The organism is Streptomyces sp. JLBT605, from assembly GCF_058215555.1.
The window spans coordinates 6,379,116-6,494,458 of the sequence record NZ_CM177087.1; the positions used below are offsets into that span (position 1 = coordinate 6,379,116).

A 115,343-nucleotide genomic window follows, 5' to 3' on the forward strand; every position below is an offset into this window, starting at 1 on the left:
GCTCCCGGCACCCCGAAGTGGCCGCCGCCTACCTGGACTTCCTCACCGACGAGCACGCCGCGGACACCATGACCCGGCACGGGGTGCTGCCCGCGGTGCCCGGGAAGGCCGCGGCCCGGGTCGCGCCGGGCAGCGTGGACGGGCAGATGCTCGCCGGCTGGCGGCGGCTGTCGGCCGCGGACGGACTCGTCCCCTACCTGGACTACGCCACGCCGACCTTCTACGACACCCTCTCCGAGAGCCTCCAGGGCGTCATCGCCCACCGGCTCTCCCCGGACCGCTTCGCCGCCGCCCTGCAACGGGACTACGGGAGGTACCTGAGGAAACAGCGGTCCACCGGGTCGGCCCCGGCGGGCACCTCATGAAGGGGAGACAGGGCCACCAGAGGGAGGGGAGGCAGGGCTGCCTCACGCAGGGGAGACAAGGCCGCCTCACGCAGGGGAGACAGGGTCGCCTCACGCAGGGGAGACAGGGTCGCCCCGCCCACCGCCGCCGGGCCCCGGGCGAGCCGCGCGCCATCGGCTACCTCTACATCCTCCCCGCCCTCGCGGTGTACGCGGTCTTCCTCCTCTACCCCTTCGGCCAGTCCGTCTGGCTGTCCTTCCTGCACTGGGACGGCCTCACCCGGGCCCGCTGGGCCGGATTCGACAACTACCAGGACCTGGTCACCGACCCCGGGCTGCGCGCCCCCTTCGGTCACGCACTGCTGCTCCTGGTCTTCTACTCCGCGCTGCCGGTCGCCATCGGCCTGCTGCTCGCCGCCGTGCTCTCCCGCGCCCGGGTGCGCGGCATGACCTTCTTCCGCACCGTGCTGTTCCTGCCGCAGGTGCTGGCGCTCGTCGTGGTCGGCGTCGCCTGGCGCTCCATCCTCGCCCCGGACGGGCTGCTCAACGACACCCTGCGGGCGGTCGGACTCGGCTCCCTGGCCCGGCCCTGGCTCGGAGACTACGACTGGGCGCTGCCCGCCGCCGGCATCATCGGCACCTGGGTCGGCACCGGGCTGTGCATGGTGCTCTTCCTCGCCGGTGCGCAAGCCATCCCGCGCGAGCTGTACGAGGCGGTGCGGCTGGACGGCGCGGGTCCGGCCCGTGAGTTCTTCGCCGTCACCCTGCCCGGCCTGCGCCGGCAGATCGCGGTGGCGCTCACCCTCACCATCGTGGCCGGACTGCGCAACTTCGACCTGATCTACATCACCACCCGCGGCGGTCCCGGTGACAGCACCTCGGTCCCGGCCTACGAGGTCTACCGCCGCGCCTTCGAGACCAACCAGGTCGGCTCCGCCGCCGCCATCGGGGTGGCACTCACCGTGCTGATCTCCGCGCTGAGCGTCACCGTCTCCCGGCTCGTCGAAGGCCGGCGGCCATGACCGGCCGCCGGGAACGCGCTGCCACCTACGGCATCCTGGCCCTCTTCGCCGTCCTCTCGCTCACCCCGGTCATCGGCATCCTGTCCACCGCCCTGAGCCCGCAGAACTCCCTGGACACCGGATTCCAGCTGCCCGAGGACGGCCCGCACTGGGGAAACTTCGCCGATGCCTTCAGACGCGGCCACTTCGGCAGCTACCTGGGCAATTCACTGCTCGTCGCATCGGCCGTGGTCGCCGTCACCACGCTGCTGGCGGTCCCGGCGGCGTACGCCTTCGGGGTGATGCGGTTCCCCGGTTCGACGGCGCTGTTCCACCTCTTCGTGATCGGCCTGGCCCTGCCGCAGGAGGCCCTGATCGTCCCGCTCTACTTCGATCTGCGGCACGCCGGGCTCACCGACACCCCCTGGGCGCTGATCTGGCCGCAGACCGCGCAGTCGCTCGCCTTCGGCGTGTTCTGGATGCGGACCTACTTCCGCGGCAGCGCCCGCTCGGTGATCGAGGCCGCGCGGATGGACGGGGCGGGCAGCTGGACGACGCTGTGGCGCATCCTGGTGCCGATGGGCCGTCCGGCCATCTCCACCATGGTCGTCATCACCTTCATGTGGACGTGGAACGAGTTCCTGCTGGCACTGGTGATGGTGAGCGACGAGGCGCACCGCACGGTCCCGCTCGGGCTCGCCTTCTTCCAAGGTCAGCACAGCTCGGACGCCGCGCTGCTGGCCGCCGCCTCGGTGCTCATCGCCCTGCCGGTGGTCATCGTCTACCTCGTCCTGCAGCGCCGTTTCATCGAGGGCATGCTCGGCGGAGCCGTGAAGGAGTGACTCAAGGGGGGCGGCTGAGGGGGAGGCGGTGGTGTGCGGCGTGTGACCGTCCGGGCCGGGCCGGACGGGGCTCCCCGGCGCCATGCCGACCGCCACCGTCGCGTCGAAAAAACGGGCAAATGATGTCAGAGTGGATCCATGGCTGATCGGGGAGCGACGTCGGCCGCCGCGTCGGTGCCGGACGACTGGCCTGCCCGCCCGGAACTCAGCCTGGCCCTGAACCGCATGGGCTGCTTCGACTGGGACCTCGACAGCGGCCTGATGCATGTGGACCCCTCGGGCCTGAAGGTGCTCGGCGTGAGCCCGGAGGCGTACGACGGGCGGCCCAGCTCGCTCGGGCGCTTCCTCCCCGCCGCGGAGGTCGCCCGCCTGGACGCCCAGGTCTCGCAGGCGCTCAAGGGCGACAGCGGCCGCTACAGCACCTACATCCGCGTCCGGCGCGCGGACGGGACGGATTCCTGGGCCCATACCCAGGGCACCATCCAGCGCGACGCCACCGGGCGCCCGCACCGGATCATCGGCATCTTCCGGGAGGCCACCCACGAGCTCGGTGACCGCGCCGAGCGCGAGGACCTGGCCGAGGAGCGGCTGCGCCAGACCAGCGTCGTGGAACGGGTCACCGCCATCCTGGCGCACGCCCGGACCGTCTCCGACGTCATCGACGTCCTGGAGGACGCCCGAGCGCTGGGCCACCTCGGGCTGGTCAGCGTCATCCTGGGGCTGGTGGAGGGCGGGCGCATCCACATCGTCGCCGAGGGGCAGATCGGCAGCAACGTCCCGGAGTTCGAGTACACCGGCATCGACGACCAGTTCCCGATGAGCGACGTGGTGCGCACCCTCCAGCCCCGCTTCATCGTCTCCCGGGAGGAATTCGCGGCCAGCTATCCGGTGCTGTGGCCCTACATCGAACCCCTCGACGTCTCCTCCGCCGCCTATCTGCCGCTGATCGCCCAGGGCCGGCCGATCGGCGCGCTCGGCCTGCTCTACAGCGACAAGGAGGGCTTCAGCACCGAGGACCGCAACCTCATCATCACTCTCGGCACCAGCATCGCCCAGGGACTCCAGCGCGCCATGCTCTTCGAACAGGAGCACGACCTGGCCGAGGGGCTCCAGCAGGCCATGCTGCCCCGCCACATCCCCGCCGTGCCCGGCGCGCACATCGCCGTCCGCTACCGCTCGGCACGCCTGGGCCGGGACATCGGCGGCGACTGGTACGACGTGATCCCGCTGCCCGGCGGCCGGGTCGGGGTGGCCGTCGGTGACGTCCAGGGCCATGACACCCACGCCGCGGCCGTCATGGGACAGCTGCGCATCGTGCTGCGCGCCTACGCGGCGGAAGGCCACCCGCCGGCCACCGTGATGGCGCGGGCCTCGGTGTTCCTCCACGAGCTGGACACCGACCGCTTCGCCACCTGCACCTACGCCGAGGTCGACCTGGCCGGCGGTGGGGTCCACATGGTGCGCGCCGGCCACATCGACCCGCTGCTGCGGCACACCGACGGCACCTGCCGGCGGCTGCCGGTCCGCGGCGGCCTGCCGCTGGGCCTGTCGGCCGAGTTCCACCGGCTCGAATACCCGGTGACCACCGTGGAGATGGGCCCCGGCGAGACCTTGCTGATGTGCACCGACGGGCTCGTGGAGCGGCCCGGAGCCGACCTCGACGACGGCATGCGGCACCTCTCCCGAGCCCTGTGCGAAGGCCCGCAGGACCTCCAGCAGCTCGCCGACCGGCTGTGCTCGGTGGGCGAGGAGCGCGGCGGCGGGGACGATGTGGCGCTGCTGCTGATCCGCCGCCGCGGGGGAGAGACGGCGCCCTCCGGCGGACGGCTCCAGCAGCACGTGACCCAGGGCGACCCGGAGGCCCTCTCCTCGGCCCGGCACATGATCCGCGCCGCGCTGCGGGCCTGGGGGACCGGTGAGCGGGCTGATGACATCGAGCTGGTCGCCGACGAGCTGATGACCAACGCGCTGCTGCACACCGACGGCGGGGCGGTGGTGACGGTACGCATGCTGACCGGCGCGGAGCGGCGGCTGCGGATCGACGTGGAGGACACCTCCAGCAGCCTTCCCCGGCGCCGGGAGCCGGGGGAGTCGGCGGTCTCCGGCCGCGGCCTGCTCCTCGTCGACCAGCTGGCCGACCTGTGGGGGGTGGAGTCGCGGGGCAGCGGGAAGTGCGTGTGGTCGGAGTTCGTCGCCCCGCCGGACGGCGAGCACCGCGACGGCTCGCACGGCTAGCGCGGCCGACGCGGCGAGCGCGGTGACGGCGGTGACCGGCCGAGGCGACGCCGGCCGATGGCCCGGCTGCACGCGCCACCGGCGGATGGCCCCGGCCGGCGTGCGACCGGCGGACGGATCCGGCCGACGTGCCACCGGCCGAGGTGAGCGGTGACCGGCCAAAGTAGCAGGGGTTCGGGCCCGCGATCGTTCTTTGCTCACGACTGACAAACCCTCAATCGCGCGCCCCCGCCCGGCACTAGCGTCCCTTCGCATCTCATCCGGCAGGCGAAAGGGAGGGTGCCATCCATGCGACCGGGCGTCTGGCGGCGGATCTCGAGCCGATCCGCCGCGTCCCGCTACACCATGGCCACCGGCCTGGTGGTCGGGGCACTCGCGGCGACACTCGTGGCCCTGCTCGTCCCCGTCGGGCTGTTCGGCCGCAGCGACGCCGCCGCGGCCACCGGCTCGGCGGACCAGGACGACGGGCGCGGCGTGATGAGCACGCAGTACGGGCCGCTCACCCCACTGGACCGGGAATTCGTCCGCAAGGTGCGGCTCGCCGGACTGTGGGAGCTGCCCGCCGGCCGCCAGGCCCAGCAGCGCGGCACCACCGAGGCGGTGCGGACCGCCGGCGAGCACCTGGTCGAGGGCCACACCGAGCTGGACCGGATGGTCATCCAGGTCGGCCGGGAGGTCGGCGTCGACCTGGCCAATCAGCCCACGGAGGAGCAGCAGGGCTGGCTCGCCCAGCTGGAGAACGCCCGGGGCCAGGAGTACGACCGGCTCTTCGCCAACCTGCTGCGCAAGGCGCACGGCAAGGTGTTCGCCCTGGTCGCGCGCATCCGCGCGAACAGCCGCAACTCCATGGTCCGGGCGCTGGCCACCCGGGCCAACTCCGTGGTCCTCGACCACATCACGGTCCTCGAAGACACCGGATTCGTGGACTTCGACGCCGTGACCGATGACGAAGCGAAGTGATCCCATGCGAGAACGCACCCATCAACGCGCACGCATCGCCCATCCCCTGGTGGCGCTGGCCGCCGTGCTGGCCCTCGGCGGCGGTGGCGTCGCCGTCATCGCGGCCAACGCCTCCGCGGGCAGCTCCGGCTCCGACTCCCGACCGGACGGCGGCTCGTCACGGCAGCAGGCGGCCCGCACCATCGACTGCCCCGATGTCGGCGACCGGCTGCGCCAGGTGCCGCGCAACGCCCGTGCCGCCGTGGGCGCCGACCTCGCCCGGCTGGACGCCCAGGTGGCCCAGGCGTACCGGCGGCTGGTCTCCGGCGGCGGCAGCGGCACCGAGGTGCTCGCCGCGCTCGCCTCCCAGCGCTCGGCGACGATCGGCCGGATCGTACGGGCCACCGGTGCGGGCTCACGGCAGGCCACCGAGCTGCGGGCGATGAACCGTTGCAGGCTCCAGTGGGCCGGCTCGCCCCGCGGCGAGGTGGACGGAGCGCACCAGGGGCCGTCGGTGGCCCCGGTCCAGGGCTCCGGGCCGGCCCCGGGCGGGAACGCCGGCGGCGGGCCGTCGCGCGAGGACTTCGTCGACATCACCACCGTCCGGCCCGGCCCCGGCGAGCCCCAGGCCCGGCGCGGCGCGTCCACCGGCAGCTTCCGTTCGGAGTGCGGCCGGAACGAGAACGGCCACTTCAACCCGGACAACGTGATCGTCGCTCCCGGCGTGAGCAACGGCGCCCACCATATGCACGACTACGTCGGCAACAACTCCACGGACGCCTTCTCCACCAACGACAGCCTGGCCGCCTCCGGCACCACCTGCTCCAACCAGGACCAGTCCACGTACTACTGGCCGGTGCTGCGGCTGCGCGACGGCGGACAGGGCCCGGACGCCGGCGCGCCGGGCGGTGGCCAGGACGGCAACGTCGGCCGGATCCTCACCCCATCGGAGGTGACCATCGACTTCAAGGGCAGCCCGGTCGGCCCGGTCACCGCGATGCCGCGCTTCCTGCGCATCATCACCGGCGACGCCAAGGCGTTCACCAACGGCACGGCCAACGCCAACGCCTCCTGGAGCTGCACGGGCTTCGAGAACCGGCGGCTGGAGGAGAAGTACCCCATCTGCCCGGAGGGCAGCCAGGTGGTGCGCTTCTTCGAGTTCCAGAGCTGCTGGGACGGCCGGAACATCGACAGCGCCAACCACCGCACCCATGTCGCCTTCGCCGACGACCGCGGCTTCTGCCCCGGCGGCTTCACCGCGATCCCCCGGCTCGTCCAGCGGATCGTCTACGACGTGCCGCCCGGCCGGCCGTTCGCGGTGGACAGCTTCCCCGAGCAGCTGCACAAGCCGGTGACCGACCACGGTGACTTCATCAACGTGATGCAGGACGAGCTGATGGCGCGAGCGGTGCGGTGCATCAACAGCGGCCGGAACTGCGGCTGACGCAGGCGGTACCGGTGGCACGACAGCGGCCCCGGCGCTCCTCGCGAGCGCCGGGGCCGCCGAGGGGGTGTCTGGTGGGTCTCCGGGCGTCGCCACGGCGACCCACCGGACACCCCCTGCTCTCTTTCGGAGCGCGCGGTCCGCCGCGCGCTCACAGCCCGTTGACCCGGGCCTCCCGGGCGACGCCCAGGGTCAGCCGGCCGGCGGCCATCCCGCCGGCCATGCCCCGCGCCTTGCGCGTCACCCGAGAGCGGTGACGCCGCACCTGCGCCATCAGCCGTCGGCTGCGCAGCGCCAGCTCCAGCTCGAACCGGGTCCGCGGATCCCGCAGTCCCGGCCCGAAGAGCTTCTCGATCTGCCGCAGCCGGTAGCGCACGGTCTGCGGGTGCACATGCAGTGCCTTGGCCGCCTCCGGCGCACCCCCGCCCTCCAGCCAGGCCAGCAGGGTCTCCTCCAGCCGCTCGCTCTGACGTGGTGTCAGGCTCGCCAGCGGACGCAGCCAGCGCGCGGCCAGTGCCCGGGCCAGCGACTCGTCCTGAAGCAGCAGCAGGGTGGAGAGGTGGTCGTCCACGAAGGACACCCGGGATTCCGGCCCGCCGCCCGCCGGGGTCAGGGCCAGCAGCCGTCGCGCCCAGCGCAGCGAGGAGACCGCGTCGTAGAGCGGCACGGCATGGCCGACCGCGGCGGTGCGGCCGCGCAGCACCGTCTCCAGGGCGGCGCGAGCCGCCGGGTCCGGGTCCGGATCCGGGACCAGCAGGCACGGCCGGTTGTCGATCAGGCCGGCGAGCAGGTCGCCGAGGCCCGCGGGGGAGAGCCGCGGCACCTCGCCCGGCGCCGCCAGCACCACGGCCTGGACGGTGTCCGGCAGTGGCCACTTGGCGGACCTGGCCAGCTCGGGCAGCGACTCTTCGGCGCCCACCGGGTCACCCATCAGGGCGTCGAAGAGGGCCTGGCGGGCACGGTCGAGCGGCAGTACGCCGGAGCGCGGCGCGGCGTCGGCCGCCTGGCCGCGTGGCCGCGGTACGGAGGTGGACACGGGCGCGGCGGCGGACCGGACCAGACCCGGCGGCGCGGCGTAGCCCAGAGCGGCCAGCAGCGCCTGCTCCACCCCCTCCCGCATCTCTTCCTGGGTTATTTCCTGTAGAAAAGCGGCAAAGCCGGGTTCACTCCGTCGAAGCGCTTCGGCCAGCGCCTCGGCGAAAGTGGGGATCTCACTTCGCAGAACGCAATCCCACTCGCTTTTCGGGCGCGACCACATTCGATTGAGAAGTTCGCACATCTTTACCTCGTTCTTCCGGGGCTACACCTGCCCGGTAATCAGGAGCTGAGGGGCCTCCCGCGCCCTTGGGCGCTTACCAGTGCGGTCGGTGCGGGCCGCCGGATCTTGCTCCGGCCGCGCGGCGAGGGCCGGCCAGAGGTCGCAAACCGGAGATTGCGCGCATCGGGACACCTTCCACTCGGGGGCGTTCCAGGTCGTCACCGAACCACCCGGATGGGCATCCTCCGCAGCCCCGCGGTGCGGTGCCCGGGTGTGCCCAAGAATTTGTCACACCGCGATAAAGCTTGTGAAGCTTTCGGGAAGAGTCGAGATACTCCGAAGCCCCGGCGGGCGCCGCTCGACGCCGCCGCCAACCCCCCCGACCTGGGCTCCGAGGACGATTGGGAGTGCTCGGTCCCCGCGCGTTCGGAAGGCTTTGATGACCCTTTCCCCAACGCAGTCGCAGTCGCAAACGCAGCCGCTTTCGGTGGATCAGTCGCCGCCTCCGCCCCCGCGGCGGGGACGGGCGCGGGCCCGCAGCTGGACGCGGCCGCGACCGCACCGACCGCACCACAGCAGCCGCCGCGGCCGGCACGCCGGCCCGCCGCCGGTCGGCGGGCCGCGGACGGCGGGCCGTCCGCCGGTGCTGCCCCTCGACGCCGTCTTCCCCCGGGGGCGCGCGCTCCGCCTGGCAGGCGCGGCCGCGGTCCTCGCCCTGGCGGTGGCGGCCGACGCGGGGGCGTTCACCCACGTCTGGGAGTTCCTGGACTGGGGGGCGGGCGTCCTGGCGCTCGTCTCCCTCACCTCCACGGTGCTGTGGGGGCTGGTCGCCACCGACAGACTGCTGCTGCACTCCGGGCATCGGCTGATCGCCCAGGCGGTGCACCGCTGCACCGCCGTCGGCGGCCTGGGCTTCCTCGCCCTGCACATCTGGGTGAAGGTCGCGAAGAGCGAAACCGGCGCCACCGCCGCGGCCGTGCCGTTCACCGACCCCGACGACCCCCTGCTGATCGGCCTGGGCACCCTCGCCGGGTACGTCTTCCTCGCGGTCGCCATCGCCGGAGCGGCCCGCAGCTCCTTCGCCGCCAAGGGCCGCTCCCAGTGGTGGCGGGCGGTGCACCTCGGCGCCTACCCGGCGTGGTGCGCGGCTCTGATCCACGGCCTCAAGGCGGGCCGGGCCGCCAGCGCTTGGGTGACCGCCTCCTATCTGCTCTGCCTCGCGGGGGTCGCCGCGGTGCTCCTCCAGCGCGGCGCCGCCAGGCGTCGCGACGCCGCCAAGACCCACCGGGTGCCCTCCGCGGCCCGGCGGGATCCGGTGGCGGCACGCGCGGGTGGAGCCGAGCCGCGGCCGGTCAGCGGGCGCGGGTTCCGGCCATGACCGGCGATGGGCCCCGGCTGGCCTGCGTCGGGGAGCCCCGGCTGCTGGCGGGCCTGGACCAGGCCGGGTGGCTGGACCGGGTCGGCCATCTGACCGTGCACGGGGCGCTGCCCGAGATCCGCTCCGAGGAACTCGTGGCGCTCGCCGAGAACATCGACCTGCGCGGCCGGGGCGGCGCGGGCTTCCCGTTCGCCCGGAAGCTGCGGGCCACCGCCACCGCCGCCCGCGGCAAGGACGGCCGGACCGCCGTCGTGGTCAACGGCAGCGAAGGGGAACCCGCTTGCCTGAAGGACACCGCGCTGCTGCTGCACACCCCGCACCTGGTGCTGGACGGCGCCCAGTTGGCCGCCGAGGCACTCGCCGCCGACGAGGTGGCGGTCGGAGTGACCCGGCCGGACGTCGAGGACTCGGTACGCCGGGCCATCGCCCAGCGCGGCCCCACCGACTGCCGGATGAGCGTCACCCGGCTGCCCGAACGCTTCGTCACCGGAGAGGGCACCGCCCTCATCAGCGGCCTGCAGCACGGCCCGGCGCTGCCCTCCGGCCGCCGGGTGCGGACCAGCCAGAGCGGTCTGGCGGGCCTGCCGACCCTGCTGTCCAACACCGAGACCTACGCGCAGCTCGCCGTCGCCGCACGGCTGGGCGCCCTGCCGTACCGGGAGACGGGCCTGCCCGGTGAGCCCGGCACCGTCCTGCTCACCGTCGCCGGCAGCCAGGTCGTGGAGACGCCGACCGGCGTGCCCCTGGCCTACGTCCTCGAACTGTGCGGCACCGGGCCAGGCCAGGGGGTGCTGGTCGGCGGCTACCACGGCCGCTGGCTGGGGCCCCGGGCGGCCCAGGTGGCCGAGGTCTCCCGGGCCTCGCTGGCCACCTTCGACGCGGTGCTCGGCGCCGGAGCCGTGCTGCCGCTGCCGGAGAACACCTGCCCGGCCGGTGAGGCGCTCCGGGTGACCGGCTGGCTGGCCGCCGAGTCGGCGGGCCAGTGCGGGCCCTGCTTCCTGGGCCTGCCGGCGCTCGCCGAAGCCCTCGCGGACCTGGTCAACGGCGGCGGACGCAGGGCTTTCGAGGCGGTGCACGCACGCGTGCGCGGGGTCGTCGGCAGAGGCGCGTGCAGCCACCCGGACGGTACCTCGCACTTCGTGGCCTCGGCACTCGCCGCCTTCCCGGAGGAGTTCGAAGCACACGCCTATCGCGGCGGCTGCGGCCGGCCGGTGGTCGGCGCCCTGCCGGTTCCGGTGCCGGTCGGCGCGGCCACCGGGCCGGGCGCCGCCGCCCCGGCCGCGCCCGGCCCCGAGGAACAGCTGGTCGTGGACTGGACGCTGTGCCGGGGCCACGGCCTGTGCGCCGACATCATCCCCGGGGTGATCCAGCTGGACGCCGACGGCTATCCGGCGCGGGCCACCATGCCGCTGCCCCGCCGGCTCCGCCCCCGGGCGCTGCGCGCGGTGCGCCGCTGCCCCGCCCTGGCGCTCCGCATCCAGGAATGAGCCTGGTCCACCAGGCACGCATCCTGCCTTCCGCGCGGCGGAATTGTCGCCGAGTGACAAATTCTCGGCGCCGGTGAACGCCGAACGCTCCCGGGCTCGTACCCGGGAGCAGCACCACCTTCGCAACCGACGGAGCAGCACTTCCCGTAACCGGCGAAGCAGTTTCCTGCGTCACCGGAGAATTGGAGAGGTCATGAGGAACAAGCGTCACGCGGTATTCGCCGGAGCGACCGTCGCGGTCATCATGCTCACCGCGGCCTGCGGCGGTGAGGACTCCGAATCCCAGGGAACCAGCAAGGTCAAGCCGGCCGGCGTCGCCGCCGAAAAGGGCGGCTACAGCTCCGGCGATTACGGCGCGGGCGATGACGCTTCGGGGGACTACGGCTCCGGGGATTACGGGTCCGGCGATTACGGTTCGGGCGAGGAAGGGGCGGACAAGGACAAGGGCGGCTCCGGCGGTTACGGCAAGGGAGCCGGCGACGACGGAGCCGAGGCGCCTGCCGCGCCGGACCAGGACGCGGCAGGCACCCCCGCCGGGAAGCAGGCCGCGGAGCTGTCCACCACCGACGACGCCGAGCTGGGCAGCATCATCGTCAACGGCGAGTGGATGACCCTCTACCGCTTCGACAAGGACAGCGCCTGGCCGATGAAATTCGGCTGCCTCGACGCCTGCCTGGACACCTGGAAGCCCGCCGAGCCCGTCGACAAGTCAAAGGTGAAGGGGGTCTCGGCCAAACTGGTCGGCACGGTCACCCGGCCGGACGGCAGCAAGCAGCTCACGATCGACTGCTGGCCGGTCTACACCTTCACCGGCGACAAGAAGCCGGGAGACACCAACGGCCAGGCCAAGCAGGGCGTGTGGTGGGCCGTCACCGAAAACGGAAAGAAAGCCGGAACCGCCGGGGAATGACGATGACCGTCGCACGACCGGGCCGCCGCCGCACCGCCGCGGTATTCACCCTGCTGACCATCTGCGCGGTCGGCGGCTGCGCGGGAGAGAAACCCGGCGCGTCCCCTCCTCCCCAGCAGCGGTCGGTGCGCGACATCGCCACCGCCATCGGCTGCACCGCGGATATCACCGTCGACGCCACGGAACTCCGCCAGGCGGCGTGCAGAACCGCGCGCGGAGAATTCCGCATGGTCACCTTCTCGGCCGACCGGGGACAGCGCGCCTGGCTCACCGAGGCCCGGAGTTACGGCGGCACCTATCTCGTCGGCGAGCGCTGGATCGTCACCGCGCAGGCCCCCGGGACCCTCGCCGCGCTGCGCGACAAGCTCGGCGGCACCATCGAGGCCGGAGCCGCTCATGACCACGCCGAGGCGGACGGAGGTGGAATGACGCACTCGCACTGAACGGGGGGCCGGTCGGCGGCACCGGCCCCCGGGGCGGCGGGACGGAGGGCGACAGCGCTCCTCCCGCCGCCCCGCGCGCCCCACAGCCCCGGTCAAAGTGGCGGAAAATCGATAATACGGGGCATGCTCCTCGAATTGGTGCCGAGATCTCCTCCACCGATAAGGAATTGCCACTCATTTCTCACCGCGCCGACCATCCGGCAATCCGGCCGGAGCCGCACGTCAACTGGCCGTGTTCACCCTTTCGCAATCATTCCGGGCTGGGCCACTATGGAAGTCGCCTCACCCGACCCGGGATGCAGGATCACGAGGGGGACGATGCCATGGAGCGAGCGGCGCGAGAGATCGAGACGGAGCTCGTGGACCTCTCGACATCGACGCTCCGGGACCTCGACCACGGGCGGACGTTCCACTTCGCGATCCAGCGGCTGATGGACGCCGTCGAGTCACCGCCGACGATCGCCAACGCCGCACAGCAGGGCGAGGGATGCCCCCGGTTCGTCGAGCGGGAGCAACTCCACCCGGGAACACCCGGGTGATACCGGCCGGAAGTCGCCACATCCCCCCGGCCCCCGGCCCGGCCCACCACCGCATCACCACCGCCGACTTCGCCGACCTGGCCCAGGGCAGCGGCGGACCCACCGCCCTCGCCGCCCTGACGGCCGGTCAGCGCAGCCGTTCCATGCTGCTGCTGCGGGCCCTGATCGACCTCACCGCGGACCATCCGCAGCTGCCCGGACCGCTGCCCGACCCCCGCGCGGCCTGGGAGCTGCTCCTGCGGGCCGAGCGGCGCTGCGCCCCCGCCGTCGACCGCCTGCTGCTGCACCCGCAGTTCGGCACCTGGCGTGACACCTGCCTGCGCCGGCTCCGGGGCCGCGGACCGGCCGCCGGGGAGCTGTGGCTGGAGGTCGGCCATCTCCACGCGGCGGTCGCCGCCGCCGCCCTGCTGGCCGGCCTCGACTTCCGTATCACCGTCCCGGTACGCGAGGGCGGCGTCATGCTGCCCGCCCTCGGCCTGGCCCACCTCGGGGCCGACGCGCCGCCGACCGCCGAGGTCAGTCGGGATCCCGCCGGACGGTGCACGGTCCGTGCCGGGCGGTACGGCGTGCGCCTCCCCGCCGACCTCACCCGGGACGCCCCGGGCTGGGCCGCCCTGCGGCGACTGCACACCGAACGCGCCGACCGCGCCGACCGCGCACCGGCCCCCTTCTTGGACGACCTCGACCCCTACCGGGACTTCCTGCGGCGCTTCACCGCACCCGAGCGGCTGAGCGGAGCGGAAGCCGGGCGCTGGCAGCGGGACTTCGCCCGGGCCTGGGCGCTCATCGCGGAGCAGACCCATATCGACCCCGGAGGCCTGGCGGCCTGCCTCACCTCCATCGTCCCGGTCCGCTACCCGAACATCTCCGAACCCTTCAGCGCCTCCTCACCCGCCTCCTTCGGCTGCGCCCTGGTGAGCCCCCCGGCCGATCCGGAGACCTTCGCCGCCTCCCTCGTCCACGAGGCGCAGCACATCAAACTCAGCGCGCTGCTGGACCTCGTACCGCTGATCACCGGCGGCCTCGAAGAGATCCACTACGCGCCCTGGCGGGCCGACCCCCGGCCGCTGCGCGGCATCCTCCAGGGGGTGTACGCCTTCCTCGGCGTGACCGGTTTCTGGCACTCCCGCATCCACCGCGCCGCCGAGGAGCGCGGCCGGCAGGCCGCCACCTTCGAATTCGCGCTGCGCCGCGCCCAGACCGCCCAGGGCATCGCCACCCTGCGCCGGCACGCCGACCTGACCCGGTGGGGCCGCCGCTTCCTCGACGGAGTCGCCGACCGGCTAGACCACTGGCTCGCCGAGCCGGTCCCGGCCACCCTCGGCCGCACCGCGGACGAGCTGTGCGCCGACCACCGGGTGCTCCACCGGCTGCACCACCTGCGGCCCGATCCCGCGGAGCTGGACCGGTGGGCGCGCACCTGGCGCCAGGGCCGCCACGCCCCGGACACCCTGCCCCGCGCCACGGTGCACGCGGACCGATACGCCGTCACCGCACGCCCCGCGCTCGCCCGGCAGCGGATCACCGACCCCGCCGGATCGGCCGCACCGCGCGATGGGGTCGCCCACCGCGGCGACCTGCTGGCCCGAGCCGACCGGGACTGGGCCCACCACGACCCCGCCGCCGCACTGCGCGGCTACCGCGCCCACCTCGCCCGCCACCCGGACTCCACCACCGCCTGGGCCGGGCTCGCCCTGACCCTCCCGGACGGCGCCGCCGGCACCATCATGCGCCGCCGCCCCGAGGTGGTCCTCGCCCTGCACCGCGCGCTGCGCGAGACGGGCAGCCGCGGCCCCGACCCCGTCGCACTCGCCCACTGGGCCGGCGCCGCCCTCATGACCTGAGCGTCCTCAGAACGAATAGACGTCCAGGTCGATGTCCGCGCGGATGCCACGAGCCGCCGCGACCGCCATCGGGTGATTCGCCGTCAGCACCCGGCGCAAGGTCTCCAGCGCCGCGCCCTGCGCCTCCTCCGCCGCCTGCCGCTCGCCCAGCGCCCGCAGATCCGCGGCCAGGTTCACCGCGCACAGCAGCGTGGTCGGGTGCTCCGCGCCCAGCCGCTCCCGGCAGCGCCGCAGCGTCTGGGTGTCGAGCTGGTGCGCCTCCTCGTAATCCGCCAGCGTGTAGTGGTCGCTGGCGAGGTTGACGGCACACCCCAGGGACGAGGGGTGGTCGGCGCCCAGCAGCTCCACGAAGACCGGCAGTGTCTCCTTGTCGAGGGCCAGCGCGGCCTCCGTCTCGCCCAGCAGCCGCAGCGTCACGGCCAGGTCCCCGGCCGCGCTGAGCGTGGCCGGGTGCCGGGGGCCGAGCAGCGTCCGCAGATGGTCCAGGCTCTCCTGGCCCACCTCGCGGGCGGCACTGAGATCCCCGGTCTGCCGCAGGGCCATCGAGAAGTTCAGCGAGGACATCGCGATGTAGAGGTTGTGCCCCGCGTACCGCAGCCGGTACCGGTCCAGGACCTCCCGGCTCATCTCCAGGGCGGCCTCGTAGTCCCCGGCCTTGCGGCGCGCCACACTCAGGGTGCGCATGGCGGTGGCGACCAGCGGGGCGTTCTGCGGGACGTGCCGCTGGATCATGGCGTAGGTGCGCTCCTGCATGGCACGCGCCCCCAGATAGTCGCCCGCCTCGCGCACGTCCACCGACAGGTTGGTGTCCAGCAGGAACCTGGTCAGCGAGGTCTCACCGAGGATCACGGCCGCCTCGTCCCGGGCGTTCTCCGTCAGCTCCCGCGCCCTGGCGAAGTCCCCGACCGAACGCAGCGAGAGCGCGTAGTCGTTGATGGCGCCCAGGGTGTACGGGTCCTCGTCGCCGAAGACCCGCAACGACCGCACCCAGCGGTCGTGCTCCAGGTCGACCGAGCGCGGATAGTCGCCCTGCAGCCGGGCGTCGTTGGCCACCGCCGCGAAGGCCGAGATGGTGTCCTCGTGATCCTCGCCCACCGAGTCGCGCAGCACCTGCAGGATGTGCGCGTTGAGCGCCTGCGCCCGGGGGTAGTCGCCCTTGACCGTCATGGCGTTCGCCACCGTACGGGAGACGGCCAGCGTCTCCAGGCTGTCCTCGCCCAGCATCTCCCGCCAGCGGTCCATGACCTGCCCGCCGAACTCCAGCGTCCCCTCGTGGTCCCCCCACAGGAACAGGAAGCGGACGACGTTGCGGACCGTCTGTCGCACCCACTTGTCGTCGCAGTCCATCGCCCGGGACGCCCGCACATGCGACAGCAGATCGGCATAGCGCGGCCAGTTCGGGACGGTGACCTCGTTGGGATCGCCGTGCGCCAGCAGCAGATGCGCGCTGTGCCGCATGTCCGCCTTCTGCTGCGCCGACATCTGGCCGATCAGCACCGCCTGCACCAGACGGTGCATCTCGATGGTGTTGCTCCGGTGGTTGATCTTGATCAGCGCGTAGCGGCCGATCTCCCGGATGGCGTGCCCGAGCTTGATCGGATCCTGGAGCACCGCGGAGAGCTCCGGGGAGAGGGAGATGCCGCGGACGTTGGAGAACAGCCGCCGGGAGATCGGCTCGGGTGCGAAGAAGGAACACACCCGCAGCAGCTGCAGCGCCCCCGGGTGGTGCTCGGCCAGCCGGCGCAGCGACATGTTCCACGCGGCGGCGACCGGCTCGGGGTAGTCGACCGGGACGCCGGAGGCGAGCAGTTCGCTGCGGCGTGTGCTGACATCCGCCCGCTCGTCCTCGAAGACCTGGAGGTACTCGTCCACCGGCATGCCGGTCTCGGTCAGCCAGGCGGCCGCCTGCTCGATCGCCAGCGGCAGGTCGCCCAGCGTCTGGGCCACCCGGTCGGCCTGCTCCGGCGGCAGCTCCGGCCCCCGCCGGCGCAGCAGCTCGATGCTCTCCTCGCGCTCGAAGACGTCCACCTCGACCGTGCGCGCCGCCCGGGACCACTGGGCGTTACGCGAGGTGACCAGGATGCGGCCGGGCCCACCGGCCGGGAAGTACTGGCGGACCGTCTCCAGGTCCTCCGCGTTGTCGAAGACCAGCAGCCAGTCCTTGACCGGCCGACCGGTGCGCAGCGCGTTGAGCACCCGGGGCACGGCGACGTTGGACTCCCGGCCCGCCTGCAACCCCAGACTGTCCGCCAGCTCCACCAGCGCGGTGCGGATCTGCTCGTCGCGCTCCGCCGCGATCCACCACACCGCGTCGTAGTCGGCCGCGTGCTGGTGCACGTACTCCAGGGCGATCTGGCTCTTGCCCACGCCGCCGAGACCGTGCAGGGCCTCCGGGAGCACGGCGGCGGTCCCCTCGCTGCTCAGCCGCTCGTGCAGCAGGTCCAGCAGCGGCTGCCGGCCGGTGAAGTTGTTGTTGCGGGGCGGGACGTTGCCCCAGATGGCCGGGGGTTCACCGGCGCGGCGCTCCTCCACGGCGGGCAGGGACCGGGCAGCGGTCGCGGACACGAAACTTCCTCTCGGGTGCTCACCAGCCGGTACCCGCGTGCCGTGCGCCGGCGTGGATGGTGAATCGTCGGCATAGGACAGCCGGTCGGACGGGGGAGTGCTGGGTTCAGCCACGGCAACCGCCTCATCTTCCCTGCTGGGGAAGTCTTCAACTCGCTTCGAGGTGCTTTTGTCACGGTCCGTCAAGAGCGCTTCCTCCGACCGGCCCAGCGGCTGATGGGCCGCCACGCGCGCCCGCAGGGTACGTGCCCCCTCGCGGTACGGGCCGGAGAGAGCCTCGTAGACCTTCTCCTGGACCCGCAGGTAGGGCAGCAGCCGCTCCTCCACCTCCGGCAGGGCCCGAACCTGTGCGGCGGAGGGCCGGCTGAGCGAGTCCCGGAGCACGTGTAGCGGCTTCCAGCCCCGGCCCAGCCGGTCCAGGACACTGCGCAGGATGTACAGCGACTCGTCCCGCAGCCCGGCGGAGAGCAGCAGCTCCCGCACCCCGGCGTGGAACTCGTACCCGATATCCGTCTCGTCCATCGGGTCGCTGCCCACCTTGCGCAGCAACCCGCCGAGCAGCACCTCGGCCAGATCACCCGGGGTGGCACCCGGCTCGTGCAGCGTGTGCTGCACGAACTCCATCACCGGGATGTTCAGCGGGGCGGCCGCCAGCCGGGAGGCCAGCCGGAAGGCACTGGGCGAGGCCGAGGCGCGGAACCGGAACACCCGGTCCTGCGCGGAGGGTTCGGGCCCGGGATCCCATGTTTCCGACGGCACGCCCGGCAGCAGCGCCAGGGTGTCCCGGCCCCGCGGCGCCGGCTGGGTGGCCAGCTGGGCCCAGCGGTGGATCCAGCGGGCGTCGAACTCCATGACCGGGACCGGGGGTTCGCCGCCGGGCCAGCCCCCGCCGTCGCCGCGCGCCCAGCAGGCGTTCGGCGCGCCGGGCTCGGGCACCTTGACCCTGACCCGCTCCGGGGACACCCCGGTGTTGTGCCAGCGGCCCTGGGAGAGCACATGGAGGATGGCGACCGAGGCATGGCGCGCCCACCAGCCGACAGCGCGCTTGGCGGATTCGTCCCCCCAGGCGGTGCCGATGCCGTCGGTGAGCACCAGGACCGCCCGCTTGCCCCGGGGCCCGATGCCGTCCACCGGCGACGGGCCGCCCGCCCGGCGGCGCGGACCGCGCTCCGGCCGGTCCGCCTCCCACGGCTGGTCGCTGCTGAGATGCTGTACCCGAACCGTACGGAAGGCCCCGGTCCGCTCCAGTACGGTGCGCAGTTGCCGGGCGGTGCGCCGCCACAGCACCATGGAGCTGCCCCGGTCCACCACCAGGACCATGTCCATCCAGCGCTCACGCACCGGAACGCAGACCGGCAGCCACAGATTCTCCCGCGCGGCCCGCTCCGCGGTCGCCTCCTCGTCGATCTCCTCCTCGACCGGCGAGGGCGTGGTGCGCTTGAACGGCCGCAGCGCCCGGGTCAGCGCGCGCTCCGAGGTCGCCGCCGAGGCGCCGCGGTACCGGGGCATCGGCGCCGGCTCGGTGACGATCGCGGTGGTGGTGGCGGACTCGTCCGCCGGGCCGGTGGCCGGGACCAGCTCGGTCGGCCGGGGCGCGGAGATAGTCACCTCGGCCTGACCGTCCTCGGCGCGCGGCGGCGAGGGGCCGTCGGCCGGGTCCGGATCGGGGCCCGGTTCCGGCTCCCGGCCCGCGGACCCGTCACCGCCCGGCGGCGGTTGGACCGCCCCGGGGGGCGGCCGGACGGCCCCGCGGTCGGTCCCGGCCCTGCACGCCGCCAGCCATAACGCGTCGGCGACCTGCTGCCAGTCGAGATCCCCCCGGGGGGACGTGGCGGACCGTGTCGTGGGGTCCTCAGTCATGTCGATGCTGCATCCAGCCGGTGCCAGACGGCGTGCAGTAGCTCCTCCCACTCGGCCCCGGGACTGTACGCGTCGGAGGCGGCCAGATAGACCGCGTTCAGCAGTTGATCGGCGGCCAGCCCGCCCTCGTGCCGGGAGCGCTCCACGAACATCTGGATGAGCTCCTGCGCGCGCGGGTCGTCCGCGCCGCCCAGATGGGCGGCGACGATCGCGGCGAGCCGGTCGGCGTCCGGGTCGGGGAGCCGCAACTCCAGACAGCGGCGGAGGAACGCCGGGGGGAACTCCCGCTCGCCGTTGCTGGTGATGATGACGATCGGAAAGGCCCGGCAGCGGACCCGGCCGCCGGCGATGACGGTGCTGCGGTCCGGATCGTCGGTCAGCACCTCGACGGTCGGCCGGCGGTGCCGGATGCGCACCAGCTCCGGAACGGAGAACTCGCCGGCCTCGAAGATGTCCAGCAGATCATTGGGGAGATCGATGTCGCCCTTGTCGAACTCGTCGATCAGCAGGACCCGGGGCAGCCGGTGCGGCAGCATCGCCGTCCCCAGCGGGCCGAGCTGGAGGAAGTCCCCGATGTCCTCCGGGCCCGGGGCGGATCCGTCGGGCTCTTGCGCCGGGGAGGCCGCCGCGGCGTGCACCCGGCCCACCGCGTCATAGCTGTAGAGCCCGCCGCGCAGGGTGGTGCGGGTGGTGATCGGCCAGCGCAGTACGCGGCCCAGCCCCAGCTCCCTGCTGATCCGGTAGGCCAGCGTCGACTTGCCCGTACCCGGACGCCCGGTCACCAGCAGCGGCCGGCGGAGCAGGATGGCGGCGTTCACCCGGTCCGCCTCCTCGGTGTCGGCGCGGGTGCTCAGCGGCGTGGCGCCCAGTCGGCGGGTGGCGTCCTGGGTGTCCTCCGGCGGGGCCGGCGGCTCGGTCGACGGCTCACCCTCCGGGCCCGGTGACGGACCGCCGGGTAACTCGCCCGCGCCCGGGCCCTCCTGGCCGGAACCGGTGTCCACCATGCGGGCGGACTCGCCGTGGAAGGTCCGCCAGGGCGGTGGCGGCGGCAGTATGTCCTCCAGCCGGACATCGTGCAGCGGCCGCCCGGTGCCCTGGTAGATCCACCAGGCGCGGGGGATCCCGTCCGGTGGCGCGCTGCTGGTGGAGCCCGAATCGCCGCCGGCGCGGCCGTTGTTCGCCCGTGCAGGAGTCGCGTCGCTCATCGGCTGCCCCCCTCGTCCGGCCCCGCCAACTTTTCGTACGCCTCCACAGGTCTGGTCGGATCGTCCCAGACAAGCACAACATGGCGCCCCAGGTGGTGCTCCTGCGCTGCCGAGTCCACCGTGTGCGCTTCCACCCTCAAGCTTGTCACGGCTTCACGGAGCCGTGCCACAGAATCAGCGGCGTCGGCAGGTAGTTGTCCGAATTGTTCGACCAGCTCGTGGCTTCTGGCGTCGCGGCGGTCCCACAGGACGACCGGAACGCCCGCGGTCCACGCCGCCCGAGCCTGACGGCCGCCCTCCGCGGTACTGCCCGGCGGCACGCTCAGGATCAGTGCCACCGCGCGGGGATCGGCCCGCAACCGGGCCAGCAGGGCCGCCGGTTCCGCGCTCACCGCGCTGTCCGGATCGGTGCCCTCGACGACCAGGCCCCGGCAGCGGTCGGGCTCGCTGTCCATCACCCGCCACCGGCTGTGCCACCAGCGGTGCCACAGCTGCTTGCGGCTGCGCTCCAGACTGCGGACCACCACCGGATACGCCATCCCCAGCGGCATCGGCAGATCGCTGTCCACGTCCCGGTGCCACAGCTGCACCGGCCAGTTGAGTTCGTCCGGCCCCAGCAGGAACTCCATGTGGATGTCCCGGGCGTCCTTCGCCCACTCCGTCTCCGCCTCGTGCACCAGCCGCCGCACCGCGCGCTCCGCCGTGGCCGAGGTGACGTACTCGCTGGGCCCCAGCGCGGGCTGCCATTCGTCCGGGTCGTACTGCCGCCAGGAGGTGAGCAGATAACGGCCCGGCTCGTCCTGCGGGAGCAGCCGGATCACCAGATAGGCGTCGAAGGGGTCGCCGGGGGCCTTGTGCACCACCCGCTGCCGCAGCGAGCGCAGCTTGGAGGTGAGCTGCAGCGCCGCCGCCTGCTCGTCCGCCCACGCGCGTAGCTCACCGGCCTGGTCGTACGGCGCCTCTGCTGCGAGCCGCTCCACGAAGGCCAGCGCGGGAGGCAGTTCGCCGGGCTCGGCGTTCATCCGGCTGAGCTCCAGATACGCCTGCCACACGTCGCTGACCAGCGGCGCGGCCTGGAAGCGGGCCACCGACTCGCGGCAGATCTGGCCCAGGCGCTTGACCTGCAACCCGGTGAGCAGCGCCCGCAGCTGGTCGGTGGCCGGCGGGGGCAGGGCCGGCTGGGCGGTCAGCCGCCGCACGACCGCGTCGAGCGGCTCCATCAGGGTCTGGCTGCCGACGATGGTGAACAGCGCCTCCCGCACGGCACTCATGGTCGCCTCGCCGCGCAGGCACTCCTGCACCAGATCGAGCAGGAAGTAGTCGGTGACCCGGCCGTCCCGCACCGGCAGCGGGGCGCCGAGCTGGATGCGCACCAGATCGAGGAAGACCGGGCGGCCCTCCGGATCCGTCAGGCAGCGGAATTCCCGCAGGGCAGCGAGGAGTTCCTGGACCGGTCCCAGCCCCTCCGTCATGTGCCACCCCCCTGCGCCCGTCCCACCGGCCCCCGCAACCGGTGGTCCCCCTCGCCCGACGACCCTGCCATGGCCCGGCCGGTGCGGCGAGGGGCCCGGGACAGATGGTTATGCCCCGCGCATCTGACCCGACACATCACCGCAGACCGAGTTCGCCGACCCGTCTGGTGAGTTCGGCGGTGGCCGGTGCGTCGGGCGCGAGGATCTCCACCACCTCCACCAGTTCGCTCCACGCGCCGTGGTCCTCGCAGGTACGCAGCAGGGACAGGGCCTCCGCGCGGCTCGCCGACTGCCGGCTGACCGCGGTGCCCACGGCGGGCAGCTCATCGAGCAGCTGCTGCCAGCGGGCGGGGGTGGACAGCCCCGGAACGCTGAGCAACAGGTCGGTCAGCGCGCCCAGTTCGCGGATGGTCAGCCTGCGTCGCGGCGCCGGGCGGCCGGCCGCCGGAAGGGGCGGCCCGGGGGGTGGCCCGGCGGCCGGAAGCCGGCTGATGAGCTCGTAGGCGAAGGCGGCGGCGTGCCGGGAGGCCAAGGGCTGCCAGTGCTCGTCATGCGACTCTCCCTTGTCGTCGAGGAGGTCGGATATGCCGCGGATCACCAGGGCGTCGGCCCGGCTGCCGAGGTAGGCGCCGGCGAGGAAGCCGAAGCCCTCCATGTCGACGGCGACGGCGTCACCGGCGATGCTCGCCAGTCGCAGCCCGGTCTGCGAGCGCTGGTGGGTGACGACCCGCCCGCCCGCGGCGATGGGCTTGACATGCGCCCGCGGCCGCTCGGGACCGCCCGCCGGATCGATCCGCCGCTGCCATTCGTCCGCGGCGGCCACCAGCCGGGCCGACTGCACCAGCGGATAGGCCGAGTGATGGGTGCGCTGACGGGGCAGGAAGGCGTGCTCGGTGTCCTTGCCCGTCTCGTAGTCGTACACCGCGTCGGCCGCCACCACATCGCCGAGCGCGACGTCCTTGCGTCCGCCCGCCACCCCGACGAACAGCACCACCCGCGGCGCGAAGAGGGACGTGGCCCGCTCGACGAGCGCCGCGGCGACGGGGTTTCCCGGGCCGGTCATATGGAGGGCGACGGTCCACTCCGGTCCGCTGCCGGAGAACCGGCCCACCTCGAAGAGCGAACCGTGCTGCGGAGGCAGCGTCCGCACGGCATCCAGATGGGCGCGCACCGCCCGGTATTCGACTTCCAGCGCGGTGAGAATGACGACATCCGCACCCGCTCGCGCGATCGGCGCATCGCTGATCCCGGACCCCACGCTCTCCCCCTTCTCGCGCGCCGGTCGGCTCCGTCCATGGTGCGTCACCGACGCCCCGGAGTCGACGTCATGGCGCGGGATTCCGCGCGCCGGCCCACCGCCGGTTTCCGGTCGGCGGATTCGGGCAGACGGACCCGGCCGGCGGATTCGCCGGGCTTCACGGGCCGTGCAGATCGGCATAGACGGCGATCTGCACGCCGAGGACCCCGATCAGCCCGCATTCCGCCAGCGACACCGTCAGCAGCGCCGGATTGACCGGTCCGGAAGTCCAGTAGACGACCAGCGCGGCGACCGGCGCGACACAGAAGATGAGCAGATCCATCGCGAGCTGAAGACGCTTGCGGGAGATCCGGCGCCGGTCGCTGCGGTGCGCGGTCTCCCAGCCGAAGACCCGGCCACGCGCCGGAGCGGAAACCAGATCGGCCAGCCGCGGATCCAGCTCCTCGCGGACATAGCGGCCGATCGCCGAGATCTTCTCGTCGTTGACCAGATAGGTCCAGCCCAGCAGCACCGAGGCCGGCGGCAGCAGCAGAAGGAATTCGACGTGACCGGAGTCCTGCAGGGTGAAAGTGATGATGGCCGCCATCGACGCCAGCGTGGCGTAGAGCAGATTGTCCCGGAAACCTATCCGGGCCCGCTGCTCCTCTTTCACCTGCTCGTATTCCACGATGAGCAGCCGGCCGGCGACGGTGTCCTCATCACTCGCCACGATTCCCCCTGTAGCCGTCGCGCTACGAGCACCCCTGAACACATGATGTTACCGGCCGGGGATCCGCGTGCCGAGTGACCAGGGTGATTGACTGGGGGCGTTTTCTCCGCCGATCGAAGGGATTTCCTCGATGAGCCTGTACGACATCCCGCTGCGCACCCTGTCCGGCGAGCCGACCAACCTGGCCGCCTTCCGGGACAAGGCCCTGCTGGTGGTCAATGTGGCGTCCAAGTGCGGGCTGACCCCGCAGTACGAGGGTCTGGAGCGGCTCCAGCAGCGGTACGCCGAGCGCGGCTTCACGGTGCTCGGCGTCCCCTGCAACCAGTTCGCCGGCCAGGAGCCGGGCACCGGCGAGGAGATCCGGACCTTCTGCTCGGCCACCTACGGCGTCACCTTCCCCCTGCTGGAGAAGGCCGAGGTCAACGGGGAGCGGCGGCACCCGCTGTACGCGGCGCTGACGCAGATCCCGGACGCCGAGGGGGCGGCCGGGGACGTGCAGTGGAACTTCGAGAAGTTCCTGATCTCGCCACAGGGCGAGGTCATCGCTCGCTTCCGGCCGCGCACCGAGCCGGAGGCGCCCGAGCTGGTCGCCGCGATCGAGGCGCAGCTGGGCGCCTGACCGGCGGCGTCCGCCCGGGAGGGCGTCCCCGCGGCCCGGCACGGACCGGTGAGCGGCCGCGGGGAGGGCCCGATACCGTGGCACCGAGGTCGAGCCGGGGGAGGGGCACGGGGTGGATCCGATTTTTTCGATGACGGCGGTCACGGCGGCGATCCAGACGGCCGGGTCGGGCGCGCTCACCGGCGCGGCGGGCGAGGCGGGCCGACGGGGCTGGGAGGCGCTGGCCGGGCTGGCGCGACGGGCCACCCGCCGGGAGGACGACGCGGCGGGCTCCGGCGCGGACGGGACGGCGGACGACCACCGTGCGGAGGACGAAGGCCGCTCGGACGGGCGGCCGGACGAGGCGGGCGAGCCGGACGGCCGGCCCGACGGCGAGCCCCACCCCGCCGCCCCGCGGGACGCCGGCGAACGGGCCCGGCTCGCCGCCGCGCTGGTGGCGGAGGCCGACCGGGACCCCCGGTTCGCCGGCGAACTGAGGCGCTGGCTGCGGGAGGTCGCCGGGCTCGACCGGACCGCCGCGGTGGCACCGGGAGCCTCCCGTCCGCGACTGCTTCCGCCCAGCTCCCCGCACTTCACCGACCGCGAGCACCAGCTCGCCGAGCTCAGCGCCCAACTGCAAACCCCGCAGCGGGTCGCGGTCATCACCGGAGCGGGCGGCATGGGCAAGACCGCCGCGGCCGTCCACTGGGCGCACGCCCTGCGCCCGCACTTCCCCGACGGGCAGCTCTACGCGGAGCTGCGGGGCGGCTCGACCCAGACCGCGGTACCGCCCGCGGAGGTGCTGGCGCGCTTCCTGCGGAGCCTCGGCGTGCGGCCCGCCCACATCCCGCCGGACCAGGACGACCGGACCGCCCTCTTCCGCGACCTCACCGCCGAGCTGCGCCTGCTGGTCGTCCTCGACGACGCCCACTCCGCGGCGCAGGTCGAGCCGCTGCTGACCGCCGCGCCGGGCGCGTTCACCATCGTCACCAGCCGCCGCCGGATGCCCGAGCTGGTCCGGTCCGGCGCCCGCCCCATCCCGCTGACCCCGCTGACCGCCGAGGACTCCGTCCGGCTGATGGTCCGGGTGGTCGGCGAGGAGCGGTTCGGACGGCAGCGGCTCCACGCCGAGTCCGTCGTCCGCCGCTGTGCGGGCAGCCCGCTCGCGCTCTGCTCCACCGGCGCCGCCGTCCGGGTCCGCGACCATCTCGACTGGGACCTGCTCGACCGCGAACTGGCCACCGGCGACCCACAGGGGGATGACGGCATGCCGCGGACCGAGGACGCCGACCCGGCCTACCGCGCCACCGATCTCTCCTACCGGGAGCTCACCCCGCAGGCCGCCCGGCTCTACCGGCTGCTCGCCCTGCGGCCCTGGCCCCGGATCCCGGTCGGCGCGGCCGCCGCGATCGCCGGAGCCGGCGAGGCGGAGACGGCCCGGCTCCTGGAGGAGCTGGCCGCGGTGCACCTGCTGGAGGAGGTCGCGGCACAGCGCTACCGCTTCCACGACGTGGTGCGCCGGCACGCCACCCGGCAGGACACCCGGGGAGACGGCCACCCCGCCGCACTGCGCCGGGCCGTCCAGTGGTTCCTGCGCCTGGTGGTCGAGGCCGACGCCCAGGTGATCCCCGGACGCTGGCATCTGGGACCGGCGTACGGCCTGCTCGACCACACCGCACCACGCGACCCGGCCGCCGCCCTGGCCCTGCTCCGGCGGGAACGGCAGAACATCGCCGAAGCCGTCCGCACCGCCGAGGAATACGGCTTCGACGACCTGGTGTGGCAGCTGTGCGAGGGGATGTGGGGCTTCCATCTGCGGCTCGGCTTCCATGAGCAGTGGGCCGCCACCCACCGGCGCGGCGTCGCCGCCGCCCAGCGCTGCGCCGACCACCGCGCCGAAGCCCGGATGCGTACCCAGCTCGCCTTCGCCTACCTGGGGCTGCTCCGCTTCGACGACGCGGAGCGCGAGCTGGCCGAAGCCGCGCGGGTGGACGGTGAGGCCGGCCACCACCGGGGCGGGGCCACGGCCCTTGAGTCGCTCGGCCTGCTGCGGCTCAAGCAGTGGCGGTGGGCGGAGGCGGCGGATCTCTTCACGCGGGCCCAGGACGCGCTGCGGGCCATCAGCCCCGGCGGCGAAGGCGCCGCCGACGTGCCGCGCGCCACCGCGCTGCTCGCCCACCACACCGGGCGCGCGCTGCGCGGCGCCGGCCGGCACACCGAGGCGCTCGCCAGGCTCGCCGAGGCGCAACAGGCGTTCGCCCGGCTCACCGAACGCGACCGGTACAACGAGGCCCGGGTGCTGATGAGCGTCGCCGAGACCCACCTGGCCCGCCGCGACCCGGCCGCGGCGGCTGCCGCACTGGACGAGGCGCTGACCGTGATGGCCGACGAGGGCGCGGCCCTGATGCGCGCGGACGCCGCCGAACTACGCGCCCGCTGCGCCCGCGAGCTGGGCGACGCGGCAGGGGCGCGCCGGAATCTCGTCCTCGCCCACGCGGTGTACGAAGACCTCGGCGAGGCCGGTGCGGTGGCCCGCGTCGCCTCCCTGCTGGAGGAACCGGACGATCCGGCATGACCGGAGGCGGAGGGACGCGGAGGGCTGGACAGGGCTGAACGGAGCTGACACGGGTGGGCGCCGGGTTCAGCCGGCGAGTTCCCGGACGCGGACCCGGTGGCGCGTCGCGCCGGTGACCACGGTCAGCCCGGTCGCCATGACCTCCTCCAGCGCCTTGCCCTGACTGAGCCAGGCGTGCAGCGCCGAGGCGTAGCAGGCCGGATCGCACAGGTCCGGCCGGCCCTGCTCGCCGGGCGCGGCGGTCAGCGCCACGGCCGCCCCGCTCCGGGTGCGCAGGACGCAGCGGTCCGGCCCGGTGATGTAGCCGGCGAGGGCGCAGTGCCGGTAGCGGGCCAGGACCTCGGCGGTCCAGGCGCCCGGCGGGCCCAGTCGCGGGTCGTCCGCGGCGCCGTGACGCACGATCACATCGGCGAGGTGCAGCACGCCCGGGTCCTGGGTGTCCTCGTGCACGCAGGTGTGCGCGGCGCTGAGTTCGTCCGGGTGATCCGGCTCGTGGTCCGGGTCCGCATACCGGGTGACCGCGATCTCCGGAGCCCCGTCCGGTCCGGCGCCGAGCAGCCGGGCCAGCGCGCGCACCGGCGCGGTGCGCTTCGCCGGGGCGAATCCCGGCAGCGGCAGCGGGTCGAGCAGGGCCGGGCGGCCGGCCGGCTCGGGGATGCCGATGAGCTCGTAGAAGAGTCCGCGCAGCAGCGCGGCCGAGCCGCCGGGGGAGGAGGTGGTCTGCGCCGTGATCGGGGCGTAGCGCAGCGGATCGTGGGTGTCCATGGCCCGGTCCAGCTGGGGCCGCAGCGCCTGATGCGGAATCAGCCGGGGCGCGGTGCGGCCGAAGGCGGCCACCGGTGAATCGGGGTCGAGGTCGGCGTCGGGGAAGGTCCCGAGGAGGACGGGAATGCCCAGCGCGGCGGCGTAGAAGGTCACCGAGCCGTGATCGCCGAGCACGCAGTCGGCGGCGATCAGCGCCTGCCGCCAGTCGTCCAGCGGGGAGACGGACGCGAGCCCGGCCCGGCGCGCCCGGTCGAGCCAGCCGCGTATCTGGCCCGGCCCGTGCCCGTACCAGATGTTGGGGTGGAGTACCGCGGCGACGCGGTACTCGTCGGCGGGGAGTTCGGTGGTGAGCCGGCGCAGCAGCCAGGGGAGCAGATCGGCCGGACCGCCGTCCCCGAACAGGGACCGCGGGCCCCAGGTCGAGTTGACGACGATCAGCCGCTGACCGTCCGCGACGGCCAGGGCCCGCCGGAAGCGCTCCCGGTCGCCGCGCGCGGCGAGCATGCGGTCGTAGGCGGGATCACCCGCGAGGCGCGCGGTGGGGGCGACCTTGGGACAGGCGGCGGTCAGCCGGGTGAGCTGCTCGGGGTGGGAGAGGACGGTCGCGGTGGCGATGGGGCGGCCGTTGTGGAGCTGCCAGTCGTCGGACATCCCGAAGACCGGAGCGGGCGCGTCCGCCGACGCGGATTCCGCGTCTGTGTCTGCCTGAGCCCGTGCTCCTGGCCCTGCCTGCGCCTCTGCCTCGGGCGAAGGGTGTCCGGTGTCCGGTGTCCGGTGTCCGGTGTCCGGTGTCCGGTGCGGCCAGCCTCTTATTGTATCCGACCCCGTGCGAGAGCACGGCCAACTTTCCGCGCAGGCAGTGCAGTTCACCGCCGTAGCTGGCCGACAGCGCCAGGTCCACCGGCGTCGCCTTCGCCTGCTCCCACGGAAGGACAGGGAGGCCGGCGGCGGCCAGCAGCTCCGGCACCCCGGCCAGGAAGGGCGAGGACTGGGTACAGGTCGCCAGCAGGTGGAGCCGGTGGTCGTCGCGGAGCAGCGGCAGCACATCCAGGAGCCGGGTCGCCGAGGTCACGTTGTGTACGACCAGGAGCACCCGGCGCCCTCCGGACCGGGTGGCCCAGCGTTCCGCGTCCACCCCCACCGGCACCCGAAGCATGGTCGGTGATCTTACCGCCCGGCCCTCCCGGGGCCGCCGGCACGGTGACGCTGCGGCTCGATGACGGTGACTCCGGTCCGGTTCCGGCCCCGGGAGCCCATGGCGACCAGCGCCTCGGGGGCGTCATCGAGTCCGATGGTGGCGGTCACCAGCAGATCCGGCCGCAGGATGCCGGCCTTGACCATCTCCATCATCGGCGCGTACGCGTGCGCGGCCATGCCGTGGCTGCCGAGCAGCTGGAGTTCGAGGGCGATGACCCGGGCCATCGGGAGCATCGGATTGCCCGCGGCCGGGGGCAGCAGGCCCACTTGGACGTGCCGGCCGTGCCGCCGCAGGCTGTTGATGGACGCGGCGCAGGTGCGCGGGCTGCCCAGCGCGTCGAGCGACAGATGGGCGCCGCCGCCGGTCGCGTCCAGGACCGCCTCGGCCACCGAGCCCGGCAGTGACGAGGCGTCGATGCAGACCGCGGCGCCGAACCGGCGTGCCAGGTCCAACGGGCGCGGCGATATGTCGATCGCGATGACCCGGGCGCCGGCGGCTGCCGCGATCATGACGGCGGAGAGCCCGACGCCGCCGCAGCCGTACACCGCGACCCATTCGCCCGGCGCCGCCCTGCCCTGGTCGACCACCGCCCGGAAGGCCGTGGCGAAGCGGCAGCCCAGGCCGGCCGCGGTGGTGAAGGGCAACTCCTCCCGGATACCGACCAGGTTGATGTCGGCGTTCTCCACCGGGACGTACTCGGCGAACGAGCCCCAGTGGGTGAACCCGGGCTGGCTCTGTCTCTCGCACACCTGCTGGTCGCCCTCCGCGCAGGCCCCGCACCGGCCGCAGGCGCAGACGAAGGGAACGGTGACCCGCTGCCCGGGGCGCCAGTTGGCGACGTCCGCGCCCACCTCCGCGACGACCCCGGCCAGTTCATGGCCGGGCACGTGCGGCAGCCGGATGCCGGGATCGTGCCCCATCCAGCCGTGCCAGTCGCTGCGGCAGACGCCGGTGGCCTCGACGCGGATCACCGCGCCGCCGTGTGGCGGTGCCGGATCCGGGACCTCCCGGACCTCGGGCTTCCGTCCGAACCCATCGAACACCACCGCACGCATAGGCCCGCTCCCTCGCTCGTCAAGGCCGGTCGACCGACGGCGGCCCGGCATCCGGTCGGGTGCCCCGGGACGACGGTGTCGTGCCGAGCCGGTGGTCCAGGCTGCCGCCGTGTGCGACGGTCTCCCAGCACAGCCGGGTCCGACGCACATTCTTGCCATTGAGCGACACGCTCCGCACCTCCCGCTGGGTGACGTGTCAGCCCGGCGAGGCCACTGCCCGGAGAATCCCTCCTGCTCATCGTCGGGTACGACAGCGGGGGAGGAGAAGACGTACCAGGGCCGACATCGTGCCCAGGTCGCCATTTCCGGTCATACCCCTCGCCTCGGGCGACCCGGGTTATCCGAAAGCAGACCGTCCGGATCCTGTGGTTGGTGCTGGTGGTCGGTGGTATGGGTCACCGCTGGGCGCGCTGCCGGTCGAGGCGGTAGGCCCGGTGGGCGTTGTCCGCCGCGATCAGCCCGGCCACCCGCTCGGCATCCGGCCGCGACCAGGCACCCGACGCCACCCACTGGGACAGCAGCGCGTTGAGCGAGTGCTCGAACAGGCGCGCTCCGACCAGATACAGCTCGGGCAGTCCGTAGGCGTCGGTGGAGAACAGCAGCTTGCCGAACGGCACCAGCTCCAGTACCTCGGCGAGCACGGTCTCGGCGCGCACTCCGGTGTGGCCGAGGGAGAGGCCGACGTCGGCGTAGACGTGCGGGAACACATGGGCGAGATAGGCCGCCCCCCGGTGGTACGGATAGCCGTGCAGCAGCACCAGCGTGCAGCCGGTGGGACGCACCGCGCGGATGAAGTCGGTGAGCAGCAGCGGGTCGCAGCGGTGCAGATCGAGATCCGGGTCGCCGAAGCCGGTGTGCAGCTGTAGCGGGAGGGCGGTCCGGGCCGCGGACCACAGCAGCTGCCGGATGAGCACCGGGTCGGTGAGCCTGCTGCCGGGGACTCGGCGGGTGAGCCACCGGGCCGCCGCCGCGTGGACCTCCGCCGGACTCGGCGGGGAGGCGTCGAAGTCGAGCCCGCAGCGGTAGGCGGCCACGGACTTGAAGCCGGTCGCGGTGCGGGCGGCCTCGCGTACCGCCGCGTCGAGCGCGGCGGCGTACGCGTGCGGTGCCGGGGCCCGGTCGGCGACGCGTTCCGCCAGCGGCTCCAGCCGGACGATCTCGTACCCGGTGCCGCCGCCGGCCGCCGCCAGCTCCGCGGGCGTGGTCAGCGCGCCCGGCAGTCCGGTGTCCACCAGGTAGGTGCCGATCCGCGCGCCGCGCAGCAGCCGCCGGGTGACCTCCTCATGCCCCAGCTCCCGCCGGCGCGCGAGATAGCGCTCCGGCGGGCAGTGCGGTTCCAGCCCGAGGAGGGGCGGGCACCAGCGGCGCACCGCGAAGCCCAGCTGGGTGTCGAAGAAGGTCGTGCCGGGCGCGGCCGGGGTGTCGGCCTCCGTCAGCAGCGCCTCGAACGCCTCGGCGTCGAGATCGGTACGGACCACCCCGTGGCAGTGGTGGTCGACCAGCGGCGGCAGCCGCCGCCACAGCGGCGGCGCGGACGGAGCGGGCAGGGCGCCGCCGCCGGGCAGGGGTGGCATCCCACCGCCGGGGACGGGCGGGGGTGTCCCGGCGGCCGCGGGGTCCGGCTGCATCGTCGGCCCCCGTCAGTACCGCAGCCGGGTCGCGGCCGCGATCGCGTCCGGCGTGGCCTCGGCGAAGAGTTCCGCCTCCGCTCGGCGCACCGCCGCGACGGACTGAAAGAGCGGGTCGCCCATGGCCTCGCGCAGCACCGCCGAGTCCTCGAAGCGGCCCAGCGCCTCCGGGAGCGAGGTGGGCAGCCGCGGCTGCCCACCGCCGAGCGCGGGATCGTCCGCCACCGGCTTCGGAAGGGTGAGCCCGGCGTCCAGCCCGGCCAGCCCGGCGGCGATCACCGCGCCTGTCACCAGATACGGGTTGGCGGCCGCGTCGAAACACTTGACCTCGGCGTTGGCGGCGTCGGGGTCGTCCGGGGCGCCGGCGATGAACCGCACCGCGGCCTCGCGGTTCTCCAGGCCCCAGCACTGGAACACCCCCGCCCAGCGCGAGGGCTCCAGCCGCAGATAGCTGGCCGGGGTGGGCGCCCCGACGGCCAGCAGCGCGGGCAGCTCCCGGAGCACCCCGGCGAGGAACGCCTCGCCGGGCGCGGTCAGACCGAAAGGCCCGTCACCGCCCTGGCACAGATTGCGGTCGTCCTGCCAGAGACTGAGGTGCAGATGGCGGCCGTTGCCCACGGTGCCCGGCTCGACGGCCGGGCCGAAGGCCGCCGCGAGCCCGTGCCGCGCGGACACCGCCCGGACGGTCTCGCGGACCAGGACCGACAGATCCGCGGCACCGACCGGATCGGCGGGCGCCGTGGAGAGCTCGAACTGGCCCGAGGCGTACTCCGGGTGGATCTGCAGGACATCCACCCGCTGCTCGTGCAGCGCGGCCAGCACATCGGCCAGATAGTCCGACAGCTCCACGATCCGCGTCATCCCGTACGCCGGGCCGGCGCAGGGGAAGACCACCTCTGCCCCGGGCGCGGAGCCGGGCGCCCCGGCGCGGATGACCACCCACTCGGTCTCGAAGCCCATCCGCAGCCGCAGCCCCCGCCGCAGGGCGCGCTCGGTCATCCGGCGGGCGAACTGCCGCTGGCACACCGGGTGCGGGCTGCCGCCCTGGTCGTACCGGTCGACCGGGGCCCAGGCCCACCCCGGCTGCGCGGCCAGCACGGTCAGCCGCTCCAGATCGGGGAAGAGCCGCAGATCGCCGTCGGGGCCGCCGACATGGCGGCTGCGGGTCGCCGAGTCGTCCACCAGATAGACGTCGAAGACCGGCGACGCGCCGACGCCGCCTGTCACCGCCTGCTCCAGCCGCGCGGTGGGCACGGCCTTGACTCTGGTCAGTCCTGCGTTGTCCACCCAGGTCAGCGCGGCGCCGCGGACACCCGCCGCGGTCAGCCGGTCGATCTCCTGACGGGCCCGCACCTGGGCCCGCTCCCGATGCTCGGTCACCACGCGGCTCCCCTCGCCGTCCTCGGCAGTGTCGCACGGCACCCGCGGCGACGCGCCGGATTCGGCCGAGGCCCGGTGACAGACAGCCATGATCATCTCGTCCGCCACCCCGGCCGGTGGCGGACGGTGACGCGGGAGCCAATCCGGGGGTGATCCCGCGCGGACGACGAGTTTGGCGTGGCCGCCCCCGTTTACGTACAGTTCGCCGGAGCCCCCAGTAGAACAGACGAACCAGAAAGCGGCGGCGATGACGGTGACTGACAGCGGCCGGGCCGCCGGGGCGGGGATCGAGGCCGAGGCGGCACAGGCCATGGCCGATCATCCGGGCATCGACCCGGAGCGCATGGCGGTCTGCCTGAGCGTCCTCGCCGAACTCGACGAACTGCCCGTCGACCACCCCGACGCGATCATGGTGCGCCGCGCCACCTCCGGCATCTACCGCATGGTGAAGCAGCGCCGCCGCCAGGAGCGACGCGCGGCGAAGACCGCCAACGACCGGGCCGTCACCGAGGCCACCGCCACCGGTGCCGCCGACCGGATCGACGACGAGACGCTGGGCCGGGCCCTCACCAGCTCGGTGACCTCCGAGATCGCGGGCATCCTGGAGCGCCCCCGGTCCTGCTACGTCTGCAAGAGCCGGTACGTCGAGGTCGACGCCTTCTACCACCAGCTGTGCCAGTCGTGCGCCAAGGAGAACCGGGTCCGGCGGGACGCGCGCGCCGACCTCACCGGGCGCCGCGCCCTGCTCACCGGCGGCCGCGCCAAGATCGGCATGTACATCGCGCTGCGGCTGCTGCGGGACGGCGCGCACACCACCATCACCACCCGCTTCCCGAACGACGCGGTCCGGCGGTTCAAGGCCATGCCGGACAGCGCCGACTGGCTGCACCGCCTCAAGATCGTCGGCATAGACCTGCGCGACCCCGCCCAGGTGATCGCGCTGGCCGACTCGGTGGCGGCGGCCGGCCCCCTGGACATCCTGATCAACAACGCCGCGCAGACCGTCCGGCGCAGCCGCCAGGCGTACTCCGAGCTGATCGCGGGCGAGTCCGCCCCGCTGCCCGCCGGTGAGCTCCCCGAGTCCGTCGTCTTCGGCGCCTTCGGCAGCGGAGCCCAGGCGGCGCTGCCCCCGGCCGCACCCCGGCCCGGCGCGCTCACCCCGGACGACGTGGCCGCGCTCGCGCTGACCACCGGTTCCGCCTCGCTGGAGCGGATCGAGGCCGGCACCGCGATCGACGCCGGCGGACTCGTGCCCGACCTGGATGCCAGCAACACCTGGATCCAGCGGGTCCACGAGGTCGACCCGGTCGAACTGCTCGAAGTGCAGCTGTGCAACGAGACCGCGCCGTTCATCCTGGTCAGCCGGCTGCGCCCGGCGATGGCCGCCTCCCCCGCCCGCCGGAAGTACGTGGTGAACGTCTCCGCCATGGAGGGCAAGTTCAGCCGCGGCTACAAGGGCGCGGGCCACCCGCACACCAACATGGCCAAGGCCGCGCTCAACATGCTCACCCGCACCAGCGCCCGGGAGATGTTCGAGTCCGACTCCATCCTGATGACCAGCGTCGACACCGGCTGGATCACCGACGAGCGCCCGCACCCGGACAAGATCCGGCTGGCCGCCGAGGGTTTCCACGCCCCGCTCGACCTGGTCGACGGCGCCGCCCGGGTGTACGACCCGATCGTGCGCGGTGAGGCCGGCGAGGACCTGTTCGGCGTCTTCCTCAAGGACTACGCGCCCACCGACTGGTGACCTTCCCCGGCCGCCGCCCGGCAGCCTGGTCGCGCCTGGCCCGGCTCGGTGCGGCCCCGGCCCGGATCCGCCGCCGGATTCAGCGGCGCGGCGCCAGGTACGCCGTCCAGCCGCTGCGGGCGAGAGGGTAGGGGGTCCAGTTCCGGGCGTGCGGCCCGACGGCCCGGCCCGGGGCGACCAGCGCGGCGGTCGGCACCCGCGCGGCGCGCCGACGCAGCTCCGGCTCGGTGATCGAGCGGTTGTTGCCGTGCAGCTGAGCGGCGGCGCAGCCCGCGGCGTAGGCGATCGGCAGCGCGTGCTCCCCGGTGAGCAGACACGGCGGACGCACCCCCAGGGCGCGCAGATCGGCCGCCGCCTCCTGGTAGTGGGCGGCGATGACGGCCGTGGAGTTGGTGGTGTGCGTCAGCACGACCAGCTGACTGGCCAGATGCACCGCCAGGAGCCCGCCGAGCCCGGTCACGGCCCACCGCCGGGCGTCCGGCCCCCGCACGGCCGGAGCCAGGCGGACCGCGAGCCCGGCGACGGGCAGCGCCAGCAGGGCGTAGGCGGGCAGCAGGAAGCGCGGCGCGGAATAGCCGATCAGGAAGAGGTAGGAGAAGGACAGCGCGGCGGCGCAGACCACCGGCAGGAGCGTCGGTGCCAGGCGGCGCTCACGCCAGGCCGGCACCAGGGCGGCGGCCACCAGCGGTGGCAGCGCCAGCCACCACAGGGCCAGCGCCGGGTGCGGACCGACGGCGGACTCGCAGGGGCGGCACAGCAGCGGGCCGTTGAGGCTGCGCAGCACCATGCCGACGTTCCAGTGCGGGCCCATGTCGCCCTCGGTGGCGCTGGAGATCCGCAGCCGCTCGGCGATCCCGCCGAAGCGCGCGTACGCCTCGATCACCCACTGCAGGGCGCCCAGCGCGGGGCCGGCGACCAGCGCGGGCAGCGCGGGCCGCCAGGCCCGCACAGCCACCGCGGCCACCAGCAGCGGCCCCGCCAGCCAGCCCCCGTCCGGGGTGCGGACCAGGGTGACGGCGGCGAGCACCCCGGCCAGCCACCAGCGGGCCGCCGGCTCACCGGGCACCCGCAGGAACCAGCCGACGGCGGCGACCGCGCCGAGCGCCACCCACAGATTCGGCATCACCTGCGAACCGCTGATCTGGGTGATCCACAGCCCGGAGAAGAGCAGCGCGGCCAGCGCGGCCGTCCGCCGGCCCACCAGCCGCTCCCACACCCGGAACGCCGCGTACAGCGCGCCGGCCGCGAGCAGGGCGAGCAGCACCCGCAGCAGCAGTACGGACGAGGTCACGGACACCACCGGGGCCACCAGCACGCTGATGCCGCGCGACCGGGGCGCGCTGAAGAAGAGCGCGGGCTGCCGGGGGTCGACCTGGGAGGCGTAGACGCTCTCGTCCCACAGCAGGCCGAAATCGACCCGCGGCACGACGAGGAGCAGTTGGACCACGGCGTAGCCGGCCGCGACGACGGCGAGCCAGGAGAGGGCGGGCGGCCGCCGGCGCGCGGTGTCCGCGGTGCGGCTGCGGTCGGTGAGGACGGTTGCGGTGCCGATCACCACCTCAGGCTCACACCGGCGGAGCCCGGCCCGCGACCGGCGATGCACCGGACGGCGTACGCCGCGCCCGCGGGGTACACCGTCCGGCGTCAGGGCCCATGTGCCAGGGCCCATGTGCCAGGGCCCGGGTGTCAGGGCCCGGGTGTCAGGGCTTGCGGGCCACCGCCGCGTACAGCGACACCTGCCAGTCCTCCAGCTTGGCGGCGCGCGTCGCGGCGTCCGGCCGCCAGTGGTGCGCCACCACGATGCCGGGCTCGACCAGCTCCAGCCCGGTGAAGAAGCGCTCGAACTCGTCCCGGGTGCGCACCCGGGACATGATGCCGCCCCGGTGGTAGACCTCGACGATCCGCTCCCAGGTGGGCGGGTCGAAGTCCGGGGTGCAGTGGGTGAGCACCAGATAGCTGCCGGAGGGGAGCGGAGCCATCAGCCGCTCGACGATCTCGTACGGCTCGGACTCGTCCGGGATGAAGTGCAGCAGCGCGTTGAGGCAGAGCGCCACCGGGCGGCTCATGTCGAGCGTCTCGTGCAGCTCGGGCGCCGACACGATGGTCTCCGGCTCACGGACGTCGGCCTGGAGGTAGGCGGTACGGCCCTCGGGGGTGCTGCGCAGCAGCGCCTGGGCGTGCACCAGCACGATCGGATCGTTGTCGGTGTAGACGATGCGGGCCTCGGGCGCGACGGACTGGGCGACCTGGTGGAGGTTAGGTTCGGTGGGTATACCGGTGCCGATGTCGAGGAACTGCCGGACACCGGCCTCACCGGCCAGCCAGCGGGTCGCGCGGTGCATGAACGCCCGGTTCGCCCCGGCGCCGGTCTTGGCGCTGGGGTAGATCTTCAGCACCTTGGCGGCGGCCTTCTGGTCCACCTCGTAGTGGTCCTTGCCGTCGAGGTACCAGTCGTACATACGGGCGGGATGCGGCCTGCTGCTGTCGATCCGGCCGGCTGCCAGGCCGTGGTCGGTCATGCGGCCCTCCGTTTCGGTGTCGTCGCCGCCCCGGGCGGGCAGCCGATGCGGTCCGTTCCGTCTGGTGATGCTAAGTCAGCAGGAAGTCGGCGTCACCGGCCTTGGCGCCCTGGATGAAAGTTTCGATCTCGTCGTAGCCGTAAATGAGCGCCGGACCGTCCGGATCGGTGGACTGACGCAGCGCCACCCGGCCGTCGCTGAGCTTCATGACCTCGACGCAACTGCCGCCGTTCGGTCCGCTCCACGGCTTCTGCCAGCCCTCGGTGCCGAGATTCTTGGAGGGCATGCCGTTGTATACGTGATCCACAGTCAGAACTCCTTGCGAATCGCGCCGAGAAAGGCTTCGGTCCGGTGCACCGGCGTCGCCTGGGTGCACATCCGGTCCAGCGCCTCCAGATAGATGGCCACATCGGCGCGCTGGTCGATGTAGCCCGCGCTGGTCAGGTTCTCCGCGTAGACGATGTCCGGCAGTTCCGGGATCTGGAATCGGAAGAGCTGGAAGGGGCCGAACATGCCGGGATGGGGGCCGGCGGCGAACGGCAGCACCTGCAAGGTGATGTTCGGCATCGTGACGGCCGCGATGAGCCGGTCGATCTGCGCGCGCATGACCTCCGGCCCGCCCACCGGTCGGCGCAGGGCCGTCTCGTCGATCACGGCCCACAGATGGGGTGCCCGCTCCCGGGTGAGCAGGGCCTGACGCTCCATCCGCAGCTCCACCCGGCGGTCCAGCTCCTCCTCGCACGCCGACGGGAAGCCGACCCGGAACAGCGCGCGGGCGTACTCCGGGACCTGGAGCAGGCCGGGTACGCAGTGCGGCTCGTACGCCCGGATCCGGGTGGCCGACTCCTCCAGGCTCACATAGAGGCTGAACCACTCCGGCAGCACATCGCGGAACCGGTGCCACCAGCCGGGCCTGTTGGCCTCCACGGTCAGAGCGAGGAAGTCCTCGATCTCCTCGCGCGGCAGCCCGTACGTCTGCAGCAGCTTCTCGACATACGGGATCTTGAGCCCTACCTCGGCCTTCTCCATGCGGCGGACCGTGGTCTGGTTGACGTGCAGGGCCCTGGCGGCCTGGTCGAAGGAGACCCCGGCTTCCTCGCGCAGCTTGCGCAGGCGCATGCCGAGGACCATCTGCCCGACGGTCGGGGCAGACCGCGCTTCACCCACGTCGCTCCTCCTCGGACGACTGACGACCGGACCACCGGACGAATCATGACCGGACGGCTGCTGACCGGACGACTGACGGCGTGATCAGTGTGCCATGGGCGCCCTGAATCGAACAGACTGCGCTCGCTATTCTGCATTTTGCAGATCGCCTCTTGCCAACTGGGCCTCGCACCCGCGATAGTGAGAGGGCAACACAGTCGAAGCAGGCTGTGTGGCCGAGGACTTGCAGCACCCAGCCCCTGTCGGTCAGACGGAAGGCACAAGGCCGTGGCACTGCCTCACTGCACCACGATGGTCCGGCGCCCGCTCAGCGGTGGCGTCCATGACAGGCACCGCCACGAACGCTTCCAGCTGCCCGCCCGGGGGACCTCCGTCGCCGCGGCCCGAGGCCAGGTGCGGGCCCATGTGCCCGCCTGGGGCTTCGGCGGCGAGGTCTGTGACGCCGCCGAACTGGTGATGTCGGAGCTGGTCACCAACGCCCTCGTGCACACCAGCAGCGATCGGATTCTGTGTGTCATACGCGCCGACGAACGAGACGAGCGCGAACTCTACGTCGAGGTTGCCGACCAGGGCGGGGGACCGGTCGGACCCACGGCGCGCGGGGCCGGGGCGGACGACGAGAGCGGGCGCGGGCTGATGCTCGTGCGGGCTCTGGTCGACGCCTGGGGGGACCGGCCAGCCGCGGGTGGCCGAGGCCGGGTCGTGTGGGCCCAGCTGCGCGCCACCTGACCGGACCGGCCCAGGGCAGTCTGCCGCTTCGCCGCCAGGCAGCCCTGGGCCGTCCGCGTCACCATGACGCCGTGGTGGCACCGCCACTCATTCATCCAGCCACGCATTCACTCATTCGTGAATGCCTCTTAGCATGACCGGGTGTCCGCGGTATCCCGTCGCGTCCTGCTGGGCGCTCTCGCCGCCGCCCCCCTCACCGCCTGCGCCGGCTCCGGGCCACGGGGCGCGATCCGGCTTGCCACCGGACCGGAAGGCGGCCCGTACGAGACCTTCGGCAGCCGCCTCGCCGACGAGGTGCACCAGGCGCACGAGGGGCTCACCATCCAGGTGCTCACCACCGCCGCCAGCGTGGCGAACCTGCGGATGCTCGCCGCCGCACGGGCGGATCTCGCGCTGACCCTGGCCGACACCGCCGCCGACGCCGCCGCCGGCCGGGGCACGTTCAGCGGCCGGGCGCCGGTTGCCGCCCTCGCCCGCCTCTACCTCAACTACCTCCACCTCGTGGTGCCCGCCGGCTCGCCGATCCGGGAACCGGCCCGGCTGGCCGGGCACACCGTCTCGGTCGGTGCGGCCGAGTCCGGCACCTCGGTGACCGCCGAGCGGGTGCTGGCCGCCGCCGGGGTCCGCGACCGGGTGCGCACCGTGCGGCTGGGGCTGGCCGAGTCCGTGACCGCCCTGCGCGGCGGCCGGGTGGACGCCTTCTTCTGGTCCGGCGGCTCACCCACCCGCGCCCTGGAAGACCTGGCCCGCCGCACCCCCATCCGGCTGGTCCCGCTCGGCGAACTCGCCCCCGGTCTGCGCCGGGCGCACGGCCCGGTCTACGAGAGCGTCGACATCCCCGCCGGGGCGTACGGGCAGCGCGGGCCCACGCCGACCGTGGGTACCCCCAGCTATCTGGTGTGCCGCGCGGACCTCGACGAGGACATCGCACGGGCCGTGACCGCCGTGCTCTTCACCCACCGGGACCGGCTGCCGGTCCCGGACGCGCCCGGCAGCCGGCTCGACGAGCGGTACGCCATCGGCACCGGGACCGTCCCGCTGCACCCCGGCGCCGCCGCTCACTACCGCTCCGTCTACGGCTGAGCCGATCAGGTCAGTCCGGGGGAAGGGCTGCCGATCGGGCGTCCGCTAGGGCCGGCCGGAGCCGGTCCGGCGGCCGACGGCGGGCCGGGAAGCCGGAGTTCGACCACCAGGCCGTGCGGCTCGGCGGGCAACAGCGCCAGGGTGCCGCCGCAGGCCCGGGCCAGCTCGGCCGCGATCGCCAGCCCCAGCCCGCTGCCGGGCACGTTCCCGTGGGTCGGGGAGCGCCAGAAGCGGCCGAGCGCCGCCCCCCGCTGCTCGGCGTCGAGCCCGGGGCCGTCGTCGGTGACCCGCAGCGTGCCCCGGTGCAGCGACACCGTCACCGAGCCGCCGTCGGGGACGAACTTCGCCGCGTTGTCCAAGGCGATATCGGCGATCCGGGCGGCCGCGGCGGGCAGCGGCGGGGCCGTGGCACCGGACTCCCCGAGCTCCACGGCCAGCGTCAGCCCACGCGCCGCGTACACCTCGCGCCATGCCGTCAGCCGCTGCCGCAGCTGCTCGGCCGAGACCGGCTCCGGTGCCGCGGCGTCGGCCTCCACCCGGGCCAGGGTGAGCAGATCCTCCATCAGCCGGGCGAGCCGGTCGACTTCCGCGAGCGCCTCGGCGTACTCGGCGGCGCCGTCCGCCCGCAGATGCGGCTCCAGATTCTCCAGCCGCAGCGAGAGCACCGTCAGCGGGGTGCGCAACTCGTGCGAGGCGTCGGCGACGAAGGCACGCTGCCGCTCCAGCGCGGCCGACACCGCGTCGGCCATCGCGTTGAACCGGCGCTCCAGCAACCGCAGCTCGGCGGGGCCCGGACCCGCGTCGCCGACCCGCGCGTCCATCCGCCCCTCGGCGATGGCCCGGGTGGTCGCGTCCAGCTCGGTCACCGGGCGCAGGATCCAGCGGGCCAACCGCCCGGCCGCGATCAGCGCGCCGAGTACCGCCACCACGGAGCACGCCGCGATGGCCGCCCACACCCGCGCCACATCCCGCCGGGCGGCCGCGGTGGTGACCCGCAGCAGCACCACCCCCGAGACCTGGGCGTCCCGGCCGGCCGGCTCGGCGACCACCGCGGAGTCCGGGCCGAAGGGGGTGACCAGCGGCAGGCTGCCGGTGGTGCGGCCGGACAGGGCCCGCTCGGCGGCCTCGGCGTCCCAGGCCCCGCCGCCGGTGATCAGCTGCCCGTCCCGGCCGCGTACCTCCACCCCGGTGCGGTACAGCCAGGCGTAGCGGCCGACCTCCAACGCCAGGCCCGCGGTGTCCCCCTCGCGGATGGCCTGATCGGCGAGCTCGGCCAGCCGGGTGGCGTCCGCGCGCCGGTCCAGCAGCAGCTGGCCGGTGCGGTGCGAGGAGTACGCCAGAGCGAGCGGCACGGCGAGCGCGATGACCAGAAAGGCGACCAGAACGGTGTAGACGCGCCGGATCCTCAGGCGCATCCGCCGGTTCCCAGCCGGTAGCCGGTGCCGCGCAGCGTCTCCACGAGTCCGGGGCAGCCCGTCTTGGCGCGGATCTGGGCGATGTGCACATCCAGCGAACGGGAGGCGGACAGCAGCACGTCTCCCCACACCGCGTCGAGGATCTCCTCCCGGCTGCGCACCACGCCCGGTTCGCGGGCGAGCAGGGCGAGCACATCGAACTCGCGGCGGGTCAGCTCCACCGGCCGGCCGCCCACCTCCACCCGCCGGGCCGCCAGATCGATCCGCACGCCGCCCGCGCCCGCCACCACCACCGGCCCGGGCGCCGCCAGTGGCCGGGTGCCGCGCCGCACCACCGCCTCCATCCGGGCGATCAGCTCCGCCGTGCGGAACGGCTTGACCAGGTAGTCGTCGGCGCCGCCCCGCAGGCCCCGCAGCACATCCCGCTCCTCGGTGCGGGCGGTGACCACGATGACCGGGACCGCCGAGACCCGCCGCAGCCGGCGCAGCGCCTCCAGCCCGTCCATGTCCGGCAGCCCCAGGTCGAGCAGGACGAAGTCGGCGCCGTCCTTGAGCCGCAGCGCGTCATCGGCCCGCCCGGCCCGGACCACCTGATGTCCGTGCCGGGCGAGTGAGGCGGTCAGCGCGGCGGCCAGCCGGTCGTCGTCTTCGACCAGGAGAACGTGCATGGCGCTCAAGCGTAGGCGGTGCCCGACGGGCCGCCGACGGGTCAGACCGCCGCCTGCCGGGGACACGCCCCCGGCGCGCCGGTGCCCGCCTCGGGTCCGGCGGCCCCGGCCTCCGGGCCCTCGACGCCGGGTCCGCCGGACCCGGTGAGCGCGGCGTCGCGGGTCTCCCGCATCGTCGCGTAGACCACCAGCGAGACGGCCGCGCAGCCGGAGACGTACCAGTAGAACCCGGACTCCGCGCCCGCGTTCTTGAACCACAGCGCCACATACTCCGCGGTGCCGCCGAACAGGGCGTTGGCCAGCGCGTACGGCAGGGCGACGCCCAGCGCCCGCACCTGGGTGGGGAACAGCTCCGCTTTCACCACCGCGTTGATCGAGGTGTAGCCGGTGACGATGACCAGCGCCGCCAGCGACAGCAGCAGCGCCCCGCCGAAGGTGCTGGTGTGCGACAGGGTGCTCATGATGGGGACGGTGGCGAGCGTCGAGCCGACGCCGAAGCCGATCAGCAGCGGACGGCGGCCGATCCGGTCGGAGAGCGCGCCGGCCGCCGGCTGGAGCAGCATGAACAGGAACAGCGCGCAGAAGCTGACCAGCGACGCGTCGGACTTGCTCATCCCCGCCGTGTTCGACAGGTACTTCGTCAGATAAGTGGTGTACGTGTAGTACGCCACCGTGCCGCCCATGGTCAGCGCCATGACCAGAGCGAACTCCCTGCGGTGCAGCAGCAGCTGACGCATCGTGCCGCGCTCGCGCTCCGCCCCGGCGCCCTCCGGCCCCGCTTCGGCCTCCTCGTACGCCTCGGTCTCCAGCAGGTTCCGCCGGAGCCAGAAGACGACCGCCGCGCCGACCGTGCCGACCAGGAAGGGGATACGCCACCCGTAGGAGTGCAGGGCGTGGTCCGACATCGTGTGCTGGAGGAGGATCTGCAACCCCAGACCGCACAGCTGGCCCAGCGTCATCGAAACGTACTGGAAGCTGGCGACGAAGCCGCGGCGGCCGGGCTGTGAAGCCTCGGTGAGGTAGGTGGCACTGGCGGCGTACTCGCCCCCCACCGACAGGCCCTGGAGCAGCCGGGCCGCCAGCAGCACCACCGCGCCGAAGTAGCCGGCCTGGCCGTAGGTGGGGGCGATGGCGATGAGCAGCGCGCTCGCCGACATCAGCGTCACGGTGAGGGTGAGGGCGGCCTTCCGGCCGCGCCGGTCGGCGTACCGCCCGAGCAACCAGCCACCGACCGGGCGCATGAAGAAGCCGACGGCGAAGATGCCGGCGGTATTCATCAACTGCGCGGTGTCGTTGCCGCCGGGGAAGAACGCCTTCGCGAAGTAGGTGGCGAAACTGGCGTACACGAACCAGTCGAACCACTCGACCAGGTTGCCGATCGAGCCGCCGACCACGGCTCTCCAGGGGGTGCGGCTGCGGGGCGCGGGCGCGCTTTTCGACACGGGGCCTCTCCTCCGTCGGGTGCGAACCGCGGCGACCGCTCACATCTGGGCGTCGCCGCAGGTCGCAGCCTCCGTGCCGGAGGTCACCGGCGTACAGGTCCCGGACCGAGAGCTAACATCCGGTTAACAGAGGCGGCGGATTCCAACGGCTGGGCCATGCGATGCCGTCAACGGCGAGAAACGGCTCGTCAGCCACGGTCGCGGGGGTTGCCCCGGTGAACGCCATGACGTCCCGATGCAGGTGGGACTGGTCGGCGTAGCCGGTGTCGGCGGCGACTTTGGCCGCGCCCTCACCCGCGACCAGGCGGTGGGCGGCATGGTCGAAGCGGATCAGCTTCACGGCGCGTTTGGGTGGCAGGCCGAGCTGGGATCGGAACCTGGACCACAGCCGCTTGCGGCTCCACCCGACCTCGGCCGCGAGTCCGTCGACCCGGGTCAGGCCACGGCTGACGACGATCCGGTGCCAGGCCCAGGCCACCTCCGGGTCCACCGGCGGCCCCGCCTCGTGCCGGCGGGCGAGCAGCGCGTCCGTCAACGCGAAGCGAGCCTGCCAGGACAAGACGTCCCCGAGTTGCTCGCGGATCCGTGACGCCTCCCGGCCCCACAGGTCGCCAAGCGACACGACGGCGCCGTCGAGGTCGGCGGGGGAGGCGCCCAGAACCGCGCGTGCGATCACCGGAGACAGGCGCACCTGCACGCACTCGACGTTCTCTCCCCGCGCCCGGACCGCGCCTCCGGACCCCAACCCGGGCCCAGCGACGAAGCTTCCGCACTGCCGCCGCCCTGGGGCACAGTCAAGGACGGGCGAGCCGGCGCCGAACTCCAGGAGCAGCGTCACGGCCGGGTGCGGGACCATCCGAAGCGCGTCCAGTTCACGGACACGGAACCCGGCCATGGTGAGACCGGCCACCCGGCTGGGCCGCTGCGGGCACTCCACGCCCCACACAGCCGCACCGTGCACGAACGTTTGCACCATCTCATGCTACGTGAGCCGGCTGCGGGGAACATTTATCCAATCCGCCGACGGCGATCAGCGGCGACTGTGGGCTCATGACTGTTTCTGACGGCGGACCGTACGTGAACGGCGGCCCCGAGGCCACCGAGAGTTCAACCCTGTCGCTGGACGACGGCGACATCTACGTGTGCCAGGACGGCCCCCGCGACGCCCCCGCGCTCGCGCTCATCCACGGGTCCGCCTCCTCGACCCGCTCGTGGGACCCGCTGGTTCCGCTGCTGACCGGATCTCACCGCGTCATCCGGATCGACCTGCTCGGGCACGGCCGGTCGGCCAAACCGGCCGACCGCGGCTACGCGATCCCGGACCAGGCACGTCGGGTCGAAGCGGTACTGGACCGGCTCGGCGTAGAGCGCGCCGTGGTCGTCGGCCATTCCAGCGGCGGCGTCGTCGCCACCGCTCTCGCCGAACAACGACCCGACCTGGTGACCGCGCTCGCGCTCATCAACACCGGACCCAGCCTGGGCGCCTTCATCGCAACGGAGTCCGCCGCAAGCGGCCTCTCGCAGTGGCCGCCGACCGACGAGCAGCTCCGGCGGTTCGCGAGCACGGGTTTCAGCCGCGCGGGTTACCAGATTCCACAAGAGCTCCTGGACGACGTGCGCGGTATGACCCACCACTCGCTCACCACGTCGATGCGGGCCACCCGCTCCTACCTGGAGCAGCGGGCGCTGCCGGATCGGCTGACGGTCCTGGGCAAGCCACTGCTGGTGGTCTTCGGTGAGGACGACCGCAGATGGCGATCCTCATCCGCCTCCGACTACCGCGCCGTTCCCGGCGCAAGGGTCGAGTTGCTGCCCGGTCTCGGGCACTCGCCCCTGCTCGAGGATCCGCCGCGGACCGCCACCTGTCTGCTGGCCTTCACCGCGATCCACGCCGGGTGGACTCAATGAAAACAAGGAGTGCCACGCGGATTCTCGTCTCCGGCGCCAGCGTCGCCGGTCCGGTGCTGGCCTACTGGCTCACCAGACACGGCTTCTTGGTCACCGTCGTCGAGCGCGCCCCGGCGCTGCGCAAGACCGGCGGCCACGCGGTCGACCTGTTCCGGCCCGCGATGAACATCTCGGAGAAGATGGGCGTGCTTCCGCGTGTCGAGGAGCGGGCCACCGGCGCGAACCGGATGACCGTCTACCGGGAGGGCTCACGGCGTCCCGTCCGGGCGGACCTCGCCAGGATCTTCGGCGCCACCTCGGATCGGCACGTCGAGATCATGCGCGACGACCTGAGCGAGATCTACTACGACGCCACACGCGACGACGTCGAGTACGTCTTCGGCGACTCGATCACCGCGATCTCGCCCGACGGCGAGGTGCGGTTCGAAAACGCCGCGCCGCGCGGCTTCGACCTCGTCGTCGGTGCGGACGGGCTGCACTCCAACGTGCGCCGCCTCGTCTTCGATGAAGAGTCCCGCGCCAGCGCCTTCATCGGGGCCTACCTCGGGGTGCTGACCCTGCCGAACGTCGCCGACCTCGACAGCGAGCTCCTCATCCACGTCGGCGTCGGCCGCACTGCCGGCATGTACGGCGCGCGGCACCTGGGCGACGCGCGGGCGTTGTTCCTGTTCCGGAGCGAGTGTGAACTCGACTACCACCACCGCGACGTGCCCCGGCAGAAGGAGCTGCTGCGCGGTGCGTTCGCCGGCATGCACGCCCACGTGGACCGCTGGCTGGACGAACTCGACCGCACCCCGGCGTTCTACTTCGACTCCATCACCCAGCTCCGCATGGACACCTGGTCACGGGGGAGAGTGACACTCGTCGGAGACGCGGGCTACTGCCCCGGTCCGGCCGTCGGCGGCAGCACCACCCTGGCCGTCGTCGGCGCGTACGTCCTCGCCGGAGAACTGGCACGGGCGGGCGGCGACCACGAGCGTGCCTTCCCCGCCTACGAGCGCGCAATGGCGGCACACGTGCACGGCAGCCGCGCCGTCGCGCTGAGCGCGGCGAAGACCCTGATCCCCACCTCCCACCTCGGCGTGTGGGGACTGGCCCAGGGCGCCCGCCTGATCTCCGCCCTGCCCACGGGCCCCAGCCGCGCGCTCGTCCGCCTCACCACCAAGAGCGCACGCCTTTACAACTCCATGACCGTCGACGACTACCCGCCGTCACCCGCCGCATCAGGAGGCCGGGGCGGCCCCGCGGGCGCCCCCGGAGGCGGCCCCGGGGCGGAGTGAGGAGTGCTCGCCGCCCTTCTGCCGGCCATCGACAGCTCGGAGCCCTCGCCTCGGCCACCGTCACCGCGGCAGCTTGGCTGTGCGCTCGGGGTGGGGGCTTTGATGTAGCGGGATTCCGATGGAGGCCGGTGGCCGCTCCTGCTCGAGTGCCAAGTGCCGGCTGACCAGTAGATGGGGGTTGACCGAGGCAGGCCGGCGGCGGTGTCGGTAGGTGAGCCAGTCGGCGGCGGGCCGGTGGGTGAACACAGCCGGCGAGCACATCGGAGGGCACCGATTCCGGCAGACCACCGTAACCTCGCTGCCCTCCGGCCCAGCCTTACCGGCGGGTCGTCTTCCGGGACCCCACCCCTGAGGGCTGTCCCGTGACTGCTGGTCACGGGACGGCCTTAGGGTTCCCCCATGGACTTTGGGGTGGTGCTGCTCGCGATGACGGGTGTGGCGGGCACGCTCGGAGGCGCGCTCCTTACGCAACGGGGTGCCGAGAGGGCCAAGAGGCGTGAGCTGGAGATGGCCCAGGCCATCCAGGAAGTCCGCGAGAACCGCGAACTGAGGCGGCGCTGCTACTCGGAACTGCACCGGGATGCACGGCAGTTCGCAACGGCGCTGAGTCGTCACCTGTACGTCCTGCGAGACGGCTCCCCTGGGGAGGAGGACATACGGGTTTTGGAAGACGCCAAAGCGACCTACCGCGACCGTTGGTCAGAGGCGCTGATGATCGCCCCCGACGCCGTGATTGCCCCGGCTCGCGAGCTGAACGGGAGACTGACCCGGGTTCACGGGCAGGTGAAGCGCCTGGAGCAGGGGAATGCTCGTCCGGATGAGACCCTGCGGTCAGCCGCTGAATCCCAGCACGGGCTCTGGTCCCTGATAGGCGCCATGAGAGAAGCGATGCGCCGCGACCTCGGGGTCTCTGGGGGATCTGAAGATGGGGCCGCCTTGCCCAGCGACGGCTCGGCCTTCATCCGGGACTTCGGGGAACCAGACGATGATCTCGCCTCCTGAGAGGGTGTCTCACGTGGCAGGTTTCGCGAGCTTCTTGTAGCAGGTCAGGGCGGCGGCCATGGCCTGGCCTCGGCTCTGCCAGTCGTTGCGGACCATGTACGGGATCTTGAGACCACGAACAGGTCGACCTGGCAGCCAGTGCTGCCCCGCGTGCGGCCTCGCCTGCCCGACGCCGCGAGGGCCGGTCCGTCCGCTTCAGGTGAAGTCGGTGGCGGGTTTGGTCGCGTAGTGGCTCATCGCGTCGATGTTGGTCTGTGGCGTCAGCGGTCGGCCGTCGGCGAGCATGTCTTGGAGGTCGCGGAAGTACTGGAGGTACAGGTCCGGGGTGAACGTGCTGAGTATGACCGCCGGTTGGTCGGTGGTGTTGGCGAAGGTGTGCGGGGTGTCGGGTGGAACCATCACGAACGTGCCCGCGGTGGCGTCGTGGTTCTCCTCCCCGATGGTGAACCGCACGGTGCCGGCGAGGATATAGAAGCCCTCGTCGTGTCGGGCGTGGCGGTGCTGCGGCGGTCCCTGGGTGTGCGGGGCGAGGACGGACTCGGCGATCGCGAGGCGGTGCCCGGTGCGGCTGCCGTCCTCGAGGACGCGCATGCGCGTGGTGCCCAGGACGATCGTCTCACCGTCGCCGGGACCCACCACCGATACGGAGGGGAGGTCCTGTGGCTCGTTGGTCTTCGTTGCTTCGGTCATGCCCACAAGTGCACCGCCGGGGCTCCACGGTTGTCCAAGACCCATCTCTCGACACCGATACCTCGTGGGTATCGTTGCAGTGTGGAGCTACGGACCTTGCGGTACTTCGTGGCCGTCGCCGAGGAACTCCACTTCGGCCGGGCCGCCGGCCGACTGCACATCAGCCAGCCGCCGCTGAGCAGGGCGATCAAGCGGCTGGAGGCCGATGTCGGGGCCCCGCTGTTCGCCCGCTCGCCCGCCGGCGTCACACTCACCCCGGTCGGCACGGTGCTGCTCGACCAGGCGCGGGCCCTGCTCGACCATGCCGACCGCGTCCGGGTACGCGTGAGCGCGGCGGCCGGTGTCGCGAGCATCACCGTCGGCATACTGAGTGACGGCACCGACCCGGCGGTGACCAGGCTGGCGGCCGCCTACCGCCGCCGGCACCCCGGCATCGACATCCGCGTCCGCGACACCGACCTGACCGACCCGACCCGCGGGCTGCGCGCCGGGCTGGTCGACGTCGCCCTGACCCGCGCGCCGTTCGACGAGACCGCCCTGGCGGTGCGCACGCTGCGGACCGATCCGGTCGGCGTGGTCCTGCGCGCCGACGATCCGCTGGCCCACCGCGACCGCCTGCACCTGGCCGACCTGAGCGACCGCCGCTGGTTCCGGTTCCCGCAGGGAACCGATCCCATCTGGCAGTCGTACTGGAACGGCGGCCGGTCGCGCGAGGGCCCAGTGGTGCGCGCCGTCCAGGAGTGCCTGCAGACCGTGCTGTGGAACGGCACGGTCGGCCTGGCCCCGCTCGGACACGACCTGCCCGCGGAGTTGGCCGTCGTGCCGCTGATCGACATGGCGCCGAGCCGAGTGGTGGCGGTGTGGAACGAAGGTGACACCAACCCGTTGATCCGATCCTTCATCGAGACCGCGACAGCCACATACCGCCGCTGAGCACCGACCCGAGACGGTGGACAGATCAATGAGGCCCTGGGCCTTCGGCGCGATCGCGGGTCCCGGCGCCAAGTGCCCTGATCCTCGCCGCCGTGTGGACGCCCAGCATGACCAGGGCGGTGGCGGCGGCGCTGTGCCAGAGCAGGGCGTCCATCCGGTCGGCGGACAGATAGCCGCCGGCGGCCACCGCGGCCAGCGCGCAGACGCCCCGGTCCACGATGCTCTCGGCGGAGAGCAGGGTGGCACGTGGCGCGCCATGGGGTATCGCGTCGTTCACCAGCTTCCGCTGGAGGGGATAGGCGAATCCGGTGACGGCCGAGAACAGGCACAGCAGCGCGATGGCGGGCAGTGGGCCGCCGAGAGTGGTGCCCGCCAGGGTGGCGGCCATGGCGAGGCTGAGCAGCGAGACCATGGTCAGCGGCCGCAGGCGGCGCCCCAGCCACTGCGGCCGGGCCGAACCGACGGCCTCGGCGACGGTCACCGCCGCCAGTACGGCGCCGTGCGAGCCCTCGGGGATGCCGTGGTCGAGCAGGATCGGCTGGAAGAGATTGACCTGGCATATACGGGACAGCGTGAAGACCGCCACGCCCTGCGCCATGACCAGCGCCAGCCACGGGCTCGCCCGCAGACAGCGCGCGGCCCGGGCGACATCGCGGGATCCCCTCGCGGGGCGCTTCTCCCTACGCCGGCCGGGTTCGCCGGCCATGCCGGGGGCCCGCGCGCCGGCCGGGCCGATCCGGCGCGGCAGTGCCAGGGCGCAGCACAGGGACGCGGCGGCACCGGCCGCGCTCAGCAGGTAGGGGGTGGGCCGGGCCAGGGCCATCAGCGGGCCGACCAGCGGCCAGCAGACCACCTTCGCGGCGAGTCCGAGCGCGCGTGCCGTGCCCTCGGCCCGCAGATAGTGGTCGCCGGCGCCCTGGGCGTGCAGCGCGTCGTAGAGGTAGGCGCTGGCCGCACCGGAGGTGAGGGAGCGGCCCGCGGCGATGGCCAGGAAGTGCGCGAGAAAGCCCACGTAGCCGGGGGAGAGGACCGGGATCAGGTTCGCCGCGCACATCACCACCGCCCCCGCGCTCAGGCAGTTGCGGGCGCCGATGCGGTCGGCGACCAGCCCGGTGGGGATCTCGAACAGGCAGAAGGCGATGTAGTAGATGCTCTGGATCCCGAAGATCTCCTGGTCGGAGAGGCCGGCCTCCCGCTGGTAGGCGTAGAAGACCGGCATCCACCACAGCAGGTTGAACAGCAGCTGGAAGCCGTTGTTGAGCGCGATGATCCGCCGCGCCGCGGCGGGCAGCGGGGCCGCGCCCGGCCGCCGGCGACCGGGCGCGACGACGGATGCCGGCCGGCTCACAGCGCGTACGGGCGGATCTGGACCAGCCGGAAGTCGCCCCGCTCGGTCATGAGCCACTCGATGTCCAGCGGGTCCTCGGGGCCGTCGCCGAAGTGCGACTGCAGCAGCCGGCCGGTGAGCGCCAGATCCGCGAGCCGGGCCCGGGTCGCGGGCGGCAGGTCCTCCGCGGCCGAACCGACCGCGACGGTGCGGCCGCCGCCCTCGACCGTGTTGTAGAGATACTGGAGCGGCAGCACCGTGCCGTCGACGACCTTCTCCGGCGAACCGGGCGTGCAGTTGAGGTAGACGTTGCGGAAGTCCTCGCGGCGGGTGGGGTTGCAGGTCACCAGGACGCCGCCGAGCGCGGCCGGGACGTACTCCTGGACGATGACGCCCATATAGGTGTCGTCGAGGGAGATGCCCGCCTGATGGCGAAGCCGCACGCTGCGCGGCGAGAGCAGCGATGCCCACACCTGGCGTACCGCGTCCAGGAGTTCGGTGGTCCCGCGGACGGTGGTGATCGAGTCGTACATCCCGGCGGCGGAGAAGCCCGGCAGGTCCTCCGCGTTGGACGAGGAGCGTACGACCAGGCGGCGGCCGGCGATCGGCCGGTCCCCGAAGGCACCGGTGATCCGCGCGGCCACCTCCTCGGGGATCGGCGTGCTGTGGACCAGCTGCTGCAGGTTCAGGCAGAGGGAGTCCAGCACGTCGGTCGCGGACAGCTCCAGCGCCATCTTCAGCTTGCCCAGCCCCTGCTGGAGGGCGGGGGAGGAGATGAGGAAGCGGTGCTGAAGGGCGAACGGCAGGGCGATGCCCTCGGGAGCCCGGACGGTCTCGGCCACGAACCGGGCCGCCGCGCTCCGCAGCGCCTCGGGCCCGGCGCCGGCGGGGGCGGTGAGCCGGGATGCCAGATGGGTGTAGAGGTCGCGGCGTGGCGGCCGGGGCCGGCCGTAGTAGGCGGTCAGGTCCGCGGTGCGGCTGTCCAGCACATGGTGCAGCTCGCCGAGGTTGGCGGCCTTGGTGCCGTAGCGGTCCCGGTCCTCGCGGCGCAGCCGGTGCAGCTCCAGCACCGGGACGTCCTCCAGCCACGGCGGCTCCAGCCGGATGCGCTGCTGGTGCCAGGTCGGCTCGTCCAGCTCGGGCACGCTGCCCAGCCGGGTGAGGCTGACCTCGTCATCGCGTACCCGGTAGCGGACCCAGGCGCCGTCGAGCGCGTCCGCCTCGACCAGCCGGTCCAGGTCGCGCACGATGGCGTTGGGAATGCCCCAGCCGGACGCGAGGACGTTGGTGTGCGACAGCGGGGTGATCGGTGCCGTGTTGATGAACCCGGCGACGCGGGGCACGTCGTCCGGCAGCCGGTCCATGGCCACGATGTCCGCCCAGCCGAGCGCGCCCGCCTGCTCCCGGTACTCCCGCGGCGATCGGAACCAGCGCAGCCGGCCCACCGCCTCGCCGGTGTTCAGCGGGGTGCGGAGCCGGTCGGCGAACAGCTGGTGGCTGAGGATGCGCGGCAGGCGCGCCTCGCTGATCGCCGCCAGTTCGTGTTCCTGCCCGTGGTTGGCCGGTTTCAGCAGCAGCGGCAGCCGTCCGTCGACCCGTTCCCGCACGAAGCCGTAGAACTCCTTCAGCAGCGCGCGGCCCATGGTGTCGGCCTCGGTGGTCTCCAGGACGAGGAAGGGCCGTTCCCGTCCGTCGGTGTCCTGGTCCGCGTGCAGGGACAGGATTCCGAGCAGGAATCGGCGGTCGGGGTCGGTGTACACCGAGGCGTTGAAGGCGTCGAGGCGGGCGTCGAGCTCCTCCAGGCTCAGGCCGAGGACGCGGGTGGCCGTGTAGTTCACGTGGAAGGGGTGGACCGCCGAGTCGAGCAGGTGCCAGGTGTGTTCGGCGCGGTCCACGACGATCTTCACGTAGGGGTGCCCGGCCAGTACCCCGGCGAGGGTGCGGAACAGCGGCAGCGAGAGGTTCTCACCGATCACCGTCGCGTCGGTCCCGGAAGCGGCGGGGTCTGTGCAGAGGTGTGCGCCGCTCATATCCGCCTCCCGCCGTCGCCGACCGCCGGGAGGACGTGCGGCATGGCGTCGGTCAGCGTCTCGAAGTCGCGGACGACGGTCACCGGGTCGGCCGCGGAGAGCAGGCACAGCGCGGCCATGCTGTTGGCGCCCGCCGCCGGGTCGTAGACCGGCACCGGCGTGCCGTTCGGGAGCGAGTGCTCGGTCACCTCCGTCAGCCGGCTGCCCTCGGTGATCAGCGCGGGCCAGTCGACGGCGGAGAAGTCCCACACCCGCCGGTCCGGCCACGGGGCGCCGGCCCGGTCGACGCCCAGCACGACCAGCGACCCCGCGGCGCCGTCGGCCTCCTCGGGGCCGAGCACCCCGCCGGGCCCGGCCACCGGCCGGCCGAGCAGGCCGTCGACGAGCATGCCGATCAGGTCGACCCCGAAGACCTCCTCGATCTGCGGCACGGTCATCGCCCCGCCGAACCGGGCGGCGGTCTCGATGACCCACATCCGCCCGCCGGCACCGAGCTTGATCTCGGTGTGCGTGCCGCAGGTACGCAGCCCCAGCGCGTCCACGGCGGCCCGGGCCAGCTCCACGATCCGCTCCTGGGCCTGTGCGCGGAGCGGGGCGGGGGTGATGCTCGCGCGTTCGGTGAAGGGAGCCACGGTGGGCATGCGCCCGCTCAGGCACACCGGGTGGTAGACGCCGTCCGCGACGATGCCCTCGACGCTGACGTAGTCGCCCCAGCCCGGCTCGTCGAACCAGCCGTCGGCGGTGCCGTCCACGATCTGCTCGACCAGGAAGTCCCCGTCCGCGCCCGCCACATGCAGTTCGGCGTACCCCTGCCGCGCGGAATCCTCCATCACCGCCCGGGCCCGACGCCAGGCCGGGGCGATGTCCTGGGGACCCCGGATGATCCGGTGCGCCGTCGACCCGGCGCTCCAGGCCGCCTTGAGCAGCATCGGGAAGGGGATCTCGGCCGCGGCGGCCCGCATGTCCGCCTCGCCGGCCACCGCACGGAAGCGGGGCTGCGGTACGCCGTGCTCCCGCCAGGTGCGGCGCATCATCCGCTTGTCGCGGGCCAGCACGCAGTTGCCACCGGCTCCGGCGAGGCCGAGCTTCTCGCACGCCTCGGCCACCGCCACCACCGCGTACTCGGAGGCCGTGTACACCGCGTCCGCGCCGACGGCCTGCGCCCGGGCCGTGATCAGCGCGACCAGATCCGCGGACTCGTCCGCGGCGGGCACGGTCGCCGACGTGCACCGCAGGGTGCACCGCTCGCGGACCGAGAGGGGAAGCGGGCTGAGCGCCAGCAGGTGCACTTCGGCCTTGGCGGCGACCCGGGACAGCGCGTACTCCAGCGGCGGCCCGCCCTTGGCGTACACGAACAGCACCTTGCTCACGGGAAACGACTCCTCGGTCTCGAAAAGGGTGTGGTCGACGCCCGGCCGTCCGATGGGTGTGCGTCGCGCTCCGGGCCCATCAAGCGAAGCAGCCGGCGGCAACCGGGTACCCCCGCAGCCGCCCGGGGAACTCAGGCAAATGCCTGAGTTCTCAACGCGGCTGACATCCAGCCAGGACAGGGCGGCGCCTTGTTCCACGCGGCTGACAGCCGGCCAGGTCGGGGCCGCCCCCTGGTCCGCGCGTCTGACGACCCTGTCGGCGTGTGGGGCGCCGCGGGTGCCCCGAGGCGCTGAATCCGGCCCCTTTCGCACTACCGGCGGTGACCGGGCATGCGCGTGGGGAGACGGGGAAGCCCTTGGCCAGGCTCCGGCGAAGGGGACCGGAGGGACCGACAGCGAAGAGGCGGCTGATGAACGAGACCAGTCTCGGTACGCTGCTCGACCGTATGCCCGTCTCCTGGTGGGAGGCGGACGAAGGACTGCGGGTCATCGACTGCGGCGGGGGCGCGTTCCGCGATCCGCGGATGGCCCAGCGGTTGCTCGACACCCTGGGCGCCCAAGTGGCCGGGCCGGTGGTGGAGGGCTGCATCGACCGGCGCCAAGTGCACTTCGCCGGGCGCCTGTTCGATGTGACCTGCTACCCCGAGCGCCTCTCCGCCCAGGGCCGGAGCGGTCTCAGCGGGCTGGCCGTCGACATCAGCACGGTCGCGTCCGGGCGGCGCCGCTACGACGCGTTCGCCGACTTCGCGCCGGCGGCGGCCTTCATCCGGGACAGCCATGGCCGCTACCTGTGGGCCAACCACGCCTACGCCCATCTCTACGGCACCACTCCGGAGGCGGTCGTGGGCCGCCCGGTCACCGACTTCGACGCGCCCGAGGACGCGGCCGCCTTCCAGGCACTGGACCAGCAGGTCCTGGCCTCCGGCAAGCCGGTCCGGCACACCCTCACCTTCCACCGTCCGGACGGCACGCCGGGGAGGGCGGTCGGCCACCGGTTCCCCGTCATCGAGGGGGAGCAGACGTGCGTGGCCGGCATCTATGTCGACATCACCGATTACACCCGTGCGCTGAACCAGCGCCGCGCCGCCGAGGAGAGCCTCCAGGCGCTCAGCGAACACAGCGGCCTGCCGTGCGCCCTGCTGTCCGCCGGCGGCAGGATCCAGCGGATCAGCTGCGCGGCCGCCGGACTGCTGCGGGCACGCCCGGCCGATCTGCTGGGCCGTTCGGCGCGCGGCTTCCTGGCCCCCGCGGACGACCTGGCGCAGCTGGGGCGGGCCTGGCACGAGCTGGTGGCCTGCCGCAGGCGCCGTATCCAGACCTCGGCCGCGTTCGTCGGCGCCGACGGTGAACACTGGCGGGCCCGGCTGCTGCTCACCGCCGTCCGCGGCGAACCGGGGCGAGCCCGCGGTGTCTGGGCGATGCTGACCCACCACGGGCTGCCGCACCGGCCGCTCCCGGCACTCACCGCCGCCCAGACCCGGATACTGGCCCTGCTCGCCGCCGGCCACGGCAACAACGAGATCGCCGCCTCGCTCGGGCTCTCCCGGCAGACCCTCGACTACCACCTGGGCCGGCTGCGCGAACTGCTGGGCGCCCCCACCCGGCTCGCCCTGGTCGGCCGCGCGTATGTGCTGGGCATCCTCGATCCCCAGTCCTGGCCGCCCCGCCCGGCCACCATGCCGCGGCCGTCCGGTCCACGGTGAGCACCCGGGCGGGGTGTTTCCCGTCCGCCCGGTCGAGGTCCACGAGTCCGGCCGGCGGACCGCCGGGCCCTCGGGTCACCGGGGCGGCTTGACCAGTCCCATCTCATAGGCGGTGATCACGAGTTGAACCCGGTCCCGGGCGCCCAGTTTGGTGAACAGCCGTGACACGTGCGACTTGGCGGTGGCCACCGTGATGAAGAGATCCTCCGCGATCTCGCTGTTCGACCGGCCGCGTCCGACCAGGGTCAGCACCTCCCGCTCCCGCTCGGTGATGCCCTCGACCGGCCGCGGGGAGCGCTCCGGGGCAGCCGCGGGGCGCCCGACGAAGTCCGCGATCAGACGGCGCGTGACACCTGGCGCGATCAGTGCGTCGCCGCCGGCGACCACGCGGATCGCCGCGAGGATGTCGTCCAGCGCCATGTCCTTGACGACGAAGCCGCTCGCCCCGGCCCGGAGCGCGCCATAGACGTGCTCGTCCTCGTCGAAGGTGGTCAGGACCAGGACGCGGGTCGTCGCCGGACCGGCCGTGATCCGGCGCGTGGCCTCGATCCCGTCCATGCCGGGCATCCTGATGTCCATCACCACGACGTCGGGGCTGATGTCGCCGACCAGTCGGACCGCCTCGGCGCCGGTCGCGGCCTCACCGACGACCTCCAGGTCGGGGTGATCGGCTATGAGCACGCGAAGACCGGACCGTACCAACGGCTGGTCGTCGGCGAGCACGACTCGGACAGTCATCGGGCCGCCACCGGAACTCCGACGGGCGCGGGCAGCGGCAGCCGCGCCGCAACCCGGAAGCCGCCCTCAGGGCGCGGCCCGGCGCTGAGTCGGCCGTGCAGCAGGCCGACCCGCTCGCGCATGCCTATGATGCCGAATCCCTGGGCCGAGCCGATGCCGGTGACGCCACGCCCGTCGTCGACGACCTCCACCGACAGCTCCTCGTCCCCGTAGCCGATGGCCACCCGACAGTGCCCCGAGCCCGCATGGCGGACCACGTTGGTCAGCGCCTCCTGCACGATGCGGTAGGCGGACAGGTCGATGTCGGCCGGCAAGGGACGCCGCTCCCCGCTGAAACGCAGGTCGACACCTACCCCCGCGTCCGCGGTCGCGGCGACCAGCTTCCCGAGGTCCGCCAGACCCGGTGAGGGTGCCAGATGTGGCTGCCCGGGGTCGGCTGTGTCAGGGTCGCTCCGGCGGAGCGCCACCAGCGTGCGCCGAAGGCCCGACAGCGTCTCCCTGCTGGTGGCCTCGATGGCCCGCAGCGCCTCGCGGGCCTCCGCGGGCTGCGTCTGGATGACCCGGCTGCCCACCCCGGCCTGGATGGCGATGATGCCGATGCTGTGCGCGACCATGTCGTGCAACTCCCGCGCGATCCGCAGCCGCTCGGCGGTCACGGCCTCGGCCACCTCCTGGGACCGCAGCGCCACCGCGTGCTCGCGCCGCTCGCGACGCAGCAGACCCACCATGCAGGACGCGGCCATCGCCAAGAGGGCGATCACGCCGTTGACGGTCAGGTTGTCCCCGTGCGCGAAGCCGCCGATCACCACGGACTGCACGGCGAAGGACACGGCCACGGCGACGATCGAAGCTCGCCGCGTGCGGGTGGCGACGATGAGGCCCAGGACGAAATCCACCGCCAGATACGACAGGAACTGGCCCTGATACGACACCGACAGGTTCGCCTGGGCGGAGCTTTGAGTGCCCACCACCACGGCGGTGGATCCCAAGAGCGTCATGCCCAGAGCCAGCAGCGGCATCCGCCGCAGCACACCGACGAGCAGGCTGACGGCCAGCAGCGACCCGACAGCGTGGACCGTGCCCGAAGCCCGCGGCGCGCCCCCCAACAGCAGAACCAGAAGGAGGACGTACATGGCGCCCCCCACCCAGGCCATGCCCTTCGTTCTCGTCATCGGCGCCGGGCCCTCTCGGTGACGTCGAGAGGCGATACCCGCGCAGGCAACAGGAGGGTCGGTGTGGCGTTCATGCCGCGAGAGTAACCAGCCGCGGTCCGCGCGGCATCGGCCCGGGGGTTTACGCCCGCGGGCCAACCCCGGCGCGCGATTGCCACCCACGGCCTCATGCCCGGACGGTGACCGCCCGGCAGGGTTGTCCCTGTGATCGAAGTCAGCGAACTCACCAAGCGCTACGGCGGCAAGACAGCCGTCGACCATCTGTCCTTCACCGTCCGGCCGGGCCAGGTCACCGGCTTCCTCGGCCCCAATGGAGCCGGCAAGACCACCACGGTGCGGATGATCCTCGGCCTGGAGGCGCCGACCGGCGGCACGGCCACGGTCAGCGGCGTTCCCTTCCGCAGCCATCGGCGCGGACTGCGGCACATCGGCGCCCTCCTCGACGCGGGCCGGGTCCACGGCGGACGCAGCGCCGCGGCCCATCTGTCGGCCCTGGCCCGCGGCAACGGCATCCCGCCGCGCCGGGTGGACGAGGTGCTGCGGGAAGTGGGGCTGGCCGAGGTGGCGACCCGTCGCATCGGCACGTTCTCGCTCGGCATGAAGCAGCGGCTCGGGATCGCCACCGCCCTCCTCGGCGACCCGCCCGTGCTGATATTCGACGAGCCGGTCAACGGCATGGACCCGGAGGGTGTCCTCTGGATGCGCCGCCTCTTCCGGCGCCTGGCCGCGGAAGGGCGCACGGTCTTCCTCTCCAGCCACCTGATGTCGGAGATGGAGAACACCGCCGACCAACTCGTCGTCATCGGCCGGGGCCGGCTCATCGCCGCCGAATCGGTAGGGGACTTCGCCGCCCGCGGCACCCGCCCCAGCGTCGTGGTCGGCACACGGCAAGCCGCCGAGCTGGCAGCGGTACTGACCGCCGCAGGAGCGTCGGTCGAGCCGGAGGGCTCGGCGGGCGCCGAGAAGCTCGTCGTGACCGGGCTGCCGGCGGACCGGATCGCGGCGCTCGCCTCCGGGAACCGGATCCTGCTGAACGAGCTGACCACCCGGACCGCCTCGCTGGAGGAAGCCTTCATGGAACTCACCGCCGACAGCGCCGAATACCTTGCGGGAGAACCACGATGACCTCACTCGCCCCCGCGGCCCCGACCGCCTCGGCCCAGCCCGTCACCGAGCCGCCCGTCCGCTTCCGCGACCTGCTCGCCGCCGAGTGGATCAAGATGCGGTCCCTGCGCTCCACCCCGTGGACGATCGCGCTCACCACCCTGTTCGTCATCGGGTCCTCCGCCGTGGCGGCGCTGGCGGACTACAACAACCTCGCCGCCGCCGGCCCGGGCACGCGTCAGCCCCGCGACTTCCTGCCCTTCGACGCCTATCCGCCGGCCGGCTACATGACGCTGATGCTCATGGCCGGCAGCATCGGCGCCATCACCATCGTCAGCGAATACAGCAGCGGCCTGATCCACACCACCACCGTGGCGGTTCCCGCCCGCGGCTCGGTGGTGCTGGCCAAAGCGGTCGTCACCGCCGCGCTGTGGACCGTGGTCGGCGCCGCCATCTCCACCGGTTCCTTCCTGGTCTCCCAGGCCATCTTGAACGAGCGGCACGCCGGGGTCTCCCTCACCCATCCCGGTGTGGCCCGGGCCCTGGCGGCATCCGCGCTGGTGGCCCCGGTCTGCGCACTGGTCGGCCTGGGGCTCGGTGTGCTGATCAGGCACACCGCGGCCGGCATGGTCGCCACGCTCTTCACCCTGCTGATGCTGCCGATGCTCTTCTCGCCGTCCAAGCAGTGGTCCGCCGACGTCAACCACATGATGGTGGCCGGCGCCTGGAAGCGTCTGGTCCAGAACTGGGGGCCGCTCCCCGGCAGTAGCCCCGTCCGCGACGCCACGGTCTCCGGCTCCTGGGCCGTGTACGTGCTCTGGCCGCTCGTCGCGGTCGTGCTCGCGGTGGTCGTCGTGCGGCGCCGCGACGTGTGAACGCGCCGCGACGTGTGAACGCCCCTCCGGGCGCGCCTGCCCTCACTCGACAACGGCCGCCCGATATCGGACCACCGCCAGGATCGGTGGGCGGTCATGCCATCTCCGACAGCCCTTTGCACAGCACGGAGAGGCCACCGGCCAGGGCCAGGGCGAAGATCAGCCGACGCACCCCCCGCTCCCGGACTCTCGGGGCGAGCGCCCTGCCGATGAGGGCGCCCGCCACCATGGCGGCCACGGTCACCGCCCAGGACGACCCACTCAGCCGTGGTACGCCGTTGACGGCCACGGAGAAGACGTTCACCGCGATGCCGTAGAACTGCGCGTTGGGCACGAACTCGTGCATCGACCATCCCGCGTTCACGGCGTACAGCGAGTACGGTGGCCCGCCGACGCCGGCGGCGGAGTTCATGAATCCACCCACGGCACCCGCGGTCACGGCACCCCTCGTACCGGTCAGAGCCGGCATGCGCGCGCCTCCCATCACGAGAGCCACGGCAAGCGTCACAAGGGTCCCGACGCCGGCCAGCAGTACCGGTTCGGGAAGTCGGGCGGCCGCCCATGAGCCCGCGGGCACGGTGCAAGCGGCGGCGATGACCAGGGGAACCATGGCGCCGATCCGTACCTGTCGCCAACTCGCGGTGAGTCCGGCGACGCTGATGACTCCGGCCGCGCAGTTTGCGAGCACCACCCCCTGCGCCGGCCCGAGCATCAGAACGAGCACGGGCACCGCGATGAGCGCGAAGCCCATCCCGGTGAGCCACTGCACCGAAGCGGCCAGAACGACTATGCCGCCCAGCAGTAGCTCGGCCGCTCCCGCGTCAGCCACAGCGGACGTCATCAGGTGGCCGACCGCGTGCGGTGGCCGGCCAGTGCGGTGCGCATGAGGCGGCGGGCGCGTGGCGCTGCGCGCTCGTCGCCGAGGAGTTGGATCTCCTGGTTGGCGGCCATGGCGATGCCGGTCAGGAGGGATACGAGGTCCTCGGGGTCGAGGTCCGGGTCGAGGTCGCCGGCGGCCCGCGCGGTGGTGATCTGTTCGGTCAGGAAGCGCCGCCAGCGGGTCACCGCGTCGTACAGGCGGTCGCGCGGCTCGCCCGGTTGTCCGTCGAGTTCGCATGAGGCCGCTGTGACGAAGCAGCCGTTGGGGAACGGGCTGTCGACCAGGTAGGCGCACCAGGCGTCGATCACGGCGTGCAGGCACGGCAGCCCCGGTTCCGCGGCGCGGCCGGGCGCCACCACCGCCTCCGTGAACATCCCCACCGCCCGCTCCAGAGCGGCGAGTTGGAGCTCGGCCCGGGAGCCGAAGGGGCCGACGACGCCGGCCTTGCTCATGTCGAGCGTCTCCGCCAGCGATCCGATGGTCAGTCCGGACAGGCCCAGGCTGGACGCCTGGGTCACCGCGGCTCCCACGATGCGGTCCCGGGTGCGCCGGGCTTCCTCGGCCGATTTCCTCATGCCCCTGATCTTACCGATCGATCGTCTGCTATTTTAGCGAACGATCGTACGGTAAATTATCGATGGGGAGGACGTCGTATGCGTATGCGGTGGCTGGGGTGGGCCGGAGTGGAGCTCGAAGCACAGGGCGAGAGCCTGGTCATCGACCTGCTCGGGCGGCCCGAAGGCGTCCTGGAGGGAACGCCGCTCTCGGGGGTGCCGCTGCCGAAGGTCGTACCGCCGCACGCGGAAGGACACGTGCTCGCCGGTCTCTGTACCCACCTGCACCGCGACCACGCCGACGCCGGCGCCTTGGCCCGCGCGCTGGGCCCCGGCGGCAAGGTCCTGCACCCGGAGCCCTATGGCGGCGACGACCACGAGAACCTGTGGACCCTCAAGGCCGAGGCCGAGTTGACCGCCGGCAAGCTCCCGCGGCAGGCCATGGGCCTGTGGGAGACCGTGACGATCGGGCCGTTCGCCATCGCGGCCGTCCCGGCCGTGGACACTCTCGGCGACCCCCAGGTCTCCTGGGCCGTCGAAGCCGGCGGCGTACGGGTGATCCACCTGGGCGACACGATGTTCCATGGCTACTGGTGGCGCGCCGCCCACCGCTACGGCCCCTTCGACGCCGTCCTGACGCCCATCAACGGACCGACCGTCTGCTTCCCGCACTGCCGGCCGCCGAGCCCGTATCCGGCCTCGCTCGATGCCCAACACGCCGCCGTCGCGGCCCGCCTCCTGCAGGCCAGGACCGCGATACCGATCCACTACGACGGCTTCCATGCCGACGGCTTCTACACCACGCAGCCCGACGAGCTCGCCCGCTTCCTCGATGCCGCCGACGGCGAGCGCTACGAGGTCCTGACCCCGGGTCTGGGTGAGGAGCTGACCCTCTGAACCGCCGCCCCGGCCGCCGGCGCGCATCGAAGACGGCGTGCCCGGTCGGGGGTGCGGGCGCGGGCGGGCTGCCAGGGCCGCAGGTCGGACGGGTGAGCATGCCGCGCTCACCCGCCTCCCGCGCGGCCCGCGTCCGCTCCGACTTCAGCGTGGCTGCTCCTTGCCGTGGTAGCGCTGGGCGAGCCGGGCCAGGGCCACCGCACCGAGCAGCAGTCCGAAGTCGCGCAGCGCGATGTCGTAGTAGTCGGGGATCGTCAGCAGGTTGACGATGATGCCGGCGAGCCATCCGGCGACCAGCCAGCCCCCGAAGCGCGGGGCGAGCGCGACGACAAGGCCGGCGACGATCTCGATGACACCCACGGCGTACATGGCGGCCTGGGCGCTGCCCGGAACGACGTCGTTGATCCACGGTGCGAGGTAGGTGGGCCAGTCGACGAGCAGGTTGGCGAACTTGTCCAGCCCGAACAGGATCGGTGCGACGGTGAAGCCGGCGCGCAGGATGACGAATGCCTGGTAGCCGGGGTCGCTGAACGCGGTCCGCCGGGGGGTGGCGGAGGTGGTGGTTGTGGTTGCAGACGACATGACGCCGCCCTTTCGTTCTATCGGCAACTCTCACTAACGATAGAAACGCGGAAACCTTCTTTAGTCAATGGCTGCGGGTTTTACACTGGTGTTCGTGGACCACTCGAAAGAAGCACCCCACGCCGACATCTCCGCCGTCGCCGCCCTCGACGAGCCGACTCGCCGGAGGCTCTACGACCACGTCGTGAGCCGGCCCGGGCCGGTCGGACGCGACGAGGCCGCCGCCGCCCTGGGTCTGGCGCGGCAGACCGCCGCCTTCCATCTCGACCGCCTGGCCGACGAGTCACTGCTCGATGTCGTCTACGAACGGCGCAGTGGCCGCACGGGACCGGGCGCGGGCAGGCCCGCCAAGCTCTACAAGCGCTCCACCAAGCAGGTCACCGTCAACCTCCCGGAGCGGCACTACGAACTCGCCGGACGGCTCTTCGCCCAGGCGATGGAGGAATCCGAGGCCACCGGCGAGCCGGTACGGACCGTTCTGCACCGCAAGGCCCACCACTTCGGCCGGCAGATGGCCGACCAGGACCCCGCGGATGTCTTCGACTTGCTGGAGCGCTACGGATTCGAGCCCCGCCACGACGGCGACGCCATCGTTCTGGGCAACTGCCCCTTCCATGCCCTCGCCCGTGAACACACCCAGACGGTGTGTGGCATGAACCTGCACCTGCTCCGTGGCGTCCTTCAAGGGCTTGATGAAAGCGGGCTCCAAGCGTGCCTGGCGCCCAGCCCCGGCCATTGCTGCGTCCGCCTGGAGCCGGCCTCCTCCACGATCGCCCGGTAGGCGCCGGGGCGGGGTGCCAGGGGCTATCGGGCGACGGTGAAGCGCGCCCCGATGTGCCGGGGGTTCTCGATCTCGTCGACCAGCGCCACGGCGTAGTCCTCGGCGCTGATGTAGCTGTTGCCCTCGGCATCGGTGACCAGCTGCTCGGTGCCCGTCCGGTACGCCCCGGTGCGCTCGCCGGGCTCGATGGTCGCCGCCGGGCTGAGGCTGGTCCAGCGGACGTCCTCGACGCCGCGCAGGAAGTCCAGGGCGTCACCGTGCGCGTGCATGATCTGCAGCAGCCAGTCGGGGAGCCCCGGGGCGTCCCACACCTTCACGCCCGGGGCCGTCTCCAGGCTGCCCGCGCCGCCGACCGTGATCAGTCGCGGTGCCTCCTCGCCCAGCGAGCGCACCGCCTCGACCAGGGACTTGGCGGCCGCCGCGATGAGCTTCACATGGCCCGGCCCGTCGCCGCCGCCCACCGCGCTGACCACCACATCGGTGCCGCGCGCGGCGGAGGCGACCGACGCCGGGTCGAGCACGTCGCCGGTGACCACGGTCAGTCGCGGGTGGCTGCGGTCCAGCTTGGCCGGGTCGCGCAGGACGGCGGTGACCTGGTGGCCGCGGGAGAGGGCTTCGTCCAGGACGCGCAGGCCGATGGTGCCGCCGGCGCCGACGAGTGCGATCTTCGCCATGAGGGTGTCTCCTTGTGGGGAATCTTTACGGACGCGGAAAGGGAACGGATAAGGGATATCCAGGGGAAACGATGCCGACCGGCATGCCGTTTCGGTCAGCGACATCGACGCTACGCCCATAGCCCCAGGTGAGCGAGGTAGCCTGGTGACTCATCATGGTGAAAATGCGACACGATGACCTCGCGGAGCTCTCGGACTTCTCTCCCCCCTCAGAGCTCTCGGTGATCCCGGAGATCCCCTACCAGCCGCCGCCCGGCGCGCCGGAGGGCGTGGAGGTCATGTCCCTGGACGAGCTGCGCCGCCGTGCGCCGCCCGGCGAGTTCGCCACTCCCCAGCGCCCGCGCTTCCACTCCCTGTTCGCCGTCGAGCAGGGGTCCACCGTGCACACCGTCGACTTCACCGAGTACCCCCTGGGCACCGGAAGCGTGCTGTGGGTGCGGCCCGGACAGGTCCAGCAGGTCGGCGACCTGTCCGCGATCGAGGGCACCCTGGTGCTCTTCCGCCCCGGCTTCCTGTCTCCGGACACCACGCGCTCGGCTCGGCTGGACGACCGGTTCGCCGGCACCTGGTGGCAGACGACGGGGCAGGACCGCACCTCCGTCTTCACTTCCGTGCGCCACCTGGCCTGCGCCTACGGCTCGGGGCAGGGGCTGCCCGCCGAGGTGCACGCGGAGATCCTGCGCCATCTGCTGGCCGCCCTGGTGTTGCGGCTGGCGCACCAGGCGGCGCCGACCGCCGGCGCCGCCGAACCCCCGGTCGCGTATCTGCGCTTCCGGGAGGCGGTGGAACGCGACTTCGCGCGCACCCACCGGGTCGCCGACTACGCGCGGGCCCTCGGCTACTCCCCGCGCACCCTCTCCCGGGCCACCCTCGCCGCGGAGGGGGTGGGCGCGAAGGAGTTCCTCGACCAGCGGGTGGTGCTGGAGGCCAAGCGGCTGCTCGCGCACAGCGATCTGCCCGTGGCGCGGGTCGCCGGGCAGGCCGGATTCGCTGATTCCGCCAACTTCTCGAAGTTCTTCCAGCACCGCACCGGACAGACGCCCGGCGCCTTCCGTGCCGCGATGCGTGGCGGCGCGGACCCGCGGTGAGCGGCGGCCGGATCCCGCGCGTCCTGGAGCTGCCCGTTTGCTAAATCACCTCATTTCGGATTGATTCGAAAGAGGCAGGCGGTGGATTTCCGCTTCTCTCCCCGGGCTGGGGGCGCATCATGTGGTTCACCGACCGCACCGAGGCCGGGCGGCTGCTCGGCGAACGCCTGGCGCACCTGCGCAACGCACATCCGGTCGTCCTGGGTCTGCCCCGCGGCGGGGTACCGGTGGCCTTCGAGGTCGCCCAGGCCCTCGGCGCACCCCTCGACGTCATCCTGGTCCGCAAGCTCGGCGTGCCCTTCCACCGGGAACTCGGCTTCGGCGCCATCGGGGAAGGCGGGGCACGCGTCATCCACGACGACATCGTGCGCATGGGCCGGGTCAGCCGGGAGGACCTCGCCGAGGTCGAGCGGACCGAGCAGGCCGAACTCGCCCGGCAGGCCGGAACATTCCGCGGCGGCCGGGACCGCATCCCGCTGGCCGGCCGCACCGCGATCGTGGTCGACGACGGCATCGCCACCGGCGCGACGGCCGAAGCGGCCTGCCGGGTGGCCCGCGCCCAGGGCGCGGCCCGCGTCGTCCTCGCGGTGCCGGTCTCGCCGCCGAGCGCGGTGGAAACCCTGCGCGCCGAGGCCGACGAGGTGGTGTGCCTGTCCACGCCCAGCCAGTTCTACGCGGTCGGCGAGTGGTACCGGGACTTCTCCCAGACCCCGGACCAGGAAGTGATCGACCTGCTGGCCAGGGCCGCGGCCGCCACGCCCGCCGACGGTGCCGCACCCGGGGACGGCGATCCGCCCGCCCCGGGTGACCCTCCCGCCTCCGGTGATCCGCCCGCGGACGGCGGTCCGGCGGCTGACGGCGGTCCGGCGGCCGGGAGCGATCCGCCCGCCGGGGACGGCCCCCGGCGAACCGGCGCTTCCCGGTTGCCCGACGGCGTGGCCCGGATCGCGGTGGAGGGCGGACTGGTCCAGCTGACGGGCGATCTCGCCCTGCCCGAGGGCGCCCCCACCGTGGTGGTCTTCGCCCACGGCAGCGGAAGCAGCCGGCACAGCCCGCGCAACCGGGCCGTCGCCGAAGCGCTCAACGAGGCCGGGCTCGGCACCCTGCTGTTCGATCTGCTCACCCCAGAGGAGGAGATCGACCGGTCGAACGTCTTCGACATCGAGACGCTGGCCCGCCGGCTCACCGAGGTCACCCGCTGGGTGCGCCAGGCGGCCGTGCCGGTGAGCTACTTCGGGGCGAGCACCGGAGCGGCGGCCGCGTTGCGTGCTGCCGCGGAGCCGGACGCCGACATCGCCGCGGTCGTCTCCCGGGGCGGCCGGCCCGACCTCGCCGGCGACCGGCTGCCGGACGTCACCGCACCCACCCTGCTGATAGTCGGGGGCCGGGACGAGACCGTGCTGGACCTCAACCGCCAGGCCCAGTCCATGCTGCGGTGCGAGAACCGGCTCGCCGTGGTACCGGGCGCCGGCCACCTCTTCGAGGAGCCCGGCGGGCTGCGGGCGGTGGCTGACCTCGCGCTGGAGTGGTTCCGCGCGCATTCTTGAGGATGAGGAGGTAGTCGCCATGGAGACGATCGTCGGATGCAACATCGAGATGGAGTTCCACGAGATCGACGCGAAGACCGAGGCGGACGTGCGGCTGCGACTCCATGACGGAACGGAGCTCAAGGCGCATGGAGTCGCCAACCGGCACCCTGACGACCCGGCTCAGCAGCGCGTCGGTGAGGAGGTCGCGGCCTCCCGCGCGCTGAACGACCTCTCCAAGCAGCTGCTGGAGAAGGCCGGGGGCGACATCGAGGAGGTCACGCATCTGCACGCGCACCTGAACCGCTGACACCGCGCACCCACGGCCGGACCTTGGCCTCTTGGCCTCTTGGGGCGCACGCGCCGCGGACGGCAGCCGGACTGCCGGACCGTGGCGCGGCCTCGCCCCGGTCCGGTCAGCCGTGCGGCTGGAGCACCCCGCCGCCGCGGCCCCGGTCGCCGGGGCCGACGGCGGTCGGGCCGACGAAACCGGGCCGGGGCACCGCGAGGCGGCCGGCCCCGGCCGGCCCCAGGACAGTGATCACGAAGTCCGTCGGGCCGGCGCCGGAACGCCGGACCTGACGGACCAGCCGCGGCCGGGCGGCCGGCGAGGGAGCGGCCGGCGGCAGGTGCCGCGCCGGGCCGGCGGCGAACTCCGGGGCCGCCGCCCCCGCCGGACCGGAGGCCCGCCCCTCGGGCCCGGTGGAACCCTCGGCCGGAGACGGGGACGCCTCCTCGGCGGACCCGGCCGGCACGCTGCCGGCCACCTGCGACGAGCCGCTCTCGACCGTGCCTGCCGGGCGCCCGGCAGGCACGGCATCGGCCGGCTGGGCCTCGCCCGCACCGTGCGCGGCCAGCATCGCCAGCCCGGCGCTGGCCACCGCGGCCGCCAGCACGGCCAGCGCGGTGCCCGGCAGCCCGTGGCGGAAGTGCTCGCCGAGCGCGGCCATCCCCACCGCCGTCGCCACCACCGGGTTGACCACGGTGGCGGTGGCCAGCGGGGCCGCCAACCCGGCGCCGCGATAGGCGGCCTGCGACAGGAAGACCCCGGCCCCGGAGAGCAGCGCGATCACCAGCAGGCTCGGCAGCGCCTCGGCCGAGGAGGCCCAGGACCAGGCCACCGTCACGTTCTTGGTGAAGACCGAGGAGATCCCGAAGGCGGTGCCCGCCGCGGTGGCCAGCAGCACGCTGCGCACCGCCGGCCGGCGCACCCAGCGCGCGGTCAGGGTCAGCGCAACGATGGAGCCGACCGTGATCGCGGCCACCGCGATCCGCTCCACGTCCGAGAGCGCCTCGGCCGGCGCGGACCCGGTGAGCGAGAGCAGCCCGGCCAGCCCGACGGTGGCCAGCAGCGCGCCCCGCCAGCCGGCGGCGCCCACCCGCCGCCGCACGAACACCGCGGCCATCGGCAGCGCGAAGACGATCGTCAGCGCGCCCAGCGGCTGCACCACGCTCAGCGGCCCGTACGCCAGCGCGAGTACATGCAGCACCGCCCCGGCGCCGTTCAGCGAGACGGCGGCCCACCAACTGCCGCGGCGCAGCGGGGCGTACGACTCCTGCGCGGTGGCCGCGACATGCTCCTGGAGTATGGCCCCCGCGGCGTAGCACACCGAGGAGACCAGTGCCAGCAGCACCGACAGCGCGAGTGCGGTCATCTGAGCACCCGTTGAGGGGATAGGGCATCGTCCATGCCCTCAACCCTGCCCGGTGTCCGACGCCGTGTCGTCGTCCCTGAGCACGCACTTGCGTGTACTGCCACAGGAGTACGACCGGGGGTCCTCCCGTAGGTGCTGAGGATGATCTTGGGTCCCGCGGTGGGTCCACCGCGGCGGCTCAGCCGCGAGGGGCGAAGACCACCCAGACCTGACCGGTGGCGAAGGCCAGCCGCTTGCCGTCGTCCGCGGTGAACTCGGTGCCGCCATCGGCGTCCGGCCGCTCCCACCGCGCCTGGTACGCCTTGCCGTCGCGCAGCACCACGGCCGTGCCGGAGCCGGTGGTCTCGGTGAGCGGCGAGACGCTGCCGAAGCGGTCCCGGAAGCGCGAGGGTTCGATCTTCACGTACTGCACCACGACGGTCGCGGCGGCCAGCCGCCCGCCGTCCGTGGTGGCGGCCGGCCTGCCGTCCATCGACACCAGCCACCGCTTCCGCTCGCCCGACCAGGTGAACGTGAAGACGGCGGCCGGGTAGCGGACGGTCTGGCTCGCGACGGTCCGCCCGCCGCTCGCCGGCGCCGCGCCGAAGCGGAAGCCGATGTCCTTGGCGTCGCTCGCGTCCGGTGCGGCGCGCAGTGCGGCCGCCGGGCGGACGTACAGGTTGTGCGGGGCGACCCGGTCCCGGCTGCGGCTGAACGCGCCGGGCGCCCGGCCGGGCGTCAGTGGATACAACGGTGCCTCGTCGATGGCCGGCTGGAGCTTGGACTGCACCCCGGAGTAGGCCAGCGCCGGGTGGTCGAACTGCCGCAGCAGGTCCAGGTCGCTCTCGCGGGCGCTGCGCACCGGGCCGACGGTGGGCGGCAGCTGGGAGGAGTAGACCGCCATCATCCGGGTCAGCCCGGCCTCGACCTGCTCGACGTAGACGATGTCGGCCTTGTCGACGCCGGTCTGCGGCCGGGCGGGCGCCACGTTGTCGATCTTCACGGCGAGCACCGGGCCCCGTTCCGCCCGGGCGCCGGTGAACGGCGATCTGCCCATGCGCTGCTGCTCGGTGGGGCTGCTCCCGCCCCCGCCCCCGTCGCCGTCGCCGTCCCCGCAGCCCAGGGCCGTCATCAGCAGTGTGGCCGCGATCAGGGCGAGCCTGCTCGTCCTGGCGCCGGTGGCCTTCTGGATCCGCACGGCTGTCACCCCTTCCCGCCCCGCTCGCCTTCCGGCTCAAGCTCACCACGTGGCGGGGCGGCTCGCACCCCCGCCGCGCCAGGTCTTTTCCGCGGGCGCGGCGGGGGCGCGATATCGGCGCATATCCGTCAACCGAGAGGGCGCAACCCTGCCGGAAATGGGCGCGCGCCGACCGGGTGGCATCGTTACTCTGGGGCCAGCGGATCGCCACAGCGTCCGATGATGTTCGACCTCAAGCCCCACCGGGCGTCCGGCGCCCGGTGAAGAGTGCGTCGGCACATCCGGTCCCGACACGAATGGAGTGTGCGGTGGCAGCCGATAAGACAGCGCGCAGCGAGGCATCGCGCGAGCCTGAGGAGCGTCCCTCCGGCGAAGGAGAGCTGGGCAGTCTCGAGGTGTGGGCGAGGTCCGCGCCCATCCGGCTGGCCGGGTACGAGGACGACCTCGCGGAGCCGCACATCCTTCCCGGAGTCGACTGAGCGGACGTGGCGAGTCGGCTGAGGGACGTTCCCGAGTCGACCGAGGGACGTTCCCGAGTCGGCCGAGGCGTGTTCCCCGACGCGTCTCGGATCGGGCTGTCGACCGTACCTCCGAGGGAAATACCGGCCAAGTCGGAAGAAGTCGGACGGCTGGCATTCAGCCGATTTCCACAAGATCGAAGCGGCCGGGAACCGGCCCTCGCCTCCCGGTTGAAGCGTCCGCGCGTAGAGGTCTAGACCACTGGAGTCACAGGTCAGCCCGGGATGTCCAACCCTCACAGGTTCCCCACACTTGCGGGGGCGGGGCCCGGGCCGACTGTCCGGAGCGGTGAATTCCAGTCACCCGCGCGGGTCCGCCGACCGGAACATCGCCGGAGTACCGGTCGATCAGTTCGGACATGCCGCACCATATGGCGTGCGGCTTCGGCTTCGGCCGCATGTCAGGGCACGGGCATGACCGTGGCCGACGCTGAACCTGGGGGTGTGCAGCCGGGGAGGGGAGCCCCGGCCGTCGCGGAAGCCGAACTTCGAGTTCTCACTCACATCCTGCGTGGCCCGTGTGATTTCGGCCTGCCCACGCACCATCGAACACGGCCGGTCATCACCCCTGCGCGGGTGCCGGCCCGGGGGGAGACAACCATGGGTCCTGCGACCCGCCTCGCCGCCGCATGCGCGGCGGCAGCCCTGCTCACCGTCGCCCTGCCCTCGACCGGCGCCAACGCCGTCGAGCCCACCCCGAGAATCGACCTGCGCGTGCTGGTCGTCTCCGACGGCGGCCCCGCCACCGAGGCCATCGCCGCCGAACTCGACAGCGCCGGCACCCCGTACACCACCGTCGACCTCGGCGCCGCCGGCCGCCCGGTGATCGACGCGGCCTTCCTCGGCGACACCGTCGGCGGACGCCCGCGCGCCAAATACCAGGCCGTGGTGGTGCCGAACGACAACCCCTTCGGGGACGGCTCCGCCGAGATGGCGGCACTGGTCGCGTACGAGAAGCGGTTCGGTATCCGGCAGGTGGACGCCTACACCTACGCCCGCCCCGCCGTCGGCCTCAACTACGCCCAGGACCCCGGTTACATCGGCACGCTGGACGGGAAGACCGCGCAGGTCACCACCGCCGGCGCCGCGGCCTTCGGCTACCTCGAAGGCCGCGTTCCGTTCGAGGACAACGACCCCGCCATCGCCGAGAGCTACGGCTACCTCGCCGTGCCGCTGGACCGGCAGCAGGACGGGGCCACCTTCACCTCCTACGTCGACGCGCCGATCCCGGGCAGCGCGGCGCGCGGCTCGCTGGTCGGCGAGTACGCCCGCGACGGCCGCCGGGAGCTGGTCGTCACCTTCGTCTACAACCAGCACCAGCGGCAGTACCGGCTGCTGGCCCGGGGCATCGTCGAATGGGCCACCCAGGGCATCCACCTGGGAGCCGACCGCAACTACCTCGCCGTGCACATCGACGACGTCTTCGGTGCCGACGACCGCTGGGACACCGACCTCAACTGCACCCCAGGCGACCTCGACTGCGGCAGCGCAGGCGACGGCGTGGAGAACGACCCCATCCGGATGACGGCGGCCGACGCCACCTACGCCAAGGAGTGGTCGCTCTCGCGCGGCTTCACCCTGGACATGGCGTTCAACGGCGGCGGCAGCGAGGCGTACAAGGAGGAGAACGCCGGCAGCGACCCGCTCGCCCAGCAGCTCCTCGCCGACCAGAGCGGCTTCCGCTGGATCAACCACACCTACAACCACCCCTTCCTGGGGTGCGTCCAGGACACCACCGTCGTCCCCTGGAAGTGCGCCACCGATTCCCTGGGCCGCACCCGCTGGACCCCGCTGTCCACCATCACCGCGCAGATCAACGACAACCTCGCCTGGGCCGGACGGAACAACCTCGCCCTCGACCGGGCCGAGCTGATCACCGGAGAGCACTCCGGCCTGAAGATCCTGCCGCAGCAGCCCGCCGACAACCCCAACCTCAGCACGGCGCTGACCTACACCGGCGTCTCCTCGCTGGGCAGCGACGCCTCGCGCGAGAAGCAGCAGCGGACCCTGGGCCCGGCCCTCACCGTCCCCCGCCACCCGATGAACATCTTCTACAACGCGGGCCGGACATCCGAACAGGTCGACGAGTACAACTGGATCTACACCAGGAAGGCCGACGGCGGCAGCGGCGTGTGCGAGACCGCCGCCAACACCCGCTGCCTGGACGCCCCGCTGGACGCGGCCACCGGCTACAGCACGTACATCGTGCCGGTGGAGAGCCGGATCGCGCTCGGCCACGCCCTCGCCAACGACCCCCGTCCGCACTTCATCCACCAGTCCAACCTCGCCGAGGACCGGATCGCCTACCCCGCCCTCGACCGGATCCTGACCGACTACGACGGCCTCTTCGCCGACAACACGCCCCTGGTCAACCAGCGGATGAAGGACATCGGGACCGAACTGCGCCGGCGCGCCGCCTGGGACGCCGCCCTGGACGGCGGACGTGTCACCGCCTACCGGATCGGCTCCACGGTCACCGTCACCGCGCCCGACGGGGTGGACGTCCCGGCGACCATGCCGACCGGCACCCGGCTGAACCGCCTGCTGGGCGACACCGCCTTCGGCAGCCCCTACGCCGGCCTGCGCTCCGGCTGGGCCGCGCCCGCCCTGCTGCAGACCAGCGTCAGCTACAGCCTGCCCGCCGAGGCCACCCCCGGCGCCGCCTCCGCCCCGGCAGGGGCCACCCCGGTGTCCGAGCCCGCCGACGAACTTCCGGTGCCCGAGGGAGTCAGCGACCCGGTGCCCTACGGGCCCGCCCCCGCCGCAAGCTGACCCGCCCGCGAAAGGGTCCGGGCCGACTCGCCGTGGCGTGAACACGGCCCTCCCCGAGAAGACGCGGTGCCTGAGCCGCGGGCCGACCGTCCCGGAGAACAGCCGTCCCCTGAACACCCGTCCCCGCGAACAACCGTCCCCGAGAGCCCTGAGAACCACCGTCCCCGAGAACCCTGAGAACCACCATCCCGGAGAACAGCCACCCCCCGAACTGACTGTCCACCGAGCCGGGAGAGAAACGAAACCGTCATGCGCGGACCGCTCGCCGAGCCCGCACTCGGCACCACCTCGGTGACCCTGCTCACCGAGGGCACCTACCCGCACCACCACGGCGGGGTGAGCGTCTGGTGCGACCAGCTCGTCCAGGGAATGCCCGACACCGACTTCCACGTCATCGCGATCACCGGCACCGGCCGGGAACCGCTGCACTGGCAGCCACCCGCCAACGTCCGCTCCATCGAGCAGCTGCCGCTGTGGGGCCCGGCGTCCACCGCCCGTGAGCCGCGCGGACCGGCGATGCGCCGCTTCCTCACCCACTACGAACGCTTCCTTCACGCCCTGCTGCAACCCGTCCCCGAACCAGGCCCGGCCGGTCCCGCCGCCGTCCGCACCGTTGACCCGGGCCCCGCCGCCGTCCCCGAACGCGCCTTCGCCGAGGAGCTGTACGCCCTGGCCGAGTACGCCACATCCGGCACCCTGTCCGCCGCTCTGCGCTCGGAGTCCGCGACCCGCGCGCTCACCCGGATCTGGAACCACCCCGGGCTGCCCACCGCGGCCGCCCGCCCCACCCTGCACGACGCGCTCACCGCCACCGACCTGCTGGAACACGCGCTGCGCCCGCTCGCCGTACAACCACCCGCGACCGGGGTCGCGCACGCGGTCAGCGGCGGCCTGGCCGCACTCCCCGGCCTGCTGGGCGCGCATCGCCACGGCACGCCCTTCCTCCTCACCGAACACGGCGTCTATCTGCGCGAGCGCTACCTCGGCAGCCGGGCCGAGCCGTACAGCTGGCCGGTGAAGGCGCTGCTGCTCGGCTTCTACCGGCTGCTGGCCCGGGAGAGCTACCGGCGCGCCGCCCTGGTCACCCCGGGCAACCGCTACAACCGCCGCTGGGAGGAACACGGCGGCACACCACCGGAACGGATACGCACCGTCTACAACGGAGTGGACCCCCTGGCCTTCCCGCCCGCCGGGCCGGAACCGCAGGCACCCACCCTCAGCTGGGCCGGACGCATCGATCCGATCAAGGACCTGACCACCCTGATCCGCGCCTTCGCGCTCGTCGCCGCGGAGATACCGGGGACGCGACTGCGGCTGTTCGGAGGCACCCCGCGCGGCGCCGAGAGCTACCGCGACAGCTGCGAGCGGCTCGCCGCCGACCTCGGCGTCGGCGACGCCGTCACCTTCGAGGGCCGGGTACAGGACATCCGCGACGCCTACGCCGCGGGGAACGTCGTGATGCTCTCCAGCATCAGCGAGGGATTCCCGTTCACCCTCATCGAAGCCATGTCCTGCGGCCGCGCCACCATCTCCACCGACGTCGGCGGAGTGCGCGAGGCCGTCGGCGACACCGGCCTGGTGGTGCCGCCGCGCGACCCGGAGCGGATGGCCGAGGCCGCCGTGCGACTGCTGCGCGACCCGGGCCTGCGCGGCCGGCTGGGGGAGGCGGCCCGGCTGCGGGTGATCGAGCAGTTCACCCTCCGGCAGACCATCAGCGCCTTCCGCGACATCTACCGCGAACTCGCCGACCGCCGCGACGCCCTGACCCCGGTGGTGTCGGCCCCCACGATCGCCCTGGCCCAGGGAGGCCGGCGGTGAGCGGATTACTGCGGCTCGTCCCCGACACGACCGCGGCCACCGACCTGGCCACGCACCGGCCCGCCGGAGCACCGCACCGCCCCGCGGACGCCCCGCGACGCAGGCCGCGCTGGGCCGTCGACCCGGTGGACGAACTCGTCGCGGAGCTCACCGAGGTGTGCGGCCCGGCGGTGCACCCCGACGAGATCGCCGCCGTCCTGGAAGCCGACGGCCTGACCGCGGAACAGGTCCAAGAGCGCTACGGACGGCGCGACACCTTCGAACTCGCCGCCGAGCTCTACGAACGCTCCGTGCGCCACTACCCCAAGGCGCCGCCGCGCCCCGACCCCTGGCGGGCCGGACCCGGCCGATTCCTGCTGCGCGGCCTGGTGTTCACCCTGCCGGGCCTCGGCTACACGCTCGGCACCCCGCTGCTGAGCGCGCCACCGGACCACCTGGGCCTGCCCGCGGGCAGCACCGCGCTGGCCGCCTCCGCCCTGGCCGGCTGGGCCTGGAACCAGGCGCTCGCCCATCGCGCGTTCACCGCCCTGGCGCTGGGCGGCCGGGCCGCGGCCGCCCGGTCCCTGCTGCTGGGCGCCCCGCTCGGAGCACTGCTGGCCACGGCCGCGGCGCTGGCCTGGCCCGCCCCGGGCGGCGCCCTGGCCTTCGCGGCGGGCCAGGCCGGCTACCTGGCGGCGGCCACCGTGCTGCTGGTGCTCGGCCGGGAACTCCTGCTGCTGGCCACGCTGCTGCCCACCGTCGCCGGAGCCGCCCTGCTGCCGCTGTACACGCCGCCGCCGGCGGCGCGCGCCGCCCTGCTGCTGGCCACCCTCGCCGCCGTCGGCTGGGCGGCGGTCCGCGAGACGGTACGCGCCGGGGCCACCGGCCCGGACGGCCCCCGCCCGGCCCGCCGCCGGTCCGGTCCGCCGCTGCGGGCATCGGTGCCCTACGGACTCTTCGGCCTCGGCTGCGGCGTGCTCACCATGATCGCGGCCCTCGGCGACCACCTGCGGCACAGCGCCACAGCGACCGTGGCCGGGCCGCTGGTGGTGGCTCTCACCCTCAGCATGGGCGCCGCCGAATGGCTGCTCCACCGCTGCCGCGGACGGGCGCTCGCCGCCCTGGCCCGCAGCCGCACCCCGGCCGTGCTCTTCCGGCGGGCGGGCGGGGTACTGCTGCTCAGCCTCACCGGGTATCTCGCCGCGCTGGCCCTGCTCTCCTGCACCGCCCACCTGCTGTGGCCGGTACCCGGCGACTCCCCGCCGCTCGACGGCCCCCGGCTGCTCGCCCTGCTGTCCCTGGGCGCGGTGCTGTGGACCGGCCTGCTGCTCCAGGCATTCGGCACCGCGTGGCCACCGGCCCTGGTGTGCCTGGCCGCGGCCGGCGCCGAGGCCGCCGCGCTCGCCCGGGACGCCGCCGCGCCGACCACCGTGCAACTCCTGGCCTGTACCGGGGCCGCCGCCGTCCTGCTGAGCGCCGCCGCCGCGACGCTCGGCCGGACGACCACCCACCGCTGACCACTCGCACCAGCAGCCGCACCGCACACGCCGGCCCGCCGGGCCCGCGTGCCCGATCCGCCAACACGCCGGCCCGTTTGGGCCCGCGCACCTCATCCGACAGAAACGGAGCCCGACATGCCCATGTCCGCGTCCACACCCGCCTCCCAGCACGCCTCCGCACCGCTCACCGAGGACGCGTCCGCCCCGGCCCCGGCCCCGATGACGGTCGCCGTCACCGGCGCGGAAGGATTCATCGGCTCCCACCTGGTGGAGGCGCTCGTCGCGGCCGGCCACCGGGTGCGCGCGATGGTCCAGTACAACTCCTTCTCCTCCTACGGCTGGCTGGAGACCCTCCCCGCCGACCTGCTCGCCGAGGTCGACATCCAGCTCGGCGACGTCCGCGACCCCGGCAGCGTGGCCACCCTGGTCAGCGGCGCCGAGACCGTCTACCACCTGGCGGCGCTGATCGCCATCCCGTACTCCTACCAGGCACCGCACAGCTACATCGAGACCAACGTCACCGGCACCCTCAACGTGCTGGAGGCGGTGCGCCACCGGGACATCCCGCGCCTGGTCCACACCTCCACCAGCGAGACCTACGGCACCGCGCAGACCGTGCCGATCAGCGAGGACCACCCCATCAACACCCAGTCGCCGTACGCCGCCTCCAAAGCCGGCGGCGACCGGCTCGCGGACAGCTACCACGCCTCCTTCGGCACCCCGGTCGTCACCCTGCGGCCCTTCAACACCTTCGGCCCGCGCCAGTCCATGCGCGCCGTCATCCCCACCGTGATCGGCCAGATCGCGGCCGGAGAACGGCGGATCGTGCTGGGCGACCTGCGTCCCACCCGTGACTTCAGCTATGTGAAGGACACCGCCGCCGCGTTCCTCGCCGCCGGCACCGCCCCCGCCGAGCAGGTCGTCGGCCGCACCTTCAACTCCGGCACCGGTGAGGAGATCTCCGTCGCGGACCTGGTCTCCCTGATCGGCAAGTTGATGGACGCCGACATCGAGATCCGCGAGGACGAGCAGCGCATCCGGCCGGCCGCCTCCGAGGTGATGCGGCTGGTCGCCGACGCCTCCCGGCTGCGCGCGGCCACCGGCTGGGCCCCGCGGCACAGCCTGGAGGACGGACTGCGGCACACCATCGACTTCTTCCGCGATCCGGCGAACCTCGCCCGCTACAAGACCGGCATCTACAACGTCTGACCACGCCCGAAGGACCAGAAGGACCCGAAGGACCAGAAGGAGAGGAACCGATCCCCATGCACGCAGTCATCCTGGCCGGGGGCAAAGGCGTCCGGCTGCGCCCCTACACCACCGCGCTGCCCAAGCCGCTCGTCCCCATCGGCGAGCAGCACGCGATCCTGGAGATCGTGATGCGCCAGCTCGCCGCCTCCGGATTCACCAGCTGCACCCTGGCCATCGGCCACCTCGGTCACATCATCCGCGCCTACGTCGGCAACGGCTCACAGTGGGGCCTGCGGGTCGGCTACACCACCGAGGACAGCCCGCTGGGCACCATGGGCCCGCTGCTCACCATGCTCGACCGGCTCCCCGAACACTTCCTGGCGATGAACGGCGACGTCCTCACCGACCTCGACTTCGGCGACGTGCTGCGCACCCACACCGCCGCCCGCGCGCCGCTGACCATCGCCACCTACGCCCGCCAGGTGAACATCGACTTCGGGGTGCTGACCACCGAATCGGGCCGGGTGGTGGACTTCGCCGAGAAGCCCAGCATGGACTACCGGGTCTCCATGGGCGTCTACGGCGTCTGCCGGGACGCCCTCGCCCGCTACACCCCCGGACTGCCGCTGGGATTCGACGAGTTGGTGCTGGACCTGCTGAAGGAGGGCACCCCGCCGCACGCCTACGAGTTCGACGGCTACTGGCTGGACATCGGCCGCCCCGACGACTACGACCGGGCCAACGCGGAATTCACCAGCCGTCGCAGCATGCTGATCAAGGGAGCGTGAGTCGTCGCCGTGCGCATTCTCGTCCTGGGCGGCACCGGCTTCCTGGGCGGCCACACCGTCCGGCACCTGCGCGCTCTCGCCGGCGTGGCGGTGCTGGACGGCGGCCGCTCACCCGGCGCCGATCTGCGTGTCGACCTCGCCACCGCGGACCCGCGGCGGCTGACCGCCCAGCTGCGCGACCTCGCCCCGGACGCGGTGGTCAACTGCGCCGGAGCGGTCGGCGGCGGCGCGCCGAGGCTGGCCGAGGTCAACGCCCGCGGCCCGGCCGTACTCGCCGAAGCGCTGTGGACGGCCGCCCCCGAGGCCCGCCTGGTCCACCTCGGCTCGGCCGCCGAGTACGGCGTCACCAGCGGCGACCTCGCCATCAGCGAATCCACACCGGCCCGCCCGGTGACGATGTACGGCGCCACCAAGCTGGCCGGGACCCTCGCCGTCGTGGACTCCTCGCTGGATGCCGTCGTCCTGCGGGTGTTCAATCCCATCGGCCCCGGGGCGCCGGTGGCCGGCCTGCCCGGGCGGCTCGCCGCCGAGCTGCGCCGGGCCGCGCGGGACGCCACCGTGCGGGTCGGCGACCTCTCCGCACACCGGGACTTCATCGATGTGCGGGACGTGGCACAGGCCGCCGCGCTCGCCGCCACCACCCCCGGCCGGCTGCCCCGGATCCTCAACGTCGCCAGCGGTACGGCCCGGCCGGTGCGGGCGGTCGCCGAACAACTGGTGCGCGCCGCCGGCTTCCGCGGCCGGATCGAGGAGGCGCTGGCCTCGACGGCCGGCTCCCAGCGGTCCGGTTCGGTCTCCTGGCAGCGGGCGGACATCGCGGCAGCGGCCCGTACCCTCGGCTGGCGGCCCCGGCACGTCTTCTCGTGCTCGGTCGCCGACCTGTGGGCCGCCACCGCCCCGGCCGCCACCGCCCCGGCCGCCACCGCGCCGGTGGCCGAGGCGCCGCCCCGGTGACGGAGCGGACGAGCCGTCAGTCGCGGCTGCTGGTACCGCTGTACGTCCATCCGGCCGTGGATCCGGGCGCCTGGGCGGCCCTGGAGCGGGCGGCCGGGCGGCTGTACGGGGTGGTGCTCAACACCGCGGACGGGCCGGGCCGCCGCCGCGACCCGGTCTTCGCGGCGGCCGCGGCCCGGCTGCGCGCGGCGGGTGTGCCGCTGCTCGGCTACGTCGACACCGCGTACGGCCGCCGTCCGGCCCGCGCGGTGCTCGCCGACGTCCGCAGGCACCGCCGCTGGTACCGGGTGGACGGGGTCTTCCTCGATCAGGCGGCGACCGGGGCCCAGGCGCTGGGCCACTACCGCCGGCTGGCCCGGGCCGCGCGCCTGCTCGGCGCGGGCACGGTGGTGCTGAACCCCGGCACCCACCCCGACCCCGGCTACGCCGACCTCGCCGACCTGCTCGTCACCTTCGAGGGCGACTGGGCGGCGTACCGGCGCGCCGAGGTGCCCGGCTGGACGGCCGGGCACCCGCCGGACGCCTTCTGCCACCTGGTCTACGCGGTGCCGCGGAGCCAGGCGGCGGAGGTGGCCCGGATCGCGGGCGAGCGCGGTGCCGGGGTGCACTGCGCGGTACCCGGGCGCGGCCGCAATCCGTGGTGCTCGGCGCCGTGACGTTCACCAACTGGTGGTTAAGTCGACCAGGCGGGGCCACCCGGCTGGACTGGTGCAGCCCGTAATCTCCATGGCAGGATGCGCTTCGGTGAGGCGCTCGCCTTAACCAGCCGTGAGAGTTTTCGAGGGGAGGGACGGAAATGGTGCTCGGTGGAAACGGATCGCCGGACGCCGGGGACAGCCCGCTGGCGGACCGGCTCAATTATCTCTTCGCCCATATGCACCCGCCCGGCTCCCCTTACACCAACGCCCATGTGGCCGAGGAAATCAGCGGCGGCGCGGAATACGGCGGCGTGAGCCTGACCGAGCAGTATCTGTCGATGCTGCGCAACGGCAAGCGCACCAATCCCAGCCCCGAGGTGCTGCGCGCGCTGGCGAAGTTCTTCGCGGTGCCGGTCGGCTATCTCCTGGGCGACCTCTCCGCGTCACAGGCCGAGCGGGTCGAGGAAGAGGTGCGTTTCCTCGTCGCCATGCGGGACCAGCGGGTGCGCGGCATCGCGCTGCGCGCCGTGGGTCTGCCGCCCGAGGTCCAGGACAGCCTCACCACGATCATCTCCCAGTTCCGGCAGCAGATGAACCTCCCTCCGGATCCTCCCGGGCCGGCCGCATCGGACGGTGAGGCGTCGAGTGATCGCCCCGGACGGTGACACTTACCAGCTGTTCTACTCCTGGCGAGGAACCGGAACCGAGGACGGTGCAGGCATGCGAGTGGGGCGAATACGACGGCAGTGCAAGCGGCTCATCGATGAGCTCGGGCTGCCCGCGTCGACCGATCTGCGGGGCCTGTGCGACATCGTCGCGCGCCGGGTGGGCCGCCCGGTCCGGCTGGTGCCGATGAGCCTGGGCGGCGTGGTCTCCGGCATGACCGCCAGCACCGACGACGAGTACTGGGTCTTCTACGAGCAGGCGACCTCTCCCTGGCACCAGATCCACATCGTGCTGCACGAGGTCGGGCATCTCCTCCTCGGCCACGACCAGGACCCGGCGGTCACCGAGGACGCCCTGCGGATGTGGGCGCCCAGCATGGACGTGGCCACCGCCATGCGCCGGATGGGCCTGACCCCCGGCTTCGCCCGCCACCACTGCTACGACAACCTCACCGAGCGCGAGACCGAGGTGCTCGGCACGCTGCTGATGGAGCACGTGGTGCCCACCGCGCCGGACGAGGGCCTGCCGCTGACCGGCCGCGCCGCCGAACTGGCCGCGGCGCTCGGCCCCGCGCTGCGGCACGTGCGCGGTGGCAGCTCCCAGGGCCCGGGCGGGGGCCCGGCACCCGGGGGAGGCCCGCGTGTTTGACCTCGTGTACCTCTGCTTCGGGGCCGCCGCCTGGACCATCGTCGGCTACAAGTCGCGGGCCTGGTTCCGCGACCGCGCCAATGCCGACCTGGGCCTGGCCTGTGTGATGACCGGCGGCGTGGCCAATGTCTTCCTGCTCTCCGCGCCGAGCGTCTACCGCTGGGTCGACCGCCTGGTGGGCGTGGCCAACCTGGCCATGGTCTTCCTCTACTCCTCCGTGGTCGTCTTCGCCACCGGCGCGCTGGTCCTGCTGCTGCGCTGGACCGGTTCGAAGATCCGGCCGCGGTGGGTGGTGGCGGGGACCGGCGCGGTCTGGGCCGTGGCCGTCACCGGATTCGCCGTCGGCCGGCCCGACGCCGTCGAACACCCCCGGGACTTCAGCACCGCGTACGCCGACGCCCCCGGCGTCGTCACCTTCCTCGTCCTGTACCTGGCGATCTTCTCGGTCGCGCTGGCGGGCCTGGGCGCGCTGTGCCCGCGCTACGCCGCACGCCTGGAGGGCTCCTGGCTGGCCCGCGGCCTGCGGGTGCTCGCCGTGGGCTGCTGGCTCGGCCTGGTCTACTGCCTGTGCAAGCTGATCGGGTTCGTCTGCTCCTGGGCGGGCCGGGAGCAGGGCTGGCTCTCCAACGGGGTGGCCCCGCTGACCGCTTCGGTCGCCGCGCTGCTCGTCCTGTCCGGCTTCTCCATCCCGGCCGTCGGCCCCCGGGTCGCCGCCTGGCGCAGACTCCGCCGGCTCCAGCCGCTGTGGCGGGCGGTCACCGATCAGGCGCCGGAGGTGTCCATCGGGCAGCCACGCTGGTCCAGGTGGTGGCCGTTCGCCGACCTGGAGTGGCGGGCGAACCGGCAGATGGCCGAGATCCGCGACGTCCAGCGCGGCGTCCGGCGCCACGTGGAAGCGGAGACTCTCGATCTGGCCCGAGTCAAGGCACGGCAGGCCGGCGTGCCGGATTGGCAGCTTGCTGCCGTCGTGGAAGCCGTGGCGCTCCGCCGTGGTTTGCACAATCAGGCGCTGGGACACCTTCCCGCCTCCAGCGCCGACAGTGTGGTGGTGACCACCGGCGCCGAGCTGGCCGAGGAGCACGAGCACCTGGCCAGGGTCGCCGATGTCTACCACCTGCCTCTGGTCGACGAGGTGCTCGGTGAGCTGCGGGAGGCAGCCGCCGCGCACGGCCGATGACCTTGAGGCCCGCAAGCGAGGCGGCCCTGGACGGGGGTCGGGGCCGCCTGTGGCACAGGGCGGCGCTGGGGAAACCCGGCGCCGCCCCTGCCGTTTCCCGCCGCCGCGCGGGCGAGCGGCGAACGCGCCCGCCCCCGGCGGTCCTTCCGCGCCCCGCCGCCCCGCCGCCCCGCCGACCGCCGTCCCGCGCCGTCCCGCTTTGTCCTGAACCCCCGGACCGGCTTGATCTTCCAGCGTCTAGAGTCGGGATTCATGCAGAACTCCGCCACCCCCGCCGCCCCGGAACCGATCGACACCGCCACCTTGATCCCCGACCCGTACGCGGCCCTGGCCGAGCTGCGCGAGGCCGGTCCGGTGCACCGGATCCGCTACCCCGACGGGCAGACGGCCTGGCTGGTCACCCGGTACGACGACGTCCGCAAGGGGCTGGCCGACCCGCGCCTCGCGCTCGACCGCAGGCACGCCCTCCCCGGCAACTACCGCGGCTTCGCCCTGCCGCCGGCGCTCGACGCCAACCTGCTCAACATGGACCCGCCGGACCACACCCGGGTGCGCCGGATGGTGGTCAAGGCGTTCACCCCGGGCCGGATAGAGAAGTTGCGGGAACCGATCCAGCGGATCGCGGACGAGCTGCTCGACGCCATCGAAGCCGACGGCGGCGCGGACCTGCTCGCCCGCTACGCGGGTCCGCTGCCCATCACGGTGATCTGCGACCTGCTGGGCGTACCGGAGAGGGACCGCCCGGACTTCCGCGCCTGGACCGACGCGATGGTCGTTCCCGACCCACAGCGCCCGGAGCTGGCGAAGGAAGCCGTCGGCCACATGCTGCGCTTCTACACCGGGTTGATCGCGAGCAAGCGGGCCGCGCCGGGCGACGATCTGCTCTCCGACCTGATCGCCGTCCGGGACGACGAGGGTGAGGACAACGGCGACGGCGGGGGAGCCGGAGGCGGCGCGGGCGCCGACCGGCTCAGCGAGGACGAGCTCACCTCGCTCGCCTTCCTGATTCTCTTCGCCGGCTACGAGAACACCGTCCACCTGATCGCCAACTCCGTGCTGGCCCTGCTGGACCACCCCGATCTGCTGGCGGAGTTGCGCGCGCGGCCGGAGGGCATGGCCGCCGCGGTCGAGGAGTTCGCCCGCTTCGACGGACCGGGCCCCCTGGCGATCCGCCGCTTCCCCCTGGAGGACATCGAGATCGGCGGAGTGACCGTGCCGGCGGGGGAGACCGTGCTGCTGTCCATCGCCTCCGCCAATCGGGATCCGGACCGATTCCCGGCAGCGGAACGCCTGAATCCACATCATGGCCACTCCGGTCACCTTGCGCTCGGCCACGGCATCCACTACTGCCTGGGCGCACCGCTGGCCCGACTGGAGACCGAAATCGCGCTCAGCACCCTGCTGGACCGCTTTCCGCGGCTTTCCCTCGGCGTTCCGCGGGATCAGCTGCGCTGGCGGCCCAGCATTCGTGCGCGTGGCTTGATTTCGCTCCCAGTTTCCTGGTGAATCCAAAAGCGAACACGTTTTTGATGCATGACCCCACTTCCATGCGGTAAAAAGGTGCTCGTGCCCGCCCGGTGTGCATCCCCCGTCGCACCGGGCGGGCCACGCGTACTTATGGGCCCCCTCCGCCCGTGGCCGCGAGTTGCGCGCGTCACGTGATCAACGAGGGCAAGGTCACAGGCGCCACCGCTGCGCCGCTCTGACGGGGCCCACTAGCCTTTCGGTTCATGACGGTCCTGCCCGACGGGCTTCCCCTGGCCGCCGAGTTCCCGGATGCGACGCGGGAGCAGTGGCAACACCTTGTCGAAGGCGTTCTGCGCAAATCAGGCACCACGGATGCCTCTGGCGCGGACGCCGAAGAGGCGCTGGCAACCGCGCTCCAGGACGGCGTCTCCGTGCGCCCCCTGTACACCGCGCAGGATGCCTCCGCCGACGTCGGATATCCGGGATTTGCCCCGTTTGTCCGAGGTGCCAGGCCGCACGGCTCCGCCGTCTCCGGCTGGGACGTGCGCCAGCGACACGCCCACCCCGACCCCCGGCGCACCAACGCCGCCGTCCTCGCCGACCTGGAGAACGGCGCCTCCTCGGTGTGGCTGGCGGTCGGCGCCCACGGCGTCCCCGTCGACGGACTCGGGCAGGCCCTGGAGGGCGTCTACCTCGACCTGGCGCCCGTGATCCTGGACGCCGGGGCCGACTTCGAACCCGCGGCCCGCGCCCTGCTGCGGCTCTACGCCGACCGGCAGCTGCCGCCCGAGGCCGCACTCGGCAACCTCGGCGCCGACCCGCTGGGCCTGGCCGCCCGCACCGGCCGCCACGCCGACCTCGCGGACCAGCTGACCGCCGCCACCGAGCTGGCCCGGCTCGCCGACCGCCAGTACCCCGGAGTGCGCGCCCTGACCGTCGACGCCCTCCCCTACCACGAGGCCGGCGGCTCGACCGCCGAGGAGCTCGGCACCTCGCTGGCCGCCGGCGTGGCGTACCTGCGCGCGCTGACCGGCGCCGGACTCTCCGTCGACGCCGCCTGCGACCAGCTCGAATTCCGCTACGCGGCCACCGCCGACCAGTTCCTCACCATCGCCAAGCTGCGCGCCGCCCGGCGGCTGTGGGCGCGGGTGGCAGAGGTGTCCGGGGCGAGCGGCGGCGCCCAGCGCCAGCACGCCGTCACCTCGCCGGTGATGATGACCCGCCGCGACCCCTGGGTGAACATGCTCCGCACCACCGTCGCCGCGCTCGGCGCCGGTGTGGGCGGCGCCGACTCCGTCACCGTGCTGCCCTTCGACAGCGCGCTGGGCCTGCCGGACGACTTCGCCCGCCGCATCGCCCGCAACACCTCCACCATCCTGCTGGAGGAGTCGCACCTGGCCCGGGTCATCGACCCCGCGGGCGGCTCCTGGTACGTCGAGCGGCTCACCGACGAGGTGGCGCACGCCGCCTGGGCCTGGTTCCAGGAGATCGAGGCCGCCGGCGGCCTCGCCGAAGCTCTCGGCAGCGGGCTCGTCGCCGACCGCCTCGCCGCCACCTGGGCGCGCCGCTCCCGCGACCTGGCCCGCCGCAAGGAGCCGATCACCGGCGTCAGCGAGTACCCCAACCTCACCGAGCAGCCGGTCGAGCGCGAGGCGGCCCCCGCCCCGCTCGGCGGGGGAGGGCTGCCGCGGGTGCGCCGCGACGAGGGGTACGAGGCCCTGCGCGCGCGCACCGACGCCGCCCTGGCCGAGGGCACCCGCCCGCGGGTCTTCCTCGCCGCCCTCGGCCCGGCAGCGGCGCACACCGCCCGCGCCTCCTTCGCCGCCAACCTCTTCTCCGCCGGCGGCATCGAGGCCGTACACGACCCGGTGACCGTCACCGCCGAGACGGCCGCCGAGGCCTTCGCCGCCAGCGGTGCCCGAGTGGCCTGCCTGTGCTCCAGCGACACGGTCTACGCCGAGCAGGCGGCGGCGGTCGCGGCGCGGCTGAAGTCCGCCGGCGCGGCTCAGGTGTACCTCGCCGGCCGTCCGGGCGAGCTCGGGGAAGAGTTGGAGCGGGCCGGCGTGGACGCCTTCGTCTTCGCGGGCTGCGACGCGGTCGAGGTCCTCACCTCGGCTCTCGACATCATGGGAGTGGCGCGATGATCCCGGACTTCACCTCCGTCGACCTCCAAGGACCGGGCGAGCCGCACGGTGCGAGGGACGCCGAGGCGTGGCGCGCCGCGCTCCGGGAGTCCACCGGCAAGGACGTCGACGACCTGGTGTGGGACACCCCCGAGGGCATCGGCGTCAAGCCGCTCTACACCTCCGAGGACCTGGCCGGCCTGGACTTCCTCGGCACCTACCCGGGCATCGCGCCCTACCTGCGCGGCCCCTACCCGACGATGTACGTCAACCAGCCGTGGACCATCCGGCAGTACGCGGGCTTCTCCACCGCCGAGGAGTCCAACGCCTTCTACCGCCGCAACCTCGCGGCCGGCCAGAAGGGCCTGTCGGTCGCCTTCGACCTGCCCACCCACCGCGGCTACGACAGCGACCACCCCCGGGTCACCGGCGACGTCGGCATGGCCGGCGTGGCCATCGACTCGATCTACGACATGCGGCAGCTCTTCGACGGCATCCCGCTGGACAAGATGAGCGTGTCGATGACGATGAACGGGGCCGTGCTGCCGGTCCTGGCGCTCTACATCGTCGCCGCCGAGGAGCAGGGCGTACCGCCGGAGAAGCTCGCCGGGACCATCCAGAACGACATCCTCAAGGAGTTCATGGTCCGCAACACCTACATCTATCCGCCGCAGCCCTCGATGCGGATCATCTCCGACATCTTCACGTACACCTCGCAGAAGATGCCGCGCTACAACTCCATCTCCATCTCCGGCTACCACATCCAGGAAGCCGGCGCGACGGCCGACCTGGAGCTGGCCTACACCCTCGCGGACGGCGTGGAGTACCTGCGGGCGGGCATCGCCGCCGGGATGGACGTGGACGCCTTCGCGCCCCGGCTCTCCTTCTTCTGGGCGATCGGCATGAACTTCTTCATGGAGATCGCCAAGCTGCGCGCGGCCCGGCTGCTGTGGGCCAAGCTGGTCAAGCAGTTCGACCCGAAGAACGCCAAGTCGCTGTCGCTGCGCACCCATTCGCAGACCTCCGGCTGGTCGCTCACCGCCCAGGACGTCTTCAACAACGTCACCCGCACCTGCGTCGAGGCGATGGCCGCCACCCAGGGCCACACCCAGTCGCTGCACACCAACGCGCTGGACGAGGCCCTCGCCCTGCCCACCGACTTCTCCGCGCGGATCGCCCGCAACACCCAGATCCTGCTCCAGCAGGAGTCGGGCACCTGCCGGGTCATCGACCCGTGGGGCGGCAGCGCCTACGTCGAGAAGCTCACCCACGACCTCGCACGCCGCGCCTGGCAGCACATCGAGGAGGTCGAGGCGGCCGGCGGCATGGCCAAGGCGATCGACGCCGGCATCCCCAAGCTGCGCGTGGAGGAGGCCGCGGCCCGCACCCAGGCGCGGATCGACTCCGGCCGCCAGCCGGTGATCGGCGTCAACAAGTACCGCGTCGACAGCGACGAGGCCATCGAGGTCCTCAAGGTCGACAACTCCGCGGTGCGCGCGCAGCAGATCGACAAGCTGCGCCGGCTGCGCGCCGAGCGCGACGAGGCGGTCTGCCAGGACGCGCTGCGCGCGCTGACCGCCGCCGCCGAGTCCGGGCCGGGCACCGGCCTGGAGGGCAACCTGCTCGCCCTCGCGGTCGACGCGGCCCGTGCCAAGGCCACCGTCGGCGAGATCTCCGACGCACTGGAGAAGGTCTACGGACGCCACTCCGGCCAGATCCGTACGATCTCCGGTGTGTACCGAGAAGAGGCCGGATCCTCGTCCGCCGTGGAGAAGACCCGCCGGCTGGTCGACGCCTTCGAGGAGGCGGAAGGCCGCCGCCCGCGCATCCTGGTCGCCAAGATGGGCCAGGACGGCCACGACCGCGGCCAGAAGGTGATCGCCACAGCCTTCGCCGACCTGGGCTTCGACGTGGACGTCGGCCCGCTCTTCCAGACGCCGGAGGAGGTCGCACGGCAGGCCGTCGAGGCCGACGTGCACATCGTCGGCGTCTCCTCGCTGGCGGCCGGCCACCTGACGCTGGTGCCCGCGCTGCGCGAGCAACTGGCCGAGGCGGGCCGGGAGGACATCACCATCGTGGTGGGGGGTGTCATCCCGCCGCAGGACGTCGAGGCCCTGCACCAGGCCGGCGCCGCCGCCGTCTTCCTGCCCGGCACCGTCGTCCCCGAGGCCGCCCACGACCTGGTCAGGTCGCTCGCCGCGGACCTCGGCCACGAACTGTGAGCGCCAAGCCGGTCCGCCGGCGGACCATCGACATCGACGCCTACGTCAAGGGGGTGCTCGACGGGTCGCGCGCGTACATCGCGCGTGCCATCACACTCGTGGAGTCCACCCGGTCCGACCACCGCGAGCTGGCCCAGCGGCTGCTGATCGACCTGCTGCCGCACACCGGGCGGGCGCGGCGGATAGGCATCAGCGGCGTGCCCGGGGTGGGCAAGTCCACCTTCATCGACGCCCTGGGCACCATGCTCACCGGTCTCGGCCACCGGGTCGCGGTGCTCGCCGTCGACCCGTCCTCGACCCGCACCGGCGGCTCCATCCTGGGCGACAAGACCCGGATGGAGCGGCTGGCCGTCGACCCCGCGGCGTTCGTCCGGCCCTCGCCCAGCGCCGGCACCCTGGGCGGGGTGGCGCGGGCCACCCGTGAGTCCATGGTGGTGATGGAGGCCGCCGGTTACGACGTGGTGCTGGTCGAGACGGTCGGCGTCGGCCAGTCCGAGACCGCCGTGGCCGGCATGGTCGACTCCTTCCTGCTGCTCTCCCTGGCCCGCACCGGCGACCAGCTGCAGGGCATCAAGAAGGGCGTGCTGGAGCTGGCGGACGTCGTCGCCATCAACAAGGCCGACGGCCCGCACGAGCGGGACGCCAAGTCCGCCGCCCGCGAACTGGCCGGCGCGCTCCGGCTCCTGCAGCCCGCCGACGCGCCCTGGAACCCACCCGTGCTGACGTGCAGCGCGCGCGAGGGCACCGGCCTGGACGTGCTGTGGGAGCGGCTGGAGCAGCACCGCAGGGTCCTGGACTCCACCGGGGCACTGGACGCCAAGCGCCGGGACCAGCAGGTCGAATGGACCTGGTCGATGGTGCACGACCAGCTGCTGACCCGGCTGCGCGAGCACCCGGAAGTGATGCGCCTGGGCCCGCTGCTCGAACAACAGGTTCGCGAGGGCACACTGACCGCGACCCTGGCCGCGGACCGGCTGCTGACCGCCTTCGGAACGACGGCCGGCTGACGCGTTCCTTGGACGACATGCATCAGGCCGCCGCCGCAGGCCCGTTCTTCGGCCTGCGCACGGACGCCGCGCCCGACCCCGGCACGCCCCGCGCCGAGGGCTACGTACCCCTCGGCGAGGCGTACCGCACCACCGGCGACACGGCCGGACACCCCCTGCACTCCCGCATCGACGCGGTCTGCGCAAGCCTTCGCACCGCCGAACGCCGGGTCGCCGCCTCCCTCGTCTTCCAGGGGCTGGCCGCCCGGTTGTGGTCCCTCGGCCTCGGCGCGGCCGCCTGCTCCGGCCGCGTGCCCGACCTGCGCCCGGACGCCCTGTGGTGGAACCCCGCCCGCATCGCCCCCGACGACCTCTGGCTGCCGGGCCCGGTACGGGCACTGGGCGAACCGGGCGGGCTCGCCGGGCAACTGGGCCAGGCCGTCTACACCCACCTCCTGCCGCTGCACCACGCCACGCGCGCGGCCTGCCCGGTCTCCGGGGCGCTGCTGTGGGGCAACGCCGCCTCCGCGCTCGCCGGTTCGCTGCGCGTGCTGTACGGCTGGTGCCACAGCCGGGGCCGTCCGGAGGCCGCCGAACGGGCCGTCGCCCTGGCCCGGGAGCTCCTCGCCGCTCCGCCCCTGGCGGACACCGGCACCTGGCACCTCGGCCCCGAGCGGGACTTCCGCCGGGACAGCTGCTGTCTGTACTACCGGGTGCCCGGCGGCGGGCTGTGCGGAGACTGCGCACTGCGCCGCCGGCCCGGCTGACCCGACCCCGGCGACGGCACGTCGTGGCAGGTCACAGTAGAGTTCCCTTCCGCCCGACCACTCAACCCGCCCGCGCACCGGCCCCGTCCGGCGCCGCCCGACCGCCGCCGAGAGGTGCCCGTGAGCCCCGCCCGACCCGCCGTGACCGTCGTGGGCATCGGGGCCGACGGCTGGCGCGGCCTCGCCCCGGCCGGACGGGAAGCGCTGCTGGCGGCCCAGACGGTGATCGGCGGCCCGCGCCAACTCGACCTGCTGCCCGTCGAATGCACCGCGGAGCGGGTGCCCTGGCCCTCGCCGCTGCGGCCCGCCGTACCCGGGCTGCTCGCCGCACACCAGGGGCGGCGGGTCTGCGTGCTGGCCAGCGGCGACCCGATGTTCTTCGGCATCGGCCGCACCCTGGTGGAGACGGTGGGCGCCGAGGCGCTGCACGTCCTGCCGCATCCCTCGTCCGCCTCGCACGCCTGCGCCCGGCTCGGCTGGGCGCTGGAGGAGACCGAGGTGGTCAGCCTGGTCGGGCGGCCGCTCGCATCGCTGGGCGCCGCGCTCCACCCGCGGCGCCGGGTGCTCGTCCTCAGCTCCGGAGCCGGCACTCCCGCCGAGGTCGCCGGACTGCTGCGGGACCGCGGCTTCGGCGCCGCCCGGATGCGGGTGCTGGAACAACTCGGCGGCGAGCGCGAGCGCGTGCTCGAGGGCACCGCCGAGGACTGGCCGCACCCGCCGGGTGACCCCCTCAACCTCGTCGCGGTGGAATGCCCGCCCACCGCCCCCTCGCCCCGGCTCTCCACCGTCCCCGGCCTGCCGGACGACGCCTACGAGCACGACGGCCAGCTGACCAAGCGCCATGTGCGGGCCGCCACCCTCGCCGCGCTCGCCCCCGCGCCCGGCGAACTGCTGTGGGACGTCGGCGGCGGCTCCGGCTCCATCGCCGTGGAGTGGCTGCGCGCGCACCGCGCCTGCCGGGCCGTCACGATCGAGCGCGACCCGGTCCGCGCGGCCCGCATCACCCGCAACGCCGCCGCACTCGGTGTGCCCGCACTCCAGGTCGTCACCGGGGCGGCACCCGCGGCGCTGGCCGGGCTGCCCACCCCCGACGCGGTGTTCATCGGCGGCGGGCTCACCGCCCCCGGGCTGCTCCAGGTGTGCTGGGACGCGCTGCCCGGCGGTGGCCGGCTCGTCGCCAACACGGTGACGCTGGAGTCCGAGGCGCTGCTCGCCGACTGGTACCGGCACCACGGCGGCGAGCTGGTACGCATCGCCGTCTCGCACGCCGTCCCGGTCGGCGGTTTCACCGGATGGCGGCAGGCCATGCCGGTCACCCAGTGGGCCGCGGTCAAACCCGCATGACCCCGTTGAGCCCCTTGAGGAGTGAACGATGACGGTGTACTTCATCGGCGCGGGCCCCGGCGCCGCCGACCTGATCACCCTGCGCGGGGCGCGCACCCTCGCCCGCTGCCAGGTCTGCCTGTACGCGGGCAGCCTGGTGCCGCGCGAACTGCTCGCCGAATGCCCGCCCGAGGCCCGGCTGGTCGACACCGCCCAGCTGAACCTGGACCAGATCACGGCCGAGCTGGTGCGGGCCCACCAGGCGGGCCAGGACGTGGCCCGGCTGCACTCCGGCGACCCGTCGGTCTTCAGCGCGGTCGCCGAGCAGATGCGGCGGCTCGACGCGGCCGGGGTGCCGTACGAGGTGGTGCCCGGCGTGCCCGCCTTCGCCGCCGCCGCTGCCGCCCTCAAGCGGGAACTCACCGTTCCCACGGTCGGCCAGACCGTCATCCTGACCCGCATCGCCCAGCAGGCCACCCCCATGCCCGAGGGCGAGGACCTGGCCACCCTGGGCCGCAGCGGTGCCCTGCTGGTCCTGCACCTGGCGGCCCGGTACGTGGACCGGGTCGTCGCCGAACTCCTGCCGCACTACGGGCCCAACTGTCCCGCGGCCGTGGTCGCGATGGCCAGCCGCCCCGACGAACTGGTGCTCCGCGGCACCCTGAGCGACATCGCCGACCAGGTCAAGGCCGCCGGCGTGGTCCGTACCGCGGTCATCCTGGTCGGCCGCACCCTGGGCGCGGAGCAGTTCCGCGACAGCCACCTGTACTCGGCGGAACGCGACCGGCCACACGCCCCCTGCGACACCCCCTAGGCGTCAGCGTGGGCCGCGCGACTCCGCCCGGCCCACGATGGTCCCCGCACGGTCGATGCAGATCACATCCACCGCGACCGGCGACCCGCGCAGCACGCCCAGGGCCTGGTCGCGGGCGGTGGCCGCCACGAGATCACCCAGCGGCACGCCGCGCGCCGCGCACAGCTGGACGGTCTCCAGCCCGGTGTTGGCCCCGGCCACCGCGGCCGCCAGTTCCTCGTCCGCGCCGCCCCGGCGTGCCAGCTCCGCCAGGAAGCCCTTGTCCACCTGGGACCGCGAGGAGTGCAGGTCCAGATGGCCGGCGGCCAGCTTGGACAGCTTGGCGAAGCCGCCCGCGATCGTCAGCCGGTCCACCGGGTGCCGCCGCAGATACTTCAGCACCGCGCCCGCGAAGTCCCCCATGTCCAGCAGCGCGTCCTCCGGCAGCCCGTGCACCGCGACCGCCACCTTCTCCGACGTGGAACCGGTGCACCCCGCGACATGCGTACGCCCCGCCGCGCGCGCGACGTCCACCCCACGCCGGATGCTGTCGATCCACGCGGAGCACGAGTACGGCACCACGACGCCGGTGGTGCCCAGGACGGAGAGCCCACCCAGGATCCCCAGCCGGGGATTCCAGGTGCTGCGGGCGATCTCCTCCCCGTTGTCCACCGAGATCTCGACCTCCACATCGCCGCTGCCGCCCAGCCGGGCCGCCACCGCCGCGATGTGGTCCCGCATCATCTGCCGGGGAACCGGATTGATGGCGGGCTCACCCACCGGCAGCGGCAGTCCGGGCCGGGTCACGGTGCCCACTCCGGGCCCCGCCCGGAAGACCACCCCGCTGCCGGCCGGAAGCAGCCGCACGGTGGACCGGATCAGCGCCCCATGGGTCACGTCCGGGTCGTCACCCGCGTCCTTCACCACCGCGGCCATCGCGAACCCCGCCTCCAGCCGCTCGGCGGCCAGCGCGAACGCGGGCTGCTGCCCCTTGGGCAGCGTGATCGTCACCGGATCGGGGAACTCCGCACCGAGCAGCGCGGTGTACGCCGCGGTGGTGGCAGCCGTGGCACACGCCCCGGTCGTCCAACCGGACCGCAGCCCGGTCCGCGCCAGCTGCGCGTCCCGCCCCCCGGACGTCCGCGCCTCAGCCATGGCTCACGCCACCGCGTCGGGGGGCCTGCCGTACACCGCGCCCGACCAGCATGGCAGGGTGCACGGGCAGCGGAACACTCCACGGAAGGCACCCCATGAGCCACCCCTCGGCGCAACCCACCCGGCATGTGCTGCTGCTCGGCGGCACCACCGAGGCGCGCCGGCTGGCAGCGGAGCTCGCGGCTGATCCGCGGCTGCGCGTCACCAGCTCCCTCGCGGGCCGGGTCGCCGAGCCGCGACTGCCCGCGGGGCAGGTACGGATCGGCGGGTTCGGGGGTCCCGAGGGCCTGGCCCGCTGGCTGCGCGAGCACCAGGTGGACGCGGTCATCGACGCCACCCATCCTTTCGCCGGCACGATCAGTTTCAACGCGGCCCAAGCGGCCGCCTCGGTACATGTTCCCCTGCTCGCCCTGCGCCGGCCCGGCTGGGTGGCCGGCCCCGGCGACCGCTGGCACACGGCCGACTCACTCACCCACGCCGCCACCCTCCTGCCCGACCTGGGGGAACGGGTCTTCCTCACCACCGGCCGCATGGGACTCGCCACCTTCGCCTACCTCACCGACCTGTGGTTCCTGGTCCGCTCGGTGGACGCCCCCGAGCCACCGCAGCCGCCACGCATGGAGGTCGTGCTGGACCGCGGCCCCTTCACCCTGGAAGGCGAGACCGACCTCCTGGCCCGCCACCGGATCGACGTCCTGGTGACCAAGGACAGCGGCGCCCGGGCCACCGCCGCCAAGCTCACCGCCGCCCGCGCAGCCGGAATCCCCGTCGTCGTCGTCCAACGCCCCCCGACCCCCGAGGGCGTACCGGTAGCCCCCGACCCCCAGTCCGCCGCCACCTGGCTCCGCCAGACCCTGGCCTGACTCGCCCGCCAACGGACCGACGGGCGGTGCGATCCCGCCGGGGAGGCGACCTCAGCGGGCCGACGGGCGGTGCGATCCCGCGAGGGAGACGACCGTCAGCGGGCCGACGGCGGAAGGGACCGTGTCGGGCCACTCCCCGCAGAAGGCGAAGGAAACGCGGCCGCATCCTGCGATCGACCAGTGGCCTTCGCCGCACGAGGAGATGGCCCGGCACGGGCCCGACTCCACCACCGGCCGCGGCCGGACCGGATCAGCGTTCGGGGTACCGCCGCGGCGTCCACACCACCTGCGTCCCGTCCCCCCGCCGCACCATCCGCGTCTGCGAGGACCCGACCAGCAGAATGGTCCGCATGTCGACCTGCCCAGGATCAAGATCCGCCAGCCGGACGATCCGCACGCTCTCCTCCGGCCCGCCCACGTCCCGCCCCAGCACCACCGGCGTGTCCGGCGCCCGGTGCGCCAGCAGCAGCTCACGGGCCTTGCCGACCTGCCAGATCCGGCTGCGCGACCCCGGGTTGTACAGCGCCAGCACCAGGTCCGCGGCGGCCGCCGCGGCCAACCGCTCCGCGATGACCTCCCACGGCTTGAGCCGATCGGAGAGCGACACCACCGCGTAGTCGTGGCCCAGCGGAGCCCCGGCACGCGCGGCCGCCGCATGCGCCGCCGTCATCCCGGGCAGCACCCGCACCGGAACATCCCGGTAGGGATCCTCCGAGGCGGCCTCCAGCACCGCCGTCGCCATGGCGAACACGCCGGGGTCGCCCGAGGACACCACCGCGACACGCCGACCGCGCCGCGCCAGATCCAGCGCGAACTCCGCGCGCTCCGCCTCCACCTTGTTGTCCGAGGCGTGCCGCACCTGCCCGGGCCGCACCGGAACCCGGTCGAGATAGGTGGTGTAGCCGACCAGGTCCTCGGCGGCGGCGAGCTCCCCGCGCGCCTCCGGCGTCAGCCACAGCGGCCCCGCCGGCCCCAGCCCCACGACCACGACCTCACCAGACCCCGCGCCCGCACCGGCCTCCGCGCCCGCACCAGACGCACCGGCCGCCGCGCCCGCACCAGGCACCGCGCCGTCACCGGCCACGGCCCCCACCCGACTCGGCAGCACCGCCATCGAGAAGTACGGCACCGACTCCGGATCGACCTCCGCCAGCGCCCCGGTCCGCTCCCCGCCCATCGTGGCGCGCTCCACATAGCGCGCGTCCGCCAACCGCCCCGACCGCTCCAGCGCCCGCCGGACCGTGGGGAAGGTGCGACCGAGCTTCATCACGGCCGCCGAGTCCGTCGCCGCCAGCCGCGCCGTCAGCTCCTCTTCCGGCAGGGTGCCCGGAAGGATGGTGAGGATCTCCTCGCCCTCCACCAGCGGCGTGCCGAGCCGGGCCGCCGCCGCGCTCACCGAGGTCACCCCGGGGATCACCTCGGTCGGGTAGCGGTCGGCGAGCCGCTTGTGCATGTGCATGTACGAGCCGTAGAAGAGGGGATCGCCCTCGGCCAGCACCGCGACCGTGCGCCCCGCGTCCAGGTGGGCGGCAAGCCGGGCGGCGGCCTCGGCGTAGAAGTCGTCCAGCGCGCCCCGGTAGCCGCCGGGGTGATCGGTGGTCTCGGTGGTCACCGGGTAGACCAGCCGCTCCTCGATGTGGTCCGGCCGCAGATGCCGCTCGGCGATGGAGCGGGCGATGCTCCGGCCGTGCCGGGCGCTGTGGTACGCGATCACATCCGCCTCGGCGATGACCTCAACGGCCCGTACGGTCATCAGCGACGGGTCGCCGGGCCCGAGCCCCACACCGTAAAGCCGCCCCGTACCGACGCCCGAACCGGCCGCGACGCCCGCGCCCGTACCGACGCCCGAACCGGCCCCGGTGACCTGCTGCTCGCTCACTCTTCCTCGCTCGCTATCGCGTTGATCGCGGCCGCGGCGATGGCGCTGCCGCCCCGCCGTCCGCGCACCACCAGGTGGTCGAGCGCCGCCGGATGCCCGGCCAGCGCGTCCTTGGACTCGGCCGCCCCGATGAACCCGACCGGGACACCGATGACCGCGGCGGGGCGCGGCGCGCCCTCCTCGATCATCTCCAGCAGCCGGAAGAGCGCGGTGGGCGCGTTGCCGACGGCCACCACCGCGCCCTCGAGCCGGTCCCGCCACAACTCCAGGGCCGCGGCGGTCCGGGTGGTGCCCATCCGGGCGGCCAGCTCCGGCACCGACGGGTCGGACAGCGTGCACAGCACGTCGTTGTCAGCGGGCAGCCGCTTGCGGGTGACGCCGCTGGCGACCATCTGCGCGTCGCACAGGATGGGTGCTCCGGCGCGCAGCGCGGCGCGGGCGCGGGAGACCACCTCGGGGGTGTAGCCGAGGTCCCGCACCAGGTCGACCATGCCGCAGGCGTGGATCATCCGTACCGCGACCTGGCTGACATCGGCGGGGAGCCCGGCGAGATCCGCCTCGGCGCGGATGGTGGCAAAGGACTGGCGGTATATCTCCGCCCCGTCCTTCTCGTAGTCGAACACTGTGCCCTCGATCATGTCGTTCCGCGTGCCGCCGCCACCGCGTCGGCCGCCTCTTCCGCTGTCACCGCGTGCGCGGTGTGCACCGTTGTTACCGCTTGCCTGCTGTGCGCCGTTGTTACTGCTTGCCCGGTGTGAGCCGTTGTTACCGCGTGCGCCGTGCGCGCCGTCTCCGGCGCGCCGCGCACCGACACCCGGTAGCCGTCACCGGTCGCCAGGACGTCCACCCAGCCGCCGGAGGCCGGGTGACCGCAGCGCCGCTCGCACCCTGACCAGTAGACCGGCAGCGCGCCAGGGGGCGCGCCGCGCACGGCGCGCGCCGCGTCGGCCCGCACGTCGGTCAGGGACTTGGCGCAACCGGGCCGTCCGGTGCACGCGCCGACGCCGCGCCACGGCGAACTCACGTCCACGACCAGACCGGCCTTGGCCCATGCGGCGAGGATGGCCCGGCCGCTGCCGGCCGGCAGGCCCGGGACCACCACGCCGCGCCAGGGTGTCACACGCAGCTGGTCCGCGCCGTCCCGGGCCGCGGCCTGGACGAGCAGCCGCCACTGGGCGACGGTCAGCCGGCCGAGGGGCGCGAGCACGGAGAGCGCGCACCGCCCGTCGGGCCCGACGACCAGCCCCGGCGGGGGCCCGGCCGCCGCGAGCCCGCTGACCTTCTCGGAGCCGGTCTCCGCGGCGGAGCCGCACGTCACGGATTCGCCATCCGTACCCGCGCTAGCCGCGCCACCCGCAGGGAAGTTGCCCGCAGCGGACTCATCATCCGCCGCGCCCTCCACCGGCTCCGCGTCGATGCCCGCGGCGGCGAGCCGGCGTATCAGCCGATCGGCCGACACGGCGTGCCGGGCCGGGAGTTCGCGCACCCGCCAGGCCCGCGTCCCGCTCTCCCGCACGGCCGCCAGGAACTCCAGCGCGGCCAGCACCGCCGCACCCGGCGCGTCCGCCCCCCGGACCACCAGCGCCCCATCGCTCGAACCCACCCGCAACACTGCCGTGTCATCCGCGGCTGCGATCAATGTCACATCGGCGCCGAGCGCCGCCATGTCCCCGCGGCCGTCGTCCAGCGCGAAGAGGAATCTCCCGGAAAGTTCAGTGGTGTCGGATTCCGTGCAGAGCAGCCGGTCCAACTCACGGGCCCACGCCCGCAGATCCCCGTACCCCGCGCCGTCCAGCCCTGCCAGTGGCGAGGCCACGATGTTGCGTGCCCGCTCGTGCCGGTCGGACGGCAGCAGTCCGGCCGCCCGCAGCCGGTCCGCCAGCGCGCCGCCACAGTCGCCCGCCAGTCCGCGCAACTGCACATTGCCCCGGGAGGTGATGTCCAGGTGCCCGTCCCCGAGTTCCTCGGCCGCCCGCGCCAGCACTTCCGCCTGACCGGATGTCAGCAGCCCGGCGGGCAGCCGGACGCGCGCCAGCGCGCCGTCGTCCGCGGCATGCAGGCGCAGCGCCCCGGGGCAGGCGTCGCCACGCCCGCGAAGAGGCGGTTCCGCCCCTGATGGGCTGGTCGGGGGGGTGAGCGGCATGGCGGCGAGCATACCGACGAATCACATCGGGCGGCCTGCCCCGGACGCCTGATCAGCCCTTACTATGCTCCTCGGCGGTCCGACCCCGGTCCGCCGGACGCCAGCGACGGCGCCAGGGGAGGAAGCCGGTGTGAGTCCGGCGCGGTCCCGCCACTGTCAGCACGGCCGCACCGCGCGGCCGCGCGAGCCAGGAACTCCCGCCGTCCTCTTCACCGCCCGGGGCGCGGACCCCGAGGAAGGCCGTGCCGCTATGCCGCATATCTCCGAGGGGCGACCCGAGGCCCCCCGACCCGAGACCCACCGCATCCTGCTGCTGTCGACGTCCGACACCGACCTGCTCAGCGCCCGTGCCGCCGAGACCTCCCAGGGGCCGGTCTCCTTCCGGCTCGCCAACCCCGCGCGCCTGGACCTCGACGAGCTCCCCGCCCTGCTGGAGGGCACCGACCTGGTCGTCGTCCGCCTCCTCGGCGGCATCCGGGCCTGGCAGGAGGGGCTGGACATCCTGCTCGCCGGGGACCGGCCGGTCGTGGTGCTCTCCGGTGAACAGGCCCCCGACGCCCAGCTGATGGAGGCGTCCACGGTGCCGGTCGGCATCGCGGCAGAGGCGCACGCCTACCTCGCGCACGGCGGCCCCGCCAACCTCGGGCAGCTCGCCCGCTTCCTCTCCGACACCGTGCTGCTCACCGGCCACGGTTTCGAGCCGCCCGCGGCCGCGCCCTCCTGGGGCCCGCTGGACCGTCCGGCGCCCGCCGCCGACGCCACCGGCCCGCTGGTCGCCGTGCTCTACTACCGCGCCCACCACATGAGCGGCAACACCGCCTTCGTGGAGACCCTGTGCCAGGCGATCGAGCGGGCCGGCGGCCGTGCCCTGCCGCTGTTCGTCGCCTCGCTGCGCGCCCCCGAGGCCGAGCTGATCGAGGCGCTGCGCCCGGCCGACGCGGTGGTGACCACCGTGCTCGCCGCCGGCGGCACCCGGCCCGCCGAGGCGTCGGCCGGCGGGGACGACGAGTCCTGGGACGCGGGCGCGCTCGCCTCCCTCGACGTGCCGATCCTCCAGGCGCTCTGCCTGACCGGGACCCGCTCGGCCTGGGAGGAGAACGACGAGGGGCTCTCCCCGCTGGACGCCGCCACCCAGGTCGCCGTGCCCGAGTTCGACGGCCGGCTGATCACGGTGCCGTTCTCCTTCAAGGAGGTCGACGAGGACGGGCTGCCGGTGTACGTCGCCGACCCCGAGCGCGCCGCGCGGGTCGCCGGGATCGCGGTGCGACACGCCCGGCTGCGGCACATCCCCGCGGCCGACAAGCGCCTCGCGCTCGTGCTGTCCGCGTACCCCACCAAGCACTCCCGGATCGGCAACGCCGTCGGCCTGGACACCCCGGCCAGCGCCGTCGCCCTGCTCCGCCGACTTCAGGCGGAGGGCTATGACTTCGGCCCCGAGCCGGTGCCGGGCCTTAAGTCGGGGGACGGTGACGAGCTGATCCGCGCCCTCATCGAGGCCGGCGGCCACGACCAGCAGTGGCTGACCGAGGAGCAGCTGGCGAAGAACCCGGTCCGGATCCCGGCCGCCGACTACCGCCGCTGGTACGGGCAGCTGCCCCAGGAGCTGCGGGAGGCGGTGGAGGAGCACTGGGGCCCGCCGCCGGGCGAGATGTTCGTCGACACCAGCCGCAACCCCGACGGTGACATCGTGCTGGCCGCGCTGCGCCGCGGCAATCTGCTCATCGTCATCCAGCCCCCGCGCGGCTTCGGCGAGAACCCGATCGCGATCTACCACGACCCGGACCTGCCGCCGTCCCACCACTACCTGGCCGCCTACCGCTGGATGGCCACCGCGCAGGCCGACGGCGGTTTCGGCGCGGACGCCATGATCCACCTGGGCAAGCACGGCAACCTGGAGTGGCTGCCGGGGAAGAACGCGGGGCTGTCGGCCGCCTGCGGTCCGGACGCCGCGCTCGGCGACCTGCCGCTGATCTACCCGTTCCTCGTCAACGACCCGGGCGAGGGCACCCAGGCCAAGCGGCGGGTGCACGCCACCCTCGTCGACCACCTGGTGCCGCCGATGGCCCGGGCCGACTCCTACGGCGACATCGCGCGGCTGGAGCAGCTGCTCGACGAGTACGCGCAGATCTCCTCCATGGACCCCGCCAAGCTGCCGGCGATCCGCGCCCAGATCTGGACGCTGATCCAGGCCGCCAGGCTCGACCACGACCTGGGGATGGAGGAGCGCCCGGACGACGACGGCTTCGACGACTTCCTGCTGCACGTCGACGGCTGGCTGTGCGAGGTCAAGGACGCCCAGATCCGCGACGGTCTGCATGTGCTCGGCGGTGCTCCGGCCGGCCCGGAGCGGGTCAACCTTGTCCTGGCCATCCTGCGCGCCCGGCAGATCTGGGGTGGTACCTCCGCACTGCCCGGGCTGCGCGAGGCGCTGGGCCTGGACGAGTCGGCGGCCACCCGCACCGGCGCCGATGAGGCCGAGGAGCGCGCCCGCGCCCTGGTGCAGGCGATGGAGGACGCCGGCTGGGACCCGGAGGCGGTGGCCAAGGTCTCCCTCGGGGTGCCCGAGACCCAGCGGGACGCGGTCGCGGCCATCCTGGACTTCGCCGCCCGCGAGGTGGTGCCCCGTCTCGCCGCCACCACCGACGAGCTGGACCACGCCCTGCACGCGCTCCGCGGCGGCTTCGTGCCCGCCGGCCCGTCCGGATCGCCGCTGCGCGGCCTGGTCAACGTGCTGCCCACCGGGCGCAACTTCTACTCGGTCGACCCCAAGGCGGTGCCCAGCCGGCTGGCCTGGGAGACCGGTCAGGCGCTGGCCGACTCGCTGCTGGAGCGCTACCGCACCGACAACGGAGAGTGGCCGCGGTCGGTGGGGCTGTCGCTGTGGGGCACCAGCGCGATGCGCACCGCCGGTGACGACGTGGCCGAGGCGCTGGCCCTGCTGGGCATCCGCCCGGTGTGGGACGACGCCTCACGGCGCGTCACCGGACTCGAGCCCGTCCCGCTGGACCAGCTGGGCCGCCCCCGCATCGATGTCACCCTGCGCATCAGCGGCTTCTTCCGCGACGCCTTCCCCCATGTCGTCGGACTGCTGGACGACGCGGTACGGCTCGCGGCCTCCCTCGACGAGCCGGACGCGGACAACTTCGTACGGGCGCACACCCGGGCCGACCTCGCCTCGCACGGCGACGAACGCCGCGCCACCGTGCGGATCTTCGGCTCCCGCCCCGGCACCTACGGCGCGGGCCTGCTCCAGCTGATCGACAGCCGGGACTGGCGCACCGACGCCGACCTGGCCGAGGTGTACACCGTCTGGGGCGGCTACGCCTACGGCCGCGGTCTGGAAGGGCGCCCGGCCCGCGAGGAGATGGAGACCGCCTACAAGCGGATCGCGGTGGCGGCGAAGAACACCGACACCCGCGAGCACGACATCGCCGACTCGGACGACTACTTCCAGTACCACGGCGGGATGGTCGCCACCGTGCGGGCGCTGAAGGGCACCGCCCCGGCCGCCTACATCGGCGACAGCACCCGCCCGGAGACGGTGCGCACCCGCACGCTGCACGAGGAGACCTCGCGGGTCTTCCGTGCCCGCGTGGTCAACCCGCGCTGGATCGAGGCGATGCGCCGCCACGGCTACAAGGGCGCCTTCGAGCTCGCCGCGACGGTCGACTACCTCTTCGGCTACGACGCCACCACCGGCGTGATCGCCGACTGGATGTACGACAAGCTGGCGCAGAGCTATCTGCTGGACCCGGAGAACCGCGCCTTCCTGACGGAGGCCAACCCCTGGGCGCTGCACGGCATGGCGGAGCGGCTGCTGGAGGCCGAGAGCCGTGGCATGTGGGCCGAACCCGACCCCGAGGTGCTGGCCGCGGTGCGCGAGCTGTACCTGGAGACGGAGGGGGATCTGGAAGGCGGCGACGAGTGATTCCGCTCGGCGGCTGATCCGGCGCGGCGGCGCTCACCGGGAGGGGTAGGCGCCGCCGTCCGGCCAGGGCGGGATGCTCATCAGCTCCGCCCATTCCCGGTCGTACCGCCCGGGCACGGTTCTGCCCGCGGACGACCAGCGTTCGACCAGGGCCGCGTAGATGGGGACGGACGCGGCCCGAGGAACCGTTTCGGCGTCCGCGGCCATGCCTGGCGGGGTCGTGTCCAGCGCCATGCTTCGCTGCGCGAGGGGGCGCCGTTGCGTCATGGTTGTCACAGCCGACCCAACGCGGGTGGCGAGGCGATGGTCACCCGTCCGGCGGGGGCCTCACCCGGACGAGGTTGTCTCGTACATGCCATCGATTGTCGTCCGGATCCGACGGATCGGGAATGAAAACAATTCCCGTTCCGGAATTCCGAAAAGGACAGTAACTCCACCTGATAACCGTGTCCATTGCAGCCTTTGAGGAATTCCGCTCATTGCTGTTCACTTGCGCTGTCCTGAACGGAGATTCGAGGAGGCCAGGGTGGGCGTTCGGCAGCACGAACACGGGCACGAGCACGGTCGTGAACACGGGCCCGAGCACGCCGCGGGGCACAGCCACGGCGTCGCCGAGGACGCCGATCGCCGCTGGCTGACCCTCGCCCTCACGCTGATCAGCTGCTTCATGGCGGTGGAGGTCTTCATCGGGATAGCCGCCCGGTCGGTGGCCCTGATATCCGACGCCGCCCATATGCTCACCGACGCCGCCGCGATCGTGCTGGCGCTCGTGGCGATACGTCTCGCGGCCCGGCCCGCGCGCGGCAGATTCACCTTCGGCCTGAAACGGGCCGGCATCCTCTCGGCACAGGCGAACGGTCTCTCCCTGCTGCTGCTCGCCGCCTGGCTCGGCTATGAATCGGTCGCGCGGCTGATCGACCCGCCGGACGTCGACGGTCGTATGGTGCTGGCCACCGGGCTGGCCGGGGTGGCGGTGAACATCGCGGCCGCCTGGTGCATGTCGCGCGCCAACCGCTCCTCGCTCAACGTCGAAGGCGCCTTCCAGCACATCCTCAACGACCTCTACGCCTTCATCGGCACCGCCGTCTCCGGCCTGGTGGTGATGGTCACCGGATTCGCCCGCGCCGACGCCATCGCCTCACTGGTGGTCGTCGCCCTGATGCTCAAGGCGGGTGTGGGGCTGCTCCGCGCCTCCGGGCGGGTCCTGCTGGAGGCCGCGCCCGCCGGGATCGAGCCCGACGAGGTCGGCGACCGGCTGGCCGGCCACCCGGAGGTCGCCGGGGTCCACGATCTGCATGTCTGGCAGATCACCTCGGGAGAGGTCTCGCTCTCCGCGCACGTCCTGGTGGTTCCGGGCGGCGACTGCCACACGATCCGTCAGGAACTGGAGACCGTCCTCCGCGAGACATACGGCATCACCCACACCACGGTGCAGGTGGACCATGTGCGCGAGGTCACCGCTCCGTATGCTCAAGCCCGACCGGAGGCAGGAACTCGCGGATCAGCGTGCGGTGCCACCAGGCGCCCGTGCTGCGCAGCTCCCGCCACGTGGTGAAGCGGTAGAGGTAGAGGCGGGCGCGCACCAGGGCCGGCGGCTGGTCGGGGAAGGGGTTCACGCGCAGCAGCCGGAGGGTGTCCTTGTCGCCGGTGAGCAGTCTGCTGACCAGGGGCACGAACCAGGAGCGGGCATAGCCCGGGGAGATCCCGGCGAACCACATCAGCCAGTCCAGCCGCAGGTGGTAGGGGGCGAACTGGCGCGGCATCCGGCGTACGTCGCCCGGTTTGCCCTTGAACTCGTACTCCCGCCACACCGTCGCCGAGGTGGGCACCCGGTCCTCGGTGCCCTCGATGACGATCTCCTGCCGGGTGCGGTTGATGCTGCCGAACGCCCCGTAGGTGTTGACCAGGTGGAGCGGGGTGAAGGAGTAGTTCATCAGCTGGCGGCCGGAGAGCAGATTGCGGGCCGGCCAGTAGCTGAGCACCAGCACCGACGCGGTCAGCAGCAGCACCAGCGCCTCGTACCAGACCGGGGGACCGGGGAGGTGGTGCGGCTGGGGCAGTGACAGGGCGTCGGCTGCCCGGCGGCCGTCGATGGCGGAGAGGGCGAGCAGGATGGTCAGCCAGTTGAGCCAGGAGAAGTTTCCGGAGGCCACCAGCCACAGCTGGGTGACGGCGATCAGCCCGGCCGCCACGGACGCGATCGGCTGCGGGGTGAACAGCAGGACGGGCAGCAGGAGCTGGGCGACATGGTTGGCCGCGACCTCGACCCGGTGCAGCGGCCGCGGCAGGCGGTGGAAGAACCAGCTCAGCGGGCCCGGCATGGGCTGCGTCTCATGGTGGTAGTACAGGCAGGTCAGATCGCGCCAGCAGCGGTCTCCGCGCATCTTGATCAGCCCGGCGCCGAACTCCACCCGGAACAGCAGCCAGCGCAGCAGCCACAGCACCAGCACCGGAGGGGCGGTGTCCTCGTTGCCCAGGAAGACGGCGAGGAATCCGGTCTCCAGCAGCAGCGACTCCCAGCCGAAGGCGTACCAGGTCTGCCCGACGTTGACGATCGACAGGTACAGCAGCCACAGCACCAGCCACATCAGCATCGACGCCCACAGCGGCACGGCGTCGGCCGCACCGGCCGCCACCGCGGCGGCCAGTGCGGCACCCAGCCAGGCGCAGCCGGCGAAGAGCCGGTCGGAGTAGCGCCAGTGGAACAGGCTCGGGGAGTGGCGGAACGGCACCCGCGCCAGGAAGTCGGGCACCGGCAGCATGCCGCGCTCCCCGATCAGCGCCCGGAACTGGGCGGCCGCCGCGAGGAACGCGACCAGGTAGAGGGCGGCCAGGCCCCGCTGGAAGACCAGCCGGCTCAGCCAGTAGTCGGACGAGGTGAACCACTCCATGCCGGCCGCTCCCTGCCTTGACGTGCGGCTATCCGTACCACTTCGGCCGCCTTCGGGCGGCGTGGAACGGCCGGTGCGCGGGCGCGTTCGCCCACCAGGGCGACGCCGGGTCGCAGGAGCCTGGGGGCGTCAGGGCAGGCCGGGGCCGGCGCAGTGCACATCCCCGGCCGGGACGGTGCCCTGGGTGAGGTAGGTCGCGGCGGTGGAGTCCACACAGGCGTTGCCCCGGCTGGCGAACACACCGTGCGAGTAGTCGTCGTGCAAGGTCACCAGCCGTGAGCCGGGCAGTTCGCGGCGCAGTCGGCGGGCGCCCTCGATCGGGGTGACCGGGTCGTGCTCGGAGGCGACCAGCAGCACGGGCGGTACCGTCGGGCCGCCCAGCGGGGTGCGCCGGTGCGGCTGCCACGGCCAGTACGCGCACACCGACGCCTCGATCCCGGTGAGCAGCGGCTGCCGGTCCAGCCGGCGCAGCCGGCGGATGTCGGCGATCAGCCGGTCCGGGGCGGGGCCGGGGCCGTCGGCGCACTTGACCGCGCGGTTCGCGGCCTCGTAGATGCGTGAGGCGGGCCCGTCGAACGGCGCGGCGGGGCGCAGCCCGGACACCTCGCCGTGGTCCAGGTAGCCGCGCAGCCCCTCGGCCAGCGGTGCCCAGCGCTCGGTGCGGCCCAGCGCCCGGTAGACCGCCCGGTCGAACGCGGCGGCGCCGAAGCCGTCCACCGCCCGGGCCGCCAGACCGTCCCGGACCCGCTGGTAGGAGGCCCTGACCTGCTCGGGGGTGTCGCCCAGGCGGAAGCGGGCGGCGTTCTCCGGCCGGGCCAGCCAGCCGAAGAGGATCTGCCGCTGCCGCAGCAGGGCGCGGCTCTGCCGCAGGTCGAAGGCGTACCAGTCCCCGGGGCCGACGACGCTGTCCAGCACCATCGGGCCGACCCGGTGGGGGAAGCGGGCGGCGTAGGCGGCGCCGAGATAGCTGCCGTAGCTCACGCCGAGAAAGGCGATGCGGGGCTCGCCGAGGGCGGCGCGTATCGCGTCCATGTCGCGGGCGGTCTCGGCGGTGGACAGATGCGGCAGCGCCTCGCCCACCCCGGCCGCGCAGTCGGCGGCCATCCGGCGCAGGCCGGCCAGATGGGCCTGTTCGGCGGCCTTCCCACGGGGCACCGGGTCGGCGCCCAGGGAGTCGAAGAGGCCGCCCATCGGGCCGCAGTCGGCAGGCGCGCTGCTCCCGGTACCGCGCGGGTCGAAGCCGATGACGTCGTAGGCGCGGCGCACGCTCTCCGGCAGCTTGGCGCGCTTGGTCACCGCGTAGGGCAGCCCGGATCCGCCGGGGCCGCCGGGGTTGACCAGGAGCACGCCGCGCCGCTCGGCCGCGGGGCCGGAGGCGGGCACCCGGGAGACCGCGATGCGCAGCTGCCGGCCGTGCGGGTGCCGGTGGTCCAGCGGAACGCTCAGCGTGCCGCACTCCACCCGGTCCGGTGGGGGAGGGGCCGGGACGGCGCCCGGGCAGGGCCCGAAGTCGATGGCCGGGGCTCCGTGCGGGGCGTCGCGCGCGGCTTCGGCCGTGGCTTGCGGTGCGGCGAGGGCGGTCGGGGTGAGGACGGTGGCGCTGACGGCAAGTGCGCACAGCAGGGCGGCGCGTCGGGTGGTGGCGGGGGTCACGGGGCTCGCATTCGAGGGGTCTGTGGTCCAGTCAGATGACAATGAAAACGATTATCGTTTAGTGTGAGGGCTCGGTCAAAGCTTCGAGACGAAGTCCCGATGCGAAGCCCCGATGCAAGGCCCGAGACGAAGGAGAGCCGTGGGTCATCTGCTGATGGTCGAAAGCTGGGTCGGATCGATGAGCAGGCTGCTGCCGCGGGCGATCCGCGAGGGCGGCCACCAATTCACCTTCCTCACCCGCGATCTCCACCACTACCTGCGGTCCGCCCCCGAGGGGACGGCTCACCCGCTGCTCGCGGCCACCCATGTGCTGACCGCCGACACCAACGACGCCGACGCCCTGCTGCCGCATGTCGCCCGGCTGCACGAGGTGTTGCGCTTCGACGGCGTCCTCACCTCCTGCGACTACTACCTGCCCACCGTCGCCCGGATCGCCGGCCACCTCGGTCTGCCCGGCGCCGCGCCCGAAGCCGTGCACGCCGCCTGCCGCAAGGACGCCACCCGCCGCACGCTGGCCGCGGCGGGCGTGCCCGGTCCCCGCTTCGCGGTCTGCGACGACTGGCCGGCCACCGCCCGGGCGGCCCGCGAGATCGGCTACCCGCTCGTGCTCAAACCGGTGGACCTGTGCGCCGGGATGTACGTACGCCGGATCGACGACGAACGGCAGCTGGCCGCCGCCCACCGGGAACTGGCCGGATTCCCGGTCAACGCGCGAGGCCAGCGGCGCGCCCCGCAGGTGCTCCTCGAAGAGCTGCTCCAGGGCCCCGAAGTCAGCGTGGAGACGGTCTCGTGCCGCGGCACCACCGAGGTGGTCGGGGTGACCGACAAGAGCGTCGGCGGTGCCCCCGCCTTCATCGAGACCGGCCACATGTTCCCCGCCGACCTTGCCCAGACCGACGCCGCCGCGGCCTCGCGGACCGCGCTCGCCGCCCTCGCCGCCCTGGGCCTGGACGACGTCGTCGCCCACACCGAGATCAAACTCACCCCCGACGGCCCCCGGGTCGTCGAGGTCAACCCGCGCCCGGCGGGCAACCGCATCACCGAACTCGTCCGCCACGTCACCGGCATCGACCTCGCCGCGGCCTGCGTGGACGTCGCCCTCGGCCGCCGCCCCGACCTCAACGCCCGCGACACCGGGCTGCGCAGCGCCGCCATCGGCTTCCTGGTGCCCCAGACCACCGGCACCCTGGAGCACATCGACGGCCAGGACGCCCTGGACGCCCCCGGCGTCCTGGAAGTCCACCTCGCCGCGCCCGGCACGACGGTGACGGCGGCGGACAGCAACAACGCCTACCTCGGCCATGTGATGGCCGCCGACACCACCGGCCCCGGCGCCCGCCGCGAGGCTGAGCGAATGCTCGCCGGACTGCGGCCGCGGGTGGTGAACCGATGAGCTGTTACGAGGACCTGATACGCCGGGTCCGTGCCGGACGGGTCGGCCCCGACCCGCGCCGCCAGCGGATCTCCGTCGCCTTCACCACCAGCCAGGCGGTCCGCCACGAAGGGCGCGCCGGAGGCTACCGCAACGAGGTGCTGAGCCTGCGGCTGGCCGGGGCCGTCGGCTCCTGCGCCGTCGAACCCGGCACGCTCTTTGCCACCGCCCTCGACACCTGCGTCGGCGCGGACATCGACACCCTGCTGGACCACCCGCTGCGGCCGGTGCGGATCGCCGCCCTCGACGCCTATCTGATGCACACCGCGCCGCACACCGGCCCGGCCAGCGGCGCCCGGCCCTGGCCGCTGCCGGGCGGCACCTCGTTGGAGAAGTCCCGTGCCCGCGCCCAGGGCGTCGTCGGCCTGCTCGACCTCGCCCCGGGCGGGACCGTCCTGGTCGTCGGCGTCGTCAACTCCCTGCTGGAGGCGGTGCGGGCCCGCGGCCTGACGCCCATCCCCTGCGACCTCAAGGGCGGCACCACCGAATGGGGCGAGCCCATCGCCACCGACGCGACCGCCGCACTCGACCGCTGCGACGCCATCCTCGCCTCCGGCATGACCCTGGGCAACGACACCTTCGAGACGCTGCGCGCGCACGCCGCCCGGCACGGCAAACCGCTGGTGATGTTCGCCCAGACCGGCAGCGCCGTACTGCCGCACTTCCTGGGCGCCGGGGTCAGCGCCGTCTGCGCCGAGCCCTACCCCTTCTTCTGGCTCGACGGCGGGCCGGGCTTCGTCTACCGCTACGGAGGCGCCCGGTGACCGCGCCCACCCTGCACACCACCCGCGCCAACCCCGACCTGCTCACCCTGCTCGGCCGCACCCCGCTGGCCCGGATCGGCTGCGACCTGCCCTGCCCCCAACCCGGCTTCTGGGCCAAGCTGGAAGCACTCGGCGCGGGCGGCATGAAGGCCCGCGCCGCGGTGTCCATGCTGCTCGGCGCCCGCCGGCGCGGCGAACTCGCGCCCGGCGCGCCCGTGGTGGAGTCGACCTCCGGCACCCTCGGCATCGGGCTCGCCTTCGCCGGCCAGGCCCTCGGCCACCCCGTCGTCCTGGTCGGCGACGCCGACCTCGAACCGGCGATGCGCCGGATGCTGCGCGCCCACGGAGCCCGCCTGGAGCTGGTCGACCGCCCCGCCGCCACCGGCGGCTGGCAGGCCGCCCGGCTGACCCGGCTGCGCGAACTGCTCGCCGAACTCCCCGGCGCCTACTGGCCCGACCAGTACAACAACCCCGACAACATCGCCGGCTACGCCTCGCTGGCCGCCGAACTCGCCACCCAACTCGACCACCTCGACGTCCTGGTGTGCAGCGTCGGCACCGGCGGCCACAGCGCCGGCATCGTCGCCCCGCTGCGCCGCCACTGGCCCGCCCTGCGCCTCATCGGCGTCGACGCCACCGGCTCGACCATCTTCGGCCAGCCCGCCCGCAGCCGCCTCATGCGCGGCCTGGGCAGCAGCATCCACCCGCGCAACGTCGCCTACGACGCCTTCGACGAGATCCACTGGGTCGGCCCCGCCGAGGCCGCGGACTGCTGCCGCCGGCTGGCCCGCGACAACTTCGTCAGCGGCGGCTGGAGCACCGGGGCCGTCGCCCTCGTCTCCGCCTGGGCCGCCCGCGTCCAGCCCGGCGCCGTCGTCGCCACCGTCTTCCCCGACGGCCCGCACCGCTACCTCGGCACCGTCTACGACGACGACTTCACCCACGCCCACGGCATCGACCCCGCCACCGCCGCCACCCGCCCGGTGGAGATCCCCCATCCGCACGCCGCCGAGGCCATCGGCTGGGCGCGCTGCCGCACCGTCGTCGACCCGCTGCCCCCCACCCCCACACCCCTTGAGGCCCGCGCATGAAAACCCTGCTGCGCACCGTTCGCCTGACGCTCGCCGAGCCACTGCGCATCTCCCGCTCCACCATGACCGCCCGTGACGCGGTCTGGATCAGCGTCGAACACCGCGGCCTGCGCGGCCACGGGGAAGCCGTCGCCAGCGCCTACTTCGGGCTGGACGCGGCCACCTTGCACCGGCTGCTGAGCGACGCCGCGGCCGAGCTGGCCCGCTGCCCCGACCCGGAGACCGCGCTCGCGGCCCTGCGCGAGGAGAACCTGCTCGCCGACGGCACCCCGCCCGCCGTCACCGCCGCCGTGGAGGCCGCCCTGCTCGACCTCGTCGGCAAGCGCGCCGGCGCCGCCGTCCACCAACTGCTCGGCGGCTTCACCCCGCCCGCCGCGGCCACCGCCCGGACCATCTCGATCACCACCCCCGGCCGCGCCGCCGCGCAGGCCGGCTGCCTGGCCGCCGCCGGGTTCACCCTCCTGAAAGCCAAGGCCGGAACCGCCGACCCGGGGGACGACCTCGCCCGGATACGCGCCATCCGCGACGCCGCCCCGCACGTCCGGCTGCTGCTGGACCCCAACGGCGCCTGGACGCCGGCCGAAGCCGCGGCCCTCATCCCGCGCTTCGCCGACCTCGGCGTCGAAGCCGTCGAACAGCCCACCGCCCCCGGCGACCCGGAAGCCCTGGCGGCACTCGCGGCACGCTCCCCGCTGCCCGTCATCGCCGACGAGGACGCCGTCGGCTACGAGGACGTCCGCCGGCTCGCCGGACGGGTCCACGGCGTCAACGTCAAACTCGCCAAGTGCGGCGGCGTACACGCCGCGCTGCGCATCGCCGAACTCCTCACCGGCAGCGGCACCGCGCTGATGCTCGGCTGCCTCACCGCCAGCTCCCTGGGCATCGCCCCCGCCGTCCACCTCGCCGACCGGGCCCGCTGGGTCGACCTGGACGGCCATCTGCTGCTGGCCCACGACCCGTGGAGCGGCATCGGCGGCACCGACGGCACCGTCCGGGTCAGCGACCGCGCCGGACTGGGCGTGCGGCCCCGCGAGACCGGCGAGCGCACCACCCACCGGCAAGGAGCCACCACACGATGACGACGCGGCCGACGACACAGACGACGCACCCGACGACCCAGACCAGGACGACGACACAGACCAAGACGGCGACGGGGAAGACCCGGACCTGGCAGGAGATACGCGGATTCCCGCCCGCCATCCGCCTCCTGCTGATCAACCAGCTCGGCGTCAACACCGGCTTCTACCTGCTCATCCCCTACCTCGCCACGCACCTCGACGAAGACCTGGGGATGTCCGCGGCCGTCATCGGCATCGTCCTGGGCGTCCGCAACCTCAGCCAGCAGGGCCTGTTCATCGTGGGTGGCTCGGCCGCCGACCGACTGGGCGCCCGCGGCGTCATCATCACCGGCTGCGCGCTGCGGACCTGCGGCTTCGCGCTCTTCGCGGTCGGCGACGGGCTGCCGGTGCTGCTCGCCGCCTCGGTGCTCAGCGGACTGGCCGGCGCCCTGTTCAACCCCGCCGTGCGCGCCTACCTCGCACAGGAGGCCGGAGAGCGGAAGGCCGAGGCGTTCGCCCTGTTCAACATGTTCGCGACGACCGGCGCCCTCATCGGCCCGCTGCTCGGCAGCGCCCTGCTGCTGGTGGACTTCCGGGCCTCCGCGCTCACCGCCGCGGGCATCTTCGCTGTCCTCACCGTCGCCCAGGCACTCGTCCTTCCCGCCCGCGCCGTTCCCGCCTCCGGCGGCAGCGTGCTCGGCGACTGGCGCGAGGTGCTCGCCAACCGGGCGTTCCTCGCCTTCTCACTCGCCATGGTCGGCCTGTTCACCATGGAGAACCAGCTGTATCTGCTGATCCCGGACGGGGCGCGGCGGGCGAGCGGCTGGGAGGGCGCGGCCGGGGCGGTCTTCCTCATCGGCACCGCCGCCAACCTCACCCTCCAGATGCGCATCACCCGCGCGCTCAAGGAACGCGGCAGCCGGGCCCGCTGGATCGCGGGCGGTCTGGCCCTGATGGGCCTCGCCTTCCTGCCACCCCTGCTGGCCACCGGATCACCCGCCCCGGGCGGCACCGGGCGGGCCGTACTCGCCCTGCTGCCGGTCCTCGCCGGAGCCCTGCTGCTCTACCTCGGCGCCATGATCGCCCAGCCGTTCGTGATGGAGCTGATCCCCTCCTTCGGCCGCGCCGACCTCACCGGCACCTACTTCGGGATCTTCTACGTCGTCTCCGGCATCGCCGCCGCCGTCGGCAACACCCTCGTCGGCTGGGCCATGGACCAGGCCGCACACGGCGGCACCGAGGCACTGCCCTGGCTGTGCTGCGCCGCCTTCGGCCTGATGTCGGCGGCCGGAGTGGCCTGGCTGCACCGCTTGCGTGCCCTGCCCACCCCTCAGCAGTCCGTCCCCGTCGCCGCCTGAGGAACGCACCCTTCGATGACCGACTCCATGCCTGCCTCCCTGGCCGCCACCGTGTCCGACCCCGTGACCGACCCGTTCTCCGACCCCTGCGCCGACTCCGAGACCAGCCTCACCACCGCCACCGGGTCCGGAAACCTGCTCACCGACCACCCCTCGCTGTACGAGGCCCGGTTCCCCGACCCCGACCGGCGGGCCGCCCGCTGGGCCGAAGCCTGCCTGCGGGCGTACGGCGCCGGGCCCCGCGTCCTGGACCTCGGCTGCGGCACCGGACGCGACGCCGCCCGGCTGCACGCCGCCGGACGCCGCGTGGTGGCCGCCGACCTGTCGGAGGCGATGCTCGACCACGCCCGCGCCCACCACCCCGGACCCACCTACGTCCGCGCCGACATGCGCGACTTCGACCTGGGGGAGCGGGCCTTCGACGCCGTCGTCTGCCTGGACAGCGCCTTCCTGTACTGCCACACCAACGAGGAGTTGGACGGCCTGCTGCGCTCCTGCCGGCGCGCGCTCGCCCCGGGCGGTCTGCTGATCGCCGAGATGCGCAACGGGGCCTTCTTTCTCGGCCGCACCGAACTGCTCGACGCGCCCGCTGTCAGCCGGTTCGCCTGGCAGGGCACCCGCTACCGGTCCGTCACCACGCTGGGCGTGGACCGGGCGGCGCAGCTGCTGCGCCGGGTGCGGGTGTGGACCACCGACGACGGCACGCCACCGGTCGAACAGCGCTCGGCCTGGCGGCTGCTCTTCCCCCAGGAACTGCGGTACGTGCTCGCCACCCACGGCTTCACGGTGCTCGCGCTGCACGACGGGCCGGGCCCGCGCACGGAACCGCCCTGGCAGCCCGGCGACCAGGAGCCGTACGGCCGGCAGCCGGGCGACGCGCGGCCGGGCGATCAGGACCCGGGCGATCAGCAGCCGGGCGCGGCGGACGGCGACCGGCTGCACCTCGTCGCCCGGCTGACGCCGGACGCGTAACGGACGACAACCCCCACCCCCATCCCCCGTAAGGAGCACCCCATGACCCCGTCCCCGGACCGGCACCACCCCGCCCGCACCCCCATCGGCACATCCACCCCCGGTCTGCACCGCCGCGGCTTCCTCGCCGCCACCGGCGCGGCCGGGGCCGCCGGCCTCGGCGCGTTCACCCTCGCCGGATGCGGATCCTCCGGCCCCGCCGACTCCGGTGACGAGGGCGGCAAGCCCAAGCGCGGCGGACGGCTGCGAGCCGCCTTCGCCGGCGGTGGCGCGAGCGAGACCCTCGACCCGCACCTGACCAATCTCTTCGCGGACGCCGCCCGCGCCAAGGCCCTCTTCGACAAGTTGGCCGACTACGGCGCGGACATGTCCGCCGTCCCCCGGCTTGCCTCGGGCTGGGAGCCGAACGCCGGACTCGACCGCTGGAAGGTGACCGTGCGCGAGGCGACCTTCCACGACGGCAAGCCGGTCACCGCCGACGACGTCCTGTACAGCTACCGGCGCATCGCCGACCCGAAGAAGGCCTACCGCGCCAAGGCATCGCTTGAGCCCATCGACCTGGCGGCCAGCCGGGCCACGGACAAGCGCACCATCGAATTCCGGCTCAAGCGGCCCACCGCCGAATTCCCCGACATCCTCGCCGCGTTCGGCGCGTACATCGTCCCCAAGGGCGCCGACGACTTCGACCGCGCACCCATCGGCTCCGGCCCCTTCCGCTTCGTCTCCTTCGCCCCCGGCCGGAAGGCGGTCTTCCGGCGCAACGACGACTACTGGGACGGCGCGCCGCACCTCGACGAGCTGGAGCTGATCGTCGCCAACGAGGAGTCGGCACGCATCAACGCCCTGCTCGGCGGGCAGATCGAGTACGCCCACGAGCTCAACCCGACCACCGCCCGCGCCCATGAGCACGGTGGCCGGATCAGAATCGTCCGACTGCGCAACAGCGCCATGCAGGGCTTCGCGATGAAGACCGACCGGGCGCCCTTCGACGACAAGCGGGTCCGGGAGGCGTTCTTCCTCATCGCCGACCGCCAGGAGCTGATCGACGGCGCCCTCTCCGGCGCGGGCGAAATCGGCAACGACCTCTTCGGCAAGGGATACCAGTACTACGCCGACGGTCTCCCGCAGCGCGAGCAGGACCTGGACCGCGCCCGCCACCTGCTCAAGAGGGCCGGTGCCGAGGACCTCCGGGTCACCCTGGACACCTCGGCCGTCGCCGCGGGATTCACCGAGGCCGCCGGGATCTTCCGTGACCAGGCCGCCAAGGCGGGCGTCACGATCAAGGTCCGGATGGGCAGCAAGGACAGCTACTGGGCCGACATCCTCGACTCCGGCACCCTGTGCTGCTACCGCTCCGGCGCCATGCCCATCGAATCGCACATCTCCCAGCGGCTGCTCACCGACTCCACCACCAACGCCACCCACTGGAAGCACAAGGACTTCGACGCCCTCTACCAGCAGGCCCAGTCCACCAGGGACGACAAGCAGCGCGCCGCGGTCTACGAGCGCATGCAGCGCCGGCTGTACGCCGAGGGCGGATTCCTGATCTGGGGCTTCGCCGACTGGATCGTCGGCACGGCGCGGACGGTGCGCGGCGTGGAAGACCGGGCCCCCGCCAACACCCTGGACTGGGCCCGCTTCGACCGGGTCTGGCTCGCGTGAGCGGTCTGCGCTCCTGGCTGGTGCGGCGGCTGGTCCTGGGGGTGTTGCAGATCGCCGCCCTGGTGGTGCTGGTCTTCGCGCTCACCGAGGCCCTGCCGGGCGACGCCGCCACCTCGCTCGCCGGTGACCAGCCCGATCCGGCGCGGATCGCCGCGATCCGCGAGGAAATGGAGCTGGACCGGCCGGCCTACCAGCGGCTGGCGGACTGGGCGGCCGGGATGGGGCACGGCGACTTCGGCACCTCGCTCGCCTCCGGACGCCCCGTCACCAGCTACCTCTCCGACGGGTTCGGCCCCACCCTGCTGCTCGCCGGGCTGACCGTGGCCCTGCTGGTACCGGTATCGGTCGGGCTAGGGGTGCTCGCCGCGCGCCGCGAAGGCGGCCTGGCCGACCGGTTGATCAGCTCGGCGACCCTGGGCATCTACGCGGTCCCGGAGTTCGCGTTCGGCGTGCTGCTGGTGACGGTCTTCGCCCTCCGGCTGGAGTGGCTGCCGCCCACGGCCGTCGGCTACGG

At 73.4% G+C, this 115,343-nt stretch carries 95 protein-coding genes and 1 riboswitch (2 of these 96 cut by a window edge); of the genes, 58 read left to right on the top strand and 37 right to left on the bottom strand.

Annotated elements, in window-relative coordinates:
- The 6 genes from AC4BDD_RS27670 to AC4BDD_RS27695 form a co-directional block, all read left to right on the top strand.
- On the top strand, positions 1-365 hold the end of the coding sequence (locus AC4BDD_RS27670; protein WP_490691957.1) for an ABC transporter substrate-binding protein. The gene continues 1,012 nt to the left of window position 1, outside the view; 365 of the gene's 1,377 nt are visible here — the last part of the coding sequence; its start codon lies beyond the left edge, outside the window; its stop codon occupies positions 363-365.
- 152 nt (positions 366-517) lie between these two features.
- On the top strand, positions 518-1,366 hold the full coding sequence (locus tag AC4BDD_RS27675) for a carbohydrate ABC transporter permease (protein ID WP_490691958.1): 849 nt from the start codon (positions 518-520) through the stop codon (positions 1,364-1,366).
- On the top strand, positions 1,363-2,187 hold the full coding sequence (locus AC4BDD_RS27680) for a carbohydrate ABC transporter permease (protein WP_490688185.1): 825 nt from the start codon (positions 1,363-1,365) through the stop codon (positions 2,185-2,187). Before AC4BDD_RS27675 ends, AC4BDD_RS27680 begins: the two co-directional genes overlap by 4 nt.
- A gap of 138 nt (positions 2,188-2,325) precedes the next feature.
- The gene (locus AC4BDD_RS27685; protein ID WP_490688186.1) at positions 2,326-4,422 is read left to right on the top strand and encodes a SpoIIE family protein phosphatase; all 2,097 of its coding nucleotides are present in this window, start codon (positions 2,326-2,328) and stop codon (positions 4,420-4,422) included.
- A gap of 288 nt (positions 4,423-4,710) precedes the next feature.
- Entirely contained in the window at positions 4,711-5,382 is a 672-nt protein-coding gene (locus tag AC4BDD_RS27690) for a DUF4142 domain-containing protein (protein ID WP_490688187.1), read from the top strand.
- Between the two features lie 4 nt (positions 5,383-5,386).
- Positions 5,387-6,805 (top strand): DUF1996 domain-containing protein, encoded by a 1,419-nt coding sequence (locus tag AC4BDD_RS27695; RefSeq protein WP_490688188.1) that lies wholly within the window; start codon positions 5,387-5,389, stop codon positions 6,803-6,805.
- A gap of 151 nt (positions 6,806-6,956) precedes the next feature.
- Here AC4BDD_RS27695 and AC4BDD_RS27700 read toward each other — a convergent pair whose 3' ends face one another.
- Entirely contained in the window at positions 6,957-7,925 is a 969-nt protein-coding gene (locus AC4BDD_RS27700; protein ID WP_490688189.1) for a PucR family transcriptional regulator, read from the bottom strand.
- Positions 7,926-8,706: 781 nt separating this feature from the next.
- Between AC4BDD_RS27700 and AC4BDD_RS27705 the strand changes: the two genes are divergently transcribed.
- The 6 genes from AC4BDD_RS27705 to AC4BDD_RS27730 all read left to right on the top strand — a co-directional run bounded on the left by AC4BDD_RS27705 (position 8,707) and on the right by AC4BDD_RS27730 (position 14,664).
- Positions 8,707-9,441, top strand: coding sequence for a hypothetical protein (locus AC4BDD_RS27705; protein ID WP_490688190.1), 735 nt, complete (start codon positions 8,707-8,709; stop codon positions 9,439-9,441).
- Complete coding sequence (locus tag AC4BDD_RS27710) at positions 9,438-10,928, top strand: NADH-ubiquinone oxidoreductase-F iron-sulfur binding region domain-containing protein (RefSeq protein ID WP_490688191.1); 1,491 nt, start codon at positions 9,438-9,440, stop codon at positions 10,926-10,928. The genes AC4BDD_RS27705 and AC4BDD_RS27710 overlap by 4 nt, the downstream gene beginning before the upstream one ends.
- A 193-nt stretch (positions 10,929-11,121) precedes the next feature.
- Positions 11,122-11,838, top strand: a complete 717-nt coding sequence (locus AC4BDD_RS27715) for a hypothetical protein (protein ID WP_490688192.1) — start codon at positions 11,122-11,124, stop codon at positions 11,836-11,838.
- 2 nt (positions 11,839-11,840) lie between these two features.
- Positions 11,841-12,281, top strand: coding sequence for a hypothetical protein (locus tag AC4BDD_RS27720; protein WP_490688193.1), 441 nt, complete (start codon positions 11,841-11,843; stop codon positions 12,279-12,281).
- Between the two features lie 296 nt (positions 12,282-12,577).
- On the top strand, positions 12,578-12,820 hold the full coding sequence (locus AC4BDD_RS27725) for a hypothetical protein (protein WP_490688194.1): 243 nt from the start codon (positions 12,578-12,580) through the stop codon (positions 12,818-12,820).
- Positions 12,817-14,664 (top strand): HEXXH motif domain-containing protein, encoded by a 1,848-nt coding sequence (locus AC4BDD_RS27730; protein WP_490688195.1) that lies wholly within the window; start codon positions 12,817-12,819, stop codon positions 14,662-14,664. The genes AC4BDD_RS27725 and AC4BDD_RS27730 overlap by 4 nt, the downstream gene beginning before the upstream one ends.
- 6 nt (positions 14,665-14,670) lie before the next feature.
- Here the strand turns inward: AC4BDD_RS27730 and fxsT are convergent, their stop codons facing one another.
- The 5 genes from fxsT to AC4BDD_RS27755 form a co-directional block, all read right to left on the bottom strand.
- Positions 14,671-19,089, bottom strand: a complete 4,419-nt coding sequence (fxsT, locus tag AC4BDD_RS27735) for an FxSxx-COOH system tetratricopeptide repeat protein (RefSeq protein WP_490688196.1) — start codon at positions 19,087-19,089, stop codon at positions 14,671-14,673.
- On the bottom strand, positions 19,086-20,294 hold the full coding sequence (locus tag AC4BDD_RS27740) for an AAA family ATPase (RefSeq protein WP_490688197.1): 1,209 nt from the start codon (positions 20,292-20,294) through the stop codon (positions 19,086-19,088). Before AC4BDD_RS27740 ends, fxsT begins: the two co-directional genes overlap by 4 nt.
- Positions 20,291-21,766 carry a VMAP-C domain-containing protein gene (locus AC4BDD_RS27745; protein ID WP_490688198.1) on the bottom strand — a complete coding sequence of 492 codons (1,476 nt, stop codon included), beginning with the start codon at positions 21,764-21,766 and terminating at the stop codon, positions 20,291-20,293. Before AC4BDD_RS27745 ends, AC4BDD_RS27740 begins: the two co-directional genes overlap by 4 nt.
- 136 nt (positions 21,767-21,902) lie before the next feature.
- A complete protein-coding gene (locus AC4BDD_RS27750) occupies positions 21,903-23,024 on the bottom strand; it encodes a phosphorylase family protein (RefSeq protein ID WP_490688199.1) in 1,122 nt (373 codons plus the stop codon).
- 157 nt (positions 23,025-23,181) lie between these two features.
- The gene (locus AC4BDD_RS27755) at positions 23,182-23,733 is read right to left on the bottom strand and encodes a hypothetical protein (RefSeq protein WP_490688200.1); all 552 of its coding nucleotides are present in this window, start codon (positions 23,731-23,733) and stop codon (positions 23,182-23,184) included.
- Positions 23,734-23,863: 130 nt separating this feature from the next.
- Here AC4BDD_RS27755 and AC4BDD_RS27760 point away from each other — a divergent pair, with 130 nt between their 5' ends.
- Together AC4BDD_RS27760 and AC4BDD_RS27765 are read left to right on the top strand one after the other, a co-directional pair.
- Positions 23,864-24,352, top strand: a complete 489-nt coding sequence (locus tag AC4BDD_RS27760; protein ID WP_490688201.1) for a glutathione peroxidase — start codon at positions 23,864-23,866, stop codon at positions 24,350-24,352.
- A 130-nt stretch (positions 24,353-24,482) separates the two neighbouring features.
- Positions 24,483-26,906 carry an ATP-binding protein gene (locus AC4BDD_RS27765; protein ID WP_490688202.1) on the top strand — a complete coding sequence of 808 codons (2,424 nt, stop codon included), beginning with the start codon at positions 24,483-24,485 and terminating at the stop codon, positions 26,904-26,906.
- A 66-nt stretch (positions 26,907-26,972) separates the two neighbouring features.
- Here AC4BDD_RS27765 and AC4BDD_RS27770 read toward each other — a convergent pair whose 3' ends face one another.
- From AC4BDD_RS27770 to AC4BDD_RS27785, 4 genes are all read right to left on the bottom strand, one after another.
- On the bottom strand, positions 26,973-28,322 hold the full coding sequence (locus AC4BDD_RS27770) for a hypothetical protein (RefSeq protein ID WP_490688203.1): 1,350 nt from the start codon (positions 28,320-28,322) through the stop codon (positions 26,973-26,975).
- 516 nt (positions 28,323-28,838) lie between these two features.
- Positions 28,839-29,924 carry a zinc-dependent alcohol dehydrogenase family protein gene (locus tag AC4BDD_RS27775; protein ID WP_490688204.1) on the bottom strand — a complete coding sequence of 362 codons (1,086 nt, stop codon included), beginning with the start codon at positions 29,922-29,924 and terminating at the stop codon, positions 28,839-28,841.
- A 395-nt stretch (positions 29,925-30,319) separates the two neighbouring features.
- On the bottom strand, positions 30,320-31,498 hold the full coding sequence (locus tag AC4BDD_RS27780) for an amidohydrolase family protein (RefSeq protein WP_490691959.1): 1,179 nt from the start codon (positions 31,496-31,498) through the stop codon (positions 30,320-30,322).
- Positions 31,499-31,564: 66 nt separating this feature from the next.
- Complete coding sequence (locus AC4BDD_RS27785; protein ID WP_490688205.1) at positions 31,565-32,935, bottom strand: type I glutamate--ammonia ligase; 1,371 nt, start codon at positions 32,933-32,935, stop codon at positions 31,565-31,567.
- A gap of 244 nt (positions 32,936-33,179) precedes the next feature.
- On the opposite strand from AC4BDD_RS27785, the gene AC4BDD_RS27790 reads away from it, so the two are divergent.
- Positions 33,180-34,682: an SDR family NAD(P)-dependent oxidoreductase gene (locus AC4BDD_RS27790; protein WP_490688206.1), complete on the top strand. Its 1,503-nt coding sequence runs from the start codon at positions 33,180-33,182 to the stop codon at positions 34,680-34,682.
- 79 nt (positions 34,683-34,761) lie between these two features.
- Here AC4BDD_RS27790 and AC4BDD_RS27795 read toward each other — a convergent pair whose 3' ends face one another.
- The 4 genes from AC4BDD_RS27795 to AC4BDD_RS27810 form a co-directional block, all read right to left on the bottom strand.
- On the bottom strand, positions 34,762-36,237 hold the full coding sequence (locus AC4BDD_RS27795) for a hypothetical protein (RefSeq protein WP_490688207.1): 1,476 nt from the start codon (positions 36,235-36,237) through the stop codon (positions 34,762-34,764).
- A 145-nt stretch (positions 36,238-36,382) separates the two neighbouring features.
- Positions 36,383-37,201, bottom strand: a complete 819-nt coding sequence (locus AC4BDD_RS27800) for an SAM-dependent methyltransferase (protein ID WP_490688208.1) — start codon at positions 37,199-37,201, stop codon at positions 36,383-36,385.
- A gap of 70 nt (positions 37,202-37,271) precedes the next feature.
- Entirely contained in the window at positions 37,272-37,508 is a 237-nt protein-coding gene (locus tag AC4BDD_RS27805; RefSeq protein ID WP_490688209.1) for a DUF397 domain-containing protein, read from the bottom strand.
- A 2-nt stretch (positions 37,509-37,510) separates the two neighbouring features.
- Positions 37,511-38,332: a Sco1979 family transcriptional regulator gene (locus tag AC4BDD_RS27810; protein ID WP_490691960.1), complete on the bottom strand. Its 822-nt coding sequence runs from the start codon at positions 38,330-38,332 to the stop codon at positions 37,511-37,513.
- Positions 38,333-38,635: 303 nt separating this feature from the next.
- Between AC4BDD_RS27810 and AC4BDD_RS27815 the strand changes: the two genes are divergently transcribed.
- Positions 38,636-39,097, top strand: a complete 462-nt coding sequence (locus AC4BDD_RS27815; protein ID WP_490688210.1) for an ATP-binding protein — start codon at positions 38,636-38,638, stop codon at positions 39,095-39,097.
- A 141-nt stretch (positions 39,098-39,238) separates the two neighbouring features.
- On the top strand, positions 39,239-40,180 hold the full coding sequence (locus AC4BDD_RS27820; protein ID WP_490688211.1) for a TAXI family TRAP transporter solute-binding subunit: 942 nt from the start codon (positions 39,239-39,241) through the stop codon (positions 40,178-40,180).
- A gap of 5 nt (positions 40,181-40,185) precedes the next feature.
- On the opposite strand, the gene AC4BDD_RS27825 is transcribed toward AC4BDD_RS27820, so the two are convergent.
- The 4 genes from AC4BDD_RS27825 to AC4BDD_RS27840 form a co-directional block, all read right to left on the bottom strand.
- On the bottom strand, positions 40,186-41,595 hold the full coding sequence (locus tag AC4BDD_RS27825; RefSeq protein WP_490688212.1) for a sensor histidine kinase: 1,410 nt from the start codon (positions 41,593-41,595) through the stop codon (positions 40,186-40,188).
- Positions 41,586-42,263, bottom strand: coding sequence for a response regulator transcription factor (locus AC4BDD_RS27830; protein WP_490688213.1), 678 nt, complete (start codon positions 42,261-42,263; stop codon positions 41,586-41,588). Before AC4BDD_RS27830 ends, AC4BDD_RS27825 begins: the two co-directional genes overlap by 10 nt.
- Positions 42,264-42,304: 41 nt before the next feature.
- Positions 42,305-43,705 carry an MFS transporter gene (locus AC4BDD_RS27835; RefSeq protein ID WP_490688214.1) on the bottom strand — a complete coding sequence of 467 codons (1,401 nt, stop codon included), beginning with the start codon at positions 43,703-43,705 and terminating at the stop codon, positions 42,305-42,307.
- A gap of 112 nt (positions 43,706-43,817) precedes the next feature.
- Positions 43,818-44,678 (bottom strand): AraC family transcriptional regulator, encoded by an 861-nt coding sequence (locus AC4BDD_RS27840; protein ID WP_490691961.1) that lies wholly within the window; start codon positions 44,676-44,678, stop codon positions 43,818-43,820.
- Positions 44,679-44,755: 77 nt separating this feature from the next.
- Between AC4BDD_RS27840 and AC4BDD_RS27845 the strand changes: the two genes are divergently transcribed.
- The 3 genes from AC4BDD_RS27845 (at position 44,756) to AC4BDD_RS27855 (ending at position 47,895) form a co-directional block, all read left to right on the top strand.
- Positions 44,756-45,613, top strand: a complete 858-nt coding sequence (locus AC4BDD_RS27845) for an alpha/beta fold hydrolase (protein ID WP_490688215.1) — start codon at positions 44,756-44,758, stop codon at positions 45,611-45,613.
- On the top strand, positions 45,610-46,893 hold the full coding sequence (locus AC4BDD_RS27850) for an FAD-dependent monooxygenase (RefSeq protein ID WP_490688216.1): 1,284 nt from the start codon (positions 45,610-45,612) through the stop codon (positions 46,891-46,893). Before AC4BDD_RS27845 ends, AC4BDD_RS27850 begins: the two co-directional genes overlap by 4 nt.
- 399 nt (positions 46,894-47,292) lie before the next feature.
- A complete protein-coding gene (locus AC4BDD_RS27855; protein ID WP_490688217.1) occupies positions 47,293-47,895 on the top strand; it encodes a hypothetical protein in 603 nt (200 codons plus the stop codon).
- 195 nt (positions 47,896-48,090) lie between these two features.
- On the opposite strand, the gene AC4BDD_RS27860 is transcribed toward AC4BDD_RS27855, so the two are convergent.
- The gene (locus AC4BDD_RS27860; protein ID WP_490688218.1) at positions 48,091-48,585 is read right to left on the bottom strand and encodes a cupin domain-containing protein; all 495 of its coding nucleotides are present in this window, start codon (positions 48,583-48,585) and stop codon (positions 48,091-48,093) included.
- Between the two features lie 81 nt (positions 48,586-48,666).
- Here AC4BDD_RS27860 and AC4BDD_RS27865 point away from each other — a divergent pair, with 81 nt between their 5' ends.
- Entirely contained in the window at positions 48,667-49,518 is an 852-nt protein-coding gene (locus tag AC4BDD_RS27865; RefSeq protein ID WP_490688219.1) for a LysR family transcriptional regulator, read from the top strand.
- Between the two features lie 25 nt (positions 49,519-49,543).
- Here the strand turns inward: AC4BDD_RS27865 and AC4BDD_RS27870 are convergent, their stop codons facing one another.
- The 3 genes from AC4BDD_RS27870 to AC4BDD_RS27880 are packed head-to-tail and all read right to left on the bottom strand — an operon-like array spanning position 49,544 to position 54,245.
- Positions 49,544-50,866 carry an MFS transporter gene (locus AC4BDD_RS27870; protein ID WP_490688220.1) on the bottom strand — a complete coding sequence of 441 codons (1,323 nt, stop codon included), beginning with the start codon at positions 50,864-50,866 and terminating at the stop codon, positions 49,544-49,546.
- The gene (locus AC4BDD_RS27875; RefSeq protein WP_490688221.1) at positions 50,863-52,875 is read right to left on the bottom strand and encodes a PEP/pyruvate-binding domain-containing protein; all 2,013 of its coding nucleotides are present in this window, start codon (positions 52,873-52,875) and stop codon (positions 50,863-50,865) included. Before AC4BDD_RS27875 ends, AC4BDD_RS27870 begins: the two co-directional genes overlap by 4 nt.
- Complete coding sequence (locus tag AC4BDD_RS27880; RefSeq protein ID WP_490688222.1) at positions 52,872-54,245, bottom strand: ATP-grasp domain-containing protein; 1,374 nt, start codon at positions 54,243-54,245, stop codon at positions 52,872-52,874. Before AC4BDD_RS27880 ends, AC4BDD_RS27875 begins: the two co-directional genes overlap by 4 nt.
- A gap of 410 nt (positions 54,246-54,655) precedes the next feature.
- Between AC4BDD_RS27880 and AC4BDD_RS27885 the strand changes: the two genes are divergently transcribed.
- Positions 54,656-55,948, top strand: a complete 1,293-nt coding sequence (locus AC4BDD_RS27885) for a PAS domain-containing protein (protein ID WP_490688223.1) — start codon at positions 54,656-54,658, stop codon at positions 55,946-55,948.
- Between the two features lie 75 nt (positions 55,949-56,023).
- Here the strand turns inward: AC4BDD_RS27885 and AC4BDD_RS27890 are convergent, their stop codons facing one another.
- Positions 56,024-56,686 carry a response regulator gene (locus tag AC4BDD_RS27890; protein ID WP_490688224.1) on the bottom strand — a complete coding sequence of 221 codons (663 nt, stop codon included), beginning with the start codon at positions 56,684-56,686 and terminating at the stop codon, positions 56,024-56,026.
- Positions 56,683-57,858 (bottom strand): sensor histidine kinase, encoded by a 1,176-nt coding sequence (locus AC4BDD_RS27895; RefSeq protein WP_490688225.1) that lies wholly within the window; start codon positions 57,856-57,858, stop codon positions 56,683-56,685. The genes AC4BDD_RS27890 and AC4BDD_RS27895 overlap by 4 nt, the downstream gene beginning before the upstream one ends.
- Before the next feature lie 204 nt (positions 57,859-58,062).
- Between AC4BDD_RS27895 and AC4BDD_RS27900 the strand changes: the two genes are divergently transcribed.
- A complete protein-coding gene (locus AC4BDD_RS27900) occupies positions 58,063-58,983 on the top strand; it encodes an ATP-binding cassette domain-containing protein (RefSeq protein WP_490688226.1) in 921 nt (306 codons plus the stop codon).
- Complete coding sequence (locus AC4BDD_RS27905) at positions 58,980-59,837, top strand: ABC transporter permease (protein ID WP_490688227.1); 858 nt, start codon at positions 58,980-58,982, stop codon at positions 59,835-59,837. Before AC4BDD_RS27900 ends, AC4BDD_RS27905 begins: the two co-directional genes overlap by 4 nt.
- A 94-nt stretch (positions 59,838-59,931) precedes the next feature.
- Here AC4BDD_RS27905 and AC4BDD_RS27910 read toward each other — a convergent pair whose 3' ends face one another.
- Entirely contained in the window at positions 59,932-60,666 is a 735-nt protein-coding gene (locus tag AC4BDD_RS27910) for a sulfite exporter TauE/SafE family protein (protein WP_490688228.1), read from the bottom strand.
- An 11-nt stretch (positions 60,667-60,677) separates the two neighbouring features.
- The gene (locus AC4BDD_RS27915) at positions 60,678-61,292 is read right to left on the bottom strand and encodes a TetR/AcrR family transcriptional regulator (protein WP_490688229.1); all 615 of its coding nucleotides are present in this window, start codon (positions 61,290-61,292) and stop codon (positions 60,678-60,680) included.
- Between the two features lie 78 nt (positions 61,293-61,370).
- On the opposite strand from AC4BDD_RS27915, the gene AC4BDD_RS27920 reads away from it, so the two are divergent.
- On the top strand, positions 61,371-62,168 hold the full coding sequence (locus AC4BDD_RS27920) for an MBL fold metallo-hydrolase (RefSeq protein ID WP_490688230.1): 798 nt from the start codon (positions 61,371-61,373) through the stop codon (positions 62,166-62,168).
- A gap of 144 nt (positions 62,169-62,312) precedes the next feature.
- On the opposite strand, the gene AC4BDD_RS27925 is transcribed toward AC4BDD_RS27920, so the two are convergent.
- Positions 62,313-62,750 (bottom strand): hypothetical protein, encoded by a 438-nt coding sequence (locus tag AC4BDD_RS27925; protein ID WP_490688231.1) that lies wholly within the window; start codon positions 62,748-62,750, stop codon positions 62,313-62,315.
- An 88-nt stretch (positions 62,751-62,838) separates the two neighbouring features.
- On the opposite strand from AC4BDD_RS27925, the gene AC4BDD_RS27930 reads away from it, so the two are divergent.
- On the top strand, positions 62,839-63,531 hold the full coding sequence (locus AC4BDD_RS27930; protein WP_490691962.1) for a helix-turn-helix transcriptional regulator: 693 nt from the start codon (positions 62,839-62,841) through the stop codon (positions 63,529-63,531).
- A gap of 23 nt (positions 63,532-63,554) precedes the next feature.
- On the opposite strand, the gene AC4BDD_RS27935 is transcribed toward AC4BDD_RS27930, so the two are convergent.
- Positions 63,555-64,205, bottom strand: a complete 651-nt coding sequence (locus AC4BDD_RS27935; RefSeq protein WP_490688232.1) for an NAD(P)-dependent oxidoreductase — start codon at positions 64,203-64,205, stop codon at positions 63,555-63,557.
- A gap of 164 nt (positions 64,206-64,369) precedes the next feature.
- On the opposite strand from AC4BDD_RS27935, the gene AC4BDD_RS27940 reads away from it, so the two are divergent.
- The 3 genes from AC4BDD_RS27940 (at position 64,370) to AC4BDD_RS27950 (ending at position 67,129) form a co-directional block, all read left to right on the top strand.
- Positions 64,370-65,293: an AraC family transcriptional regulator gene (locus AC4BDD_RS27940; protein WP_490688233.1), complete on the top strand. Its 924-nt coding sequence runs from the start codon at positions 64,370-64,372 to the stop codon at positions 65,291-65,293.
- A 119-nt stretch (positions 65,294-65,412) separates the two neighbouring features.
- Positions 65,413-66,840, top strand: coding sequence for an alpha/beta family hydrolase (locus AC4BDD_RS27945; protein WP_490688234.1), 1,428 nt, complete (start codon positions 65,413-65,415; stop codon positions 66,838-66,840).
- 19 nt (positions 66,841-66,859) lie between these two features.
- On the top strand, positions 66,860-67,129 hold the full coding sequence (locus AC4BDD_RS27950) for a DUF1876 domain-containing protein (protein WP_490688235.1): 270 nt from the start codon (positions 66,860-66,862) through the stop codon (positions 67,127-67,129).
- 106 nt (positions 67,130-67,235) lie between these two features.
- Here the strand turns inward: AC4BDD_RS27950 and AC4BDD_RS27955 are convergent, their stop codons facing one another.
- Entirely contained in the window at positions 67,236-68,474 is a 1,239-nt protein-coding gene (locus tag AC4BDD_RS27955; protein ID WP_490688236.1) for a DMT family transporter, read from the bottom strand.
- 178 nt (positions 68,475-68,652) lie between these two features.
- Positions 68,653-69,585 carry a DUF3048 domain-containing protein gene (locus AC4BDD_RS27960; protein WP_490691963.1) on the bottom strand — a complete coding sequence of 311 codons (933 nt, stop codon included), beginning with the start codon at positions 69,583-69,585 and terminating at the stop codon, positions 68,653-68,655.
- 362 nt (positions 69,586-69,947) lie between these two features.
- On the opposite strand from AC4BDD_RS27960, the gene AC4BDD_RS27965 reads away from it, so the two are divergent.
- The 18 genes from AC4BDD_RS27965 (at position 69,948) to cobM (ending at position 92,001) form a co-directional block, all read left to right on the top strand.
- The gene (locus AC4BDD_RS27965) at positions 69,948-70,130 is read left to right on the top strand and encodes a hypothetical protein (RefSeq protein ID WP_490688237.1); all 183 of its coding nucleotides are present in this window, start codon (positions 69,948-69,950) and stop codon (positions 70,128-70,130) included.
- Between the two features lie 639 nt (positions 70,131-70,769).
- Positions 70,770-72,941 (top strand): hypothetical protein, encoded by a 2,172-nt coding sequence (locus AC4BDD_RS27970; RefSeq protein WP_490688238.1) that lies wholly within the window; start codon positions 70,770-70,772, stop codon positions 72,939-72,941.
- Between the two features lie 249 nt (positions 72,942-73,190).
- Positions 73,191-74,759 (top strand): GT4 family glycosyltransferase PelF, encoded by a 1,569-nt coding sequence (gene pelF / locus AC4BDD_RS27975; RefSeq protein ID WP_490688239.1) that lies wholly within the window; start codon positions 73,191-73,193, stop codon positions 74,757-74,759.
- Positions 74,756-76,255: a hypothetical protein gene (locus AC4BDD_RS27980; protein WP_490688240.1), complete on the top strand. Its 1,500-nt coding sequence runs from the start codon at positions 74,756-74,758 to the stop codon at positions 76,253-76,255. The genes pelF and AC4BDD_RS27980 overlap by 4 nt, the downstream gene beginning before the upstream one ends.
- 201 nt (positions 76,256-76,456) lie before the next feature.
- Entirely contained in the window at positions 76,457-77,446 is a 990-nt protein-coding gene (locus AC4BDD_RS27985) for an SDR family NAD(P)-dependent oxidoreductase (protein WP_490691964.1), read from the top strand.
- Between the two features lie 56 nt (positions 77,447-77,502).
- Positions 77,503-78,216: a nucleotidyltransferase family protein gene (locus tag AC4BDD_RS27990; protein ID WP_490688241.1), complete on the top strand. Its 714-nt coding sequence runs from the start codon at positions 77,503-77,505 to the stop codon at positions 78,214-78,216.
- A gap of 9 nt (positions 78,217-78,225) precedes the next feature.
- Positions 78,226-79,170, top strand: a complete 945-nt coding sequence (locus AC4BDD_RS27995; RefSeq protein WP_490688242.1) for an NAD-dependent epimerase/dehydratase family protein — start codon at positions 78,226-78,228, stop codon at positions 79,168-79,170.
- Complete coding sequence (locus tag AC4BDD_RS28000) at positions 79,167-79,826, top strand: spherulation-specific family 4 protein (RefSeq protein WP_490688243.1); 660 nt, start codon at positions 79,167-79,169, stop codon at positions 79,824-79,826. Before AC4BDD_RS27995 ends, AC4BDD_RS28000 begins: the two co-directional genes overlap by 4 nt.
- A gap of 140 nt (positions 79,827-79,966) precedes the next feature.
- Positions 79,967-80,473, top strand: coding sequence for a helix-turn-helix domain-containing protein (locus AC4BDD_RS28005; protein ID WP_490688244.1), 507 nt, complete (start codon positions 79,967-79,969; stop codon positions 80,471-80,473).
- Positions 80,474-80,528: 55 nt separating this feature from the next.
- Positions 80,529-81,122, top strand: a complete 594-nt coding sequence (locus AC4BDD_RS28010) for a hypothetical protein (protein WP_490688245.1) — start codon at positions 80,529-80,531, stop codon at positions 81,120-81,122.
- Positions 81,115-82,299, top strand: a complete 1,185-nt coding sequence (locus AC4BDD_RS28015) for an MAB_1171c family putative transporter (protein WP_490688246.1) — start codon at positions 81,115-81,117, stop codon at positions 82,297-82,299. Before AC4BDD_RS28010 ends, AC4BDD_RS28015 begins: the two co-directional genes overlap by 8 nt.
- A 252-nt stretch (positions 82,300-82,551) precedes the next feature.
- Entirely contained in the window at positions 82,552-83,805 is a 1,254-nt protein-coding gene (locus tag AC4BDD_RS28020; RefSeq protein ID WP_490688247.1) for a cytochrome P450 family protein, read from the top strand.
- Between the two features lie 224 nt (positions 83,806-84,029).
- A complete protein-coding gene (gene mutA, locus AC4BDD_RS28025; protein ID WP_490688248.1) occupies positions 84,030-85,910 on the top strand; it encodes a methylmalonyl-CoA mutase small subunit in 1,881 nt (626 codons plus the stop codon).
- On the top strand, positions 85,907-88,111 hold the full coding sequence (scpA, locus tag AC4BDD_RS28030) for a methylmalonyl-CoA mutase (RefSeq protein ID WP_490688249.1): 2,205 nt from the start codon (positions 85,907-85,909) through the stop codon (positions 88,109-88,111). The genes mutA and scpA overlap by 4 nt, the downstream gene beginning before the upstream one ends.
- The gene (gene meaB, locus AC4BDD_RS28035) at positions 88,108-89,118 is read left to right on the top strand and encodes a methylmalonyl Co-A mutase-associated GTPase MeaB (RefSeq protein WP_490688250.1); all 1,011 of its coding nucleotides are present in this window, start codon (positions 88,108-88,110) and stop codon (positions 89,116-89,118) included. Before scpA ends, meaB begins: the two co-directional genes overlap by 4 nt.
- Before the next feature lie 17 nt (positions 89,119-89,135).
- Complete coding sequence (locus AC4BDD_RS28040; RefSeq protein WP_490688251.1) at positions 89,136-89,864, top strand: (2Fe-2S)-binding protein; 729 nt, start codon at positions 89,136-89,138, stop codon at positions 89,862-89,864.
- Between the two features lie 114 nt (positions 89,865-89,978).
- Positions 89,979-91,208 carry a precorrin-6y C5,15-methyltransferase (decarboxylating) subunit CbiE gene (cbiE, locus tag AC4BDD_RS28045; protein WP_490688252.1) on the top strand — a complete coding sequence of 410 codons (1,230 nt, stop codon included), beginning with the start codon at positions 89,979-89,981 and terminating at the stop codon, positions 91,206-91,208.
- 28 nt (positions 91,209-91,236) lie between these two features.
- On the top strand, positions 91,237-92,001 hold the full coding sequence (gene cobM, locus AC4BDD_RS28050) for a precorrin-4 C(11)-methyltransferase (RefSeq protein WP_490688253.1): 765 nt from the start codon (positions 91,237-91,239) through the stop codon (positions 91,999-92,001).
- A gap of 3 nt (positions 92,002-92,004) precedes the next feature.
- Here cobM and AC4BDD_RS28055 read toward each other — a convergent pair whose 3' ends face one another.
- On the bottom strand, positions 92,005-93,135 hold the full coding sequence (locus tag AC4BDD_RS28055) for a cobalt-precorrin-5B (C(1))-methyltransferase (RefSeq protein WP_490688254.1): 1,131 nt from the start codon (positions 93,133-93,135) through the stop codon (positions 92,005-92,007).
- A gap of 95 nt (positions 93,136-93,230) precedes the next feature.
- On the opposite strand from AC4BDD_RS28055, the gene AC4BDD_RS28060 reads away from it, so the two are divergent.
- Positions 93,231-93,998: a cobalt-precorrin-6A reductase gene (locus tag AC4BDD_RS28060; protein ID WP_490688255.1), complete on the top strand. Its 768-nt coding sequence runs from the start codon at positions 93,231-93,233 to the stop codon at positions 93,996-93,998.
- A gap of 250 nt (positions 93,999-94,248) precedes the next feature.
- Here the strand turns inward: AC4BDD_RS28060 and cobJ are convergent, their stop codons facing one another.
- The 3 genes from cobJ to cobG all read right to left on the bottom strand — a co-directional run bounded on the left by cobJ (position 94,249) and on the right by cobG (position 98,032).
- Positions 94,249-95,751: a precorrin-3B C(17)-methyltransferase gene (gene cobJ, locus AC4BDD_RS28065; RefSeq protein WP_490691965.1), complete on the bottom strand. Its 1,503-nt coding sequence runs from the start codon at positions 95,749-95,751 to the stop codon at positions 94,249-94,251.
- Positions 95,752-95,873: 122 nt separating this feature from the next.
- A complete protein-coding gene (locus tag AC4BDD_RS28070) occupies positions 95,874-96,515 on the bottom strand; it encodes a precorrin-8X methylmutase (protein ID WP_490688256.1) in 642 nt (213 codons plus the stop codon).
- Complete coding sequence (gene cobG / locus AC4BDD_RS28075) at positions 96,512-98,032, bottom strand: precorrin-3B synthase (protein ID WP_490688257.1); 1,521 nt, start codon at positions 98,030-98,032, stop codon at positions 96,512-96,514. The genes AC4BDD_RS28070 and cobG overlap by 4 nt, the downstream gene beginning before the upstream one ends.
- A 106-nt stretch (positions 98,033-98,138) precedes the next feature.
- Positions 98,139-98,217: riboswitch (cobalamin riboswitch) on the top strand.
- A gap of 53 nt (positions 98,218-98,270) precedes the next feature.
- Between cobG and cobN the strand changes: the two genes are divergently transcribed.
- Positions 98,271-101,948, top strand: a complete 3,678-nt coding sequence (gene cobN, locus AC4BDD_RS28080; RefSeq protein ID WP_490688258.1) for a cobaltochelatase subunit CobN — start codon at positions 98,271-98,273, stop codon at positions 101,946-101,948.
- A gap of 33 nt (positions 101,949-101,981) precedes the next feature.
- Here the strand turns inward: cobN and AC4BDD_RS28085 are convergent, their stop codons facing one another.
- Positions 101,982-102,182: a hypothetical protein gene (locus AC4BDD_RS28085; RefSeq protein ID WP_490688259.1), complete on the bottom strand. Its 201-nt coding sequence runs from the start codon at positions 102,180-102,182 to the stop codon at positions 101,982-101,984.
- A gap of 292 nt (positions 102,183-102,474) precedes the next feature.
- Here AC4BDD_RS28085 and AC4BDD_RS28090 point away from each other — a divergent pair, with 292 nt between their 5' ends.
- Positions 102,475-103,503, top strand: coding sequence for a cation diffusion facilitator family transporter (locus AC4BDD_RS28090; protein WP_490688260.1), 1,029 nt, complete (start codon positions 102,475-102,477; stop codon positions 103,501-103,503).
- Here the strand turns inward: AC4BDD_RS28090 and AC4BDD_RS28095 are convergent.
- Complete coding sequence (locus AC4BDD_RS28095) at positions 103,403-104,839, bottom strand: lipase maturation factor family protein (protein ID WP_490688261.1); 1,437 nt, start codon at positions 104,837-104,839, stop codon at positions 103,403-103,405. The two genes, AC4BDD_RS28090 and AC4BDD_RS28095, sit on opposite strands and share 101 nt — an antisense overlap.
- A gap of 129 nt (positions 104,840-104,968) precedes the next feature.
- Positions 104,969-106,492, bottom strand: coding sequence for an alpha/beta hydrolase (locus tag AC4BDD_RS28100; protein ID WP_490688262.1), 1,524 nt, complete (start codon positions 106,490-106,492; stop codon positions 104,969-104,971).
- Positions 106,493-106,631: 139 nt separating this feature from the next.
- Here AC4BDD_RS28100 and AC4BDD_RS28105 point away from each other — a divergent pair, with 139 nt between their 5' ends.
- The 8 genes in view from AC4BDD_RS28105 to AC4BDD_RS28140 are tightly spaced (at most 42 nt apart) and all read left to right on the top strand, a layout consistent with a single transcriptional unit that may run on beyond the window.
- Positions 106,632-107,885: an ATP-grasp domain-containing protein gene (locus tag AC4BDD_RS28105; protein WP_490688263.1), complete on the top strand. Its 1,254-nt coding sequence runs from the start codon at positions 106,632-106,634 to the stop codon at positions 107,883-107,885.
- The gene (locus AC4BDD_RS28110; RefSeq protein WP_490688264.1) at positions 107,882-108,688 is read left to right on the top strand and encodes a Rossmann-like domain-containing protein; all 807 of its coding nucleotides are present in this window, start codon (positions 107,882-107,884) and stop codon (positions 108,686-108,688) included. Before AC4BDD_RS28105 ends, AC4BDD_RS28110 begins: the two co-directional genes overlap by 4 nt.
- Complete coding sequence (locus AC4BDD_RS28115; protein WP_490688265.1) at positions 108,685-109,779, top strand: PLP-dependent cysteine synthase family protein; 1,095 nt, start codon at positions 108,685-108,687, stop codon at positions 109,777-109,779. The genes AC4BDD_RS28110 and AC4BDD_RS28115 overlap by 4 nt, the downstream gene beginning before the upstream one ends.
- On the top strand, positions 109,776-110,858 hold the full coding sequence (locus AC4BDD_RS28120; RefSeq protein WP_490688266.1) for a dipeptide epimerase: 1,083 nt from the start codon (positions 109,776-109,778) through the stop codon (positions 110,856-110,858). Before AC4BDD_RS28115 ends, AC4BDD_RS28120 begins: the two co-directional genes overlap by 4 nt.
- Positions 110,855-112,195: an MFS transporter gene (locus AC4BDD_RS28125; protein ID WP_490688267.1), complete on the top strand. Its 1,341-nt coding sequence runs from the start codon at positions 110,855-110,857 to the stop codon at positions 112,193-112,195. The genes AC4BDD_RS28120 and AC4BDD_RS28125 overlap by 4 nt, the downstream gene beginning before the upstream one ends.
- 15 nt (positions 112,196-112,210) lie before the next feature.
- Positions 112,211-113,167 carry a class I SAM-dependent DNA methyltransferase gene (locus AC4BDD_RS28130; RefSeq protein WP_490688268.1) on the top strand — a complete coding sequence of 319 codons (957 nt, stop codon included), beginning with the start codon at positions 112,211-112,213 and terminating at the stop codon, positions 113,165-113,167.
- A gap of 42 nt (positions 113,168-113,209) precedes the next feature.
- Positions 113,210-114,829: an ABC transporter substrate-binding protein gene (locus AC4BDD_RS28135; RefSeq protein WP_490688269.1), complete on the top strand. Its 1,620-nt coding sequence runs from the start codon at positions 113,210-113,212 to the stop codon at positions 114,827-114,829.
- Positions 114,826-115,343, top strand: the 5' portion of a protein-coding gene (locus AC4BDD_RS28140) for an ABC transporter permease (protein ID WP_490688270.1). The gene runs 436 nt beyond the window's last position; 518 of the gene's 954 nt are visible here — the first part of the coding sequence; it begins with the start codon at positions 114,826-114,828; the stop codon falls past the right edge of the window. Before AC4BDD_RS28135 ends, AC4BDD_RS28140 begins: the two co-directional genes overlap by 4 nt.

Excerpts from the sequence above, each read along its gene's own strand:
- AC4BDD_RS27680 (WP_490688185.1), top strand. The coding sequence starts at position 1,363 with ATGACCGGCCGCCGGGAACGCGCTGCCACCTACGGCATCCTGGCCCTC.
- AC4BDD_RS27685 (WP_490688186.1), top strand. The coding sequence starts at position 2,326 with ATGGCTGATCGGGGAGCGACGTCGGCCGCCGCGTCGGTGCCGGACGAC.
- AC4BDD_RS27690 (WP_490688187.1), top strand. The coding sequence starts at position 4,711 with ATGCGACCGGGCGTCTGGCGGCGGATCTCGAGCCGATCCGCCGCGTCC.
- AC4BDD_RS27695 (WP_490688188.1), top strand. The coding sequence starts at position 5,387 with ATGCGAGAACGCACCCATCAACGCGCACGCATCGCCCATCCCCTGGTG.
- AC4BDD_RS27700 (WP_490688189.1), bottom strand. The coding sequence starts at position 7,925 with ATGCGGGAGGGGGTGGAGCAGGCGCTGCTGGCCGCTCTGGGCTACGCC.
- AC4BDD_RS27710 (WP_490688191.1), top strand. The coding sequence starts at position 9,438 with ATGACCGGCGATGGGCCCCGGCTGGCCTGCGTCGGGGAGCCCCGGCTG.
- AC4BDD_RS27715 (WP_490688192.1), top strand. The coding sequence starts at position 11,122 with ATGAGGAACAAGCGTCACGCGGTATTCGCCGGAGCGACCGTCGCGGTC.
- AC4BDD_RS27720 (WP_490688193.1), top strand. The coding sequence starts at position 11,841 with ATGACCGTCGCACGACCGGGCCGCCGCCGCACCGCCGCGGTATTCACC.
- AC4BDD_RS27725 (WP_490688194.1), top strand. The coding sequence starts at position 12,578 with ATGCAGGATCACGAGGGGGACGATGCCATGGAGCGAGCGGCGCGAGAG.
- fxsT (WP_490688196.1), bottom strand. The coding sequence starts at position 19,089 with ATGACTGAGGACCCCACGACACGGTCCGCCACGTCCCCCCGGGGGGAT.
- AC4BDD_RS27740 (WP_490688197.1), bottom strand. The coding sequence starts at position 20,294 with ATGAGCGACGCGACTCCTGCACGGGCGAACAACGGCCGCGCCGGCGGC.
- AC4BDD_RS27745 (WP_490688198.1), bottom strand. The coding sequence starts at position 21,766 with ATGACGGAGGGGCTGGGACCGGTCCAGGAACTCCTCGCTGCCCTGCGG.
- AC4BDD_RS27760 (WP_490688201.1), top strand. The coding sequence starts at position 23,864 with ATGAGCCTGTACGACATCCCGCTGCGCACCCTGTCCGGCGAGCCGACC.
- AC4BDD_RS27765 (WP_490688202.1), top strand. The coding sequence starts at position 24,483 with ATGACGGCGGTCACGGCGGCGATCCAGACGGCCGGGTCGGGCGCGCTC.
- AC4BDD_RS27770 (WP_490688203.1), bottom strand. The coding sequence starts at position 28,322 with ATGTCCGACGACTGGCAGCTCCACAACGGCCGCCCCATCGCCACCGCG.
- AC4BDD_RS27775 (WP_490688204.1), bottom strand. The coding sequence starts at position 29,924 with ATGCGTGCGGTGGTGTTCGATGGGTTCGGACGGAAGCCCGAGGTCCGG.
- AC4BDD_RS27780 (WP_490691959.1), bottom strand. The coding sequence starts at position 31,498 with ATGCCACCCCTGCCCGGCGGCGGCGCCCTGCCCGCTCCGTCCGCGCCG.
- AC4BDD_RS27790 (WP_490688206.1), top strand. The coding sequence starts at position 33,180 with ATGACGGTGACTGACAGCGGCCGGGCCGCCGGGGCGGGGATCGAGGCC.
- AC4BDD_RS27800 (WP_490688208.1), bottom strand. The coding sequence starts at position 37,201 with ATGACCGACCACGGCCTGGCAGCCGGCCGGATCGACAGCAGCAGGCCG.
- AC4BDD_RS27810 (WP_490691960.1), bottom strand. The coding sequence starts at position 38,332 with ATGGTCCTCGGCATGCGCCTGCGCAAGCTGCGCGAGGAAGCCGGGGTC.
- AC4BDD_RS27825 (WP_490688212.1), bottom strand. The coding sequence starts at position 41,595 with ATGCGCCTGAGGATCCGGCGCGTCTACACCGTTCTGGTCGCCTTTCTG.
- AC4BDD_RS27830 (WP_490688213.1), bottom strand. The coding sequence starts at position 42,263 with ATGCACGTTCTCCTGGTCGAAGACGACGACCGGCTGGCCGCCGCGCTG.
- AC4BDD_RS27845 (WP_490688215.1), top strand. The coding sequence starts at position 44,756 with ATGACTGTTTCTGACGGCGGACCGTACGTGAACGGCGGCCCCGAGGCC.
- AC4BDD_RS27850 (WP_490688216.1), top strand. The coding sequence starts at position 45,610 with ATGAAAACAAGGAGTGCCACGCGGATTCTCGTCTCCGGCGCCAGCGTC.
- AC4BDD_RS27855 (WP_490688217.1), top strand. The coding sequence starts at position 47,293 with ATGGACTTTGGGGTGGTGCTGCTCGCGATGACGGGTGTGGCGGGCACG.
- AC4BDD_RS27860 (WP_490688218.1), bottom strand. The coding sequence starts at position 48,585 with ATGACCGAAGCAACGAAGACCAACGAGCCACAGGACCTCCCCTCCGTA.
- AC4BDD_RS27875 (WP_490688221.1), bottom strand. The coding sequence starts at position 52,875 with ATGAGCGGCGCACACCTCTGCACAGACCCCGCCGCTTCCGGGACCGAC.
- AC4BDD_RS27885 (WP_490688223.1), top strand. The coding sequence starts at position 54,656 with ATGAACGAGACCAGTCTCGGTACGCTGCTCGACCGTATGCCCGTCTCC.
- AC4BDD_RS27890 (WP_490688224.1), bottom strand. The coding sequence starts at position 56,686 with ATGACTGTCCGAGTCGTGCTCGCCGACGACCAGCCGTTGGTACGGTCC.
- AC4BDD_RS27895 (WP_490688225.1), bottom strand. The coding sequence starts at position 57,858 with ATGACGAGAACGAAGGGCATGGCCTGGGTGGGGGGCGCCATGTACGTC.
- AC4BDD_RS27905 (WP_490688227.1), top strand. The coding sequence starts at position 58,980 with ATGACCTCACTCGCCCCCGCGGCCCCGACCGCCTCGGCCCAGCCCGTC.
- AC4BDD_RS27915 (WP_490688229.1), bottom strand. The coding sequence starts at position 61,292 with ATGAGGAAATCGGCCGAGGAAGCCCGGCGCACCCGGGACCGCATCGTG.
- AC4BDD_RS27920 (WP_490688230.1), top strand. The coding sequence starts at position 61,371 with ATGCGTATGCGGTGGCTGGGGTGGGCCGGAGTGGAGCTCGAAGCACAG.
- AC4BDD_RS27925 (WP_490688231.1), bottom strand. The coding sequence starts at position 62,750 with ATGTCGTCTGCAACCACAACCACCACCTCCGCCACCCCCCGGCGGACC.
- AC4BDD_RS27935 (WP_490688232.1), bottom strand. The coding sequence starts at position 64,205 with ATGGCGAAGATCGCACTCGTCGGCGCCGGCGGCACCATCGGCCTGCGC.
- AC4BDD_RS27940 (WP_490688233.1), top strand. The coding sequence starts at position 64,370 with ATGCGACACGATGACCTCGCGGAGCTCTCGGACTTCTCTCCCCCCTCA.
- AC4BDD_RS27945 (WP_490688234.1), top strand. The coding sequence starts at position 65,413 with ATGTGGTTCACCGACCGCACCGAGGCCGGGCGGCTGCTCGGCGAACGC.
- AC4BDD_RS27950 (WP_490688235.1), top strand. The coding sequence starts at position 66,860 with ATGGAGACGATCGTCGGATGCAACATCGAGATGGAGTTCCACGAGATC.
- AC4BDD_RS27955 (WP_490688236.1), bottom strand. The coding sequence starts at position 68,474 with ATGACCGCACTCGCGCTGTCGGTGCTGCTGGCACTGGTCTCCTCGGTG.
- AC4BDD_RS27960 (WP_490691963.1), bottom strand. The coding sequence starts at position 69,585 with ATGACGGCCCTGGGCTGCGGGGACGGCGACGGCGACGGGGGCGGGGGC.
- AC4BDD_RS27965 (WP_490688237.1), top strand. The coding sequence starts at position 69,948 with ATGGAGTGTGCGGTGGCAGCCGATAAGACAGCGCGCAGCGAGGCATCG.
- AC4BDD_RS27970 (WP_490688238.1), top strand. The coding sequence starts at position 70,770 with ATGGGTCCTGCGACCCGCCTCGCCGCCGCATGCGCGGCGGCAGCCCTG.
- pelF (WP_490688239.1), top strand. The coding sequence starts at position 73,191 with ATGCGCGGACCGCTCGCCGAGCCCGCACTCGGCACCACCTCGGTGACC.
- AC4BDD_RS27985 (WP_490691964.1), top strand. The coding sequence starts at position 76,457 with ATGACGGTCGCCGTCACCGGCGCGGAAGGATTCATCGGCTCCCACCTG.
- AC4BDD_RS27990 (WP_490688241.1), top strand. The coding sequence starts at position 77,503 with ATGCACGCAGTCATCCTGGCCGGGGGCAAAGGCGTCCGGCTGCGCCCC.
- AC4BDD_RS28005 (WP_490688244.1), top strand. The coding sequence starts at position 79,967 with ATGGTGCTCGGTGGAAACGGATCGCCGGACGCCGGGGACAGCCCGCTG.
- AC4BDD_RS28010 (WP_490688245.1), top strand. The coding sequence starts at position 80,529 with ATGCGAGTGGGGCGAATACGACGGCAGTGCAAGCGGCTCATCGATGAG.
- AC4BDD_RS28020 (WP_490688247.1), top strand. The coding sequence starts at position 82,552 with ATGCAGAACTCCGCCACCCCCGCCGCCCCGGAACCGATCGACACCGCC.
- mutA (WP_490688248.1), top strand. The coding sequence starts at position 84,030 with ATGACGGTCCTGCCCGACGGGCTTCCCCTGGCCGCCGAGTTCCCGGAT.
- scpA (WP_490688249.1), top strand. The coding sequence starts at position 85,907 with ATGATCCCGGACTTCACCTCCGTCGACCTCCAAGGACCGGGCGAGCCG.
- AC4BDD_RS28040 (WP_490688251.1), top strand. The coding sequence starts at position 89,136 with ATGCATCAGGCCGCCGCCGCAGGCCCGTTCTTCGGCCTGCGCACGGAC.
- cobM (WP_490688253.1), top strand. The coding sequence starts at position 91,237 with ATGACGGTGTACTTCATCGGCGCGGGCCCCGGCGCCGCCGACCTGATC.
- AC4BDD_RS28055 (WP_490688254.1), bottom strand. The coding sequence starts at position 93,135 with ATGGCTGAGGCGCGGACGTCCGGGGGGCGGGACGCGCAGCTGGCGCGG.
- AC4BDD_RS28060 (WP_490688255.1), top strand. The coding sequence starts at position 93,231 with ATGAGCCACCCCTCGGCGCAACCCACCCGGCATGTGCTGCTGCTCGGC.
- cobJ (WP_490691965.1), bottom strand. The coding sequence starts at position 95,751 with ATGACCGTACGGGCCGTTGAGGTCATCGCCGAGGCGGATGTGATCGCG.
- AC4BDD_RS28070 (WP_490688256.1), bottom strand. The coding sequence starts at position 96,515 with ATGATCGAGGGCACAGTGTTCGACTACGAGAAGGACGGGGCGGAGATA.
- cobG (WP_490688257.1), bottom strand. The coding sequence starts at position 98,032 with ATGCTCGCCGCCATGCCGCTCACCCCCCCGACCAGCCCATCAGGGGCG.
- cobN (WP_490688258.1), top strand. The coding sequence starts at position 98,271 with ATGCCGCATATCTCCGAGGGGCGACCCGAGGCCCCCCGACCCGAGACC.
- AC4BDD_RS28085 (WP_490688259.1), bottom strand. The coding sequence starts at position 102,182 with ATGGCGCTGGACACGACCCCGCCAGGCATGGCCGCGGACGCCGAAACG.
- AC4BDD_RS28095 (WP_490688261.1), bottom strand. The coding sequence starts at position 104,839 with ATGGAGTGGTTCACCTCGTCCGACTACTGGCTGAGCCGGCTGGTCTTC.
- AC4BDD_RS28110 (WP_490688264.1), top strand. The coding sequence starts at position 107,882 with ATGAGCTGTTACGAGGACCTGATACGCCGGGTCCGTGCCGGACGGGTC.
- AC4BDD_RS28120 (WP_490688266.1), top strand. The coding sequence starts at position 109,776 with ATGAAAACCCTGCTGCGCACCGTTCGCCTGACGCTCGCCGAGCCACTG.
- AC4BDD_RS28125 (WP_490688267.1), top strand. The coding sequence starts at position 110,855 with ATGACGACGCGGCCGACGACACAGACGACGCACCCGACGACCCAGACC.
- AC4BDD_RS28130 (WP_490688268.1), top strand. The coding sequence starts at position 112,211 with ATGACCGACTCCATGCCTGCCTCCCTGGCCGCCACCGTGTCCGACCCC.
- AC4BDD_RS28135 (WP_490688269.1), top strand. The coding sequence starts at position 113,210 with ATGACCCCGTCCCCGGACCGGCACCACCCCGCCCGCACCCCCATCGGC.